Below are 115343 nucleotides of genomic sequence, written 5' to 3'. Positions count from 1 at the left end.
TTAATCGCGGGCAGCGCCTCTTCCAGTAACTGACGCGCAGCCTGGCACAACTTATGGTGCAGCGTTAACGCCACATCATCGGGCGAAATAGCAACCCGCTGCTGGGCAACAATGGCACCGGCATCCGCGCGTTTGACCATCCGGTGAAGCGTGACGCCGGTTTCGGTTTCACCATTGACCAGTACCCAGTTCAGCGGTGCGCGGCCACGGTATTTGGGCAGTAGCGAGCCGTGCAGATTAAATGCACCCTTAGGGGCAATGCTGAGGATCTCATCACTCAGTAAATGGCGATAGTAGAACGAGAAGATAACATCAGGTGCCAGTTGGCTAATGCGCTCAATCCACAGGGGATGATTAACCTCGTCAGGGGCGTAAACCGGAATACCGGCGCTGGCCGCGAGGCGGGAAACAGATCCAAAAAACGCTTTTTCACCCGGATTGTCGGTGTGCGTAAAAATGGCAGCGATTTCATAACCTGCATCCAACAAGGCCTGGACACCCTGACATCCCATATCGTGATAGGCAAATACGACGGCTTTCATGCGCGGTTTTCCTCGGTTGACTGCGTGGTTTGTGGGCGGATAACGTGTTGAACAAAATAGCGGGGGCGGGCGCGGACATCGTTATAGATGCGACCGATATATTCGCCGAGTAAACCCATGCCAATAAACTGTGCGCCGATAAAGGTAAACAGGACGGCAAACAGCATGAATACCCCTTCCGCGGCCCACTGTGGGCCGAGCGTCAGGCGCAGAACAACAAGCAAGACTGATAAGGTAAAGCCCGTGGCGGCGATCACGCTGCCCAACAGACTCAGCATGCGAAGCGGTGTTGTGGTAAGGCAAGTCACCAGGTCATACATCAGGTTGATCAGACGCATGAAGCTGTATTTGGAGTCACCAAATTCGCGCTCTGCATGATGTACCGGGATCTCCGTAGCGCGACGGGCAAAAATGTTGGCCAGAATAGGGATAAAGGTGCTGCGCTCCTGGCAATGCAGCATGGCATCGACGATGTGACGGCGATAGGCGCGTAGCATGCAGCCGTAGTCGCCCATTGCTTTACCGGTGGTTCGTTGGATCAGATGGTTGATCATTCGTGAGGCGGTCTTACGAAATACGCTGTCCTGCCGGTTCTGGCGCACCGTGCCCACCACATCAAACCCCTCATCTGCTGTGGCGACCAACCGAGGGATCTCCTCCGGCGGGTTCTGCAAATCGGCATCCAGTGTGATGATCAAGTCGCCAGTGACATGGCTGAAACCGGCCATAATCGCCGAGTGCTGTCCGTAATTGCGATTCAGCAAAATAGAAACAATATGGCTGTTTGGTGCCTGGGAGGCATTCATCATCAACTGAGCGGAATTGTCACTGCTACCGTCGTCGATTAGCAGAATTTCATAGTCTTTACCCAATTTCTCGCAGGCGGCGCTGGTGCGTCTGATTAACTCTGGCAGGCTTTCCTGTTCATTAAAAACGGGAATGACCACCGAGACTTTTTTGATTGGTGCTGCTTCAAACATGATTATTGTCCTGCAATCTCGCGAAGTGCCGTAATGACCCGCTGGGTATCCGCTTCGGTCATGTCTGGGAATAACGGCAGCGAGCAGATGCGCGCGCTGTTCCATTCAGTATTTGGGAGCGAAAGGGTAGTGAAGCGTTCGCGATAATATTTTTGCGTATGGGCTGCACGAAAATGCAGACCGGTGCCGATATCTTTAGTCTTCAGCGCTTCCATCAGGGCATCTCTGCTCAGCCCGCAGCGGGTTTCGTCAACACGAATGATGAATAAGTGCCAGGCATGAACGTGCGGCCACCGGGGCAGGTCCAGCGGTTGAAATGGCGTATCAGCCAGCGCCTGCTGATATTGCTGGGCAATTTGCGCCCGGCGTGAATTCAGTTGCTCCAGCTTATTCAGCTGTACCAACGCAATAGCGGCATTGATATCCGTCAGGTTGTATTTGTATCCTGGCGCAAGCACTTCGGCCTGCGGTGCCCGGCCATAGGTTTGTCGATCAAAAGCATCAACGCCCAGACCGTGAAACTTCAGGCTGCGAAGCCGCTGGGCAAGCTGGCTGTCGTCGGTAACAATCAGTCCACCTTCTGCGCAGGTGATATTTTTGATGGCGTGAAACGAGAAGATTGCCGTACCGCGCGCCCCGACATGACGGCCCTTATACAATGTCCCTACGGCATGGGCCGCATCTTCTATTACCGGGATGCCATAACGCTCGCCAATGGCATAAATTGCGTCAAGATCGGCGGGGGCGCCTGCGTAATGTACTGGAACAATGGCTTTGGTTCGTGGGGTAATGGCGGCTTCAATTTGCTCAGGTGTGACCATAAGTGTATCGCGGTCGACGTCGACCATGACTGGCGTCGCACCCAGCAAGACAATCATGTTGAGGGTGGAAACCCACGTCATCGACGGCGTAATGACCTCATCGCCTGCACCTATGCCCAACGCCATCAGTGTGATGTGCATACCTGCCGTGGCAGAGCAGACGGCGACAGCGTGTTGATTTCCTGTGAGCTGACAGAAGGCTTCTTCCAGCTGTTGGTTCTTCGGGCCAGTGGTTATCCATCCAGAGTCCAGCACCGCTTTTACAGCGGCAAGCTCTTCAGCACCCATTGCTGGGCGAGAGAAAGGCAAAAAGTCAGACATCATTATTCCTTCAAGCCATTTAACGCTACCGAAGTTTTATTTTTAGGACTAAACAGGGGCGTCGTTAATTATTTCATCAGGCTACAAAGGTTAATGGCCGAAGGTTAATTTATCCTTAAGGGTTTAAGGTTTGGGAGATAATAACAAAGACAGTGGGGAGTGGTTTATTTGTTTGAATATAAAGAGTTTTTAGTCATTATGGCGGTATTGTTCTCTGTTGCTGAATGCTGAGAGCAATACCGCTAATGTGATCATTGTTTATATTACGTTTAAACTCGGGGGACTTACAGTAACCCTTTCAAGGTTAACGTTTTACGTGTGGCGATATTTAAGTCGTAGGTGCCAAGATCTTCCGCTTTAACCCAGGCGAACGCCTGGAACTCTTCGTTAATGTTCACTTCACGATTAGCTGCCACACAATCGAAGATGAGATAAATCATATAAATCTCTTCCTGGCTGCCATCCGCGTACGTTTTAGTACGAATATCGTCACTGAAAGTCCATGGCGTAATTTCTGATAACACCAGCTGCTCGCCCAGCTCCTCTCTCACTTCCCGGCGCAAAGCTTCTTCGATGCGCTCACCCGGCTCAACGCCACCGCCAGAAAGCGCCCACTGACCGGGAAACACACCGCGGTCGTCAGCCATTTTGCAGAGTAAATAGCAGCCATCGTTTTGAATTAATGGGCAAACAATTGTTCTTTGGCGCATAGGTCAAGTCCTTGCAGGGGCGGGTATTAAGAATTCCATCATCCACCTATCTTACCTTTTGCTGGCTGGAGAAAAAACGCTTCATCGACGATTAAGTCCGTACGGGCGAGGAAAAATTGATTGTTGTTGAAAATGGCGTTCAGGGATGCAAACGATAGATTACATACAAAAATTTAACCTTATCTAATCTCATTAAGTAGTATTTAGTTACAATATGGTCTTGCATCGCTTTTTTAGCTCATTGATTCCTCGTCATCTGACAGTACAATTCACCGGTTTTGGGGCTATGTTTTGATTCTTGCAGGAAAGGATAGAAAATGAAAAAAAGTTTACTGTTGGGTTTTGCCGGAATGCTGTTTGTTTCCGCTTCGGCAAACGCGATTAGCATCAATGGTCAGGCTGGCGAAGACTACACCAACCTTGGATTCGGTATGGGTACTGAGACCACTGGTCTGGCCGTCAGCGGCAACTGGATGCATAATGATGACGACGGCGATGTTGCTGGGCTGGGCCTGGGTTTGAATATCCCGCTGGGTCCACTGTTGGCGACCGTTGGTGGTAAAGGTGTTTATACCAATCCAAACGATGGCGATGAAGGTTATGCTGCGGCTGTCGGTGGTGGTTTACAGTGGCCGATCGGCGACAGCATTCGTCTGTTTGGTGAGTACTATTACTCTCCTGATTCGCTTTCCAGCGGTATCGACAGCTATGAAGAAGCAAATGCCGGTGCGCGTTTGACTATTATGCGTCCGCTGAGCATCGAAGCCGGTTATCGTTACCTGAACCTGGCAGGTAAAGACGGTAACCGTGATAACGCAATTGCTGATGGCCCGTACGTTGGGGTTAACGCCAGCTTCTAACATTTCTGGCGCGGCGTTCAGTCGCGCCTTCCCCCCTCCATGCGTTATAGTGTTTTCATCATAAAAGCAGGAGAACACGATGTTAAACGTGGAGATGCTATCCACCGGGGATGAAGTGTTGCACGGACAAATCGTCGACACCAATGCCGCCTGGCTGGCCGATTTTTTCTTTAATCAGGGTTTACCGCTAACACGCCGCAACACGGTAGGTGACAATCTTAACGATTTAGTCTCTGTTTTGCGTGAGCGTAGCGAACACGCCGATGTACTGATCGTTAATGGCGGTTTGGGGCCAACCAGCGATGATTTGAGCGCGCTGGCAGCGGCAACGGCAAAAGGCGAAGGGCTGGTGCTGCATGAAGCATGGCTGACCGAGATGGAGCGATATTTCCGCGATCGTGGCCGCGTGATGGCGCCAAGTAACCGCAAACAGGCTGAACTTCCGGCCAGCGCTGAGTTTATCAATAATCCGGTGGGTACCGCGTGCGGGTTCGCCCTGAAGCTTAACCGCTGCCTGATGTTCTTTACACCGGGTGTACCGTCAGAATTCAAAGTCATGGTTGAGCATGAGATTCTGCCGCGTTTGCGTGAGCGTTTCTCATTGGCTCAGCCCCCGTTATGCCTGCGATTAACCACCTTTGGCCGTTCTGAAAGCGACCTGGCACAGAGCCTGGATCCGCTGACTTTGCCACCGGGCGTAACAATGGGATATCGCTCCTCAATGCCGATTATTGAGCTGAAGCTGACCGGGCCGGATTCCCAACGCGAAGCGATGCTGGCGCTGTGGCCTGAGGTGAAAAAGGTTGCCGGGCAAAACATGATTTTTGAAGGTACGGAAGGTTTGCCTGCACAAATTGCCCGCACGTTACAGGAACGACAATACAGTCTGACGCTGAGCGAACAATTTACCGGTGGTCTGGTCGCGTTGCAGCTTTCTCGCGCTAATGCTCCGTTGTTGGCGAGCGAAGTTGTTCCGCCCCAGGAAGAAACGCTGGCGCAAACGGCGCATTGGGTAACCGAGCGACGTAGCAAACATTATGCCGGGCTGGCTTTGGCGATATCAGCTTTCGAAAACGAACATATTAACTTTGCGCTGGCCGCCCCCAATGGGACATATGGTTTGCGCGTTCGGCTGAACGCTAATCGCTACAGCTTGTCGATTCGTCAGGAAGTGTGCGCAATGATGGCGCTAAATATGCTGCGCCGTTGGCTTAACGGACAGGATATTGCCAGTGAGCACGGCTGGATCGACGTAGTGGAATCTCTGATGCTACCTGCCTGATTTATTCTCTCTCTACTTCTCGTAATGGGAAGGCATGCTGGCCTTCCCATTTTCAGTCCAACCTATTGTACTCCCTGTAAAAAAATCTGTGCGTTAGTTCACAATTGCACTCGTTTTTTCTCCAGCCTACTGGAAGAGCGGGAGGATTTGATGCACTTCACAATTTTAACCACCTTAACTCACCACACTGATTCCAGTATCTCAGACTGGAGTCCAGTATGTTGGAATCAAGTAAAGTTCCCGCGCTCACCAGGGCGATTGAAATACTCAATCTCATTGCGCGTATCGGCCCATGCAGTGCCGCCATCATCATAGAAACGCTGGGTATTCCAAAAAGTACCGCGTATCTATTACTGAACGAACTGAAACGTCAACGCTTCATCAGCATTGATCATCAGGAGAATTACTGCCTGTGGACCAAGCTGGTTGAACTGTCGGGACATGCCCTGAGCAAGATGGATTTACGTGAACTGGCCCGTCCACGGTTGACACAACTGATGGATGAGACCGGACTGCTTTGCCATCTGGGGATCATCGACCACGAAAGCGCGTATTACATCCTGAAAGTAGAGTCGTCATCGACTATCAGCGTGCGCTCCCACGAAGGGAAAAGTCTTTCGCTCTATCGCTCGGGTATCGGCAAATGTCTGCTGGCCTGGCAACCTGCCGCCGTACGTAAAGCCATTATTGAACAACTGATATGGGAACAGGCAACGCCGACCACTATCACCAAACCACAGCAGTTGAAGGACGAGCTTGAGCGTATTCGTCAGCGTGGATGGAGCTTTGATAATGGCGAAGATTATCCCGATGTTCGCTGCGTCGCTGCGCCAGTTTTTAACGCTAGCAATGAGCTGACCGCCGCGATTTCAGTGGTTGGCACGCGTCTGCAAATTAACGAAGAGAACCGTGATTATCTGGCTGGTAAAGCGATTTCCTGCGCCAAAGATATTTCACGCCTGCTGGGATGGAAAAGTCCCTTCGACTCACTTGCTTCATAAAAAGGAGAACATCATGACCCTACCTAAAATTAAACACGTCCGCGCCTGGTTTACCGGTGGTGCCACGGCGGAAAAAGGCGCTGGCGGTGGTGACTATCACGATCAGGGCGCTAACCACTGGATTGACGATCATATCGCCACGCCAATGAGTAAATATCATGAATACGAACAATCGCGTCAGTCCTTTGGTATCAACGTGTTAGGAACGCTGATTGTTGAGGTAGAAGCTGAGAACGGGCAGACCGGTTTTGCCGTGTCGACGGCAGGGGAGATGGGTTGCTTTATTGTAGAAAAGCATCTCAATCGTTTTATCGAAGGGAAATGCGTTAGCGATATCAAACTCATTCATGACCAGATGCTCGGCGCAACAATGTATTACTCCGGATCTGGCGGTCTGGTGATGAACACCATCTCGTGCGTAGATCTGGCGCTGTGGGATCTGTTCGGCAAAGTGGTGGGGTTACCGGTCTACAAGTTGTTGGGTGGCGCGGTACGAGACGAAATTCAATTCTACGCGACGGGCGCGCGTCCGGATCTGGCAAAGGAGATGGGCTTTATTGGCGGCAAAATGCCAACTCACTGGGGACCGCACGATGGGGATGCCGGGATCCGCAAAGATGCAGCAATGGTCGCTGATATGCGCGAAAAATGTGGCCCTGATTTTTGGCTGATGCTCGACTGTTGGATGAGTCAGGATGTGAACTATGCCACCAAACTGGCTCATGCCTGCGCGCCGTATAATCTGAAGTGGATCGAAGAGTGTCTGCCACCGCAGCAGTATGAAGGCTATCGCGAACTGAAACGCAACGCTCCTGCAGGGATGATGGTCACCAGCGGTGAACACCATGGAACGCTACAATCTTTCCGCACCCTATCTGAAACCGGCATCGACATCATGCAGCCGGATGTAGGCTGGTGCGGTGGGTTAACCACGTTAGTAGAAATTGCCGCTATTGCAAAATCACGCGGACAGCTGGTGGTGCCGCATGGCTCATCGGTCTACTCGCATCATGCGGTGATTACGTTCACCAACACCCCATTCAGTGAGTTTTTGATGACCAGCCCGGATTGTTCAACGATGCGTCCACAGTTTGATCCGATCCTTCTGGACGAACCCGTACCCGTCAATGGCCGCATTCATAAGTCGGTGCTCGACAAACCGGGATTTGGCGTCGAACTTAACCGCGACTGCAATCTGAAGCGCCCTTATAGCCACTAATGACCTGTGCGTTGCCATTGCCACGGCAACGCCCTCATTTCTTTGAGGATCTTGCGATGAGTACCACGTTACTTGACGGTGTGGTGAAGAAAAACCGCGCCCGTTTGATTCCCTTTATGCTGGCGCTGTATGTGCTGGCGTTTCTTGACCGCTCGAACATCGGTTTTGCCAAAGAGACCTATCAGATTGATACCGGCCTGAGCAATGAGGCTTATGCGTTGGGGGCGGGGATTTTCTTTGTGGTTTACGCCTTTCTGGGCGTTCCTGCCAACCTGTTGATGCGTAAATTTGGCGCCAGAACCTGGATTGGCACCACCACGTTACTATGGGGATTTCTCTCCGCGGCGATGGCATGGGCGGACACAGAAGCAAAGTTTCTGGTCATCCGTACTCTGCTGGGTGCGGCAGAAGCAGGGTTCTTCCCCGGTATGATATACCTGACGTCGCAGTGGTTCCCCCAGCGTAATCGCGCCAGCATCATGGGGCTATTCTACATGGGTGCGCCGCTGGCATTAACCCTGGGATCGCCGCTTTCAGGTGCACTGTTGGAGATGCACGGTTTTATGGGACATCCGGGGTGGTTCTGGATGTTCGTTATCGAAGGTTTACTGGCTGTAGGTGCAGGCGTTTTTACCTTCTTCTGGCTTGACGACACGCCACAGCAAGCGCGTTTCCTTAGCGCCGAGGAAAAGGCTGCACTCATTAGCCAACTGGCGAGTGAAGAGGAGAAAAAGGTCACTTCGCGCCTGTCGGACGCGTTGCGTAATGGCCGCGTCTGGCAACTGGCGATCATCTATCTGACGATTCAGGTCGCGGTGTATGGTTTGATCTTCTTCCTGCCCACTCAGGTTGCCGCATTGTTGGGAACAAAGGTCGGCTTTACGGCTTCAGTCGTGACGGCGATACCGTGGGTAGCGGCGTTGTTTGGCACCTGGCTTATTCCGCGTTATTCCGATCGCACTGGCGATCGACGTAACGTTGCTGCGCTGACACTGCTGGCGGCCGGGATTGGCATTGGCTTGTCCGGGCTGGTTTCACCGGTACTGGCGATCGTGGCGCTTTGCGTCGCTGCGGTTGGTTTCATCGCCGTACAGCCGGTGTTCTGGACGATGCCAACGCAGCTTCTTTCCGGGACAGCTCTGGCGGCGGGGATCGGCTTCGTCAACCTGTTTGGTGCCGTAGGCGGCTTTATTGCCCCCATTCTGCGCGTCAAAGCTGAAACGTTGTTTGCCAGCGATGCGGCAGGTCTGCTGGTCCTGGCGGGCGTCGCGATGATTGGCTCGCTTATCATCTTTACGCTGAGTGTGAACCGTTCGGTTTCACAAGCAGGTACTGTGCATCATTAATTGTAAGGATCGTTATGAACGCATTGTTATCAAACCCCTTCAAAGAAGGATTGCGGAAAGGGGAAGTCCAGGTTGGCCTGTGGCTCAGTTCGACCACCTCCTACATGGCAGAGATTGCCGCGACGTCGGGCTACGACTGGCTGTTGATTGATGGTGAACATGCGCCGAATACGGTGCAGGATCTCTACCACCAGCTCCAGGCGATTGCGCCTTATGCCAGTCAGCCGGTAGTCCGTCCCGTTGAGGGCAGTAAAGCGTTGATCAAGCAAGTGTTGGATATTGGTGCGCAGACGTTGCTGATTCCTATGGTCGACAGTGCGGAGCAGGCGCGTCAGGTGGTTTCTGCGACTCGTTATCCACCACTCGGGGAGCGTGGCGTTGGTGCCAGCGTGGCGCGGGCGGCGCGCTGGGGACGTATCGACAATTATATGGAACGGGCCAATGAATCACTGTGCCTGCTTGTGCAGGTGGAGAGTAAAGCCGCACTGGATAATCTGGATGCGATTCTGGACGTTGAAGGTATTGACGGTGTCTTTATCGGCCCGGCGGATCTTTCTGCATCACTGGGCTATCCGGATAACACCGGACACCCGGAAGTACAAGAGATCATCGAGCAAAGCATTCGCCGTATCCGCGCAGCCGGAAAAGCCGCCGGTTTCCTCGCGGTCGATCCGGCAATGGCGCAAAAATGTTTGCAGTGGGGCGCGAATTTTGTCGCTGTAGGCGTCGATACCATGCTTTATACCGAAGCGCTGGATCGCCGGTTGGCAATGTTTAAGCCGGAGAAATCAGCACAAACGTTAAAAAGCAGTTACTAATATCAGGCCCGATGGTATAAGGCTATCGGGCCTGAGATCTGTGCTAATGGTTGCTAGCCGCCCCGTCGTCAGCAGAAAAACCGGTAATGCCCAGTACGATTTCACGATCAATACCATGTTCCAGCATCATGCGAGCAATCCGTGTTGCTTCTTCTTGCGTACCTTTTTGTACTCCTTGTTCTAATCCTTGTTCTAATCCTTGTTGTAACCCTTGTTGCAGCCCATCGTGGTGACCTTCTTGTCTGAGCCTATCTGCGATTGTCATCAGCCTCTCCTTGTTATGAGGGGAACGTTCGGCAACTTTATGGATAAATTCGTTGACGTGAGAAACGTCGCCGTACCGTAGCAGGTAATTTAATAGCGTTTGTAGCTGGCTGTCATTAGCGGTGCTTGTAACTAATAACGAGACCAGTCGGTCCACTAATCCCATCAAATCACGATCGCGGATATGTTTTTGCATCAACTCAAGCAGCGCAACACGCCGATGTTGCACGATTTCATCGTCAGGTATCACGGTAATATCGACCAGCGGAAAGGCTTCTGAATAAAGCTGTCGTGCCAGCTGTGGATTGTCAAATTCATCCAGCCAGTTGAGTGACCAGGGATAGGGGCTTTGTTGACCGTGATAAAACAACATTGGGATCACCAGCGGCAGCGTTTTATTCCCGGCATCAAGATGATGCTGCATCGCAGCGGTGGCATAGCGCATCAGGCGGAATGCCATGTGCTGCACGGCTGTACTCTGATGTTCGATGACACAATAGATATAGCCGTCACCTTCGTGGGTTTTTAGCGACCACAATACGTCGGAGTAGTAAGCGCGGAGATCCTGTTCGATAAAACTGGTGGACTCCAGCTTCAGCGTTTGCAAATTGCATATCTCACGTAATGTGGCGGGGAGGTGAATCTCCAGAAAATCCCGGGCCATCTCAGGATAAGAAATGATCTTTTTAAAAACCGCATCATGCGGTGTGGATGTAGTGGGTTTAGCCATGGTAGTCCGTCACCAGAAAGAGAATATGGCGTGACGGTATCTACTTTTAACAAGCGCTGCATATGAGAAATTGATTTTTTGCGTGGGTGAATCAGAGATAAATAAGCCCGACTGCAACGTATTCAAATAAGCGGAACTGGAAGCGCAAAAATGCCCGGTAGCAAACACCACCGGGCAACTGAGTTACCCCAACGCTTTGGCAAGCAGGGTGATAGGATGTTCGCAACGCTTACTGGTAGACATCTCAATCTGCCATTTACAGGTTTCGCAGTCGGTGACGACGATATCCGCGCCGCTTTCTTCAATCTGGCGGAATAACGGTGCGCCAATAGACTGTGAAGTCGGGTAGTTTTCCTTTTTAAAGCCGTAGGTTCCGGCAATGCCACAGCACTGCGAATCCAGCACCGTCAGCTCCAGCCCCGGAATTTGTCGCAGTAGCTCCAGCGTGTAGAGCGTCCAGCCCATTTTCTCCATGTGGCAGGGCGTGTGGTAGACCACTTTCAACGGCAACGTTTTCAGCGGTAGCGTTTTGCCTTCATCCAGTTTGCGCCACAGCCAACGGGTTGCCAGCTCAATGTGTTCGCGCAGGCCTGAGTTGTCGACATCCAGCACTTCCGGATATTCATCGCGTAGCGCAAAGGTGCAGGTTGATGAGGTGGCGATCACCGGAATGCCTTTGCCATCAATCGCTTCCCGAAGTGAGGCCACGTTGCTGACCGCCTGCTTACGCGCTTTATCTGTAAATCCGTTAGCAATCAGCGGCACGCCACAGCATTTCTCTTTACTCAGCAGTTGCACGCCGGTTCCCATCGCATTCAACACCTTGATCAGGTCTTTGCCAAGCTGGGGATGGTTGTAATTCACAAAACAGCCGTGGAAAAAGGCGACCTGATCCTGATACTGCGCCTGCTCGGCGGCAACGCTGCGATACCAGCGGCGGAAGGTACCAAAGGAGTACTTCGGCAGCGTACGGCGATGATCGATTTTTAGCGCGTAATCCAGCAACTGACGTACCGGTTTTAGTGAGGTGGCGGTATTCACTATTGGGGCGAAGGGGGTGGAAACGCTACCCATTAAATCGGTATGGCTTAAGACGAAGTTACGCAGCGATGGGCGCGTCGTGTCGTATTTGGCGCGCGCGCGCTGGATGATATCGCCGATTTTCACGTCTGACGGACAGGCCACTTCGCAGCGCTTACAGTTGATGCAGTATTTCAGCGCATCGTCATATAGTGCGCCATCTTTCAGGCGCAGACGTTCACCGTCCGGGCCGGCCTGCTTAGGGCCCGGGTAGCTCGGGTTGACGCGGCTTACCGGGCAGGCGGTGGTGCACACCGTACATTTGATACAACTTTCAAAACGTGTGTCGCTCATTGCTGTCCTCCTGCACGTTTCGCAATATGATGTGCGGCATGTAAGGCGCTGACTGCGCACACGCCGCCTCCGCAACCCTGGGCGATAGGGTCGAATCCGCCGAGGACGGAACCGATGGCGTACATGTTCTCTATCGTTTTTCCCGCCAGTGATGGGCGCAATGTGGCATCGGTTGTGACGCCAAACAGTTGCCACGGTTGTGGGTCGAAAACGTCACGCTGATACCACTCGGCGCGGGTAGCTGTTTGCTGTACATCCAGTCCCAGGATTGGTTCGTGGATTGCCTCACGCGTGGCGACCAGCCCGCTGCTGAAAAAACTGCCGCTGGCGAGCACGGCGAAACGTGGCCGCAAGGGGATATCGGCATGATTTCGGGTCCAGATTTCGCTGACCACGCCGTCCTGACAGGTGATTTTCTTCACTTCATCACCCGGCATCCACACACCGCCCTGGCGCACAAACTGGCGCTGCAATTTGTTGTGTAAACGCATGCCCAGTACCGAAGGTGGTAGGGTCGGTAACAGTGTCAGCGAGCAGGGGAGGCGCTCGTTAAGCCACTGCCAGAGCCGCTCATCTGCCAGACCAAAGCAGGCCGGCATGATTATCATGTCGCAGGTTTTTGCCATTGGCAGCAATGCGTCATAGAGCAGCGACCATTTATCTTCGTTATCCAGCAGGCGCGCAATATTAACGGCGCGAAACTCGGTTGGGTTATCACGCAGGACATCCAGTTCCGGCAGTTCGATTTCTGCCGTCTCGACGCTGAGATTACGTTGGCGTAATGACGCCGCGGCGAGATGCGCCTGAAAATCCAGTAACCCGCTAATCCCTACAACGCATATACGCTGCGCGGACAGCGGCCAGACCGGTACTTCCGGGGAACTTAACCAGGTTGAGCGCAGGGTGCCCAGCGGGGTAACACGTTGATGTGCCTGATGCACGTTGCCTTGCAAATGCGTTCCGCATTCTTCCAGTAAATTTTGCGCCTGCTGGGCCAGTTCCAGAACGTTCTGCGTTCCGATGGTGCTATACGGATGTGCGGGTGCCTGAGTGCGCAGCGCATTCAAACCCGCTTCTATATCCGTCACCGGTTGACCATCGGGTAAGCTGCTGAGCAAATCCAGTGAGCCGGAGGAAAAATGCAGGGCGCTTTGGCCGCGGGTAACAATCGTGCAGCGCAGTCCGCTTTTTTGCAGTTGCAGGCCGCATAGCAGTCCAGCGAGGCCGCCGCCGATAATGACGGTATCAAATTTCATCCTGGTGCTCCTTTTCCAGACCACACAACCCTTGATAAACCCAGCGAGTGAATTCGCTTTCGCGTAGTGCATCTCCCCAGGCGATAGGCTGCACACCTTTCCAGCGTTCGTTGAGGAAGTCGGAAAGCTGGGTAATGGATTGCGCTGCGGTAGTGACATTAAAACGTTGCAGCAAACCTGCGGCGCGACAGGCACACAATTCGCCCTGGCAGGTCCCCATTCCGACGCGGGTACGGCGACGCAAATCGAGCAGACTGTTGACGGTTAAATTCTCGACGGCGTATTGCACTTCGCCTGCGGTGACCGCTTCGCATTCACAGACCAGGCTGCGATGTTGACGGCCTTCGCTCAGCCACGCTGGGGTACGATCCCCATGGCGATAGACTGCCGAACCGCGTAGCGGCGCAGGTAACGAAATAACGCGTTTAAGCGTATGCTCGGTAGATTCCTGTGAGCCAGGCAACGCGGTGTCTGCGGTTGTGCAAGGCTGGGTATTGCCCAGCTTACGGCAAACGGCATCGGTAGCCCACTCCGCCATCAGGCGGTAGGTCATCAGTTTGCCGCCGGTAATGGTGATAAACCCTTCCAGTCCGTCACGCTCTGCGTGATCGAACAGCACAATCCCACGGCTGACGTTACGCCCGGTGGGATCGTCGTCGCTGGCTACCAGCGGACGCACGCCGGAGTAGGCGCGTAAAATGCGCGTTTTCGCCATAATAGGCGCCAGTTTCTCGCCTTCACGCAGCAGAATGTCGACTTCTTCTGCGGTGACGCGGTTGCTGTCGATATCATCGTAATCAATGTGCTGCGAGGTGGTACCGATCAATGAGATGGTATCGCCTGGCACCAGAATATCGGCGTCAGACGGTTTACGGCAGCGGTTGATGACATGCTGGTTAATGCGATGATCCATAATCAGCAACGAACCTTTGGCCGGGAACATACGGATGCTCAGATCGGCATATTCCGCAATGCGTTGACCCCAAATCCCGGCGGCGTTAACGACAACCGGTGCATGCAGGGACTGCATTTCGCCCGTCAGATGATTGCGCACGTTAACGCCGCAAACCGTCGCGCCTTCGCGAATCAGTCCTGTCACTTCATGCGCCGTTAAGATAACCGCGCCATGCTCACGCGCATCCAGCATGTTGGCGGCGGTTAAGCGGAAAGGATCAACCGTGCCGTCCGGCACTTTTACCGCACCAATCAGCTGTGGATTCACGGAAGGTTCGATAATACGTGCCTGCTGAGGGTCAATCGCTTCTGCGCGAATCCCTGCTTCTTCACAGGCGCGAATAAAGGTCGCCTGAAAGGAGAGCTCATCCTCCGGCAGGGTAATAAACAGACCGTCCGTTGGCTCAACGCAATGGCGGGCGATACGTTTCAGAATTTGGTTTTCGCTGATGCACTCACGGGCAGATTCAGCATCGGTGACGGCGTAGCGTGCACCGCTGTGCAGCAGGCCGTGGTTGCGCCCGGTCGCACCTGTGGCGATATCGTGGCGTTCCACTAAGATGACGCGCAACCCGCGCAGCGCACAATCGCGTGCGATCCCTGCACCTGTTGCTCCTCCACCAATGATAATCACGTCACTTGTTTGCGAGTCGCGAGTTTTCATTGTTTTTCCTCACAGTTCGTTTTTTATCATTTAGCCACATAAAAAACATGGATTGTTTGATTTCGCGCATAATCGCTCATTATTCGAAAATGAAACGTGATTTCGTGCGCCTTTATGAACATTTGTCATAAATCTGTAACAATATGTGCTGCGTTTCACATTTTTGTTATGTATCTTTCCTTAACATCGCGGCCACACTGGGAGCGGTAGGGTAGTAATGACGAACTGCAGTGTTTACTTCGAATGAAAGACGGCCACGGAGGCTACACTATGTTGAGCATTTTTAAACCAGCGTCACACACGGCGCGTTTGCCTGCAGCGGAGATCGACCCGACATATCGTCGATTACGTTGGCAGATTTTTCTGGGGATTTTCTTTGGTTATGCCGCGTACTATCTGGTACGTAAGAACTTTGCCCTTGCGATGCCGTATCTGGTTGAGCAGGGGTTCTCGCGTGGCGATCTGGGTTTTGCGTTGTCCGGTATCTCCATTGCTTACGGATTTTCGAAATTCATCATGGGGTCCGTTTCGGATCGCTCGAATCCGCGCGTTTTCCTGCCAGCGGGTCTGATACTGGCTGCGGCAGTGATGTTGTTTATGGGCTTTGTGCCGTGGGCGACATCGAGCATCGCGGTAATGTTTGTGCTGCTGTTCCTCTGCGGATGGTTCCAGGGGATGGGCTGGCCGCCGTGTGGTCGTACCATGGTGCACTGGTGGTCGCAGAAAGAGCGTGGCGGCATCGTTTCCGTTTGGAACTGTGCGCATAACGTGGGTGGCGGTCTGCCTCCTCTGTTGTTCCTGTTGGGTATGGCCTGGTTCAATGACTGGAAAGCGGCGCTGTACATGCCTGCTTTCGGTGCGATCGTTGTCGCGCTGTTTGCTTTTGCTTTGATGCGTGATACGCCGCAGTCCTGTGGTCTGCCGCCAATCGAAGAGTACAAGAACGATTATCCGGACGATTACAACGAGAAAGCGGAAGAAGAGCTGACTGCGAAGCAGATCTTCATGCAGTACGTACTGCCGAACAAACTGTTGTGGTACATCGCTATCGCTAACGTGTTTGTTTATCTGCTGCGCTACGGCATCCTGGACTGGTCGCCGACTTACCTGAAAGAAGTGAAGCATTTTGCACTGGATAAATCATCCTGGGCCTACTTCCTGTATGAATATGCGGGTATTCCGGGCACGCTGCTGTGTGGCTGGATGTCGGATAAAGTCTTCCGTGGAAACCGTGGCGCGACCGGCGTGTTCTTTATGACGCTGGTGACGATTGCGACCATCGTTTACTGGATGAACCCGGCAGGCAACCCGAACGTAGATATGGCTTGTATGATTATCATCGGCTTCCTGATCTACGGCCCGGTCATGTTGATTGGTCTGCATGCGCTGGAACTGGCACCGAAAAAAGCGGCAGGTACGGCGGCTGGCTTTACTGGTCTGTTCGGTTATCTCGGCGGTTCTGTGGCTGCGAGCGCCATTGTCGGCTACACCGTTGACTTCTTCGGTTGGGACGGCGGCTTTATGGTGATGATTGGCGGTAGTGTGCTGGCGGTTATTCTGCTGGTAGTCGTCATGATTGGCGAAAAACGCCATCACGAAGAGATCCAGCTCAAGCGTAACGGGGGCTAATAGATGAAAACCACATTGAAAAGTCTCAGCGTGGCGCTGATGCTGGCAGGTATGGTTGTGAGCAGCGCGGCGGTTGCCGCAGATAAAGTCGTGATTGCGCACCGTGGCGCCAGCGGTTATCTACCGGAGCATACGTTACCTGCGAAAGCGATGGCCTATGCTCAGGGAGCGGATTACCTGGAACAGGATTTGGTGATGACTAAGGACGACCATCTGGTCGTCCTGCATGACCACTATCTTGACCGCGTCACCGATGTTGCCGAACGTTTCCCGGATCGCGCGCGTAAAGATGGGCGTTACTACGCTATCGACTTTACGCTGGATGAGATCAAGTCGCTGAAGTTTACTGAAGGCTTTGATATCGAAAATGGCAAAAAGGTCCAGACCTACCCGGGGCGTTTCCCGATGGGTAAATCTGATTTCCGTGTGCACACTTTCGAAGAAGAAATTGAGTTCGTTCAGGGATTAAATCATTCAACCGGTAAAAACATCGGCATTTACCCGGAAATGAAAGCGCCGTGGTTCCATCATCAGGAAGGGAAGGACATTGCGGCTAAGACGCTGGAAGTACTGAAAAAGTACGGGTACACCGACAAGAACGACAAGGTCTATCTGCAGTGTTTTGATGTCGCAGAGTTAAAGCGCATTAAGAATGAACTGGAACCGAAGATGGGGATGGATCTCAATCTGGTACAGTTGATTGCGTACACTGACTGGAATGAAACTCAGGAGAAAAAGCCAGACGGCAGTTGGGTTAATTACAACTACGACTGGATGTTTAAACCGGGTGCCATGAAGCAGGTTGCGCAGTATGCGGACGGCATTGGGCCGGACTACCACATGCTGATTGATGAGAAGTCGAAGAAGGGCAATATCTCGTTAACTGGCATGGTGCAGGACGCACATCAGAATAAGATGGTGGTGCATCCGTATACCGTTCGCGCCGATCAACTGCCGGATTACACCACTGACGTAAACCAGCTGTATGACATTCTTTATAACAAAGCGGGTGTTGACGGGCTGTTCACCGATTTCCCCGACAAAGCAGTGAAATTCCTGAATAAAGAGTAATGGCATAAGGCCTGTGATGCACCTCCGGTCACAGGCCTTATTGGACGAAACGTGATTAACTGCTAGATAAGGCCGTCTGCTGTTAACGTTTTCCTACATGCCTGCAGGAGAAATAAAGGGCTGCCGTTCATCGGCGGCTCTTTTACCAGTAACAATTTTTATCCCGCCTTGCGTTACAGCTCTATTTCAATATCGCCTTTTGCCCGGCAACAGCAGGGCAATATTTCACCCGGTTGAATGAAGGCCAGAGGTTCTGCAATCCAGTCAACCTGTCCCGCCACCAGGCGGGTACGACAGGAGCCGCAGTAGCCTTCACGACACTGATATTCGACTTCAACATCGTGCGACTCGAGTGCGGCAAGTAGGGAAGGATGTTCATCCTGGCACAGCAGTTGTGTGCCAGAGATGCGCAAAGTCACGCGGCCCATCAGAGCTGGAAGTTACTCAGGTCGTCGGTATCAACTTCCGAATCGATCTGACCGACCAGATAAGAGCTGACTTCCACTTCCTGCGGTGCGACCTGGACGTTGTCAGACACCAGCCAGGTATTGATCCACGGGATCGGGTTAGAGCGGGTCTGGAAAGGCAGATCGAGTCCGACAGCCTGCATACGGATGTTGGTGATGTACTCAACGTACTGGCACAGAATGTCTTTGTTCAGGCCAATCATTGAGCCATCACGGAACAGATAGTCCGCCCACTCTTTTTCCTGCAGCGCGGCCTGTACGAACAGGTCGTAGCATTCTTGTTTGCACTCTTCGGCAATTTCCGCCATCTCCGGATCGTCTACACCGCTGCGCAGAAGGTTCAGCATATGCTGAGTACCGGTCAGATGCAGGGCTTCGTCGCGGGCGATCAGACGAATAATTTTCGCGTTGCCTTCCATCAGTTCACGTTCGGCGAATGCGAAGGAGCAGGCGAAGCTGACATAAAAGCGGATCGCTTCCAGCGCGTTGACGCTCATCAGGCACAGATACAGCTTCTTCTTCAGCTCACGCAGGTTTACGACAACCGTTTTGCCATTAACGGTATGCGTACCTTCACCGAGCAAATGCCAGTAGCTGGTCATCTCGATCAGTTCGTCGTAGTAGCTGGAAATACCTTCTGCGCGTTTCTGGATTTGCTCATTAGTGACGATATCGTCAAACACCACCGCCGGATCGTTAACGATATTGCGAATAATATGAGTGTAGGAGCGGGAATGGATAGTTTCAGAAAACGCCCACGTTTCCACCCAGGTTTCCAGTTCAGGGATCGAGATTAACGGCAGCAGCGCGACGTTTGGACTACGTCCCTGAATGGAGTCCAGCAGCGTCTGATACTTCAGGTTGCTGATGAAGATATGTTTTTCATGTTCCGGCAATGCCTGGAAATCGATACGATCGCGAGAAACATCGACCTCTTCTGGACGCCAGAAGAAAGAGAGCTGCTTTTCGATCAGTTTTTCAAAGATGTCATATTTTTGCTGATCGTAGCGGGCGACGTTCACCGGCTGGCCGAAGAACATCGGTTCCAGAAGCTGATCATTTTTCGTCTGTGAAAAAGTGGTGTATGCCATTGATGAGAATCCTGTCTGGAATGTACTGCCGGATGCGCTTTGCTTATCCGGCCTACAATACCGCGAATTAATTTGTAGGCCGGGTAAGCGCTACGCCACCCGGCAAAAGATTAAATCTTACATGCGCCGCTTTCGCAGCCATCGTCCTGAATGGACGGTACCAGATCGTCCTGAGAGTCTTCCGCACCGTCACGGGTGTTCTGATAATACAGCGTTTTGACGCCAAATTTGTAGGCGGTGAGCAGGTCTTTCAGCAACTGCTGCATCGGTACTTTTCCGGACGGGAAGCGCGACGGATCGTAGTTGGTGTTGGCAGAAATCGACTGATCGATAAATTTCTGCATGATACCTACCAGCTGCAAGTAGCCGTCGTTGTTCGGCATTTCCCACAGCAGTTCATATGCGTCGTGCAGGTGTTCGTAGTCCGGCACGACCTGACGCAGAATTCCATCTTTCGATGCTTTGATGCTCACGTAACCGCGTGGTGGTTCAATACCGTTGGTGGCGTTGGAGATCTGCGAAGAGGTCTCGGACGGCATCAGAGCGGAGAGCGTGGAGTTACGCAGACCGTGAGTTTTAATTGATTCGCGCAGGCTTTCCCAGTTGTAATGCAGGGATTCGCTGACGATAGCATCCAGGTCTTTTTTATAGGTATCGATCGGCAGAATGCCTTTCGCATAGGTGGTTTCGTTAAACCACGGGCATGCGCCTTGCTCTTTCGCCAGCTCGTTAGACGCTTTCAGCAGGTAATACTGAATCGCTTCAAAGGTTTTGTGAGTCAGGTTATTGGCGCTGCCGTCAGAGTAGCGTTTACCGTTTTTCGCCAGCCAGTAGGCATAGTTGATAACGCCAATACCCAACGTACGACGACCCATCGCACCACGTTTGGCGGCCGGAATCGGATAATCCTGGTAATCGAGCAGCGCATCCAACGCACGTACCGCCAGTACGGCCAGCTCTTCCAGTTCGTCCAGACTTTCGATAGCGCCCAGGTTAAATGCGGACAGCGTACACAGCGCAATTTCGCCGTTTTCATCGTTAACGTCGGTCAGCGGTTTGGTCGGCAGGGCGATTTCCAGGCACAGGTTGGACTGGCGTACCGGCGCGACAACCGGATCAAACGGGCTATGGGTGTTGCAGTGGTCCACGTTCTGAATGTAAATACGGCCGGTAGAGGCACGTTCCTGCATCATCAGTGAGAACAGCTCAACCGCTTTCACGCGCTGTTTGCGGATGCTGTCGTCATTTTCATATTGGGTATACAGACGTTCGAACTCATCCTGATCGGCGAAGAACGCGTCATACAGACCCGGGACGTCGGACGGGCTAAACAGGGTGATGTCGCCGCCTTTCAGCAAACGGGTGTACATCAGTTTGTTGATCTGTACGCCGTAGTCCATGTGACGAACGCGGTTGCCTTCGACGCCACGGTTGTTTTTCAGGACCAGCAGGCTTTCAACTTCCAGGTGCCACATTGGGTAGAACAGCGTGGCTGCACCGCCGCGTACGCCACCCTGAGAGCAGGATTTAACCGCAGTCTGGAAATGCTTGTAGAACGGAATACAACCGGTGTGGAACGCTTCACCGCCGCGAATCGGGCTACCCAGCGCACGGATGCGACCGGCGTTAATGCCGATACCGGCACGCTGAGAAACGTATTTCACAATCGCGCTGGAGGTTGCGTTGATGGAGTCAAGGCTGTCGCCGCACTCGATCAGAACGCAGGAACTGAACTGACGCGTTGGGGTACGCACGCCGGACATAATCGGCGTCGGCAGCGAGATTTTGAACGTAGAAACGGCGTCGTAGAAACGTTTTACATATTGCAGACGTGTTTCACGCGGATAGTTAGAAAACAGGCAGGCTGCTACCAGAATGTAGAGGAACTGTGCGCTTTCATAGATCTCACCGGTAACACGGTTTTGCACCAGATATTTGCCTTCTAACTGCTTCACCGCAGCGTAGGAGAAGGTCATATCACGATCGTGTACGATGAACGAGTCCATCTGCTTGAACTCTTCTTCCGTGTAGTCTTCCAGCAGATGATTGTCGTATTTGCCCATTTCAACCATTTTCACGACATGGTCAAACAGTTTTGGCGGTTCAAACTCGCCATAGGCTTTTTTGCGCAGATGGAAAATCGCCAGACGGGCGGCCAGATACTGATAATCCGGCGCTTCGCGGGAGATCAGGTCGGCGGCAGCTTTGATGATTGTTTCATGGATATCGGAGGTCTTGATACCGTCATAAAACTGAATGTGGGAGCGCAGCTCGACCTGAGAGATCGATACGTTATTCAGTCCTTCTGCCGCCCAATCCAGAACTCGGTGGATTTTGTCGAGATTGATGCGCTCTGTACTACCATCACGCTTTGTCACCAGCAGACTCTGATTCATGTGGTTTTTTACCTGTCCGTGAAAGAAAAAATATCCCCCATATTATCCACAGAGTCATGTTGTGACTAAGTCTGTGGATAAATACTATATGTAGGGGTTGTTTGATAAAATAGACGCTATATGGTGAGTATTCTAGTAGGGATTCTTTTCAGCACAAGAGTTGATTTTGAGGTTAAATTGAGGTTGCAAAAGGGTGAGAATCGCTAAGTGCGCGTCTTATAAGGCCTGGCGGGGATGTCAATAATTGAGAAAAAAAATAGAAATTTTGATCGAGTGCTGATTTCTTCATCTAAGGTAAGGAAAGTTCTTATGATCTGGCGCAAAAATTGCTGTACCGGTACTACTCAGGATTGGTAGGCGATGCGTAATAACGTAGGCCTGATAAGCGAAGCGCCATCAGGCGTTAAAGCCCGGAGTCGTGCCGGATGGCGGCGCTGGCGCGCTTTATCCGGCCTACAATCCAGCGTCATAAGGCCATGAGCGCTGGTTTATTCGCTTTTGGCGGTGGTATGCACCATATAGTTCACATCAACGCCCGGACCGAGTTTGAAGGTGTTGGTGATGGGGTTGTAGTGCAGGCCGGTCATATGACGCTCTTTCAGCACGGTCTGGTCAACCCACTCTAACAGTTCAGCGGGCTTAATGAATTTTTTCACATCATGCGTTCCTTTCGGCACCATCCGCAGAATATATTCCGCTCCGACCACCGCCATCAGCCAGGATTTGCCGTTGCGGTTAAGCGTGGAAAAAAAGACTTCGCCGCCCGGTTTAACCAGTCTGGCGCAGGCCCTGACCACCGACTGCGGATCTGGTACGTGCTCCAGCATTTCCATGCAGGTCACAACGTCATACTGATGCGCATGCTTATCCGCATGTTCTTCGACAGTTTCTTGTACGTACTCCACCTGGATGCCGCTCTCCAGCGCATGCAGTTTTGCGACCTGTAACGGTTCAAAGCCCATGTCCAGCCCGGTGACGGTTGCGCCTTCGCGCGCCATGCTTTCCGCCAGAATGCCGCCGCCGCAGCCGACGTCGAGAACCTTTTTACCAAACAGGCCGCCTGAGCGTTCAGTAATGTAGCCCAGACGCAGCGGGTTAATACGGTGCAGTGGCTTAAATTCACCCTCAAGATCCCACCAGCGTGACGCGACTGCTTCAAACTTGGCAATTTCTTCATGGTCAACGTTGTGAGTAACCGGGGGTTTTTCGGCATTCATTGGGGCTTCTACTCCTAAATTTGCGATGCAAATGAGTATATCAGCCTGACGGGATGAATAAAGCCTCTGTCAGGGGGAATCCATTTACCTGAATCTTCACGTATGTGTTATAATTTGCGACCTTTGAATCCGGGATACAGTAGAGGGATAGCGGTTAGATGAGCGACCTTGCGAGAGAAATTACACCGGTCAACATTGAGGAAGAGCTGAAGAGCTCCTATCTGGATTATGCGATGTCGGTCATTGTTGGCCGTGCGCTGCCAGACGTCCGAGATGGCCTGAAGCCGGTTCACCGTCGCGTACTTTACGCCATGAACGTATTGGGCAACGACTGGAATAAAGCCTATAAAAAATCTGCCCGTGTCGTTGGTGACGTAATCGGTAAATACCACCCTCATGGTGATACCGCCGTTTACGACACCATTGTTCGTATGGCGCAGCCATTCTCCTTGCGTTACATGCTGGTAGATGGTCAGGGTAACTTTGGTTCTGTCGATGGCGACTCCGCAGCGGCGATGCGTTATACGGAAATCCGTATGTCGAAAATCGCCCATGAGCTGATGGCTGACCTGGAAAAAGAAACGGTTGATTTCGTCGATAACTACGACGGCACCGAACAAATTCCTGACGTCATGCCGACCAAAATTCCTAACCTGCTGGTGAACGGTTCGTCCGGTATCGCGGTAGGTATGGCGACCAACATTCCGCCGCACAACCTGACTGAAGTGATCAACGGCTGTCTGGCATATATTGACGATGAAGACATCAGCATTGAAGGTCTGATGGAACATATTCCGGGTCCGGACTTCCCGACTGCAGCGATCATCAACGGTCGTCGTGGTATCGAAGAAGCCTACCGTACCGGCCGTGGCAAAGTGTACATTCGCGCACGCGCGGAAGTCGAAGCGGATGCCAAAACGGGTCGTGAAACCATCATCGTCCACGAAATTCCGTATCAGGTAAACAAAGCGCGCCTGATTGAGAAAATCGCCGAACTGGTAAAAGACAAACGCGTAGAAGGCATCAGCGCGCTGCGTGACGAGTCTGACAAAGACGGTATGCGCATCGTGATTGAAGTGAAACGCGATGCGGTCGGGGAAGTGGTTCTGAACAACCTTTACTCCCAGACCCAATTGCAGGTTTCCTTCGGTATCAACATGGTTGCATTGCACCATGGCCAGCCGAAGATCATGAACCTGAAAGATATTATTGCCGCGTTCGTACGTCACCGCCGTGAAGTCGTAACTCGTCGTACTATCTTTGAACTGCGTAAAGCCCGCGACCGTGCGCACATCCTTGAAGCGCTGGCGATTGCGCTGGCGAACATCGATCCGATCATTGAACTGATCCGTCGTGCGCCGACCCCGGCAGAAGCGAAAGCCGCGCTGGTTGCGCGTTCGTGGGAACTGGGCAATGTTTCCGCCATGCTGGAACGTGCTGGTGATGACGCCGCGCGCCCTGAGTGGCTGGAGCCGGAATTTGGCGTGCGTGACGGTCAGTACTACCTGACTGAACAGCAGGCTCAGGCTATTCTGGATCTGCGTTTGCAGAAACTGACCGGCCTTGAGCACGAAAAACTGCTCGACGAATACAAAGAGCTGCTGGAACAGATCGCTGAACTGCTGCACATTCTGGGCAGCGCAGATCGTCTGATGGAAGTTATCCGTGAAGAGATGGAGCTGATTCGTGAACAGTTCGGCGACGCGCGTCGGACCGAAATTACCGCGAACAGCGCTGACATCAACATCGAAGATCTGATTAACCAGGAAGATGTTGTTGTGACCTTGTCTCATCAGGGCTACGTGAAATATCAGCCGTTAACCGATTACGAAGCGCAGCGTCGTGGCGGTAAAGGCAAATCTGCAGCACGCATTAAAGAAGAAGACTTTATCGACCGCCTGCTGGTGGCCAACACCCATGACACGATCCTCTGCTTCTCCAGCCGTGGTCGTCTGTACTGGATGAAGGTTTATCAACTGCCGGAAGCGAGCCGTGGTGCGCGTGGACGTCCAATCGTTAACCTGCTGCCGCTGGAAGCGAACGAACGTATCACCGCAATTCTGCCGGTACGCGAGTACGAAGAGGGCGTCAACGTCTTCATGGCAACCGCCAGCGGTACCGTGAAGAAAACGGCATTGACCGAATTCAGCCGTCCGCGTTCTGCCGGTATTATCGCCGTCAACCTGAACGAAGGCGACGAACTGATTGGCGTTGATCTGACGTCCGGTAATGACGAAGTTATGCTGTTCTCTGCTGCCGGTAAAGTGGTGCGTTTTAAAGAGAACGCAGTTCGCGCGATGGGTCGTACGGCGACCGGTGTTCGCGGGATCAAACTGGCAGGTGAAGACTCCGTTGTTTCCCTGATCGTTCCACGCGGTGAAGGGGCAATCCTGACCGTCACGCAGAACGGTTACGGTAAGCGTACAGCGGAAAGCGAATACCCAACCAAGTCTCGTGGCACGCAGGGTGTTATCTCCATCAAAGTCACCGAGCGTAATGGCTCCGTTGTTGGCGCAGTACAGGTTGAAGATACCGACCAGATTATGATGATCACCGATGCAGGTACGCTGGTACGTACTCGCGTGTCGGAAATCAGCGTGGTAGGGCGTAATACCCAGGGTGTTATCCTTATCCGTACTGCGGAAGACGAAAACGTTGTGGGTCTGCAACGCGTTGCTGAACCGGTTGATGATGAAGAGCTCGACTCCATCGACGGAAGTGCAGCTGAAGGTGACGAGGATATCGCGCCTGAAGCGGAAAGCGATGATGATGCAGCGGATGACGCTGAAGAGTAATTAAAACGTAATAAGAAGGGCCGGAGAACTCCGGCCCTTTTTTTAGTTCATGCGCTCCACGATCATCGCGATTCCTTGACCGCCGCCAATGCACAGCGTGGCAAGTCCAAGCGTTTGATCCCGTGTCTGTAGCGCATGTAGCAGCGTAACCAGAATTCGCGCACCGCTGGCACCAATAGGGTGTCCCAGCGCAATTGCCCCGCCGTTGACGTTAACCTTTTGCGGATCGAACCCCAGCGTTTTGCCGACGGCAAGGAACTGCGCGGCAAAGGCCTCGTTGGCTTCAATAAGATCGATGTCGGACAGCTGCAGTCCACTCAGCTGTAGCGCTTTTTGCGTGGCTGGAACTGGCCCCATCCCCATCATTGCCGGTGCCACGCCGCCGCTGGCACAGGCTTTGATCCGCGCCAGCGGTTTTAGCCCAGCCGCCAGTGCCGCAGACTCTTCCATTACCACTAATGCCGCCGCGCCGTCGTTGATCCCCGAGGCGTTACCTGCGGTGACGGTTCCTGTTTTATCGAAGGCTGGCCGCAACGCGGCGAGACCTTCTGCCGTCGAGTCAGCTTTGGGGAATTCATCACGATCAAAAATGATGGTTTTCTTCCGTGACGATACGCTCACGGGCACGATTTCAGCCTGAAATGCGCCAGATTCGATTGCGGCAACGGCTTTACGCTGTGACTGCAGAGCCAGTTCATCCTGCATTTCGCGGCTAATGCCATACTCTTTGGCGACATTTTCTGCAGTGATCCCCATATGGTAACCATGCTCGGCGCAGATCAGTCCATCGCGCAGAATGACGTCAGACAATTGCCCGTCACCAAGGCGATACCCCCAACGGGCTTTCGCGTCTAACAGGTAGGGGGCCAGGCTCATGTTTTCCATCCCCCCCGAGACGATCGTCTGGGCTTGTCCCGCTTTGATTGCCAGGGCGGCAAGCGCCACGCTTTTCAGGCCGGAGCCGCACACTTTGTTGACGGTAAAGCCGCAAACGGTGTCTGATAAGCCGCTTTTTAATAATGCCTGGCGCGCCGGGTTTTGGCCGAGCCCTGACTGCAACACGTTGCCCATAATCACCTCGTCCACGCGCTGTGGGTCAAGGTGAGCGCGTTCAAGAGCGGCTCTAATGACGGTTGCTCCAAGCTCGACGGCCCCCGTAGTTGCCAGTGCGCCGTTAAAACTACCGATTGCGGTACGAGCCGCGCTGACGATGACACAGTTTTTCATTTTTCAGTTCCTTTAAATAAGAGGTTGCCGTCAGAACAAGGTCAATCCAATAACAAAAATGATGCCGGAGAAGAGCAGGGCGGTGATGCAGTACCCCATGATGTCGCGTACCCCCAATCCGGCGATGGCCAGAGCAGGGAGTGCCCAGAACGGCTGTGCCATATTCATCCATTGCTCTCCGTAGGCGATGGCCATGACAGATTTGCCAAGATCGGCACCCAGAGCTTGAGCGGCAGGCATGACGAACGGTCCCTGAATAACCCAATGGCCACCGCCGGATGGCACGGCAAAGTTAATCAGTGCTGAACTGAAGAAGGTCATCAGCGGGAAGGTATCTTTGTTAGCAACGTTGATGAAAAACTCAGTAATGAGCCCACCGAGACCGGAGTGCTCCATCATCAACTGAATGCCCGCGTAGAAGGGGAATTGCACCAGAATTCCGGCGGTGCTACGTGCGGCGGCGCTGACCGCACGCATATAGGCCATCGGCGTTTTGTGCAGCAGCAGACCGGCAATCATAAACATCAGGTTGACGGTATTGATGGTGATGTTGAAACCTTTCTCGGCAAAGTAGATGCCCAGATAGGCAATCCCTAAGGCACCGATGATCAGCGCCAGAATGCGGCTCTCTTCCAGTTTTTCCGATGGTGGCGCATCTGGCGGCAGTTTCTTCTGAAAATCTGCTTCTTCCAGTAACAGTTTCGGATCGATGCTCACCACATCCGAAGGTTTTGGCGTCATCATGCGTGTAATGAACGGCATCACAACAATCAGCGCCACGGTGATGAAGATATTGAAGCCGGTGAAGAGAGTATCCGCGACAGGAATCAGGCCCGCTATGTGCTCGACCGGGTTACCAGGCGTTGCCGCCAGCAAAGGCATTGAGCCAGAGAAACCGCCACCCCAGGTCAAAAACCCGATATAAGCGCAGGCAATCAATAACGGATAATCGGAACCCGGTACCCGACGGGCGACTTCGCGGGCGAACATCGCCCCGACCACCAGACCAAATCCCCAGTTAATAACGCAGGCCACCGAACCAAAAAAAGTGACCAACATTACCCCCTGAGCGGGGGTTTTGGCGGCGGATGCCGCCGTACGCAGCAGGCTTTTCACCGGCCCGGAACTGGCTAACGCATGGCCGGTTACGATGATCAGCGCCATCTGCATACCAAACGCCAGCAGGTTCCAGAAACCGTCACCCCAGAATTTCACCATGCTAATAGGCGTCTGTGGTGTTAACCACAGTGCGATGCCAAAAGTCAGCAACGTTAATAACATGGCGAAAATGAGCGGATCGGGCAGCCAGCGGCTGACCACCCGCGTCATAAAGCGAGCGATGCGGCCAATCATGCGTCACCTCGCTGGATGCGAAGATCGTCGGCAATATCAAAATGGGCGTCGGTTTTTTCACGCAGCGTGGCGATGTCGCAACCTTCGACGATTTCAGTCAGCCACATTTTGCCGTCAATAAAGCGAAATACGGCGAGCTCAGTGACCAGCATGTGCACAGCATGTTGTGCAGTAAGCGGCATGGTGCATTGACGCAGGATTTTCGCAGAGCCGTCTTTCGCGCAATGTTCCATGGCGATAATGACTTTACGTGCACCGGTCACCAGATCCATTGCGCCACCCATGCCGGGCACCATTTTTCCGGGAACAACCCAGTTGGCTAGGTTGGCCTGCTCATCGACCTGCAACCCGCCAAGCACACAGGCATCAACGTGACCGCCGCGAATCAACGCGAACGACATGGCGCTATCAAACATCGCCGCGCCCGGCAAAATACCGCACGGTTGGCCGCCCGCGTTCACCAGGTCAGGATGCGCGGTGGTGACAGGGCCCAGTCCCAGAAAACCGTTCTCAGATTGCAGCGTAATGTGAATATCCGCGGGCAAATAGTTGGCTACCATCGTCGGCAGGCCGATACCTAAGTTAACGATATCGCCATCGCGAAGCTCTTGCGCCACACGGCGCGCAATACGTTGTTTAGCATCCATGATTAGCTCTCCTGTGGAATGACGATATGGTCGATAACGGCGCCGGGGGTAACAATCTGGTCAGGCTGCAGCTCACCTGTTTCCACCATTTCATCCGGTTCAACCAGCGTGATGTCAGCGGCGAGAGCAATTAGAGGATTAAAGTTCCGGGCGCTGAGCTGATAAGTGAGGTTGCCAAGCATGTCAGCGCGATGGGCGCGAATTAGCGCTAAATCGGCGCGCAATGGGCGTTCAAGCAGCCAGGTTTTACCCTCGAGCGTCATGGTCTGTTTTCCATCTTCCACGATGGTGCCGACGCCGGTGGGCGTCAGAAAGCCGCCAAGACCCGCGCCGCCGCAGCGGATTTGCTCGATCAGGGTACCTTGCGGAACCAGTTGAACGTCCATTTCACCGGCGATCATGCGGCGACCCGTTTCCGGGTTGGTGCCAATGTGTGAGGCAATCACTTTGCTGACCCGCCCATTGACGATCAGGGGGCCGATACCGGTATCGACAAAGGCGGTATCGTTAGCAATTAGCGTCAGATCCCGGACGCCGGATTCCAGCAGGGCTTCAACCAGACGAGGTGGTGTGCCAACCCCCATAAAACCACCGACCATGATGGTCATGCCGTCACGAAAGAAGCCCGCAGCGTCTTGTAAGGTAATCAGTTTTGTTTTCATTATGTTTCCCTTTTTGCATACTCCATTTTGGGTACGTTCAGGGAATTGCAAGCAGGGTGCCAGAATGATAAAGGTGAAATGAGATTATTTAATGCATTGAAATTAAATGATAATTTTTCTTCTTTTGCTGATGGGAAGATGAGGGGACTATGCAGAGTTTTGCGCAGTGTGCAAAATTCTGCATAGCAAATTAGCGTATCAGGAACCCGATGGGTCGATGCCGTACTCTTGTAATTTATACATCAGAGCGCGACGGCTAATCCCCAGCATCAACGCCGTGCGGGTACGATTGCCGTCCTGATTATCGAGGACTTCGAGGATAATGCGTTTTTCCTCACGCTTAATCTCTTCTTTCAGATTGCGTTCCCCGGAGTAAGTTGGTTTTGTCTCTGTCATTGCGTTAACCGGGTTGCGGAACGGGTCGGGGAGATCGTCGGCAAAGATCACCGCGCCGGTATTCATCACGACTGCACGTTCGATGACGTTTGACAGTTCGCGAATATTACCCGGCCAGGGCCAGGCGGTGAGAATCGACATCGCCGTCGGGTCGATCTCGATAATATCTCGCTGATTTTCAGAGCTGAATTTTTGTAAAAAATGGTTCGCTAATAAAGCAATGTCTTCCCGACGCTCGCGTAAGGGAGGCAAAGTCAGATGGATAACGTTGAGCCGGTAAAACAGATCTTCGCGAAACGTTCCTTCCTTCACCATCGTTTGCAGGCAGCGGTTAGTGGCGGCGACGATGCGAATATCAACGCGAATGGTCTGGTGCCCGCCGATGCGTTCAAACTCTCTCTCCTGCAAAATACGCAGCAGTTTGGCCTGCAGCACCAGCGGCATCTCACCAATTTCATCAAGCAATAATGTTCCCTGATGAGCGCGTTCGAACAACCCCTGGCGCAACGTCTGTGCCCCGGTAAACGCACCTTTTTCGTGACCAAATAGCTCGCTTTCCAGTAGCGACTCCGGCAGAGCCGCGCAGTTAACTTTTATAAACGGGCCATTGGCACGTTTGCTGTTGTAATGAATGGCGCGGGCGATCAGCTCTTTTCCTGTGCCACTTTCACCGCTGATCAGGACATTTGCCTGTGAGAGGGCAATTTTCGCCGTGTCTTTACAGATATCCATCATTCGTGGGCTGTTGGTCAGAATATGTCCCCATTGCCAGCTGGTGCTCAACGCTTTATGCAGATTGCGGATTTCCTGTTTCATCTCCTGCAATTGCAACGCGCGTTGAATCACCATACTTAGCTCGTCGAGATCAAAGGGCTTAATCACGTAGTCGAATGCGCCGCTACGCAGAGCTTCTACTGCGGTTTCTACTTCGGCATAGGCGGTCATCAAAATGACGGGGATGCGTGGTTGCTGTGTACGCATGACTTTCAGCGCGTCGATGCCATCCATCTCCGGCATGCGAATGTCCATCAGCACCACGTCGGGCTGCATTTCGCTAAACAGGCTCAGCGCGGCTTTCCCGTCGCTGGCGCAATGCGTTTCATGTCCCTGCAGGGAAAATGCAGTGGCAAGCATACGGCGAACATTGTCTTCATCATCCACGATGAGAATACGGTAGGTCGTTTTCATTCTGACGGATTTCCCTGCGGGTTAAGAGGTAAAATGAGGGTGAATATCGCCCCGCAGCCTGGCTGGCTGGTGACGTGAATATCCCCCTGATGCGCGTTAATGATGCGCTGGCTCAGCGCCAGTCCAAGACCGGTGCCGGATGCTTTTGTCGTAAAAAAGGGATCGAATATTTTCTTCCGGATGGTGAGTTCGATACCGTTGCCATTATCTTCAATCATCACGGCCTGTTGCGAGGCAGAGTATTGCCAGGTGCGAATGCGAATTTCTCCTCGTGCAGCGATCGCCTGTACCGCATTGATTAAAATATTGAGGACTACCTGTTTGAGAAGCTCGCGATCGGCGACGATCGGCGGCAGGCTGGGATCTAATTCCGTTATAAAGGCGATCCGTGCCTGAAGGCCAGCGGTTTGCACCAGGATTAGCGTTTCTTCAATTAGCGCATTGAGCTGGATCTGTTGCCACTGGCTTTGTCGCGGTCGCGAGAAATCTAACAGTTGTTGAATAACTTTATTGATGGAATCAATTTCATTAAGCACAACAGATAAATATTCCTGATGCTCCGGCAGAGAGGTTTGCTGGCGGATGATCTGGACGTAGCCACGGATTGCGGTCAGCGGGTTTCTCACTTCATGTGCGACGCCGGCCATCAGCTCACCTAAGGTGGCAAGCCTTTCAGTTTGCGCCAGGCGACGCTGGGCCTCTTTACGAGCGGTTAAATCCGAGAAAATAACCAATGCGCCAATCAACTCGCCGTGGGCGTTATGGATCCTGCTCGTGGTGACGCTGATTTCAATGGTGCGTTCACGTCCTGGAAAGCTAATCTCCTAGGCCACATGTTCAGTACCGTGCTCAAGGGTGTCCAATACCGGGCTATAAAACTGCGTGTTGGCAAAGAGCGTCGCGTAAGACTGTCCAACCAGCTCATGCAGCGTGTAGCCTGTTATCTGCTCTGCCGCCGGGTTCATGGTGGTGACGTCACCCTGTCTGTCGATGGCGATCACGCCATCGGCAGCATTTTCAATAATCAGATCGTTAAGGGTTTTGGTTTCTCGTAGCGTTTGCGCCAACGCATTGACGCTACGGCTGATTTGTCCCAACTCGCCGGGGAGTTCAGGCAATCGGGCAGGCGTTTTTTGTGCCAGCGTTGAGAGTCCATCGGTGATAATGTCGATATTCGCACTGAGACGGCGTGAAAAATGCACGATGAGCAGCAGGCTACAGATGAGCCCGGCAACCAGGACAGCAATAATCCTGACGTCCATTTTCCAGGCCTGCTGGCGGATATCTTCCGTTAACTCATTGGCCCAGATATAGCCAATAACTTCACCCTGGCGCTCTATTGGGATCATGGAGTTGAGTATATCGCCGCGTACTTGTCGCCCTGAATAGACCACTGGCGAGTTGCTACTCATCACTTCACGTCCGGGGTGATCCTCGGTGATGGTAATACCTACGTTGCTTTGGTAGAGCGCAAAGGGGGCATAGGTGATAATGGCATCCAGCGCTTTGTGGTAATACCCTGCGCCAATGCCGGGAAACGCCTGCGTAATCCGTTCGGTGACGGGGCCCAACTCATGATTAAGCGCGCGAATACGCGCTTCACGCGGCAGGTCTGGGTAGTGACTAAAGCGGTCGCCCAGCGCATCGTTTAGCAGGGTTATCACCGATGAAAGTTTTTTCTCTTTTTCAGATAAGACTGCTGAACGGCCTTCAGTTTCTACGATATAGCCTATAGATATCGTCGGAATGATGACCATCAGAATGGCCATCATGATCATTTGGTTGCGTAATCGTCGTGGGTATAACCGACGAGCCAGCCATCTCAGGTCGCGCATTCTGACATCCGTGCAGTGTTTTTCAGGCAAACGATGATTATCACGGGTTAAGACAATGGTTTCAGAGCGGTGTATCATATTCCCGTAAAGAGAGGGCATTGCGACGCCGGACATTTACCGCTACCTTAACCACACTCTATTAATGCCCTGAGGCGGAGCTTCGCCCCTTTGAAATACCTTGCTTCCGTTCATTCAACCCTAAAAGTCTCACGCTACCTGTTCAGAGCGCTGGCGCTCGTTATCTGGTGTCTGATTGCGTTTGCCTCCGTGTTCTACATTGTGAATGCGCTGCACCAGCGAGAGTCTGAAATCCATCAGGAGCTTAATCTCAGCTCCGATCAGGCCCAACGTTACATTCAGCGCACCTCTGATGTGATTAAAGAGCTGAAATATATTGCCGAAAATCGCTTAACGGCGGAAAACGGCGTGATGTCGCTGCGGGCGCGAGATGATAAAACCGTCGTGCCTAATTTTGAGCCGCTGTTTGCCGACTCCGACTGTTCCGTAATGGGCAACGCCTGGCGAGGTTCTCTGGAATCACTGGCATGGTTTATGCGCTACTGGCGCGACAACTTTTCCGCCGCTTATGATTTAAATCGAGTGTTCCTGATCGGCAGCGACAACCTCTGTATGGCCAATTTCGGTTTGCGTGATATGCCCGTCGAACGAGACGAGGCCCTGAAGGCTCTGCATGAGCGCATTATTAAGTATCGCAATGCTACGCAAGAAGAAAACGGCAACAACTTGTTCTGGATTAGCCAGGGGCCGCGTCCGGGGGTAGGGTATTTCTATGCACTGACGCCGGTTTACCTCGCCAATCGTCTCCAGGCGCTGTTGGGCGTAGAGCAACCTATTCGCATGGAGAATTTCTTCACGCCGGGTAGTTTACCGATGGGCGTGACCATCCTCGACGAAAATGGCCATGCGCTAATTTCTCTCACCGGCCCTGAAGGGAATATTAAGGCTGAGCCCCACTGGATGCAGGAGCGCTCCTGGTTTGGTTACACGCCAGGTTTCCGCGAGCTGGTACTGAAGAAAAATCTGCCTCCGTCCTCCCTGAGCATCGTGTACTCCGTTCCTGTCGACCTGGTGCTGGAGCGGATCCGCATGATGATCCTGAACGCTATATTGCTGAACGTGCTGGTCGGGGCGGCATTGTTTATGCTCACGCGCATGTATGAACGGCGCATTTTTATTCCAGCGGAAAGTGATGCTCAGCGGCTGGAAGAACATGAGCAGTTTAACCGTAAAATCGTGGCTTCTGCGCCGGTGGGTATTTGTATTCTGCGCACGATGGATGGCATTAATATCCTGAGTAACGAACTGGCGCACACCTATCTGAACATGCTGACGCATGAAGACCGTCAGCGGTTAACGCAAATTATTTGCGGCCAACAGGTCAATTTTGTTGATGTGCTGACCAGCAACAATACCAATCTGCAAATCAGCTTTGTACACTCGCGCTATCGTAATGAAAACGTGGCAATTTGTGTCCTTGTTGATGTCAGTGCGCGCGTTAAAATGGAAGAGTCGTTGCAGGAGATGGCACAGGCGGCGGAACAGGCTAGCCAGTCAAAATCGATGTTCCTTGCGACGGTGAGCCATGAGCTACGTACACCGCTGTATGGCATTATCGGTAACCTTGATTTGTTGCAAACCAAAGAGTTACCGAGTGGGGTGGATCGTCTGGTAACGGCGATGAATAACTCTTCCAGCCTGCTGTTGAAAATTATCAGCGATATTCTCGACTTCTCAAAGATTGAATCTGAACAGCTGAAGATTGAACCGCGAGAGTTTTCACCGCGTGAAGTCATGAACCATATTACGGCTAACTATTTGCCGCTGGTGGTCCGCAAGCAGTTGGGGTTGTACTGCTTTATCGATCCGGATGTGCCTGTGGCGCTGAATGGCGATCCGATGCGTTTACAACAGGTGATTTCTAATCTACTGAGTAACGCAATCAAGTTTACCGATACCGGTTGTATTGTGTTGCACGTGCAGTGCAGCGGCGACTACCTGAGCATTCGAGTGCGTGATACTGGTGTAGGGATCCCTGCCAAAGAGGTGGTTCGGTTGTTCGATCCTTTCTTCCAAGTGGGGACTGGCGTACAGCGTAATTTCCAGGGAACGGGACTTGGTTTGGCTATCTGTGAAAAACTGATCAGCATGATGGATGGGGATATTTCCGTCGATTCCGAGCCGGGAATGGGGAGCCAGTTTACGCTGCGTATTCCGCTTTATGGCGCACAGTATCCGCTGAAAAAGGGTGTTGAAGGATTGGCTGGTACACGTTGCTGGCTGGCAGTACGTAATGCGTCACTGTACCACTTTCTCGAATCCAGCCTGACGCGTAATGGGATGATGGTGTTGCGATATGAGGGACAACAGCCCGATGCGGATGACCTGTTGGTGGCCGACGATGTGCTGGAACAGGCCTGGCAGGGGCGAGCAGCGGTGATTTTCTGCCGCCGACATATTGGCATTCCGCTGGAAAGAGAGCCTGGAGAATGGGTACACAGCGTGGCGTCACCGCACGAACTGCCTGCGCTGTTGGCACATATCTACAGTGTAGAGTTGGGGAGTGAAGATCTCTCCACGGCGCTGCCAACCCCGGATAAAGCCGGTGCGACGAACGATGACATGATGATCCTGGTTGTTGACGATCATCCTATAAACCGGCGCTTACTGGCCGATCAATTGGGATCGTTGGGATATCAGTGTAAAACCGCGAATGACGGTGTGGATGCGCTCAATGTGCTCAGCAAAAATCATATCGACATTGTGCTGAGTGACGTCAACATGCCAAACATGGATGGTTATCGCCTGACCCAGCGTATCCGCCAGTTAGGGTTAACGCTGCCGGTTGTCGGCGTGACGGCCAACGCGCTGGCCGAAGAGAAGCAGCGTTGCCTGGAATCGGGTATGGATAGCTGTCTGTCTAAGCCAGTGACGTTGGATGTATTGAAGCAAACGCTGACGGTCTATGCGGAAAGGGTGAGGAAGGCGCGGGAATAACAGATGCCGGATGGCGGCGCTTGCCTTATCCGGCCTACGGAACACGCACCAAGCAGTGTCATTCGTAGGCCTGATAAACGGCGTGCCATCAGGCACTTTGGTGTTAAAAGAATTACTCTTTGTCTGAGGGACTCAGCGTTACGGAAGAGAGGTAATTCAACAGGGCGATATCGTTTTCCACACCGAGTTTCATCATTGCCGACTTTTTCTGGCTACTGATGGTTTTAATACTGCGGTTGAGTTTTTTCGCAATTTCAGTAACCAGGAAACCTTCGGCAAACAGACGCAGAACTTCACTCTCTTTCGGTGACAGACGTTTGTCGCCATAGCCGCTGGCGCTGATTTTTTCCAGCAGACGAGACACGCTTTCCGGGGTGAATTTCTTACCTTTCTGTAGTGCGGCAAGCGCTTTCGGCAGATCGGTTGGCGCACCTTGCTTCAGTACAATCCCTTCAATATCGAGATCCAGTACCGCGCTCAGAATAGCCGGATTGTTGTTCATGGTCAGGACGATAATCGACAGGCTCGGGAAATGACGCTTGATATATTTAATTAACGTGATCCCATCACCGTATTTATCTCCCGGCATAGAGAGGTCGGTAATCAACACATGCGCATCCAACTTAGGCAAATTGTTGATCAGTGCAGTGGAGTCTTCAAATTCGCCGACAACATTTACCCACTCGATTTGCTCAAGTGATTTACGAATACCGAACAGTACAATCGGGTGGTCATCGGCAATAATTACGTTCATAGTGTTCATGTATTGGGCTACCTTGCTACAGCAAGCTCTTGACGTAAACGTCAATGTCGCTGATGTATTTTTCTATACCTGGAGCATCTTTCTCTTGAATAAGATGTTCCAGCGCTTCACATAACTGCTTGCCGGGTACCAGATTAAGCATGGCAAACACGCCTTTCAGGCGATGGGCCGTTTGGGCTAACGCAGCGAAATCGCTGATAGCCGCCTCAGTATACAACCTCTTAACATCATCCGGTACTGTGTCTACAAAGAGAGCGTAGTAACCACTGGCATGAAGTTCGGCGTTTTCATCTCCGCCGAGGGGGAGTTCCTGGAACCCTTCTTGCGCCAGTTGCTCTTCAATCAGCTCAAGGACAGCTTCCTGCATAGCATTGCTCATATTAAAGTTAACGCGCAGTTGGCCAGGGCCAATTTTCCGCACGCCAGACTCATCATCGCTTAAAAGTAGGCCTGAAGCAGTAAGATTAGACGGATTATCCGTTAAAAAGAGATCATATTCTTGACTATTCAACCGTTCATCGGGCGTGATGCAGGTTGCCCCCCAGTTTTCCAGCTGACGTAATACAATGCTACGTACGTCATTTGAGGTGACATCAACCATTACGCAGACGTCATCCAACAGGCGCTCTTCACTATCAGCATGTTGATCGTGCAGCGGCATTTTAACATGGACGATATAACGTGTTCCAAGTTCTTCCCGCGCTTTGATATTCAGATGTCCGCCAAGCTTACGGGCTAACTGATCGCACAACCAGAACGTCAGAGGGTTGGCTTTGCCATACCGATCGCCCTGCGTGTCATTGATGAACGGGAAATGGAGATTATCAACTTCATTCAATGTGACGCCTTGCCCGGTATCCAGAATGCGGAAGGTCAGGCGTTCAGCCTCTGACTCATCCTGGTCTACTTCCAGCGTTATTTTACCAATCTGCGTGGTGGTTACCGCATATTGGATCAACAGCAGCAAAATACGGCGCAAGGCATCGCGATCGCCACGGCGTTCATCATGGGCGCTAAGGTGATTTTTAATCAGTAGCTGCAGCCCCTTACGCTTAATGGCTGGCAGAACCTCCGGAACTACGTCGTCAATTAATGCCTGCACGGAAAACAGTGTGGATTCACCTTTCCAGGCATCGTTCTCCAGCAGGTTGGCTAGCTGGATTTCGTCCACCATTCGCACCAGAACGTCGGCCTGATTTGCCAGTTTCTGGCTGTCCGGTGTATTGAGCGCGGCGGCATTGGCAGCCAACGTTTTCGCGGGGTCTTTCAGCGCGCTGCCAATATTCTGCATAAAGGCCGCGCGGGCCTGCTGATTTTTCTCATACAGCCGCTGCGCTTGTTTCAGCTTCTTATTGACCAGCACTTCGCGGTCCTGGTCACGAATGATAAAGATCTGCGTTCTCGGGGAGATCTGGCTGCGAAACAGTCTGATTTCATACAGTTCATTATTGATGGTGGCTTGAATGATTCCCTGATGCTGCTCTGCCATGTTGGTAATGTTTTGCAGATTTAAATGCGGCAGCAGGTGATCGGCAATTTTGTTGCTGATAACCGTACGATTTGCTTCCTGATCGTGCACCAGTAATCCCAGTGGCAGAAGGGAAACAATCTCTTCATTGATTGCGCGAAGAACGCGCAGTTCATTATTTGCCGCAAGGTTTGGCGCCACTTGGGTGGAACGGACTGGGAGGTGGCGAAAAGTGGTATAGCCAAACAGCGCCAGGGCCAGCAACGCAATGTTCAGCAAAAGCGGTAGCAGAATGCTTTGCAATGTATCGAGCAGCAATGAGCCAAACGGAACCTGCCATACCAGCCGCATATCCGTTGAGTTTAGCGCCGAAGAGATCTCAATTTTACTGTTGTTGAAATTAATGCTGACGCTGTCAGGCGACTCTTTTTCATTCAGGTGCTCGGTCGTTGAGGTGGCATCTGGTTCCAGATAGAAACTGTCCAGCGGCATACCGGGCGGGATCAAGTCATTAATCGGCAGGTCAAAGGCGACAACCGTTGCCAGATGTCCTGGCTGATTAAAGGTCGTGCGTAGCGTGAAGTAATGCCCGTTCTGCCAGGCCAGACGGCGCAGTGAAGAGAAGCTTTCACGTTCATCTAGCGCATTAGCCTGTTGCAGCATCTCAGCGCGCCGGGAATCGACAATATTCCCAATCGTCGATTCTTTAAAACCGGAGGTAAGATCTTTCAGCGGTAACGTCGAGATTAGGATCAGACTGTTGTCCTGACCATTCAGGTAATACATTGACCATGGGACATTCTCTGCGCCCCACAACGTATCCAGATATGTTGAAATGCGCTGGGTCATTTCCAATGTAGAACTGTCATGCGAGCCGAAAATCAGTGCCTCGGTCTTTCTGCGCGGCTTCTCAAGATAATAGACGTCTTGTTTCAGACGCGTTTCCTGCAGCCCTTCTGCACCCGGCGAACTGGTTGAGGCGGCAATGTTGTCATAGATTTGCCAGGTCACGTATCGCCAGGTATCGACCCTTTTATGAATGGCATGGGTAATATCGACGATCTGATAGCTCTTATCTTTTAACCAGGTGTTGACGGCGCTCTGGACCATAACACCCATCATCACCAACAGCACAACGATCAGTAATAAGAAGAAACGGGTAATACTTCCTGGCAACAGGGAGAATCGGGTGGAAACCGTTGTGTCAGACTGACTCATTCGTGTTTATGACCTGTTAAACGACGCGAAAGATGAAGGGGCAGTATAAAGGGTAATGTATGAATTACCACACTTACACCGCGCGGCAGAGGTTGCATTTTTTACGCCTCATTTGGTTGCGCCCGTGACGGTGCAAAGGTGTACAGTGGATAACGGCGGGTACAAATATTCGTACGGAAAGTATACATTTAGCATTAAATAACAATCAATTATTTGTCAGGCTTATATCTGAGCGCAGTGCTATGAGATAGTTAATAGTCGTTATAGTTTTGCATCGGTAGCACAGAAAGGTAAGTTTTGTGTAAAGAAGGGTAAAAAAAAACCGAACGCTGAGCATTCGGCTGAAATAGGGGTAAACAGACATTCATAAATGAATGACGGTAATAAATAAAGTTAATGATGATAGCGGGTCTATTTTAGTTGCGAGTGAAGATTTTTTTTTGTCATTCAGTGCTATAAGATTTTTTCGTGTAATTAATTGATTTTAAAGATTATTGATATGATTCTTGATTATTTGTGCTTATTTTGCCTATTTTTTGATTTTAAAAAAGTTCCCTTGTATTAATATTTTGAAACATCTATGCGGATAAATGAAACACCTTAAAAGTTTTAGTATCATATTCGTGTTGGATTATTCTGTGTTTTTGCGGAGAATGAAGTTGCCGACTGGTTAATGACCTTAATCAGTATGCAGTGGCATAAAAAAGCAATAAAGGCATATAACAGAGGGTTAATAACATGAAAGTTAAAGTACTGTCCCTCCTGGTACCAGCACTGCTGGTAGCAGGCGCAGCGAATGCGGCTGAAATTTATAACAAAGACGGCAACAAATTAGACCTGTACGGCAAAGTCGACGGTCTGCACTATTTCTCCGATGACAAAAGCGCTGATGGTGACCAAACCTATATGCGTATCGGCTTCAAAGGCGAAACTCAGGTTAATGACCAACTGACCGGTTACGGCCAGTGGGAATACCAGATTCAGGGTAACGCGCCTGAATCTCAGAACAACTCCTGGACGCGTGTGGCGTTTGCGGGTCTGAAATTCGCTGATGTTGGTTCTTTCGACTACGGTCGTAACTACGGCGTAGTTTACGATGTAACGTCCTGGACCGACGTTCTGCCGGAATTCGGCGGCGACACCTACGGTTCTGACAACTTCATGCAGCAGCGTGGTAACGGTTTCGCGACCTACCGTAACACCGACTTCTTCGGCCTGGTTGATGGCCTGAACTTTGCCCTGCAGTATCAGGGTAAAAACGGTAGCCCGGAAGGCGAAGGCATGACCGGCGTGACCAACAACGGTCGTGAAGCACTGCGTCAGAATGGTGACGGCGTTGGCGGATCTATCACTTATGATATCGGCGAAGGCTTCTCTCTGGGTACTGCAGTCACCAGTTCAAAACGTACCGACGAACAGAACCGTTTGAACTTCGGTACCGGCGACCGTGCTGAAACCTATACCGGTGGTATTAAATACGACGCGAACAACTTCTACTTTGCAACTCAATACACTCAGACCTACAACGCAACGCGTGCAGGCTCCCTGGGTTGGGCTAACAAAGCACAGAACTTCGAAGCGGTTGCTCAGTACCAGTTCGACTTCGGTCTGCGTCCGTCCGTGGCTTACCTGCAGTCTAAAGGTAAAGACCTGGGCCGTGGCTATGGCGACGAAGACATCGTGAAATATGTTGATGTTGGTGCGACTTACTACTTCAACAAAAACATGTCCACCTATGTTGATTACAAAATCAACCTGCTGGATGACAATCAGTTCACCCGTGACGCAGGTATCGGTACCGATGATATCGTAGCGCTGGGTCTGGTTTACCAGTTCTAATCTACATTTATTGTTATCAAAGGCCCTGCGGGGCCTTTTTTAATGCTGTTTTTCCGCCGTACAAACAACGATTTTTGGTGTACTCTTGCGCGCGTTCGCATGAGGATAATTACGTATGGAAATGAAATTTTATCGCGCAGCGCTGCTGGCGGTGACGATTTTTTTTGTCGGGTGCGATGAAGCCCCGAAACCTGCTCAGACCACAACGGCAGCCACCGTTCTGGAAGGTAAAACCATGGGCACTTTCTGGCGGGTCAGTGTCGTGGGCGTCGATGCAAAACGCGCCGCAGAACTACAGGTGAAGATCCAGACTCAGCTTGATGCCGATGATCAACTGCTCTCCACCTATAAAAATGACTCTGCATTGATGCGCTTTAACTTATCGAATAGTTTGTCACCATGGCCGGTTAGCGACGCCATGGCGGATATCGTGACCTCGGCGCTACGCATTGGCGCAAAAACCGATGGGGCTATGGATATCACCGTGGGGCCGTTAGTCAATCTGTGGGGCTTTGGCCCGGATCAGCAACCGTTGCATATTCCCACCCAAGAGCAAATTGACGCTGCAAAAGCGAAAACCGGACTTTCACATCTAAAGGTCGTGAATGAAGCGCATCAGAATTACCTGCAAAAAGACTTGCCGGATCTGTATGTGGATCTCTCTACCGTTGGCGAAGGGTACGCCGCCGATCATCTGGCACGATTAATGGAGCAGGAAGGGATCGCCCGTTATCTGGTTTCCGTTGGTGGTGCGCTAAACAGCCGCGGTATGAATGCTGAAGGGCATCCGTGGCGTGTCGCAATTCAGAAACCGACCGATCGTGAAAACGCGGTGCAGGCGATTGTAGACATTAACGGGCATGGCATTAGCACCTCCGGCAGCTACCGTAACTATTATGAGCTGGATGGCAAGCGTCTTTCCCATGTTATCGATCCGCAAACCGGTCGTCCGATTGAACACAACCTGGTGTCCGTAACGGTCATTGCACCAACGGCGCTGGAAGCTGACGGCTGGGATACTGGATTGATGGTGCTCGGCCCGGAAAAGGCCAAAGAAGTTGTGCGTCGTGAAGGGCTGGCGGTCTATATGATTATGAAAGAGGGCGAGGGGTTTAACACCTGGATGTCGCCGCAGTTCAAAAGCTTTCTGGTCAGCGAAAAAAATTAAAAAGCAAGATTGCGGGTTTTTGTATCCGGCTATGGGGACACACTGAGGCTAAGCGCTATGCTTAACAAAGGAGTCCGAAATGAAAAATCGTTTACGCATCACTGACGATGACCGTTGGCAGTCCGTTTTGGCTCGTGACGCCGACGCCGACGGTCATTTTGTTTTTGCCGTCCAGACCACCGGTATTTTCTGCCGTCCGTCCTGTCGGGCAAAACATGCGCTGCGCAAAAATGTCTGCTTTTTCTCTGATGCTCAGCAGGCGCAGGCTGCCGGGTTTCGCCCCTGTAAGCGCTGCCAGCCGGATAAAGACAGCGCGCAACAGCATCGACTGGACAAAATTGCCCGCGCCTGCCAGTTGTTGGAGCAAGAGTCACCTCTTACGTTGGACGAGTTGGCACAACAGGTGGCAATGAGCCCGTATCACTTACATCGCTTGTTCAAAGCTACGACAGGCATGACCCCGAAAGCGTGGCAGCAGTCCTGGCGTGCCCGCCGTCTGCGCGATGCTCTGGCGAAAGGTGTTCCGGTTACGCAGGCGATTCTCAACGCCGGATTCCCCGACAGCAGCAGCTATTACCGCAAAGCGGATCAGACATTAGGCATGACCGCAAAGCAATTTCGTAAAGGTGGCGACAACGTTTCTGTACGCTATACCCTCGCAGATTGCGCTCTGGGTCGTTGTCTGGTGGCAGAAAGCGAGCGGGGTATCTGTGCGATCTTACTTGGTGATGATGACGCCACGTTAGTTGCGGATCTGCATGAGCTGTTTCCCGCCGCGCAGGATGTTCCTGCAGATGCCGATTTTCAGCAGCGCGTGCGCGAAGTGATCGCCGCGATCAACTCGCGTGACGCGTCGCTATCGCTACCCCTGGATATCCGGGGCACCGCATTTCAGCAGCAGGTGTGGCAGGCGCTGCGCGCAATTCCGTGCGGCGAAACAATGAGCTACCAACAGCTGGCCAGCGCCATCGGCAAACCGAAGGCGGTACGCGCGGTGGCCAGTGCCTGTGGGGCCAACAAACTGGCGATTGTTATTCCGTGTCACCGGGTGATCCGTGGTGATGGCGCACTTTCGGGCTACCGATGGGGTATTGCGCGCAAGGCGCAGTTACTGCAACGGGAAACTACTGGCGAGGAAACATAATGCTCGATCTTTTTGCGGATGCTAAACCCTGGCAGGAGCCGCTGGCTTCAGGTGCGGTTATTCTGCGACGTTTCGCTTTTGACTCTGCACCTACTTTACTGCAGGCGATAGCGGCTGTCGCCAGACAGTCGCCATTTCGTCAGATGGTAACGCCCGGCGGCTATACGATGTCGGTGGCAATGACCAACTGCGGCCATCTGGGCTGGACGACGGATCAGCATGGCTATCTTTATTCTCCGTTTGATCCACTCACCGGCGTGCACTGGCCGCCGCTGCCGGATGCATTTGCTGACCTGTGTCAACAGGCGGCGACGGCGGCGGGCTATCCTGATTTTCAACCCGATGCCTGCCTGATTAACCGCTACACGCCAGGGGCAAAACTGTCCTTACATCAGGATAAAGACGAGCCCGACCTGCGGGCGCCGATTGTCTCTGTATCGCTGGGGCTACCGGCCATTTTTCAATTTGGCGGATTGCGCCGTAATGACCCTTTAAAGCGTTTGCTGCTGGAACATGGCGATGTCGTGGTGTGGGGCGGTAATTCGCGGCTGTTTTATCATGGGATCCAGCCGCTTAAAACGGGGTATCATCCGTTGACCGGAGACTGTCGTTACAATCTGACGTTTCGTCAGGCAGGTAAAAAAGAATAAAAATAAGAATTATTATTGCTGTCAGCGAAGAGATGTTTAAACTGCGGGCTGTTATTACTTGTCCGGGTTGTGTGCATGGAACTTTTACTTCTTGTCTGGCGGCAGTATCGCTGGCCATTTATCAGCGTGATGGCGCTCAGCCTCGCCAGCGCCGCGTTGGGGATTGGGCTGATTGCGTTTATCAACCAGCATCTGATTGAAACGGTCGACACCACGCTGATGGTGCTACCGGAGTTTCTTGGCCTGCTGCTGTTATTGATGGCCGTCACCCTCGGTTCACAACTGGCGCTCACCACGCTGGGACACCACTTTGTCTACCGACTGCGTAGCGAATTTATCAAACGGATTCTGGACACCCACGTCGAGCGCATCGAACAGCTTGGCAGCGCCTCGTTGCTGGCGGGTTTAACCAGTGATATCCGCAACATCACCATCGCCTTTGTTCGTCTGCCTGAGCTGGTACAGGGGATTATCCTGACAGTCGGATCGGCGGCGTATCTGGCGATGCTGTCGACTAAAATGCTGCTGGTGACAGCAATCTGGATGGCAATCACCATCTGGGGCGGATTTGTGCTGGTGGCGCGGGTGTATAAACACATGGCCACCTTGCGCGAAACTGAAGATAAGTTGTACAACGATTATCAAACGGTGCTGGAAGGGCGCAAAGAGCTGACGCTCAACCGTGAGCGTGCCGAGCATATCTTTAATCAGATGTACGTCCCGGATGCCAAAGAGTACCGTCACCATATTATTCGCGCCGATACTTTCCACCTGAGCGCAGTCAACTGGTCGAACATTATGATGCTGGGCGCCATTGGTTTGGTGTTCTGGATGGCCAACAGCCTGGGCTGGGCGGATACCGCCGTGGCGGCGACCTATTCGCTGACGCTGCTATTTCTGCGCACGCCGCTGCTCTCTGCCGTTGGCGCGCTACCGACGCTGCTCACCGCGCAGGTAGCGTTCAACAAGCTGAACAGGTTTGCCCTTGCGCCCTTTAAGGCCGAATTCCCACGTCCAAATGCGTTTCCGAACTGGCAGACGTTGGAGTTACGTAACGTGGTTTTCCACTATCAGGATAACGCCTTCTCCGTTGGACCCGTGAATCTGACGATTCATCGCGGTGAACTGATCTTTCTGATTGGCGGTAACGGTAGCGGGAAATCTACGCTGGCGATGTTACTGACTGGTCTATACCAGCCGCAGTCAGGCGAAATATTGCTTGATGGTAAGGCCGTTGCCGTTGAAAAACCGGAAGACTACCGCAAGCTATTCTCCGCCGTGTTTACCGACGTCTGGCTGTTCGACAAACTGCTGGGGCCGGAAGGTAAAGAGGCTAATCCGCAGCTGGTCGCGAAGTGGCTGGAACATCTGAAGATGGGGCACAAGCTGGAGCTGAGCGATGGCCGTATCCTCAATCTGAAACTGTCGAAAGGGCAGAAGAAACGCGTGGCGCTGCTGCTGGCTCTGGCGGAGGAGCGCGACATCATTCTGTTGGACGAATGGGCTGCCGATCAGGATCCCCATTTCCGCCGGGAGTTCTATCAGGTGCTATTGCCTTTGATGCAGGAAATGGGCAAAACCATTTTCGCCATTAGCCACGACGATCACTATTTTATTCACGCCGATCGTCTGCTGGAAATGCGTAACGGACAGTTGAGTGAACTGCTGGGCGATGAACGTGAAGCCGCCTCGCGTGACGCGGTGGCTCGCACAGCCTGATCCCACGTGCCGCCGGTTTTTTAGCCACCCGGCGGCACTGTTTATTGTTATTTACATAAATCAGCATCATGATTAATGATATTTCATATCATGGATTTATGATTAATGTCCGTAATAAACAAAAACAGCGCCAGGCTGCGTGATGAAGAGCGTGCGCGCCTTATCTGGCTGCTGACCACTGATAAAGCCATTATTTCAACACTGTTGGGCAAGCTTACCCTGGCTGAGCAATATGACGTCGGTACGTTAGCCGACGATATTGCTGAGGTAGGGGCGCTGGTCGCCCACCTGCCGCCTCCCGATTTAGCCGATACCCTCGAAGCATTACCTTCAGAAGAGCGTCACGCCCTGTGGCGACTGGTCGAAAGTGAAAAGCGTGGTAACGTCCTGCTTGAGGCGTCTGAAAACGTCTGGGACGACCTGATCGATGAGATGAGTGACCGCGAAATACTGGATGCGCTGCAATATCTCGATATCGATGAACAGATTTATCTGGTGCAGCATCTCCCGCGTAACCTCACTGGACGGTTGCTGGCGACGTTACCAGCCGAAGAGCGGGCGCGTGTCCGCCAGGTAATGCATTACGAGAAGAATCGCGTCGGCGCGATTATGGAGTTCGAAGTCATCACCGTGCGTCCGGACGTGACGCTGGAAGTGGTGCAACGCTACCTGCGACGGTTGGGCAAAATGCCGGAGAACACCGATAAACTCTTCGTGACCGATCGCAATAAAGTGCTGGTTGGCGAACTGACGCTAACCTGCATTCTGCTCAATGATGTGCAACGCAAAGTCAGCGAGGTGATGGAAGATGACCCGCTCACCTTTTCTCCGGACGATATCGCTGAAAACGCTGCACGTACCTTCGAACGTGACGACCTGGTCAGTGCTGCAGTCGTTGACCCTTCAGGCAAGCTGATGGGCCGCTTAACTATCGATGAGATCGTCGATGTGGTCTATGAAGAAACTGATACCGATTTGCGTCGAATGGGGGGCTTAAGCGCCGGAGAGGATGTGTTTGCGCCCGTTACCAAAGCGGTAAAAACCCGTTGGGCGTGGCTGGCCGTTAACCTCTGTACCGCCTTTATCGCCTCGCGGGTGATCGACGGTTTTGAACATACGATTTCGCAACTGGTGGCGCTGGCCTCGCTGATGCCAATTGTGGCGGGAATTGGCGGCAATACCGGGAATCAAACCATCACCATGATCGTCCGCGCGCTGGCGCTACAAAATATTCAGCCGGGGAACCTGACGTTTTTGATCCTGCGCGAAATGGGCGTTGCAGTGATTAATGGCCTCGTATGGGGCGGAATTATGGGCGGTATTACCTGGTGGCTGTACGATGACATGGCGCTCGGCGGAGTAATGACCCTGGCGATGATGCTTAATTTGTTGATGGCAGCATTAATGGGGGTCATCATTCCGATGACGATGGTGAAGCTCGGGCGCGACCCGGCGGTTGGCTCGAGCGTCATGATTACGGCTATTACCGATACCGGCGGTTTCTTTATTTTTCTCGGTCTGGCAACGCTGTTTCTGATGTAGCCGCGCGTTTGCTTCTGACGATACGTGGCAGAATGAGCATTGCCATCACCCCGGTAACCACGCCAATCGCCAGGTTGCCGGTGGATACCGTGGCAGCGACGGTCACCAGCATCACCAGCGTTTCAGTGACGGGGAGTTTCCTCAGCGTGGCGGGCTGGATGCTGTGCCAACTGAAGGTTTTTACCGCCACAATCACCATAATTCCCGCCAGCACCGACATGGGTATTTCTGCCATCACTTCGCTTAACCCAGTGACTAACAGTAGTAATACCAGTCCGGCGGCAACCGTCGAGACGCGGCTGCGTCCTTTGCCCATCTCGACGTTAACGATGGTTTGACCAATCATCGCGCACCCGGCGATGCCGCCATAAAATCCGGCCAGAATATTGGCTATCCCCAGCCCGGCACTCTCGCGATTCTTATTCGACGGCGTCACCGTCAGGTCATCCACCAGACGGGCGGTCAACAGCGACTCCATCAAACCGACAAAAGCGATACTCAGCGCGCAGGGCCAGATAATCGCCAGCGTTTGCAGGTTGAGCGGAACCAACAACTGGGTGAAACCCGGCAGGCCGCCGCTCATCGAACCTTCGTCACCGACGGTCGGTAACAGTTGCCCGCTGGTGACAGTGAACACGGTCAGCAGCACGATGGCGATAAGCGGTGCGGGGATAGCTTTAATAAACCGCGGAACCCACAGCACAATCAGCAGCGTCAGGACAAACAGCCCCCAGATGAGCGGGCTTTTCCCCCAGAAATGAGGGACCTGGGCAAAGAAAATCAAAATACCTAGTGCGTTGACAAATCCGGTCATCACGGCCGTAGGGATGAATCGCATCAGACGTGCCATTCCCAATACACCAAACAGGATCTGAATCATCCCGGCCAGTACCACTGCAGGCAGGATGTATTGCACGCCGTGTTGTTGCACCATTGGACCAATCACCAGCGCAACCGATCCTGCAGCGGCGGTAACCATTGCGGGACGACCACCTAAAAAGGACATCGCCAGGCACAGTACGACGGAGGCGATCAGACTGACTTTAGGATCAACGCCTGCGATAACGGAAAATGAGATCACTTCCGGGATCAGCGCCAGGGCGGTTACCACACCGGCCAGTGTTTCGCGAACCAGCAGACGGGGTTGGCGCAGCACGGCTCGGGCCGCGTTTTCCGCGACTGCGACAGCGGAATGTTGAGTTGCAGACATAGTTACACTCAGGTCAAAAATGGCCTGATACAGCAGACCGACAGGCATCCGTGCGGTGAATAGCAAAGCGCAGCATAGTACCCGTCTGCCGGGCCGGTTTCCAGAAATGATTGCCAATAACCCTATAAAATATCAACGTATTAATAACATTTTTAAAAATTAAATATAATTTATAAACAATATTTAATTATTTTTACTTAAGTGTTACCGTTGATACCGCTCGATTTTCACCTGCATTAAAAGCAAAAAAGCGATACTAAAAGTAAGGCATTAACATTATGAAAAAAGTGACTGCCATGCTCTTCACCATGGCTGTAGGGCTGAATGTTGTCTCGATGGCGGCAAAAGCGAAAGCGGCGGAAGAGCAGGAAACGGATGTACTGTTGATTGGCGGCGGCATCATGAGCGCCACGCTGGGAACCTATTTACAGGAGCTGGAGCCGCAATGGTCAATGACCATGGTTGAGCGACTGGATGGTGTAGCGCAGGAAAGCTCAAATGGCTGGAATAACGCCGGAACGGGACACTCCGCACTGATGGAGCTGAACTACACGCCTAAAAAGGCCGACGGTAGCATCAGCATTGAAAAGGCAGTCGAAATTAACGAAGCCTTCCAGATTTCCCGCCAGTTTTGGGCATATCAGGTTAATAATGGCGTGATGCATGAACCACGCTCGTTTATCACTACCGTTCCGCACATGAGTTTTGTCTGGGGTGACGAGAACGTCAACTTCCTGCGTGCCCGTTACGCCGCATTGCAACAGAGCACGTTATTCCGCGGTATGCGTTATTCTGAAGATCACGCGCAGATTAAAGAGTGGGCGCCGCTGGTCATGGAAGGTCGTGATCCAAAACAGAAAGTCGCAGCAACGCGTACCGAGATTGGTACTGACGTGAACTACGGCGAAATCACGCGCCAGTTGATTACTTCATTGCAGAAAAAGCCGAACTTTGCGCTGCAGTTGAGCACCGAAGTGCGTGGTTTTAAGCGTAATGCCGACAATAGCTGGACGGTCACGGTCGCCGATCTGAAAAATAACGAAGCGGAACATGATATCAAGGCGAAGTTTGTCTTTATCGGTGCCGGTGGCGCTGCGCTGAAGCTGTTGCAGGAAACCGACATTCCGGAAGCGAAAGGCTATGCCGGATTCCCGGTGGGCGGGCAGTTCCTGGTTGCGGACAATCCGGACGTAGTCAACCGCCACCTGGCGAAAGTGTACGGTCAGGCCTCCGTTGGTGCGCCGCCGATGTCCGTACCGCACATCGACACGCGTATCCTTGATGGCAAGCGCGTTGTGCTGTTTGGGCCATTCGCGACATTCTCCACCAAGTTCCTGAAAAACGGTTCATTGTGGGATCTGCTGAGCTCGACCACCACGTCGAACTTTATGCCGATGGTCAACGTGGGTCTGGATAACTTCGATCTGGTTAAATATCTGGTGAGCCAGGTGATGCTCAGCGACGACGACCGTTTTGCTGCGCTGCAAGAGTACTATCCGCAGGCGAAAAAAGAAGACTGGCGTTTATGGCAGGCGGGCCAGCGTGTGCAGATCATCAAAAGCGATGCGGAGAAGGGCGGCGTGTTGCGCCTGGGGACTGAAGTCGTCAGCGATAAAGAAGGCACGATTGCTGCGCTGCTGGGAGCTTCTCCGGGCGCATCAACCGCGGCACCGATCATGCTGCATCTGATGGAAAAAGTGTTTAAAGATAAAGTGGCCAGCCCCGAGTGGCAGGCGAAGCTGAAAACCATCATTCCGTCTTATGGTACTAAGCTGAACGGTAACGTTGAGGCTACGGAACAAGAGTTGCAGTACACCAGTGAGGTTCTGGGTCTGAAATATGACAAGCCGCAGGTTGCTGATGAAGCACCGAAACCACAGCTGAAACCTCAGGCACAACCGCAGCCTGAACAGAAAGCCGTCGCGGATATCGCACTGTAAATACAATGCCGGATGGCGCTGCGCTTATCCGGCCTGTTTTATGCGTCTGTAGGCCGGATAAGGCGGTACGCCGCCATCCGGCACATCCTGACTTAGCGCGCGACTGCGTCCTGAATTTTATCTTCTGCTTTCCAGATACGGTATTTAACGTCCACGTTTTCCGGGGTGTAGACCACAATCGGCAGCTTGCTGTTGTAACGGAGCATGCCGTCATCACCCAGATACGCAGTAATGAATTTCTTCTCTTTCTTACCGTCCGGGCAGGCCATCATGGTTGAAACCGGAGATGTGACTTTGTCGAAGACGTAGTAGTCATATCCCCAACCTTCCAGCGTTTTGCTGTCCAGTTCGCCACCCAGGCGGTGTTGGTTGCAGTCAACTTCCAGCGTTTGTCCGATCAGCAGTTCTACTTTCAGAGTAGATTCATCTTTCTCAGGGGTAAGCTGGATAACCTGGCGCTTCATACCCTTTTCCGCCTTAGGATAAGGGGCGACTTTTTCCAGCGGTTGAGCGCCGGCTTCGTTACTGGCAGCCCATGCAGAGGTGCTGGCAAAGGCGGCGAAAAGTACGGCAGGGACAATTGTCTTCATCTTATTGTTCACAGTGTTTCCTTTCTTCTGTCTTTTGAACGAGTCTGGGGCAGGTTAACATATTCGCATCATCAATTAATCTGTATTTACTTATATTTTAAGTGTATCCAGCAATGGTTTACGTTCAATGTAGCGATATATTCTAAGAATTATCTTAAACATGAGATTATTATCTTAATATTGAATCGCTATATACGTGGCTATATAACTCATTGAAATGTGAGCAAAAGCGCATTTTTTCCCGCCAACTCAACACTCCTTTGATCCGGCAACAGCATTTACCCCAATTGGGGTATGCACCTCTAACACATCCTGAAATATCTTACGGCTAAAAATAACTACTCATAAATAGTGCAGTTTTTTATGTCGTTCAACCCGCCGAGGGAGGGCGTCATTATGGAAGGACAATGTCATGGTTGATTTATCCCGTCGAGGCATGTTGACAGGCAGTTGGCGAAACGCCAGCTCAGGGATCCGTCCGCCGTGGAGCAAGGAAGACTCTCACTTTCTGGCCCTTTGCCTCCGTTGTGACGCCTGCATCCAGGCGTGCGAAACCGACATCCTGCAGCGAGGCCAGGGTGGTTACCCGAGCGTAAATTTCAAACACGGCGAGTGCAGCTTTTGCTATGCCTGCGCAGAAGCCTGTCCCGAATCACTTTTTCTTCCGCGCCACACCAGGGCATGGGATCTGAACTTTACGATTGGGGAAAACTGTCTCGCACATCAGTCCGTTGAATGTCACCGCTGTCAGGATAGCTGTGAGCCCATGGCAATAACCTTTCGCCCCACGCTGTCCGGTATTTATCAGCCGCAGCTCGACAATCAGGACTGTAACGGATGTGGCGCCTGTGTCGCTATCTGCCCGGTATCAGCCATTAACGCGGAGTACAACCATGGACAATAACTGGCAGGTCTGCAGCCTGGTCGTTCAGGCCAAAAGCCAGCATATCAACGATATCGCCACGCAGTTGCGTTCCTTTCCCGGTTGCGAAGTTGCACTCAGCGATGTGGAAAGTGGTCAGTTGATTGTGGTGGTGGAAGCTGATCAAAGTGAAACGCTAATGAAAACAATTGAGTCAGTGCGCAACGTTGCGGGCGTGCTGGCGGTGTCGCTGGTTTATCACCAGCAGGATGAGCAAGGTGAGGAAACACCATGAAACTCAGTCGTCGTAGCTTTATGAAAGCTAACGCCGTTGCGGCCGCTGCGGCGGCTGCCGGGTTAAGCGTGCCGGGCGTTGCCCGCGCGGTAGTCGGTCAGCAAGAAGCCATCAAATGGGACAAAGCCCCGTGCCGTTTTTGCGGGACGGGCTGCGGCGTATTGGTCGGAACGCAGCAAGGGCGTGTTGTTGCATGCCAGGGCGATCCGGATGCGCCGGTTAACCGTGGGCTTAACTGCATCAAAGGTTACTTCCTGCCGAAAATCATGTACGGAAAAGACCGTTTAACGCAGCCGATGCTGCGCATGAAAGACGGTAAATATCACAAAGAAGGCGAGTTCACCCCGATTAGCTGGGACCAGGCTTTTGACGTGATGGAAGAGAAATTCAAAACGTCGATGAAAGAGAAAGGCCCGGAATCTATCGGCATGTTCGGCTCTGGCCAGTGGACGATTTGGGAAGGTTATGCTGCTGCCAAATTGTTTAAAGCGGGTTTCCGTTCCAATAACATCGACCCGAACGCACGTCACTGCATGGCCTCAGCGGTAGTCGGCTTCATGCGTACCTTCGGTATGGATGAACCGATGGGCTGCTATGACGATATCGAACATGCAGACGCCTTCGTCCTGTGGGGCGCGAATATGGCAGAGATGCACCCGATCCTGTGGTCGCGCATCACCAACCGTCGTCTGTCCGATCCTAACGTCAACGTCGCGGTTCTCTCCACTTTCCAGCACCGCAGCTTTGAGCTGGCGGATAACGGTATGGTCTTCACGCCGCAAACCGATCTGGTGATCCTCAACTACATCGCGAACTACATCATTCAAAACAATGCGATTAACCAGGATTTCTTTAGCAAGCACGTCAACCTGCGTAAAGGCGTGACGGACATCGGCTACGGTCTGCGTCCGACCCATCCGCTGGAAAAAGCGGCGAAAAACCCGGGATCCGATGCCTCTGAACCGATGAGCTTTGAGGATTACAAAGCCTTCGTTGCTGAGTACACGCTGGATAAAACCGCCGAAATGACCGGCGTACCAAAAGATCAGTTGGAACAGCTGGCACAGCTGTATGCCGATCCGAAGAAAAAAGTCATCTCCTACTGGACGATGGGCTTTAACCAGCACACCCGCGGCGTATGGGCTAACAACCTGGTCTATAACCTGCACTTGCTGACTGGCAAAATCTCCCAGCCAGGCTGCGGCCCGTTCTCTCTGACCGGCCAGCCTTCCGCATGCGGCACCGCGCGTGAAGTCGGTACATTCTCCCATCGTCTGCCTGCGGACATGGTGGTGACAAACGAAAAACACCGCGATATCTGCGAGAAGCACTGGAATATTCCGTCAGGGACCATTCCGGCAAAAATCGGTCTGCACGCCGTGGCACAAGACCGCGCGCTGAAAGATGGCAAGCTCAATGTCTACTGGGCGATGTGTACAAACAACATGCAGGCTGGTCCGAACATCAATGAGGAGCGTATGCCGGGCTGGCGCGATCCGCGCAACTTCATCATCGTCTCCGATCCGTACCCGACGGTCAGCGCCTTGTCTGCTGACCTGATCCTGCCGACTGCGATGTGGGTAGAGAAAGAAGGTGCCTACGGTAACGCTGAACGCCGTACACAGTTCTGGCGTCAGCAGATTAAAGCACCGGGCGAATCGAAGTCGGATCTGTGGCAACTGGTGCAGTTCTCTCGTCGCTTCAAAACAGAAGAAGTGTGGCCCGAAGAGCTGTTGGCACAAAAACCGGAGCTGCGTGGCAAAACGCTGTATGACGTGCTGTTTGCCACGCCAGCAGTGACAAAATTCCCGGTGACTGAACTGGCTGAAGATCAACTGAATGATGAATCCCGCGAGCTGGGCTTCTATCTGCAAAAAGGGTTGTTCGAAGAGTACGCCTGGTTTGGTCGCGGCCACGGGCATGACCTTGCGCCATTTGACGATTACCACAAAGCCCGCGGTTTACGCTGGCCGGTCGTTGAAGGCAAAGAGACCCAGTGGCGCTACAGCGAAGGCAACGACCCTTACGTGAAAGCAGGTGAAAGCTACAAGTTCTACGGTAAACCGGACGGTAAAGCGGTTATCTTCGCGCTGCCGTTTGAGCCTGCTGCTGAAGCGCCGGATAAAGAATATGACCTGTGGCTATCCACCGGACGTGTTCTGGAACACTGGCATACCGGCAGTATGACGCGTCGTGTGCCTGAACTGCACCGCGCTTTCCCGGAAGCCGTGCTGTTTATCCACCCGCTGGATGCAAAAGCACGCGATCTGCGTCGTGGCGATAAGGTCAAAGTGATTTCCCGTCGTGGCGAAGTGATTTCGATTGTTGAAACACGCGGTCGTAACCGTCCGCCGCAGGGGTTGGTGTACATGCCGTTCTTCGACGCCGCACAGCTGGTGAACAACCTGACGCTGGATGCGACGGATCCGCTCTCCAAAGAGACGGATTTCAAGAAGTGCGCCGTGAAACTGGCGAAGGTGTAACGCGTTATGTCCCGGTCAGCAAAACCCCAAAATGGCCGCCGCCGCTTTCTGCGCGATATGGTTCGCGCAGCGGGCGGGCTGGCCGTCGTTGGCGTGGCGCTGGGGTTGCAACAACAAACCGCACGCGCAACCGGCGTGCGGTTGCGCCCGCCAGGTGCTCTGAGCGAGGAGGCATTTGCCAGCGCTTGCGTACGTTGCGGTCAGTGCGTTCAGGCATGTCCGTATGACACGCTGAAGCTGGCCACGCTGGCCTCCGGGCTGGCGGCTGGTACGCCATATTTCATCGCCCGTGATATTCCCTGCGAAATGTGTGAGGAGATTCCGTGCGCCAAAGTCTGCCCCAGCGGCGCGTTGGACAGAGAAATTGAATCCATTGACGATTCGCGTATGGGGCTGGCGGTACTGCTGGATCACGAAAACTGCCTCAACTATCAGGGATTACGCTGTGACGTTTGCTATCGCGAGTGCCCGAAAATCGATGAGGCGATCACCCTGGAGCTGGACCGTAACATGCGTACCGGCAAGCATGCGCGGTTTATTCCTACCGTGCACAGCGATGCCTGTACCGGCTGTGGGAAATGCGAAAAAGTCTGCGTACTGGAGCAGCCAGCAATAAAAGTGCTGCCGTTGTCGCTGGCGAAAGGGGAGTTAGGACACCATTACCGCTTCGGTTGGCTGGAGGGGAACAATGGCAAATCGTAAACGTGATGCCGGGCGTGAAGCGCAGGCAAAAAAAGGATGGTGGAAGAGTCATCGTTGGCTGCTGCTGCGTCGTCTGAGTCAGTTTCTGATACTGGCGATGTTCCTTAGCGGCCCGTGGCTTGGTGTTTGGATTCTGCATGGCAACTACAGTAGCAGCCTGTTGCTGGACGCTATCCCGTTCACCGATCCGCTGATTACTCTGCAAAGCCTGGCCAGCGGGCATCTGCCAGCGACGGTGGCGTTAACGGGGGCAGCCATCATTACGGTGCTGTATGCGCTGGCCGGTAAGCGACTGTTTTGCAGTTGGGTTTGTCCTATGAACCCGGTCACTGATTTAGCCAGCTGGTTGCGCAGAAGGTTTGACCTGAATCAGTCTGCGACCCTGCCGCGCCATATACGGTACGTCCTGCTGGTGGTCATTCTGGTCGGTTCAGCGCTGACTGGTACGCTGCTGTGGGAGTGGATAAACCCGGTTTCTTTGCTGGGACGTAGCTTGGTAATGGGATTCGGTAGCGGAGCGTTGCTGATCCTCGCGCTGTTTTTATTTGATTTACTGGTCGTTGAGCATGGCTGGTGCGGGCATCTCTGCCCACTGGGTGCGCTGTATAGCGTGGTGGGAAGTAAAGGTGCATTAACCGTTTCGGCAAAAGAACGTAACAGATGTAACCGCTGTATGGATTGTTTTCATGTTTGCCCGGAACCGCATGTGCTACGTGCGCCGGTGCTGGATGAGCAAAGTCCGGTGCAGGTAACCAGTCGCGATTGCATGGCCTGCGGTCGCTGTGTGGATGTCTGTTCTGAGGATGTTTTTACAATAACAACACGATGGAGTTCGGGAGCGAAATCATGAAAAGCCATGACCTGATTAAAGCGCTGAGTCAATGGATGGCCGCGCTGGCCTTGCTAGTCAGTGGGGCAGTTTGGGCTGCAAACGGAGTGGATCTGAGCCAGTCACCTGAAGTCTCAGGAACACAGGAAGGGGCGATTCGCATGCCGAAAGAGCAAGTGCGTATGCCGCTGAACTATGTGAATCAGCCGCCGATGGTTCCGCACAGCGTTGAAGGATATCAGGTGACGACTAACACCAACCGCTGCCTGCAATGCCACGGTGTGGAAAGCTATCGTACCACCGGTGCGCCGCGCATCAGTCCGACGCACTTTATGGATAGCGACGGCAAGGTATTGGCTGAAGTCGCGCCGCGTCGTTATTTCTGTCTGCAATGTCACGTTCCGCAGGCTGACGCCGCGCCGATTGTTGAAAATACCTTCACCCCCTCGAAAGGTTACGGGAAATAAGAGGTCATTATGGAAAATTCTAACCGTAAACCAGGCTGGATTAAGCGCGTCTGGCAATGGTGGCGTCGCCCCAGCCGTCTGGCGCTCGGCACGCTGTTGTTAATCGGCTTTGTGGGCGGCATTATTTTCTGGGGCGGCTTTAATACCGGTATGGAAAAGGCCAATACAGAAGAGTTCTGCATTAGCTGTCACGAAATGCGCAATACGGTGTACCAGGAATACATGGAAACCGTACACTACAACAACCGCAGTGGTGTGCGAGCGACTTGCCCTGATTGCCACGTCCCACACGAGTGGGGCCCGAAAATGATCCGTAAGATCAAGGCCAGTAAAGAGCTGTACGCGAAAGCACTGGGGTTAATAGATACACCGCAGAAATTTGAAGATCATCGTTTAACGATGGCGCAAAATGAGTGGCGGCGTATGAAAGATAACAATTCGCAAGAGTGTCGAAACTGTCACAACTTCGAGTTTATGGATTTAACCGCCCAGAAAGGCGTCGCGGCCAAAATGCACGACCAGGCCGTGAAAGACGGGCAAACCTGTATTGACTGCCATAAAGGGATAGCGCACAAACTGCCTGATATGCGCGAAGTCAAACCGGGCTTTTAACAGGATGTAGATAACCAGGTATGCTTGAAGCCAGAGAATTACTTTGCGAGCGGGATGACAGAATACTGTTCAGCGAGTTGTCATTTCGCGTCAACGCAGGGGAATGGGTACAAATTACCGGCAGCAACGGCGCAGGGAAAACCACTCTGCTGCGGTTGCTTACCGGGCTGGCGCGTCCCGACGCAGGGGAGGTTTGCTGGCAAGAGCAACCGCTGCATCACGTGCGGGACAGCTACCATCAGCAACTACTGTGGATTGGACATCAGCCGGGGATAAAAACCCGGCTTTCGGCGTTGGAGAACCTGCGTTTCTTCCATCATGACGGCGACATCGCGCAGTGTCTGGCTGCGCTGGCGCAGGCGGGACTTGCCGGATATGAAGATATCCCAGTGAACCAACTTTCCGCCGGACAACAGCGGCGCGTGGCGCTGGCCCGTTTGTGGTTGACCCGCGCCCGACTGTGGATCCTCGATGAACCCTTTACCGCCATTGATGTGAACGGCGTTGAGCGACTGACTCAGCGTATGGCGCAGCATACGGAGCAGGGCGGTATTGTTATTCTCACCACCCACCAACCGCTCAATGTTGAAACCGATAAAGTGCGACGTATTGCGCTGACCAGTGAGAGGGCAACGCAATGATGTGGCGAATCTTTCGTTTAGAACTGCGAGTTGCGTTTCGTCATAGTGCGGAAATTGCTAATCCTTTATGGTTCTTCCTGATTGTTATTACGCTGTTCCCCCTGAGTATTGGGCCGGAGCCACAGCTGCTGGCGCGCATAGCGCCGGGCATCATCTGGGTTGCGGCGCTACTGGCGTCATTGCTGGCGCTGGAACGGCTATTTCGTGATGACTTACAGGATGGCAGCCTTGAGCAACTGATGCTGCTGCCGTTACCGCTACCGGCCGTGGTGCTGGCGAAAGTGATGGCGCACTGGGTCGTGACAGGTCTGCCGCTGCTGATCCTCTCGCCGCTGGTGGCGCTGTTGCTGGGCATGGATATGTACGGCTGGAAAATTATGGCGCTGACCTTGTTACTCGGAACGCCGACGCTGGGTTTTCTCGGCGCGCCGGGCGTGGGGTTGACGGTGGGCTTAAAGCGCGGCGGCGTGCTGTTAAGCGTGCTGGTACTCCCGCTCACCATACCCTTACTGATTTTTGCGACCGCAGCGATGGATGCGGCTTCTATGCACTTACCGGTTGAAGGGTACATGGCGATTCTGGGTGCGTTGCTGGTCGGCAGCGCCACGTTAAGCCCGTTTGCCACAGCCGCGGCGTTACGGATAAGCGTGCAGTAACGAGAATTAGATGTGCAGGCCGGGCAAGGCGCTCCGGCACAACGGATTTTAATTTATGGAGTCTGGTGACTGAACTATGTGGAAAACACTTCATCAATTGGCGATGCCCCCTCGGCTCTATCAGATCTGTGGCTGGTTTATCCCGTGGCTGGCGATTGCCAGCGCGGTGGTACTGATAACGGGATGGGTCTGGGGCTTTGGTTTTGCGCCTGCAGACTATCAGCAGGGGCAGAGCTATCGCATTATTTATCTGCACGTTCCGGCGGCAATCTGGTCGATGGGCATTTACGCCTCGATGGCCGTTGCCGCGTTTATCGGCCTGGTCTGGCAGATGAAAATGGCCAATCTGGCGCTGGCTGCGATGGCGCCGATTGGTGCAGTGTTTACCTTTATTGCGCTGGTGACAGGTTCCGCATGGGGCAAACCGATGTGGGGAACCTGGTGGGTCTGGGATGCCCGACTCACCTCTGAACTGGTGCTGCTGTTTCTCTACGTTGGCGCCATTGCGCTATGGCATGCCTTTGACGACCGCCGTCTGGCAGGTCGTGCCGCCGGTATTCTGGTGCTGATTGGCGTGGTCAACTTACCGATTATCCACTACTCGGTTGAGTGGTGGAATACGCTGCATCAGGGTTCTACCCGCATGCAGCAAAGCATCGATCCGGCAATGCGTACGCCGCTGCGTCTGGCGATCGTCGGCTACCTGTTACTGTTTGTCACGCTGGCGCTGATGCGCATGCGTAACCTGATTTTGATGATGGAAAAACGCCGCCCGTGGGTGAGCGAACTGATCTTAAAAAGAGGCCGCCAATGACCCCTGCATTTGCATCATGGAGTGATTTTTTCGCGATGGGCGGCTACGCCTTGTATGTCTGGCTTGCCGTAGCGATGAGTGTTATCCCGCTGGTGGTGCTGGTAGTGCATTCCACGTTACAGCATCGCGCAATTTTACGCGGTGTAGCGCAGCAGCGGGCGAGAGAAGCACGTATGCGTGCGGCGCAAGTGCAACGGGAGGCGGCGTGAATATTCGACGTAAAAATCGGTTATGGATAGCCTGTGCGGTACTGGCGGGTCTGGCTTTGACCATTACGCTGGTGCTTTATGCGCTGCGTTCCAATATTGACCTGTTCTATACGCCGGGAGAGATACTCTACGGTAAGCGCGAAACGCAGCAGATGCCTGAAGTCGGTCAGCGCCTGCGCGTGGGCGGTATGGTGATGCCCGGTAGCGTAAAGCGCGATCCGCAGTCATTGAAAGTGAATTTCAGCATCTATGACGCCGAAGGTGTGGTGGATGTAACCTATGAAGGTATTCTGCCGGATCTGTTCCGCGAAGGGCAGGGTGTTGTTGTTCAGGGCGAACTGGACGGGGGAAATCATGTACAGGCCAAAGAGGTTCTGGCCAAACATGATGAAAATTACACCCCGCCGGAAGTTGAAAAAGCGATGCAGGAAAACCATCGTCGTCCGGAAAGCGTGTATAAGGATAAAACGTCATGATGCCTGAAATTGGCAATGCGCTGTTGTGCCTTGCGCTTGGCGTGGCGTTACTGCTGTCGGTCTATCCGCTGTGGGGCGTAGCGCGCGGCGATGTGCGGATGATGGCTTCCGCGCGGCCCTTTGCCTGGGTGTTATTTATCTGTGTGATGGGCGCGTTCCTGATTCTGGTCAACGCCTTCGTGGTTAATGACTTTACCGTCACCTACGTCGCCAGCAATTCCAATACCCAGCTTCCGGTCTGGTATCGGGTGGCAGCAACCTGGGGCGCGCATGAAGGCTCTCTTCTGCTGTGGGTGCTGCTGATGAGCGGCTGGACGTTCGCCGTTGCGGCATTCAGCCAGCGTATGCCGCTGGACATCGTCGCCCGCGTGTTGGCGGTGATGGGGATGGTCAGCGTTGGCTTTCTGCTGTTTATTCTGTTTACCTCCAATCCATTTGCCCGTACGTTGCCCAACTTCCCTATTGAAGGGCGCGACCTGAACCCGCTGTTGCAGGATCCGGGGCTGATTTTCCATCCGCCGTTGCTGTACATGGGGTATGTCGGTTTCTCCGTGGCCTTTGCGTTTGCGATTGCCGCGTTGATGAGTGGCCGACTGGACAGTACCTTCGCCCGTTTTTCGCGTCCGTGGACGCTGGCGGCGTGGGTGTTCCTGACGCTGGGTATTGTGCTCGGTTCCGCCTGGGCCTATTACGAGCTGGGCTGGGGCGGCTGGTGGTTCTGGGATCCAGTTGAAAATGCCTCGTTTATGCCATGGCTGGTGGGAACGGCGCTGATGCACTCGTTGTCGGTCACCGAACAGCGTGCCAGCTTTAAAGCCTGGACGCTGCTGCTGTCAATCTGCGCATTCTCGCTTTGCCTGTTGGGGACTTTCCTGGTGCGCTCCGGCGTGCTGGTGTCGGTGCATGCTTTTGCCTCCGATCCGTCGCGCGGGATGTTTATTCTGGCCTTTATGGTATTAGTGATTGGCGGCTCCCTGCTGCTGTTTGCGGTTCGCGGTCACAAGGTCCGCTCACGGGTAAATAACGCGCTGTGGTCGCGTGAATCTCTGCTGTTGGGCAACAACGTTCTGCTGATTGCCGCCATGCTGGTGGTGCTACTGGGCACGTTGCTGCCGCTGGTGCACAAACAGCTCGGGTTGGGCAGTATTTCGATTGGCGAGCCGTTCTTCAACACGATGTTCACCTGGCTGATGGCACCGTTCGCGCTGTTGCTGGGAATAGGGCCATTAGTGCGCTGGGGCCGTGACCGACCGCGTAAACTGAAAACGTTACTGATTATCGCGTTTGTCACCACGCTTGTTATGTCGCTGCTGCTGCCGTGGCTGTTTGAGGATCGCATTGCCGCTATGACGGTGGTGGGTCTGGCGATGGCATGCTGGATATTCGTGCTGGCGGTGTCCGAAGCGTTCCTGCGTATTTCTCGTGGGACGAAGCTGACGCCAAGTTACTGGGGCATGGTGTTGGGTCACGTAGGGTTGGCGATCACCATTGTCGGTATTGCCTTTAGCCAGAATTACAGCGTTGAACGTGATGTGCGTATGAAGGCGGGCGATAGCGTCAGTATCCATAACTATCAGTTCACTTTCCGCGAAGTGAGAGATATTACCGGGCCAAACTACCGGGGGGGCGTTGCCATTATTGGCGTCACTCGTGATGGTAAACCGGAAGCCACGCTGCATGCGGAAAAACGTTTCTATAACAGCACCAGTTCGATGATGACTGAAGCGGCAATTGACGGCGGATTCACGCGTGACCTGTACGCTGCGCTGGGTGAAGAACTGGATAACGGCGCATGGGCTGTGCGTCTGTACTACAAACCGTTTATTCGCTGGATTTGGGCCGGAGGATTGCTGATGGCGCTGGGCGGATTGTTCTGCCTGTTTGATCCACGCTATCGTCAGCGCACGCGTCCTCGTGCCACGGTGCAAAAAAATGCGTCGGAGGCTGTATGAAGCGCAACGCACTGTTAATTCCGTTTATTATTTTTCTGATCATTGCGGCGGCGCTGCTGTGGCAGTTGGCGCGTAACGCTCAGGGGGACGATCCCACTAATCTGGAGTCGGCGCTGATCGGCAAACCCGTTCCGACATTCCGCCTCGAATCGCTGGAAAATCCGGGTCAACATTATCAGGCCGATGTGCTGACCCAGGGCAAACCGGTACTGCTTAACGTCTGGGCGACCTGGTGTCCGACCTGTCGCGCCGAGCATCAGTACTTGAATCAACTGTCTGCGCAGGGCGTGCGGGTGGTGGGTCTGAACTATAAAGACGATCGTCAGAAAGCCATTGTCTGGCTGAAAGAGCTGGGCAATCCTTACTCATTAAGCCTGTTTGACGGCGACGGTATGCTTGGTCTGGATCTTGGTGTGTACGGCGCGCCGGAGACGTTCCTGATCGACGGGAAAGGTATTATTCGCTATCGCCATGCCGGCGATTTGAATGCCAGGGTGTGGGAGAGCGAGATCAAACCGTTGTGGGATAAGTACAGTAAGGAGGCTGCGCAATGAGATTTTTACTGGGCTTGCTGATGCTGGTTATCTCGGGATCCGCCCTTGCGACCATCGATGTGATGCAGTTTAAGGATGAAGCGCAGGAGCAGCAGTTCCGTCAGCTTACCGAACAGTTGCGCTGTCCTAAATGTCAGAACAACAGTATTGCCGATTCTAACTCGATGATTGCCACCGACCTGCGTCAGAAAGTGTACGAACTGATGCAGGAAGGAAAAAGTCAGAAAGAGATTGTCGACTACATGGTGGCCCGCTACGGCAACTTCGTCACTTACGATCCGCCGTTGACGCCGCTTACTGTACTTTTGTGGGTGATGCCGGTGGTTGCGATTGGTCTGGGTGGCTGGATTATTTTCGCCCGTACTCGCCGACGTGTCCGGGTAAAACAGGAAGAGTTTCCTGATGACGTTATCCCGGATGGCAAACGCGGTGGGTTCGGGTTGTTTGTGCCCGGCATCGTGGTGGCGCTGGGGGTTGGCGCAGTGAGCTATTATGAAACCGGCAACTATAAGCAGGTTCAGGTCTGGCAACAGGCCACCGCTCAGGCACCTATGCTGCTGGAGCGGGCGTTGGATCCAAAAGCTGATCCGCTCAATGAAGAAGATATGACGCGTCTGGCGTTGGGTCTGCGCACTCGCTTACAAGCCGATCCTACCAACGTTGAAGGTTGGATCATGCTTGGGCGCATTGGCATGGTACTTGGTAACGCCAGTACGGCCACTGAAGCCTATGCCAATGCTTATCGACTGGATCCGAAAAACAGTGATGCTGCGCTGGGCTATGCGGAAGCGCTGACCCGTTCTTCCGATCCTGATGATAACCGTCGGGGAGGGGAGCTGCTACGCCAGTTGGTACGCGGCGAACATGCCAACGTGCGGGTTCTCAGCATGTATGCGTTTAACGCTTTTGAACAGCAGCGCTTTGGCGAGGCGGTTGCGGCGTGGGAGATGATGCTGAAATTATTACCGGCCAATGATACCCGTCGGGCGGTGATAGAACGCAGCATTAAGCAGGCGATGGAGCAGCTAACGCCGCAGGAGAAGTAAGAGTGGAAGATGCCGGATGGCGACGCAAAGCGTCTTATCCGGCCTACTGATGCACGTGGCTTGTAGGCCCGATAAGCGTAGCGCCATCGGGCAATATCTGATTACTGCATGCCGCGTGTTTGTAAAAATAGAATGGTGGCAGCTACACGAGAACGCACGTTGAGTTTGCGCAGCAGATTGCGAATATGCACCTTCACCGTCTGTTCAGAAATATTCAGCACTGATGCAATCTGTTTGTTCGATAGCCCCTGAGCAAGTTCATGTAACACATCCAGTTCGCGTTCGGTGAGAACGCTGAATGGGTCTTCCTGGGCGCCAAACAGGTCGCGCTCGCGCAAATATTCGCTGACGCGGGTACTAAAGGCTTTACCACCTTTGGCACCACTGCGAATAGCCTCCAGCAGGACTTCAGGATCGCTGTCTTTAAGCAAATAACCATCCGCGCCGGCATCAATTAGAGCGTACACATCGTTGGCGGCATCCGATACGGTAAGAATAATAATTTGCGCGGTGACGCCATCCCGACGCAGCGCATTCAGGGTATCCAGTCCGCTCATCCCTTTCATATTGAGATCCAGTAGGATCACATCAAGGTCCAGGCGGTTTGCCAGGTCGATAGCGCTGGCACCATCACCCGCTTCCGCGACTACGTTAAAGGCGGGATCAAGTTGCAATAATTGACTAATTCCTCGCCGCATCAGTGGGTGGTCGTCAACAATCAGCACCCGAAAAGGCGTTGCTTCAGGCATACTATTCTCCTGAGTTTTTATTAGTATCATTATTGTTTTCAGCGCATCAATCGTCCAGATTCATCACGCTGATGAGAGGATAAATTTTACCCCAATTTGTGCATGGGTAAGTAGTAAAACCTGTACTGAAAGCCGTAGTAATACTCAGGAATGATGAATCTCAGACATAAAAAAACCAACCCTAAGGTTGGTTTTTTTTGGGATTTTTGGTCGGCACGAGAGGATTTGAACCTCCGACCCCCGACACCCCATGACGGTGCGCTACCAGGCTGCGCTACGTGCCGACGCTATGGCTGCTAATACTACTGCTTTCCGCTACGAATGCAAGAGCATGTCTTGCTAACTGATTTATAATTAATCAGTTAGCAATAAATCGCTTCTCATCCGTCAGAACCTGTAACAGCAGACTTAGCTGCGGTTTCTGATCTTTTATTTTCTCGCCGCGCAAATTATAGGTCTGATAATTACCGTTGTTGTTCAGCACCAGCGTCATCTCGGGTGTGGTAACGGCCATCGTGCTGCCGTCAGCGGCAGTAACCCAGTAATGGCGGCGGGTTGCATTGAACAGATCCTGCCCCTGCGAGTATTCGTTAGCAGGTGTACTGACGTGCAGCAGGCGCTGCATCAGCGTTGTCATCAGGTCCGTATGATCGGTCAGGCTATTGATGCGCTGAGCAGGCGTTCCCGGCCAGTGAATAACCAGAGGAACCTGCAGATGGCCTCGCGACCAGGCAAAGCTGTTCTCTTCCTGCGTCAGCGGCACGCCCCGACCAGCGGTAATAATCACCACCGTATTGTTCAGTTTGCCGGAGTCGCGCAGGGCGCTCAGAATGCGGTTAATGTTGGCATCCACATCCTGAGCGGCGCTGGCATAGCGTTTGGCAAAATTCTTCTGGTTACTCTCATCAAGGTTGGTCCCGTTAAAGGAGACCCACGAGAACCAGCGGTTATCTTCCTGCGCGTAGCGTCCCAGCCAGTTAATCCACTGGCTTGCGGTTTGGTCGTCAGATTGCGTCTGCACGCTTGGCATGGAGAAATCTGACAGCAGCGCCTGGCGATAAAGCGGGCTGGTAAAGCCATCCGAGGAGAATAGCCCTAACTGATAGCCCTGCTGGTTCAGCGCGGAAATCAACGCCGCAGGCGTTCGGGTCGATAAAATCCCATCCATGTAGCTTGGTGAGACGCCGTAAAACAGGCCAAAAATCCCGTTATCCGTGGTGTTGCCAGTGCTCATGTGACGCGTAAAGGAGATATTCTGCCCGGCGAATTCAGCCAGCGCAGGCATCTGCTTTTCAAAGCGTGAATAGTTCAGGCCGTCGACGGTGATCAGCAGGACGTTCTGGCCGGTGCCCATATCGCGATAGCGCAGTTCGCTCAGCGGGTACTGCACGGAAACTGCTTCCGGATTCCCCTGCTCGATCAGGCGACGCTGATACTCTTGCGCATCCAGCAGACCATGTTTTTCCAGGAACTTACGCGCCGTCATCGGGTAGGAGAGCGGCAGATTCGCGCGCTGCATGGTAATCGGGCGATAGAAATTGGCATCCGCCCAGATATACACCACGTGCGAGGCGATAAAGCAAATGAAGAAGAATGCGGCTAACGGTTTGGCGAAGTGGCGACGACGCGTCAGGCTACGCAGCTTTTGCCAGCTCCAGGTCGCAAACAGCATTTCAATTAACAGAATCACTGGCACGCTGATAAACATCAGTTGCCAGTCACGCGCCGCTTCATTCTGGTCAGGATTGATGACCAGTTCCCAGACGATCGGGTTGAGGTGCAAATGAAAGCGGGTGAAAACTTCGCTGTCGATTAGCAACAGCGTCATGCCCACCGTCGCCAGAATAGCTGATAAGAATCGCATCAGCCTCTGGGACATGACGATAAACGTCAGGGGAAACAGGATTAGTAGATAGGTGGCAAACACCAGAAAACTAAAATGTCCGACCAGGCTTACATAGGAATAAATACGACCTGCAAGCGTTGTCGGCCAGTCGGCGACAAACAGGTAACGGCTACCGAGTACCACGGCCAACAGAATGTTGAACAAGGCAAACCAGTGCCCCCAGCTAACCATCTGGGAGACTTTCTCACGGTAGCGCTGACGATGAGTTACCATAAACTGTTGTTCGTTTCCCCGGAGCAGGCTCTTAATGCGCTTGGTCGTCGTTTACCGAAGACTGTAATGCGCGGGCAAAAGAGTTGGCAATCGCCTGGCGCTGGGCCGGTGCGATGCTTGTATTGATAAGGTTAGTCACCATATTTCCCAGTACCATCAGGGAAAGGTCGGTCGGCGCCTTATGTTTTTCCAGTACGTTGAGCATCTCATTCAGCAGTTGTTCAACGTGTTCGTCACTATAGCGGGAAATTTGTGGCATAAATCGAAATCAGTCTGTTCATGAAAGGGCAACATATTACCGTACAGACAGTTTTTTTTCTGCTTTTTTATCTTCTATTGCGTCACTGCCCGGCAGGTGGTTGAATACCGCCCGGTCTAAAAGGAGAGTTTATCATGAGTCTGGATATCAACCAGATTGCCCTGCACCAGCTTATCAAACGTGACGAGCAGAACCTTGAGCTGGTCTTGCGCGATTCATTACTGGAACCGACAGCGACGGTTGTCGATATGATGGCTGAGCTGCATCGGGTATATAGCGCCAAGAATAAAGCTTATGGCCTGTTTAGCGAAGAGAGTGAACTGGCACAAACGCTGCGTTTACAGCGTCAGGGCGAAGAGGATTTTCTGGCATTTAGTCGTGCCGCGACCGGACGCTTGCGGGACGAGCTGGCGAAATATCCTTTTGCCGACGGCGGCATTGTCCTGTTCTGCCATTACCGCTATCTGGCGGTAGAGTATCTGTTGGTCGCCGTGCTGAACAATTTAAGCAGCATGCGCGTCAATGAAAATCTGGATATCAATCCGACGCACTATCTGGACATTAATCATGCGGATATCGTGGCGCGTATTGATTTAACCGAGTGGGAAACCAATCCGGAGTCCACGCGCTATCTGACGTTCCTGAAAGGGCGGGTAGGGCGCAAAGTCGCCGATTTCTTTATGGATTTCCTCGGTGCCAGCGAAGGTCTGAACGCCAAAGCGCAAAACCGTGGCCTGCTGCAGGCGGTCGATGACTTTACTGCCGAGGCGCAGCTCGATAAAGCTGAACGCCAGAACGTGCGTCAGCAGGTGTACAGCTACTGCAACGAACAGCTACAAGCCGGTGAAGAGATCGAGCTGGAGTCGCTGTCCAAAGAGCTTTCCGGCGTCAGTGAAGTTAGCTTCAGCGAATTTACCGCTGATAAAGGCTACGAGCTGGAAGAGAGCTTCCCGGCAGATCGCAGTACGCTGCGTCAGTTAACCAAATTTGCCGGAAGCGGCGGTGGGTTAACCATCAACTTCGACGCCATGCTACTGGGTGAACGTATTTTCTGGGATCCGGCTACAGATACTTTGACCATCAAAGGTACGCCGCCGAACCTGCGCGACCAGCTGCAGCGTCGCACGTCGGGCGGGAAATAAAACCGTTTGCCGGGTGAGAGCGTAAACGCCTTATCCGGTCGACGAGAACCATCAGTATCGATTACAAAATCCCATAAAAAAACCCCGCCTTGGCGGGGTTTTTCTTCAACTTGTTTGCGATTACGCGCGAACGAAGTCGATGTGAGACAGCTTCGGCTTGAACGGGTGACGCTGTACAGCCTGAGCTTTAACTTTAACTTCTTTACCGTCAACAACGATGGTCAGAACTTCGCTGTAGAATTCAGCTTTAGCTTGCATGTTCATAACTGCATCGTGATCCAGTTCGATAGCAATCGGGGCTTCTGCGCCACCGTAGATGATTGCCGGGAACTTGTTAGCGGCACGCAGGCGGCGGCTCGCACCCTTACCCTGCTCTTTACGTACTTCAGCGTTGATAGTAAACATTTAAATCTCTCTTTAATAATTCCTGCTACAGGCGACCCAGCAACAGGTAAGTGATCTGCTTTGCGTATGCAAAAGCGGGCGAGATTCTATACTCAAACAGCTGGTACATCAATCAAAAGTACGATTAACCGCGTAATTCATGTGCCCGACGAAAGCGTCCTTCATAATCGAAGACCTTTTCACGGACCTGCCAGTACTGACCTTTCATGCGCGCGACCACGAAATCAGGATGACGTAACAGCGCCTGCTGGGCGAGGATATCGGCGGCGGTTATCCAGCGTAAGGGAATGCCAGGCGTTCGGGTATGCGGGCGAATAAACAGTTGCTCGAAGGCTGTACGCTGCGCGGGAGTATGCAGGCGAAAGCGTTCGCTGACGTCAGCGCCATCTTCATCGTAATAGGTAATTTTCAGCCATTCGCCTTTTTCATCCTGCCCATTTTGTAGCGCCATCCCGCTGCAGCGCAGAACCAGCGCATCTTTAAGCCTGAGCGCGGCTTTCAGCATGTCATCCGGGTCAACCAGTACCGCGTCGCACTCCCTACAACGGCGGGCGGCGATGTCATTTTCCGCGTTGCACTGCGGGCAGTTTTTAAAACGGAAACGAAAATCGCACTGTTCGCGATGGCCGTCATCATCTTCAAACCATCCCTGACAGCGGCGGCCAAAGTGCTCAATCAGCGTGCCGTCGGCCGTTGTTTTGCCCCAGAAGGTGTTGGCAAAGCCGCAGGCAGGACAGAACACCTGTACCGGAACGTTGTCGCTTTTCCCTTTCGGCGCACCAACTTCCGGCGCGTACAGGTCGTGCGGGTTACCAGCGTAATCGAGGATCAGACAGTCGGTTTTATCCGGCGCCAGGCGCAGCCCACGACCGACAATTTGTTGGTAAAGGCTAACTGACTCGGTCGGGCGAAGAATGGCGATAAGGTCGACGTGCGGGGCATCGAAGCCAGTGGTCAGGACCGACACATTCACCAGATAGCGAAAACGTTGGGCTTTGAACTCTTCAATCAGCACGTCGCGTTCGGCGCCAGGCGTGTCTCCGGTGATAAGTGCGGCGTCGTCAGCAGGTAGCAGACCCAGAATTTCTTTGGCGTGTTCAACTGTGGCGGCGAAAATCATCACCCCTTTACGCGTCTGGGCAAACTCGACAATCTGGCTGATGATATGCGGCGTTATTCGCTGCTGCTTTTTCAGTTCCTGATTCAGGTCCGCTTCGCTAAACAGGCCGTTACTTTGCGCCTGCAGGCGGCTGAAGTCATATTGCACTACCGGCATGTCGAGGCGTTCTGGCGGTGTCAGGTAGCCGTGTTTAATCATGTAGCGCAGCGGTAATTCATAAATGCAGTCGCGAAACAGTGCTTTTTCATCGCCGCGCACCATTCCGTGATAATGAAAATGATAAATCCAGCCTTTGCCCAAACGAAAAGGTGTGGCGGTAAGTCCGAGCAGGCGTAAGTGAGGATTTACTTTGGTCAGGTGAGTGAGGATTTGCTGATACTGACTCTCTTCATCATCGCCAATGCGATGGCATTCATCGACGATAAGCAGGGAGAATTCTCCCTGAAAGGCGTCCAGATTACGCGCTACCGACTGTACGCTGCCAAATACCACTTTCCCGTGGCTCTCTTTACGCTTCAGGCCTGCGGCAAAAATATCGGCTTCCAGCCCCAGCGCACAATATTTCGCATGGTTTTGTGCGACCAGTTCTTTGACGTGCGCCAGTACCAGTACGCGACCACGCGCCACGCGGGCCAGCTCGGCAATCACCAGACTTTTGCCCGCGCCGGTTGGCAGGACGATAACCGCCGGGGTGCGGTGGTGGCGAAAATGGTTGAGCGTGGCGTCCACGGCTTCTTTTTGGTACGGGCGAAGAGTAAAAATCATGGGCTCACTATAATAAACAATAACAAGGAGTAGTATGCCATGAATCATTTCTCTTGAGGGATGGTGTAACGCCGCTATACTGGGCGGATAACGGTCCCACTTTTCGGGCGTAAACCCGATTCTCGTATTTTTACAGGCAAAATCACACACATGCGACTTGATAAATTTATCGCTCAGCAACTCGGCGTCAGCCGCGCTATTGCCGGGCGTGAGATCCGTGCTAACCGCGTTACCGTCGACGGTGAAATCGTCAGAAATAGCGCTTTTAAGCTGCTGCCAGAACACGACGTAGAATATGACGGTAATTCCCTGGTTCAACAAAATGGCCCGCGCTATTTTATGCTGAATAAGCCTCAGGGTTATGTTTGCTCAACGGATGATCCCGATCACCCGACGGTGCTCTATTTCCTTGATGAACCGGTTGCCTACAAACTGCATGCGGCAGGGCGTCTGGATATCGACACCACTGGACTGGTGATGATGACCGATGACGGACAGTGGTCGCATCGCATCACCTCTCCTCGTCACCATTGTGAGAAAACCTATCTGGTGACGCTGGAGTCGCCAGTGGCAGATGATACCGCCGAACAGTTTGCCCATGGCGTACAGTTGCACAATGAGAAAGACCTGACCAAACCGGCCGTGCTGGAAGTGATTACGCCAACTCAGGTGCGCTTGACCATCAGCGAAGGGCGCTATCATCAGGTTAAACGTATGTTTGCCGCGGTGGGTAACCACGTTGTGGAACTGCACCGTGAACGGATTGGTGACATCTGGCTTGATGAGGATCTGGCGCCAGGTGAATACCGTCCTTTGACTGAAGAAGAAATCGCCAGCGTTAACTTAACCCCGCGTTAATTTCAGGAGCTAAATGTGACCACCCGGCAGAACTCGTCAATTGCCATTGTCTTTATCCTTGGCTTGTTAGCCATGTTGATGCCGTTGTCGATTGATATGTATCTTCCGGCGCTGCCTGTTATCTCTGAACAGTTTGGTGTGCCAGCAGGTAGCGCGCAGATGACCCTCAGTACCTATATTCTGGGGTTCGCAGTGGGGCAACTGTTCTATGGGCCAATGGCAGACAGCCTTGGACGCAAGCCAGTGATCCTGGGCGGGACGCTGGTGTTTGCGGCGGCGGCTGTGGCCTGCGCACTGGCGCAAACCATCGATCAACTGATTGTGATGCGTTTCTTCCACGGCCTGGCTGCTGCTGCAGCGAGCGTGGTTATCAACGCCCTGATGCGTGATATCTATCCGAAAGAAGAGTTTTCGCGCATGATGTCATTCGTCATGCTGGTCACGACAATTGCGCCATTAATGGCACCGATTATCGGTGGCTGGGTGCTGGTATGGCTGAGCTGGCACTATATCTTTTGGATCCTCGCCATGGCGGCTATTCTGGCGTCGGTGATGATCCTTACACTGATCAAAGAGACTCTGCCGGTAGAGCGTCGCCAGCCATTTCGCCTGCGTACTACTATTGGCAACTTTGCCTCGCTGTTTCGTCATAAACGTGTGCTGAGCTATATGCTGGCCAGCGGATTCAGTTTTGCCGGGATGTTCTCGTTTTTGAGCGCCGGCCCCTTTGTCTACATTGAGATCAACCACGTTTCACCGCAACATTTCGGTTATTACTTCGCACTGAACATCGTATTCCTGTTCGTGATGACTATCATCAACAGCCGCTTTGTGCGTCGGGTTGGGGCATTGAATATGTTCCGTACTGGTCTGTGGATCCAGTTCGTGATGGCAGGCTGGATGGTCTTTAGCACACTGTTTGGGTTGGGGTTCTGGGCCCTGGTCGTGGGCGTTGCGGCATTTGTTGGCTGTGTGTCGATGGTGTCATCTAACGCTATGGCGGTTATTCTGGATGAATTTCCACATATGGCGGGAACGGCGTCATCGCTGGCAGGGACATTCCGCTTCGGCATTGGTGCCATCGTTGGGGCGCTGTTGTCTCTGGCGACCTTTAACTCGGCCTGGCCAATGATATGGTCGATCGCATTTTGCGCTACCTGTTCAATTCTCTTCTGTCTTTACGCCAGTCGCGCCCAAAAACGGTGATCTATTACACATCCTGGGGGCCATAAGGCCTCCAGAGTTGATATACATCAACCGCAAATCTATCAGTTCCCCTGGTTATGTTTATTTTATGTAAAATCAATTTATGTAAAAAGTCACATCATTGTAGTTAAAAAGGTTGAGTTAGATCGCAGAAACGAGTACATATAGCCCGGAAATATGCCGGAACTATTGAATAATTTTAATTACCTGGTTCGGAAAGCGGCATAAAGACAGGGTGTAAACGTTTACCAACTGTCTGAAGACGTATTGTCAATGATGTGTTAATATTGATGTAAAATAATTGTGAAGTGATTGTGCTTCCAGGGAAAGAAAGTGATGACATTACAACTCTCAATCGTTCATCGTCTGCCGCAGAGCTATCGTTGGTCGGTGGGTTTCGCAGGTTCAAAGGTTGAACCGATTCCGCAAAACGGTCAGAGCAATGAGAACAGCCTGGTGGCGCTCAAATTGCTCAGCCCTGATGGTGACAGCGCATGGTCAGTCATGCATAAGCTCAGCCAGGCCCTCAGCGACATTGAGGTTCCTTGTTCTGTACTGGAATGCGAAGGGGAGCCGTGCCTGTTTGTGAATCGCCAGGATGAATTTGCCGCGACCTGCAGACTGAAAAACTTCGGCGTGGCCATCGCAGAGCCGTTTTCAAATAACAATCCGTTTTGAGCGTCAGCTTAGCGCAAGCAGCTGACGCGTATAGGCTTGCTGTGGCGCGTTAAATACGTGCTCGCATTGCCCTTGCTCCACAACCTCTCCCTGACGTAGCACAATAACCTGATGGCATAACGCGCGTACTACGTGCAAATCATGGCTGATAAAAATATAAGCCAGCCGATGCTTTTCCTGTAAGGACTTTAACAACGTCAGGATTTGCGCCTGTACGGTTCTGTCTAGCGATGATGTTGGCTCATCCAGGATAATCAAGGAAGGTTTGAGAATCAATGCTCTGGCGATGGCAATACGTTGACGCTGACCGCCGGAAAACTCAGCCGGATAACGATGCCGCGTTTCGCTATCCAGTCCCACTTCCGTCATCACCGCTTTCACCTGCGCCTCGCGTTGTTCGGCTGACAGGGTTGGCTGATGAACGCGTAACCCCTCCTCGATAATCTGTAGCACGCTCAGGCGTGGGTTAAGCGAGGAGTTGGGATCCTGAAATACCACCTGAATACGGTGACGGACCGGCAACAGCTGGCGACGATTTAAGGTATGCAGCGCCTGACCATCGAACACAATACTTCCCTGTGAGGAGATTAACCTCAGGAGCGCCAGTCCGGTAGTGCTTTTCCCCGACCCAGACTCACCTACCAACCCCAGCGTTTCACCGGGCCGCAGAGAGAAACTGATATTGTTAACCACGACGTTGTGGTCCACCACACGCTTCAGGATACCTTTGCGGATGGGGAAGGCGACGTGCAGTTTTTCCACTTCCAGCAGCGGGGCTTGTCCGGCCGGTAAAGGTACCGGGTCGCCGGAAGGTTCACTGTTTAGCAACTTCTGTGTGTAGGGATGCGTGGGCGCAGTGAGCAACTGTGCTGCTTTATTTTGCTCAACGCACTGACCGTTTTGCATGACCGCCACGGTATCGGCCAGCTTTTTCACAATACTGAGGTTGTGGGTGATGAACAGTAATCCCATGTTCAGCTCGCGCTGTAGTTCCCTCAGCAGTTGCAGGATCTGTGCCTGAACGGAAACGTCCAGCGCGGTAGTCGGTTCATCGGCAATCAGCAGCTCCGGTCGTGTTAGCAATGCCATGGCGATCATCACGCGCTGGCGTTCCCCGCCGGACAGTTGGTGCGGGTAGTCTGCGAGACGTTTGGCCGCCTGACGGATGCCAACGCGATCCAGACAGGTCAGGATTTCTGCTCGCGCGGCCTCCCGACGCATTCCCCTATGCAGCGACAGCACTTCATAAAGCTGTTTTTCCAGATTGTGAAGCGGGTTCAGTGACACCATTGGTTCCTGGAAAATCATGGCGATTTTATTCCCCCGCACGCCGCGAAGCGTTTGCTCATCGGCGTGAAGTAATGATTCACCATGAAAACGGATGTCGCCGGAAAGGTAGACGACCGGAGGGGAGGGCAATAACCGTAAAATAGATAGCGCGGTCACGCTTTTACCTGAGCCGGACTCACCCACCAGCGCCAGCGTTTGTCCGGCATCAACGCGCAGTGACAGACTGTTGACCACGGTGCGCACGGTCTCTTGTTGACGAAAACCTACCGATAAATTGTCAATAGCTAACAGAGGTTGTGTCATCTTAAATCGCCTTGTTGGGATCGAACGCGTCGCGTACCGCTTCACCAATAAAGATCAGAAGCGATAAGAGCAGGGCAACGGAGATGAACGCGGTGATGCCAAGCCACGGCGCCTGCAGGTTGTTTTTACCCTGTAACAGAAGTTCTCCGAGCGATGGCGAGCCAAGCGGTAAGCCAAACCCAAGAAAATCCAGCGAGGTTAGAGTGGTTATCGAGGCGCACAAAATAAACGGTAAAAAGGTCAGAGCGGCAACCATCGCATTGGGTAGCATATGGCGCAGAATAATACTGCTATCGCCCACGCCGAGCGCCTGAGCGGCACGAATATAATCAAAGTTTCGGGTACGTAAAAACTCCGCGCGCACCACGCCAACCAGGCTCATCCAGCCAAACAGCACGGTAATACCCAGCAGCCACCAGAAGTTAGGCTGGACAACGCTCGACAGTAGAATGATGAGAAACAGCGTTGGCATACCGGACCAAACTTCAATGAATCGTTGCCCCCACAGGTCCACCTTGCCGCCATAATAGCCCTGTATTGCGCCAGCCATAATGCCCATCACGCTCGAACACAGGGTGAGCATTAAGCCAAATAAGACAGAAATACGTGTGCCGTAGAGGATCCGTGCCAGTACATCACCGCCGTTGGCGTCTGTTCCCAGCCAGTTTTGTGCAGAAGGCGGGGAAGGGAAGGGCTTATCGGTGGCAAAGTTAATGCTGGTCGCCCCGAAGCGTATTGGTGCCCACAGGATCCAGCCCTGGTTTTCTAGGCGCTGCTGTAGCCACGGATCCTGATAATCAGCCCGGGTCGCCAGCGGTCCGCCGAAGTCGCTTTCACTGTAGTTTTTGAACAGGGGGAAATACCAGCTATTGTCGTAGCGCACCAGTAACGGCTTATCATTGGCAATCAGTTCTGAACACAGACTAAGACCGAACAGCACCAGAAAAATCCACAGCGACCAGTAGCCGCGACGGTTGTGGCGAAAGCGCGCCCAGCGGGCCTGATTGACGGGGCTTAATCGCGACATTAGCGTCCCTCAAAATCAATACGGGGATCGACCAGCGTATAGCTGATGTCGCTGAGGATATTCAGCAGCAGACCGATCAGGGTGAAGATATAGAGTGTGCCAAACATTACCGGATAGTCGCGCGATACGGTGGATTCATACCCCAGTAGTCCCAGACCGTTAAGCGAGAACATCACCTCAATCAGCAGCGAACCGGTAAAAAACATGCTGATAAACGTCGCCGGGAAGCCGGCGATCACCAGCAACATGGCATTGCGAAACACATGTTTCCACAGAATATTTTTCTCGCTGACCCCTTTAGCGCGTGCGGTGACGACATACTGTTTGCGCACCTCATCCAGAAATGAGTTCTTGGTCAGCATAGTCAGCGCGGCAAACCCACCAACTACCGTCGCCAGCACCGGCAGGGTAATATGCCAAAGGTAGTCGGTCACTTTCTGATACCAGGGCAGGGAGTCAAAATTGGCGGAAACTAGCCCGCGCAGCGGGAACAGGTCGTAGTAGCTGCCCCCGGCAAAAAAGACGATCAGCAAAATGGCAAACAGAAAGGCCGGAATGGCATAGCCAATAATAATAAATGCGCTACTCCAGACATCAAACCGGCTGCCGTTGTGAACCGCTTTGCGGATCCCAAGCGGTATCGACACCAGATAGATGATGAGCGTACTCCATAGGCCCAGCGTAACGGAAACCGGCAGGCTGTCTTTGATAAGCGTCAGCACAGAGGCGCTACGAAACAGGCTGTCGCCGAAATCGAAACGAATATAGTCCCAAAGCATTTTGAAATAACGCTCATGAATGGGCTTATCGAACCCGTAGCGCCGAGTGATTTCCGCGATGACTTCCGGGTCCAGACCCCGGCCGCCGCGATAATTACTGTCGCTGATGTTACCAACGCCGGTTTGCGCATGGCTGGCGCGAACGCCTTCGCTACCCGCGCCAGGTAATGCCCCGCTTTGCCCGAACTCAATGGCGGCGACGGCCTGTTCAACCGGACCGCCGGGGGCAATTTGCACGATAAAAAAGTTGATGGTGATGATGGCCCAAAGCGTTGGGATCACCAGCAGCAGACGTCGAATCAGATAAGCGCCCATCTATTCTCCCTGCCGTCTGGCTGCGGGCAGTTTCGCCGCTTTGTTGACGTCATACCACCAGTTGTCGAGGCCAATGGTATAAATTGGGCGAATAGCCGGATGCGAAAATTTGTCCCACCAGGCGATACGATCCTCGGCCATAAACCACATCGGCAACATGTAGTAATTCCAGGTTAAAACTCTGTCCAGTGCCCGGCCGAGTGGGATCAGTTTGGCTTTATCACCTTGCGCGGCAATGATTTGACCGATCAGCTTATCGATAACCGGGCTTTGCACACCGGGGGCGTTATAGCTGGAGTCAATATATTGAGAAGCCCACAGAATTTGCAGGTCTGAACTCGGCCACGGCATTGCGCGATACAACCTTGGCATCATGTCATAGTCGCGACTGCGTAAGCGGTTGGTGATTTGTGAGTTATCAACCTGGCGAATGTTCATGGTAATGCCTAAGCGTTGCAGGTTGTGCTGGAACGGCAACACCCACTGACTGTTGCTGCCCGCCGGGAGCAATAGTTCAAAGCTCAGAGGTTTACCGCTGACGCTGTTTACGCGCTGCTGCCCCTTGAGTACCCATCCGGCTTGTTCCAGTAAGGTATCGGCTTTCAGCAAGTTCTCACGATCGTAGCCATCGCCTTTTGATTTTGGCGGCTGATAGATTTGGCTGAAGACCTCAGGAGGGAGATCTTTTTTCAAGGGCGCGAGTATCACCAGCTCATCTGCATCGGGGTAATTTGTCGCAGCATATTCGGTATTCTGAAAATAGCTGTTGGTCCGGCTCCAGGCGTTATAGAACAGGGCTTTATTCATCCATTCAAAATCAAAGGCCAGCGTGATGGCTTCCCGCACCCGTCGGTCACTGAACACCGGACGCTGAATATTAAAAGCCAGCCAGCGCGTATCCTGGGCGGATTCATTTTTTTGTTCATCTTTGATGATGTAATGATTCGCAAAATTTTTCCCGGTATAACGCGTCGCCCAGTTTTTGGCATCATTTTCAAGACGCAGATCAAACGCACCGGCCTTAAACGCTTCAAAGGCGACGTTATCATCCAGATAATAGTCGTAGCGGATGGTATCGAAGTTCCAGCGTCCACGATTGACGGGTAGATTAGCGGCCCAATAATCTTTGACGCGCGAATAGACAATATACTGGCCCATCTTCCATTTGGTAATGCGATAAGGGCCGCTGGCGAGCGGTGGCGATGATAAGGGATCGCTGAGCTTATGGTCTTTCCAGTACTTCTCTGGCATCACGGGTAATGAAAACAGGCTGAGCATGTCCTCTTTACTCGGTTTGGCTAATTCAATGCGTACGGTTAATGGCGCGATGGCTTTTACCGTTGTTCCCTTGTAGACCAGACGAAACTGTGGCACGCCTTCAGTCATAAATTTGTGGAAGGTGAATGCGACGTCGCGGGCGGTAATGGGTGATCCATCGTGAAAACGCGCTCGTGGATTAATGGCAATTTCTACCCAGGAATAGTCGTCAGCATAGCGTGCGCTGTCGGCAATGAGCGGGTAATAGCTACCAGGCTCATCGTCAGAGGTTGTAAACAGCGTATCGTAAAGCGTTTCGGTACGTGCGCCGGGATTACCGCGCATTGCATAGCGGTTAAAGTTGTCAAATGTGCCAATGGCGGAGAGGGTGATTTGACCACCTTTAGGGGCTGCGGGATTAACATAATCGAAGTGATTAAAGTTAAACGCGTACTTCGGTTCACCCAGCACGGCAAAAGCATAGCTTTCTTTGATGGATTGCGCCTGGGCGCTAAACCCGATGAGGGTGATAAACAGAAGCAATACGCGAGGGATCATTAAAAGCGATTTCCTTTTCCTGCCACAACCCGACGGGCATCATGCCTGAAAGATAAGAGATGTAGCGGCGAGTGAGAATATATGAATCGCATACTGCGATCACCACGTCGGCTTATTGGGCTGCGCCATCCAACGCACGAAATCAGCAAGCTTTAATGGGCGGCTAATCCAGTATCCCTGGAAAAAATGTACTCCACGTTCGCGCAGCCAACGGGCTTGCTCAGGTGTTTCTACCCCTTCAGCAACCGTCAGCATATTAAGACGTTTAGAGAGTGTCAACACAGCGTCCAGAACCGGAGAGGTCAGGGTTTCCGTCCCAATGGCGTTAATAAAGCCGCGATCGATTTTCAGGTAGTCAACGGTAAAGCGTTCCAGATAAATAAGTGCGCTATGACCGGTGCCAAAATCATCAATGGCAATCTCAAAACCTGCTGAATGCAGCCATTCAAATAGCTCGATTGCCTTGTTTTGATGCAGCATATCCCGCTCGGTGATTTCCAGCACCAGTTGAAAATAGTTCGCGGGAAGGCAGGCGTACAGGCGTTGAATATCATCTTTAAACGTCTCGCCGTGTAAGTGCGTTGGCGCGATATTGATCCCCAATTTTGCGCCAGCGGGTAACACTTTTTGCAGCATCGGCGCGTCCTGGGCTATCAGCTTAAAGAGGTGCTGGGTTAGCGGCACAATCATTTTCTGTGATTCTGCGTAATGAATAAAGGCATCCGGGGGGATCTCACCGGTGGTCGGGTGATGCCAGCGTAATAGTACCTCAACACCTTTCACCTCCAGCGTTTGCACCTCTACCACGGGCTGGTACACCACATAAAACTGATTGTGTTTGATGGCGTTAAGGATATCTTTCCCCGGGCGTAAACGGACGGCATAGATGTAGTACCAGAGAAGGAGAGCGGTCATGATCCCGGCCATGCATCCGAGCATGATGGCGTATCCAACATCTTTATACGTCCACCGATCCGCGTAAAAACGCACCTCCAACGGGAATGTAGACAAGGCTGCATTATATGATGGGAGAGCAGGGAGTTCAGACACGGGGATTAATTGTTTGGAAAACGTGGTGATAGCCGTCTTCCCGACGATGAGTGCCACACCGTTGAAATCATCTTGCCGGGCGTTATAGAGAAGATAGGGTGCCAGGTTAACATTCAGGGTGGCAAAAACGCCGCTGTTCTGTAATGAATGATTGCGATACCAAATGAGTATTGCCGGTTTATTCGGCATCATTGGCGTACCGGGCTGGAGATCCATATCGATATCTTTCGTCATGTCCAGCACGGGAACCAATTGCTGAAGAGGCGTATTCATTGAACCGGTTGCTGAAGAGCAGAAAGCGATACCGTCTTTTACCAGCAAAAAGGCCCGCACATTCAGGCTAAACGCGGCGCTGGAAGTGAGTTGAGCTGAAGCTTGCGAGCAGGTGTCTTTTACCAGAGGTTGCAGTGTGTTGGTGGTGGTTTCAAGGTCAGCGAAGAAACTTTCAATATAGTTTTGTATGTTAGACGTTAGCGTGTCGTACTTTGCGTTTCGTTGATGCCATGACATAAAAAACTGCAGTGAGCTGACGAGTAACGCGACGACTATCCCCGTTATAACGCAGGTGAGCAGGAGTTTCCGATCGGAAGAAGAGGAGCGCCTTAACATAGTTCCTTATGTTTACCTGAAGTAACCACTTATCCTGTATGAATATAACCTGAAATGACTCATGTTGTGAGATTTTTCTTAGTTACAAGGGCAAAGCAAAAAAAAGCACCGCCGTAGCAGTGCTTTTTTATATGTCTCATCAGGATAGCCAAGGGATAGCTGCCAAACGAAATTAACTGCGGCTCAGAACCCGGCGAGCTTCGTTGTAACGTTTTTTCCAGTAAGGCTCGTTCATGCTGGAAATGATAACGCCACTGCTGGTCGAGGCATGTACGAACTGGTTGTTGCCGATATAAATACCGACGTGTCGGCCAGTAGAGCCAGCACGGAACAGAACCAGATCGCCTGTACGCAGATTAGTGCGCGAAACGGATTTACCCGTTTCCTGTTGTTCATAGGTTGAGCGAGGAAGCTCTAAACCAAATTGCTCACGAAACGTACGCTGTACGAAGCTTGAACAATCAATACCTTTTTTGGTGCTGCCGCCAAGGCGGTAACGCACGCCTTTCCAGTCAGCATATTGGTCCATAATACGTGATTTAACATCGATATTACGTACCATATTTTCAAATTCATCCTGAGAGGCTTGCAGTGAAGAGTTATCTCCATTGCCCACAGCATGCGTCTCAGAATGCATATTCCTGGCGGTGTTCGTTGTGCTACATGCAGAAAGCAGAACCGCAACTGCTATCGCGGGTATGCCCCGCAAGATATATCTCAAAATCGGTTGAGATTTGACCATTTTGTTTGTTTTCCCTTGAAGTCCTTAACGATAAATATCGTTATAAAAAATGCCAAACGTGACGAGACTAATTACCATCGCACGATGAGACAATTCCTTAAGGTCAAATCTGTGGCAGAACGCACAAATTTATTCTGAAAGGGAATAATTATCCCGCGAGGCAAAACGTGTTCGAGATTACCCGATCGTTCCGGTCAATGCGAGTGATTTTACGTGATTTCTTATAAGAAAAATTGATACAGAAAGTGAATAAACGGCATTGTCTAAATTAAGAACAATCAGGGTAAAAAATACGCAACTTACTCATTTTAAACATGAATAAGATGACAGGAGAATGACAATCAGAATGATGAAATATTGCCAGGCATCATCAGGGAATCAGAAGTATCCCTGATGATGTTAATTACTCTGCGTTATTTGTTTAAAAATTGTTTGTTTTTGCCGGGTAGATAATTCACGAACAGAGTGACTAATCGGTCGCTTAATGGCGTCATTAGCCACCAGGGAAGGCCAATCAAGACCACCGTCATGGAACCAACCACGATATCGGTGAGCCAGTGGGCGCCAATCATTACGCGTGGGAAGGCAAAAACCACAGCGATAATAAGGCCGATTATTCCTGCGACTTTTCCGAAATAACGCAGCATGAATGCGGAAAAAATAAGCAACATCATGCCGTGATCGCCAGGAAAACTGTCTTTCGACGCATCTTTGGTCGGAATATGCAGCAGTTCACTGACGCGATAAATATTATCCAGCATCAGAGTTGGGCTGGCACGTTTAACGGGAATAAGCGCCTGGCCCAGCTGATTTAATATCACTGCGGTAAGCAGCATAACCAAACCGATAGCCACAATGCGTCGGCGACCTTCCGATGTCTCTTTGAGCCAAAAGTGCAGCATCAATGCGCCCATTGCCAGCAATGAGCAGCCATCAAATGCCCGGTTATTGGTTATAGCAACAACCCATAAGAACAGCGGGCTTTCCACCAGTTTATGGTTAAAGAAGCGGAAAACGCCCGTATCCAGTGAAGACCAGAACCCATGCCCGGCTGGAATATACCAGGACAGAAACAGTGCCAGGCCCACAATATTAAGCAGGAGGATTAGAGGGTATCGGGTTTTCATCGTCGTTTACCATTGCTAAAAAACGAAGGCAACCTTACGCGCTAGCGCCTAAACGAAGTCTCAACAATGCGCTCTGCAGCGCATTCCAGTCGGTCTCGGTATCGGCGATGAGTTCAATACGACTATCTGGTGGCGCGACGTTTTGCGTCTCTATATGCCAGTCGTCTCCCTGGCGGTTAATGCGTACCAGTCCTTCTTTAATACGCATTACCCCCTTCACACGTCCAACAGGAGCAAGACGAGACCATTCCAGCAGACCGATAGTATCGAACACCGTATCGGCGTCAAAAATCCAACCGCAGGCCTGATGGCCCTGTCCGCTGTTCAGGCTACGACGCCAGCGCTGCTGTGCGGGTAGGCTCAACGCTGCCAGCCCCTTTTTGTCGGCATGACTATGGGTGTGCTCCGCGCTTACAGGAAGCTCTGCCAGGTTTAGCCGGGGCAAATCCAGTAGCTGTCCGTCAATTTGTCCATGGTCGGCATGAACTAACTGGCGATTACCTCCATAGTGTTGCCACCAGCTTTGCAGGGCGTTTTCGCTTTCCGTCGTGGCACGGTCGGTTTTGTTGGCAACAATGATATCTGCGGCGGCCAGCTGGTCGCGGAAATTGTCATTGGCGACGCTTTTTTCATCCAGTAACAGCCGCGGGTCAAGAATACAGAGGGTCGCACGCAGATCGATCCACGGTTCGTAAACCGGTGCGGTGAGTAAATCCAGAATCTGTTTAGGGTGGCCGAGGCCGGTGGGTTCAATGAGCAGACGGTCAGGTTTTCCCTGACGTAGCAGCGTATTGAGACCAACCTGCATCGGCAGACCGTTAACGCAGCACATACAGCCGCCGGGGATCTCTTTTAACAGCGCACCGCTGTTAGCCAGTAGCGCGCCATCAATGCCAACTTCGCCAAACTCATTAACCAGCACGGCCCACTTCTCAGCAGGATCTTTGTTTGCCAATAAATGAAGAATAGAGGTGGTTTTGCCACTGCCGAGAAAACCGGTGATGAGATTGGTTTTAGTCACATTTACTCCAGATTCATAAATTACCGTAATGGCATTTAACAATCCTGGCGAAAAACGGTGAAAAAGAGAAGGGGTGAGAGGACGAAGACGCGCTTCGTCCTGTTTAATGGCAGAAATCGTTAACTTTTTAACGTATCAATGACAGCCTGATGCGCACCGTATTGGGCAATGCGTTGCCAGGCCTGCTGAATGGCCGCGACAAACTGCGGATTCTGGACGAGATCGGTAGCGAAAATTTCGCGCAGCGAAAGCAGGGCGCTGACACGTTCTGATTCAGTACTCTGTTTAACCAGAGCGGCAATTTTCTCACTTAGTGGGTCACGAATATCAATTGCTGCGCCTGAGTCATCCACGCCGCTCACATAACGCATCCAGCCTGCGACACCGAGCGCCAGCAGCGGCCATTCGCTTTGGCGGGCTAAATGTACGCGGATCCCTTCCAACATGCGCTGGGGTAATTTCTGGCTACCGTCCATCGCAATTTGCCAGGTTTTATGTTTCAACGCTGGGTTGGCAAAACGCTCCAACAGGCTAAGGGCATACTGGTCTAAATCAACGTCGATAATTTGCAGCGTAGGCGCCTGTTCGTTGAGCATCAGACGGTAGGCGGCTTCACGAAATGCGCTGTCCTGCATGCAGTCGCTGATGTGCTGGAACCCGGCCAGATAACCGAGATAAGCCAGAAACGAATGACTGCCGTTCAGCATCCGCAGTTTCATTTGTTCCCACGGCAAGACGTTTTCGACCATCTGGACGCCCGCCGTTTCCCATTCTGGGCGGCCACACACAAAATTATCTTCAATCACCCACTGGATAAACGGTTCGCAGCTGATTGCGCAAGGATCGGCAACGCCCAGCTCGCGTGCGATTTCAGCCAGTGACTCTTCGGTAGCGGCAGGAACAATGCGATCCACCATGGTACCCGGAAAGCTGACATGCTCCTGAATCCAGGTTGCCAGTTCTGGTGAACGTTTTTCCGCCATTCCCAGTACGGCGTTTTTTACCACATGACCATTGTCCGGGATATTATCGCAAGAGAGGACGGTAAACGGCTGTAGCCCGCGTTCACGTCGGCGGTGTAGCGCTTCAACAATAATTCCTGGGACAGAGTGCGGTTCAGTCGGTGTTTGCAGATCGTGAGCAATACGTGGATTACTGAGGTCTAACGAGCCTGTAGCCGGATCGATGCAGTAGCCTTTTTCCGTAATGGTTAACGAGACAATAGCCACCTGAGGCTCGCAGAATTTTTCAATAATAGCCGCCAGTGAATCCAGCCTGGCGTTGAGACATTCGTTGACGGAGCCGATAACAATCGGTTGGTTGCCGTTGGCCCCTTTCTCCAGCACGGTAAATAAATGATCCTGTTCGCGCAGTTGGCTCATCAGTCGATCGCCGCTGAACAGACTGATCTCACAAATACCCCAGTCTCCACCCTGCGCATTCAGCACCCTGTCGGTGAGTAACGCCTGATGGGCGCGGTGAAAAGCACCGAAACCAAAATGTACAATCCGCGTTTTTAATTGCTGGCGGTCGTACTGCGGCATCATGACATTTTCCGCCAGTGGCGCTGAGGCAATAGTTTTCATTAAATACACCTGATTAACCATTAATTAACAATGGCAGTATAAAGTTATATGATAGCAAATTGAATTGGTGTGCCTCATTTATCCGGGGAATGTGAGCTTGATCAACCAATCACCGGCAATGTGTTGATCATCTAACGGATGCCTGTATGGTAGTCGTCATTAAGGTGATTTAATTTGGTATAACAACTTGTGGGGTAAAACAATGGAACAAACCTGGCGTTGGTACGGACCTAACGATCCGGTATCGCTTGATGATGTGCGTCAGGCTGGCGCAACGGGTGTTGTAACCGCCTTGCACCATATTCCTAACGGTGAAGTGTGGCCGGTAGAAGAAATTCAACAGCGTCAGGCCATTCTGGCTGAAAAAGGGCTGACCTGGTCGGTGGTGGAAAGTATCCCTGTCCACGAAGATATCAAAACGCGTTCAGGTCAATATCAAACGTGGATTGCCAACTATCAGCAGAGTATCCGTAATCTTGCGACCTGCGGCATCGATACCGTGTGCTATAACTTCATGCCGATCCTCGACTGGACGCGTACCGACCTCGAATATCAGCTGCCGGATGGTTCCAAAGCGCTGCGTTTTGACCAGATTGCCTTTGCAGCTTTCGAGCTGCACATTCTGCAACGCCCGGGAGCTGAAGCGGATTATACCGACGAAGAACAACGCCAGGCGCTGGGCTACTTCAATGCTATGAGCGATGCAGAAATTGAAAAGCTGACACGCAATATCATTGCTGGCCTGCCTGGTGCAGAAGAGGGCTATACGCTGGATCAGTTTCGTGCGCGCCTTGCTGAATATGACGGCATCAGTAAAGACGATCTGCGCGAAAATATGGCGGTATTCCTGCGGGCGATTGTGCCAGTGGCAGAAGAAGTCGGCGTGCGTCTGGCCGTGCATCCTGACGATCCGCCGCGCCCGATCCTCGGTCTGCCGCGTATCGTTTCGACTATCGAAGATATGCAGTGGCTGAAAGAAACCGTCGACAGTATTAATAATGGTTTCACCATGTGTACCGGTTCTTACGGCGTGCGCGCTGATAACGATCTGGTGAAAATGATCGAAACCTTTGGCGATCGTATCCACTTCACGCACCTGCGCTCGACCTGTCGTGAAGATAACCCGAAAACGTTCCATGAAGGTGCGCACCTGCAGGGTGATGTGGATATGGTATCGGTGGTGGCTGCCATTTTGAGCGAAGAGCAGCGGCGTAAAAAGGCGGGCGATCTGCGTCCTATCCCGATGCGTCCGGATCATGGACACCAGATGCTTGACGATCTACACAAGAAAACCAATCCGGGCTACTCGGCGATTGGTCGCCTGAAAGGACTGGCAGAAGTCCGCGGCGTTGAGCTGGCGCTGAAACAAACGCAGTTCCGCGACCTGCTGTAAGTCTAACAACAGGGATTGCGCTACAGGTGCAATCCCTGTTGTTCATCAAGGCTGCGCGAGCGCCTGCTCCAGCACTGTCAGCACTTTATTGATCTGCTGTATCTGCAATCCACCAAATCCAAAAAACATAACAGCATCGCTGTTTTCTTTGCGCCATGCTGCTTCTGATCCATTTTCTATATCCGGCAGAGTGTCGAAACGGATCCCAGCCAACATACAACTTTGTTGCAACCTGACGATGAATTCGGTATGTCTGGCAATGCGTAACGAGAGGTGCAGACCTGCCGTTGCACCAGCGATTTTCCCTTCGGGAAACAGAGTGGACAGGCCATCGCGTAACAGAGTGAGGCGCGTCGCATAGCTGCAGGCCAGCTTGCTGATATGCGTATAAAAAACCTGATTTTGCATCAGTTCGGCTAAAAATTGCTGCAACAACCACTGACTGCCGTTGTTATTGAGCGCTTTCATATTCTGTACCGCCGGAAGCAGTTCATCAGGGCAAATAAGATAGCCAAGCCGTGCGCCTGGCCCCAGCGTTTTAGAAAATGTCCCCATATAGATAACCCGGTTGTGATAATCCATGGCTTTCAGCGCGGGAAGGGGATTGTCCCCATAGGTAAAAACGGCATCGTAATCGTCTTCAATGATGTAAGCGCCGACGCGTTGCGCCCACGTTAATAATGACTGACGGCGCTCCAGCGAAAGCACACTTCCCATCGGATACTGATGCGCTGGAGTAACATAACAAAGCTGGGTTTCATACTCGGGTAAATTATCTGTTTGCAGCCCGTGGTTATCTACGGCAATTGACGTAATGTCTGCACCGTAATAATTAAAAAGATGCCATGCGCCAGAATAACAAGGGGATTCGGTCACAATATGGCACTTTTTTTGCTGACTGACAGCATGATGAATAATAAATATTTGGCTGAGCAGTGATAATCCTTCCTGAATCCCGTTGGTAATGATGATGTTCTCTGCTCGGGTATTAATTCCGCGGGATAAATTAAGGTATCTGACCAGTTGCTCACGTAGTGAAAATAATCCATTTGGTGAATGGTACCGGGTAAATAATTGTTCTTTAAGTATGCTTGGAGCATTATTCCATTTCCGCCAGCTTGACCAGGGAAAAGCGTTGGGGTCGGGGACGCCCATCCGGCAGTAGCACTCTCGTCCAGGCTCGGCGTAAACATCGGTAGAGACCCCGGCAGCTTTAGGTTTTACCGGTGGGGAGCCTTGGGTTACGGGCACATGAGTTGGGGTTATACGTACAGGCGTGGTGAATATCACTTCATAGCCAATGCCGTGTCGGCTCTTGATTAACCCAGCCGCCATCAGCTTATCATAGGCCATCACTACCGTTATTTTAGCAACGTGCAATACCTGAGCCTGCTCACGAATAGAGGGGAGTTTGTCTCCACAAAGCAAATCACCCTGCTGAATTGCCTGGAAATAAAATTGAAATATCTGCAGTTGCAGCGGAGTACGGCTTTCTCTATTGAGCGTCAGTGTTAGCATAAGAAATTCCTTATTTACAGATGGTCACTATATTACGAATTTCTGATCTTTGCTATTTGACTCACCTCATAGAGTGGATGCTGTTCCTATAATCTGCGTTCGCTGTCTCTATTTTTGATTTTTATTATCCCTTAGCGTGTCGCTATTAAAAAATGGAGGTAAGCATGTCGTGGATAAGAAAGAGCGCATTGTGGTGCGCATTCGTCGGGGCGTTAGTAATGGCCTTGGCTATTTGGGGAACGTGGCAAGGCGTTCATTACACCAGTACCACCGAATTTTGTTTATCGTGTCACTCGATGCGCACGGCTGGAGAGGAATATAAAACCAGCGTGCATTTTCGCAACGCGTCTGGCGTGCGGGCTGAGTGTAAGGATTGTCATATTCCACCGGGCGTTGTTCCAACGCTTATTCGTAAAACTGAAGCCTTAAACGATCTCTATCACACCTTTATTTCTCCTTCTATCGACACTCCGGAAAAGTTTGCTGCCAAACGCTCGGAGCTGGCCCAACGGGAGTGGGCGCGCATGAGCGCGAATAATTCAGCGGCGTGTAAATCCTGCCATAGCTATGAGGCAATGGATCATGGCAAGCAATCGGCAAATGCGGCGGCGCAAATGAGCGCGGCGGCAGCAAAAGACAGTAACTGTATCGATTGCCACAAAGGAATAGCCCATCACAAACCCGATATGAGCAGCGGTTTTCGCGATCGCTTTAAGCAGCTACAGCGTCAGGGAGATACGCCAACGGATGCGTCCACACTGTTCTCATTAAGCGAAAAATCATTGGCGGCAACGGCAGAAAGTCCGGCAGGGAAGGCGCTGTTATTTCCCGCCACCGAGGCCAAGGTGCTGAAAAAAGAAGGCAGTAACGTCCAGCTCGAAATTACGGGCTGGCGTGAAAGCAAAGGGCGTGGACGGGTGATCACCCAGTATATGGGGAAACGCGTTTTCTCCGCCGTGCTCGATGAGCCCCTGATGGCGAACGTAAAAGTGCTACAAACCCAGGTCGATCCTGATTCACATCAGGAATGGCAGCAGGTGAGCGTCACCGCCTGGACCACCGATCAGGACTTTATCAGCACACTTGCGCCAATCTGGGAGTACTCAGATCAAATGCTGCAATCCACCTGTAGCGCCTGTCATAGCACTCCTCCTACGACCCGATATACCGCTAATGGCTGGATCGCTGGATTGAAAGCCATGTCGACCTATTACCGACTTAATCCGGTGGAGGAACGTACGTTGTTGAAATACCTCCAGACCCACGCCAGCGATGTGTCTGACACCAACAAAAAGTAAGGATAATGTATGGATATTCATGACTTTAATCCGTCCCGCCGCCGTTTTCTCAGCGGTATGTTGGCGGTGGGTGCTGCCAGCGCACTGGCGCCTAATCCGCTGATATCAAAAGTGTGGGCAGCGGGGGAAAATCCCGAACAGTGGATTCAATCAGGTTCGCACTATGGCGCTTTTGAAGCCAAAGTGGTCAACGGTGAGTGGACCGAAACCCGTCCGTTCAAACATGACAAATATCCCTGCGATATGCTGAACGCGGTGCGTGAAGTGGTCTACAACCCGTCGCGGGTGCGCTACCCGATGGTGCGTCTGGACTGGCTGCTTAAACGTGAGAAGTCGGATCACAGCCAGCGCGGAGATAACCGTTTTGTACGGGTCAGTTGGGATCAGGCGCTGGATTTGTTTTACGAAGAGCTGGAGCGGGTGCAAAAAACCTATGGTTCATCAGGCGTATTTACCGGGCTTGCTGACTGGCAAATGGTAGGCAAATACCATAAAGCGGGCGGGGCGATGGACCGGGGACTTGGCCTGCATGGTACCTATGTGACAACTGTCGGCGACTATTCTGCGGCAGCGGCCCAGGTCATTTTACCGCATGTGATTGGTTCACTGGAAGTTTATGAGCAGCAGACGTCACTCCCACTGGTGATTCAAAACAGCAATACCATCGTGTTGTGGGGTTGCGATCCGATCAAGAACTTGCAGATCGAGTTTTTGGTTCCCGATCACGATGCATTTGGCTACTGGCAGCAGATTAAAGAGGCGGTAGCGCAGAATAAGATGCGCGTTATCAGCGTTGATCCAGTGCGTAGCAAATCTCAAAACTATCTTGGCTGCGAGCAATTGGCATTGCGGCCACAAACCGATGTCGCGTTAATGCTGGCACTGGCGCATACCCTGTACGAAGAAAAACTGTACGACACGGCGTTTATTACCGATTACACCGTCGGCTTTGAACAGTTTTTACCGTACCTGCTGGGCGAGAGTGATAAGCAGCCGAAAAATGCCGAATGGGCGGCTGAAATCTGCGGGCTGACAGCAGAGCAGATCCGAGACTTCGCCCGCCTGTTGGTGAAAGGCAGGACACAGTTTATGGGCGGTTGGTGCGTACAACGCATGCACCACGGTGAGCAGTATCCGTGGATGCTGGTGGTACTGGCCAGTATGGTCGGTCAAATTGGTTTGCCCGGCGGCGGGGTCGGATTTGGCTGGCACTATAACGGGGGTGGGACGGTAACATCGACCGGGCCAGTGCTCTCCGGGCTGGGGAGTATTACTAATCCCCCGCAGGCGAAGTACAAAGCGGATTTTCGTGGCGCATCGGAGCATATCCCCACTTCGCGTATCGTTGACTGCCTGCTTGCGCCAGGCAACAAGATTGCCTTCAACGGTGAGACGTTAACGTATCCTGACATCAAAGTGGCGATCTACAGTGCGGCCAATCCATTCCACGCCCAGCAGGACAGGAACCGCATGATCGACGCGTGGAAAAAGCTGGAAACCGTGGTGGTGTTAGATCACCAATGGACCGCGTCGTGCCGTTTTGCCGATATCGTTCTGCCTGTGACCACCCGTTTTGAACGTAACGATATTGAGCAGTTCGGCACGCATTCGAATAAAGGGCTGATGGCGCTGCATCAGATTGTTAAACCGCAATACGAAGCGCGGCATGATTTTGACATCTTTGCCGGGCTGTGTAAGCGATTTGATAAGGAAGCGGTGTACCGTGAAAACCGGAATGAAATGCAGTGGATACAGGCGCTTTATGACGAAGGTGTGAAGATGGGGGCGTCGCTCGGTGTTACCTTACCGGACTTCACAACGTTCTGGCAGGGTGACGGATATATTGAATATCCGCCGGGTCAGCCGTGGGTACGTCACGGCGAGTTTCGTGAGCAGCCAGACCTGAATCCGCTGGGTACGCCGTCAGGTCTTATTGAAATCTACAGCAAAACCATCGCGGGTTTTGCCTATGAGGATTGTCCGGGGCATCCGGTGTGGATGGAACCCTTTGAGCGTACCCATAGCGGCAAAAAAGATAAATACCCGCTGCATTTGCAATCCTGCCATCCGGATAAACGTCTACATTCCCAGTTGTGCTCAAGCGAGGCGTTTCGCAACACCTATGCAGTTGCCGGAAGAGAGCCGCTTTATATCAGCGAACAGGATGCCACCACTCGTGGCTTAAAAGCCGGTGATATCGCCCGCGTTTTTAACGCTCGTGGTCAGGTACTGGCTGGCGTGGTAATCAGTCCGGATTTTACCCCTGGCGTGGTCCGTATTCATGAAGGCGCGTGGTACTCCCCGCAGGAAGGGGGGAAAGCCGGGACATTATGCACCTATGGCGACCCGAACGTGCTGAGTGCGGATATCGGTACTTCACAGCTGGCCCAGGGGCCTTCAGCACATACCGTGCTGGTGGAGGTCGAGCGTTATCAGCAGAAAGCCCCGCAGGTGACGGCTTTCGGTGGTCCGCAGATTGTGAAAGAGGAGGGGACCAGTGCAGCATAATCAAATTCATCAGCAGCGGGCGGCTGTGTACCAGTGGTTTTCGCAACTGTTATTTCGTGAGCTGGATGAAAAACAGCTCGCCAGTCTGGAAAATGGCAATAGCCAGGCATGGATTGCCTCACTCGAGGCGATCCCCGGATTATCTGCCAATGTTAAACGTTTTGAGCGTAGCCTGGGCCGGGTTCTGCGGCGCGACTCCCGACAGCTTGAGTTGGCCGCAGATTTTGCCTCGTTGTTTCTGCTGGCCCCGCCGGCTAGTGTTTCTCCCTATGCGGGGCACTATCCACACACGACGGCGGCAGAAGAACGTCTGCAAATGAATGTGCTGCTGGTTGAGCAAGGGCTGGCGGCTCGGGAGAATGAACCCTCCGATCATATTGCCGTACAGTTGGCATTAATGGCGAGGATGGTTGCTAAAGAGGAGAAATTCTCCGCGCAGTATTACTTTTTGCATCATCATATTCTGTGCTGGGCACCGTTATTTCGCGACGCTTGTCTGGTGCGGGATAACGAGGGGTTTTATCCTCAGGCGGTTAATCTGATAGTGCGTTTTATGCAAGAGGATGAACAGTATCTGGAGTCGCTGCTGATGGATGATTTTTATTTCAGCAGTCAGCGCTGAAAATGACAAAGGGACAGCCTGCGCTGTCCCTTGTCGTCAGCGAGCGGTAGAAAATTAATCTGCGCGGCCCATATAGCGACGTTCTTCGATATGAATACGGATTTTTTCACCCGCACTAAGATACTCAGGAACCTGGATCACCAGACCGGTGCTCAGGGTTGCTGGCTTGTTGCGCGCACTCGCTGAAGCACCTTTAATACCCGGTGAGGTTTCAACGATTTCCAGGTCTACGGTCTGCGGCAGTTCAAGCGCCAGCAGTTGGCCGTCCCAGGTCAGTACCTGCATATCCGGCATACCGCCTTCCGGCATGAACAGCAGCTCTTCTTCAATCTGGTCTTTGGTGAAGGTATACGGGGTATAGTCTTCTTTATCCATAAAGATGTATTCGTTGCCATCGACGTAGGAGAAATCAACCCCGCGGCGGCTCAGGGTGACGGTATCCACGATATCGTCGCCTTTGAAGCGTTCTTCAACTTTCAGACCGGTACGCACATCAGAAAAACGCATTTTGTACAGAGTAGCTGCACCACGTGCGGATGGTGATTGAATATCGATATCTTTTACAATCAGCAGCTTGCCGTTGTAGTTTAGTACCATACCTTTTTTAATTTCGTTCGCTCTTGGCATCGAAAAAATCCTGTAGTGAGGAGTGTCTAAAATATCGCGTAAAACTACTCGCGCCGGGGCATTCAGGCAAGCGGAATTCATGCTTTTGCTGGTGCCAAAAAGGTGGTACTGTGCGCTTCCCGCACAATCCGATGGTTTACGCTAAAGAGAGTACTGTATGGAATGCCGTCCGGATTGTGGTGCATGCTGCACCGCGCCTTCAATCTCCAGTCCCATCCCTGGCATGCCTGATGGCAAACCTGCTAATACGCCATGCGTTCAGCTGGATGAATCCCTGCGTTGCAAAATTTTTGCTTCGCCGCTACGACCAAAAGTGTGTGGCGGTTTACAGCCCAGTGCGGAAATGTGCGGACAGACGACGCACCATGCCATGGTTTATCTCATCGAGCTTGAAGCGCTGACCGCGCCTTAAACGTCCTTGATGCGCGCAAGGCACACGACGGTGGCGACGATCATCACCAGCGCAAACCAGAACACCGCGTGATAGTTCCAGATTTCAGCGGCAATCCCCGCCAGCGATCCGGCAATAATCCAGCCCACGCGAATGGTATTCGTATACAGGGTCGTTGCTGAGCCTGCCTGTCCTGGCATCAGATCCTGGAAATAGAGCATGCCAATTCCGCCGAGGATGCCGATGTAAATCGCGTTCAGCAGCTGTAAGCCAAGTAATATCGCCGGAGAGTGAGCCAGCAGCATACCGGCATAAAAGAAGAACCCGGCGACGACAGCAATTCTCATCAACAGACGTTTGCCCAGACGCTTTGCAAAATAGCCAGCAATCAACATGGTCGGGATTTCCAGTCCGGCTGCGGTACCCATCATGATGCCAGCCAGTTTTTCCGGCAGATGCAGTTCGTTGATGATAAACAGCGGCATATTAATGATATAGAGACTATTAGTGCCCCACATTAATGTGCAGATAACAAACAGCAGCAGCGTGTCGCGTCGATTGCGGCGTGGGGCCTCAACTGCGCCTGTTGCGAGCGGCACGTTTTTACTCATCGAAGGTAAAAATAACCAGACCATTACGCCGCAGACAACAAACGCCACCGCTGCGCTGAGATACATCACCGTAAAGCTGAACCCCATGGCCAGCGCGTAGGCCAGCGGTGGGCCAATTACCCAGGCCAGCGAAACCTGCGCACGTAATATTGAGCTGAACATGACGGCTTCCCGACCTGTGCGGTCGGCGTGTTCACGGGCGAGAGCGAACATTTGCGGGTTGGCAGTCGATCCAAAGCTGCTGAGGAATACCCCGATAAACAGCAGAATAAAATAGTTACGGTTCCAGGCGAACAGCACGCAGGCCAGCATCCCCAGCACGCAGCAAAACACAATCAGGTTTTTGCGATCGCCTTTTTTATCCGAGCGCCCGGCCAGAAACTGACTCACCAAAATGCCGATCACGGCGCTGCCGGTAAAAAAGAACCCGACCATGCCGGGACGGGCATGGACTTCATCCGTCAGAAATAGGCTAAGCGTTGGCGTCTGCAACGCACCGGCGATACCCGTCAGAAATGCGACAAGCAGGAACGCCGAAGACGTTAAATCAAACGCCTTGGGTGTGGCGGCTACGGGGGTGTTATGCATGTTTTGATATCAATGATGTGAAGAGACGCGGAGTTTACGCCGCTTGTCAGAAAATAAACAGGGAGCCAAATCAAAATCGGCATCAAAAATCAAAATAGCATTTCAGTCAAAGAATGCTGTTTGCTGACGTTGCTGAATCTGACAAGCTGACGCCGTTTTTCCGTCAGCAGTTTTTTCTCCTTCGCAGAGAAAATGTGCGTTATCTCTAAATTCAGCAAGTAATTTGTCAACTTTACTTGTGTGCTGAAGAAAAAAGAGCAAGACTTCTTGAAACGTTTCAGCGTCATCTCGCCATAACTGATGGAGTCAGGTGACGCCTTTTTTCTCATGTTAGCTGAATCGTTTCAAATCAGCGGGAGAGGAGAACCATGTTCCAGTTATCTGTTCAGGATATTCACCCGGGCGAACAGGCCGGGAATAAAGAAGAGGCTATTCGCCAGGTTGCCGCTGCCTTAGTGCAGGCGGGTAACGTCGCGGAAGGCTACGTCGATGGCATGCTGGCGCGCGAACAACAGACGTCCACGTTCCTCGGCAACGGTATTGCGATTCCGCACGGTACGACGGACACGCGCGATCAGGTGCTGAAAACCGGTGTGCAGGTTTTTCAGTTTCCGCAGGGCGTGACCTGGGGCGAAGGGCAGGTTGCTTATGTGGCAATCGGCATAGCCGCAAGCTCTGATGAACATCTCGGTTTACTGCGTCAGCTGACACACGTGCTGAGCGATGACTCCGTCGCTGAACAGCTGAAATCTGCGACCACGGCGGAAGAACTGCGTGCGCTGCTGATGGGCGAAAAGCAAAGCGAACAGCTGAAGCTTGATAACGAAACGCTGTCGCTGGATGTCGTGGCCAACTCGCTGGTGACGCTGCAGGCACTCAACGCGGCACGACTGAAAGAAGTCGGTGCGGTTGACGCCACCTTTGTGGCCAGAGCAATCAATGAGCAGCCGATGAATCTCGGTCAGGGGATCTGGCTGAATGATTGTGCTGAAGGCAACGTGCGTAGCGCTGTTGCGGTCAGCCGTGCAGCAACAACGTTCGATGTAGAAGGTGAAGCGGGAGCCCTGCTGGTGACCGTCGCCATGAATGACGATCAACCGGTTGCCGTGCTGAAGCGCCTTGGCGATCTGCTGCTGGATAATAAAGCTGACCGTTTGTTGAAAGCCGATGCGGCAACGGTGCTGGCGCTGCTGACCAGCGATGACGCCTTAACTGATGATGTACTGAGCGCCGAATTTATTGTGCGCAATGAGCATGGTTTACATGCCCGCCCGGGCACCATGCTGGTGAATACGATTAAACAATTTAACAGTGAAATTACCGTGACAAATCTTGATGGAACCGGCAAACCGGCGAATGGACGCAGTCTGATGAAAGTTGTGGCATTAGGTGTGAAAAAAGGACATCACCTGCGCTTTACCGCACAGGGCGAAGATGCTGAACAGGCGCTGAAGGCGATTGGAGAAGCCATCGCGGCAGGTCTGGGGGAGGGCGCGTAATGAGCAGACGTGTTGCGACTATCACCCTTAACCCGGCTTACGACCTGGTGGGTTTTTGCCCGGAAATTGAACGTGGTGAAGTGAACCTGGTTAAAACCACCGGTCTGCACGCGGCAGGGAAAGGAATTAACGTCGCTAAGGTTTTGAAGGACTTAGGTATCGATGTCACTGTGGGCGGCTTCCTGGGTAAAGACAACCAGGATGGTTTTCAGCAGTTGTTCAGCGAACTGGGTATTGCCAACCGTTTTCAGGTTGTACAAGGGCGTACCCGTATCAACGTCAAACTGACCGAAAAAGACGGTGAAGTATCTGACTTTAATTTCTCCGGCTTTGAAGTCACCCCGGCTGACTGGGAACGCTTTGTGAATGACTCGCTGAGCTGGCTGGGCCAGTTCGACATGGTGTGCGTCAGCGGCAGTTTGCCGACCGGCGTGAGCCCGGAAGCCTTCACCGACTGGATGACGCGCCTGCGCAGTCAGTGTCCTTGCATTATCTTTGATAGTAGTCGTGAAGCGTTGGTGGCGGGTCTGAAAGCGGCACCGTGGCTGGTGAAACCAAACCGTCGTGAGCTGGAAATCTGGGCAGGCCGCAAACTGCCGGAAATGAAAGATGTGATTGATGCGGCGCATGCGCTGCGCGAGCAGGGTATTGCTCATGTGGTGATTTCACTAGGCGCGGAAGGTGCGCTGTGGGTTAACGCTTCAGGTGAATGGATTGCTAAACCGCCGTCAGTTGAGGTGGTCAGCACCGTCGGCGCGGGTGATTCAATGGTTGGCGGTCTGATTTACGGCCTGCTGATGCGTGAGTCCAGTGAACATACCCTGCGTCTGGCGACGGCTGTTGCCGCCCTGGCAGTAAGCCAAAGTAATGTAGGCATTACCGATCGTCCTCAGTTGGCCGCAATGATGGCGCGTGTCGACTTAAAACCGTTTAACTGACAGCAGGAGAGGCATAATGAAAACGCTGCTGATTATTGACGCTAATCTCGGCCAGGCTCGCGCTTACATGGCGAAAACCCTGCTTGGAGCGGCGGCACAGAAAGCACATCTGGAAATTATTGATAATCCGAATGATGCCGAACTGGCAATTGTTCTGGGCGATACGCTTCCTGCCGACAGTTCGCTGAACGGCAAAAAAGTCTGGCTGGGTGACATTGGTCGTGCGGTTGCGCACCCTGAACTGTTCCTCAGCGAAGCGAAGGGCCATGCAAAACCTTACAGTGCCCCGGTTGCAACAGCACCTGTGGCCAGCAGTGGTCCAAAACGCGTGGTGGCAGTGACGGCGTGTCCGACCGGCGTTGCTCATACGTTTATGGCTGCTGAAGCGATTGAAACAGAAGCGAAAAAACGTGGCTGGTGGGTGAAGGTCGAAACTCGAGGTTCTGTTGGCGCAGGCAATGCCATTACGCCGGAAGAAGTGGCTCAGGCTGATCTGGTGATTGTGGCAGCTGACATTGAAGTTGATCTGGCGAAGTTTGCCGGCAAACCGATGTACCGCACCTCTACGGGTCTTGCGTTGAAGAAAACCAAGCAGGAGCTGGACAAAGCGCTGGAAGAAGCAACCCCGTACCAGCCAACCGGTAAAGCGCAGACTTCAGCAACCGAAAGTAAGAAAGAGAGCGCGGGGGCATATCGTCACCTGCTGACGGGCGTCTCTTACATGCTGCCGATGGTGGTTGCTGGCGGTCTGTGTATTGCACTCTCGTTCGCTTTTGGTATCGAAGCGTTTAAAGAGCAGGGTACGCTGGCGGCGGCGCTGATGCAGATTGGCGGTGGTTCAGCTTTTGCGCTGATGGTGCCGGTTTTGGCAGGTTATATCGCGTTTTCCATCGCTGACCGTCCTGGTCTGACGCCGGGTCTTATCGGCGGTATGCTGGCGGTGAGCACCGGTTCCGGCTTTATTGGCGGGATTATTGCTGGTTTCCTTGCCGGTTATGTGGCGAAGCTTATCAGCACGAAGTTGAAACTCCCGCAGAGTATGGAAGCGCTGAAACCGATCCTGATCATTCCGCTGTTCTCAAGCCTGGTGGTTGGTCTGGCCATGATTTACCTGATCGGCAAACCGGTGGCTGGCATTCTGGAAGGTCTGACCCACTGGCTGCAAACCATGGGTACGGCGAATGCGGTGCTGCTTGGAGCGATTCTTGGCGGCATGATGTGTACCGATATGGGTGGTCCGGTTAACAAGGCGGCGTATGCTTTCGGTGTGGGTCTGCTGAGTACGCAAACTTATGCGCCGATGGCGGCCATCATGGCGGCAGGTATGGTTCCCCCGCTGGCTCTGGGTTTGGCAACGCTGGTTGCGCGCCGTAAGTTCGACAAAGCGCAGCAGGAAGGCGGCAAAGCAGCGCTGGTACTGGGCCTGTGTTTTATCACCGAAGGGGCTATTCCATTCGCTGCACGTGACCCGATGCGCGTTCTGCCTTGCTGTATCGTTGGTGGTGCGATTACCGGTGCTATCTCGATGGCAGTGGGTGCGAAACTGATGGCGCCACACGGCGGGCTTTTCGTCCTGTTAATTCCAGGCGCAATTACGCCGGTACTGGGCTACCTGCTGGCCATTATTGCCGGTACGCTGGTAGCCAGTCTCTCCTACGCGGTGCTGAAGCGCCCGGAAGATGAGGTTGTGGCAAAAGCGGCATGATTTAATGCTGACATCAGGGGCAGAGATTTCTCTGCCCCTTTTTTTATCGATTAACTGCTGCCTGAAGATAGATATGTAAAACGGTTCAGGCAATCATTGGCGCGATGATAAAACCAAAGGCCACGCCAGCAATGATCCCACCCAGTCCTGGCAGCATAAACGGATGGTTTAAGACATACTTGCCCACGCGTGTTGTCCCTGTGGTGTCGAACTCCATTGCTGCCAGCGAAGTCGGGTATGTTGGTAGAACAAACACCCCGGTTACCGCCACATAGGAGGCCAGAATCGCCCATGTAGGTACGCCAAGTGCAACGGCCAGAGGGATAATCAGCGGCGTTGTGGCGCCTTGCGAGTAGAGAAGTGCGCAGGTACCAAACAGCACCAGCGCCAACAGCATCGGATAAGCCCTTAGAATATCGCCTGCGATATCCTTAATCTCCGCTAAGTGGGCATCAATGAAGGTCGTTCCCAATGTAACAATCCCGAGAATGACGGCCAGTGAACTCATCCCTGCTCGAAATGTGGAGGTCAGGACAATAGCATCGGTTGATGTTTTGCATAACACCACCATCAGGCAAGCGGCAGATAACATACAAATAATGATGATATCCCGGGTATTCATTGGGTTGCCGGCATCAAATCCGGGGCGTAGCTGCGGGCAGGCGGCAAGAATAACGATGACGACCGTTGCCAACATGAACAGGGCGACTGAGAGTTTGGCACCCGGTACAGTGCTGTTTTGCCCTTCATATTTACGCACCAACCCTTTTTGCAGGCGTTCAAGATAGACTTCATCATCTTGTAGCTCGCATCCCTGACGTGAGGCGATAAAAGCGGCGGCCATCGCAGCAACAAACGAAGCTGGCAGACATACCGCCATAACCTGGATAAAGGTAACTCCGTTGCCTTCCATAATGGTCAGCATCGCCGCCATTGCGGCACTGATCGGTGAACCGGATATCGCCACCTGAGAGGCGACCACGGAGCCGGCGAGCGTACGAGAAGGGCGGATACCGGACTCTTTGGCGACTTCGGCAATCACCGGTAGGGTAGAAAATACAATGAACCCTGTTCCGGCCATAATGGTCATCGACCAGGTGATAATCGGTGCAATAATATTGATATATTTAGGATTACGCCGCATGAAATTACCGGCTACGCGAACCAGATAATCCATACCTCCGGCGGCCTGTAGCGCCGATGCTGCCACGACAACTGTCATAATAATGAGAATAACGTCAACGGGGGGCGAACCAATTTGTAGATCAAATCCCAACGTTAAAATAGCCAGCCCCAGCCCGCCGCATAAACCGATACCTATTCCGCCGAGGCGGATACCAAAAAATATTGCACCCAACACGACGATAATTTCTAACCAAACCATAATGGCCTCCGCCAGAGAATAATTTGTTATTAAAATAAGTGTTTGTTTAATGCTTTATTAAACTGGTGACGGCTGTTATTGCGCCAGAAGATGATGTTTGCCAACCCGCTTTTCGTACCATTTAATACCGGCGCGTACTAATGAACCGGTTGAGTCAATATATTTATCTGGTGAGTTTTTGACTGCGTTGGCAAGAATGACGGGGACTTCAGTACATCCCAGTACAATGACTTCTGCACCGCGTGAAAAGAGCATTTCAGCCTGTTCATTCATCAGCGTTTGTGCCCGCTTAAGATCGCCGGCTTTTAAGCAATAAATACTATCCATGACTTTTTCCTGACCGGATGAATCAGGGCTGACACAGGTTAAGCCAAGAGATTCTATGCCTTTTTGGTAGAGTCCCATGTAAAGGGTGGCGTTGGTAGCAAGTAAACCGATACGTGATTTTCCGCAGTTTTTGACTTCATCCATGGTGGTTTCAACGATACTGAGTAACTCTGTATGACAGCACTCTTTTAATTCATTAAACCAAAAGTGGGCAGTATTACAGGGGATCACAATACACTCCGCACCAGCATCTTCCAGTTTATGCATATAATCACGCATTGCCGGAAGTGGGGAATGACCATGATGCATTAACGCATCAGTTCGATCTGGAATATCAGGGATGGATGAAATAATTAATGGGATATGTTCCTGATCGCGTTGCGCTGCGGTAAAGGTGACGAATTTATTAAAAAGATCGACGGTTGCAGCAGGTCCCATACCACCAAGTACGCCAATTAAACCTTTCACGATATATACCTCTATTACCGATATTTAATATCAGGGCTGGTGTGTGTCTGGTGTCTATGTTTAACAGCAGTGTGTCGTGAGGAGAAATGCAATAATGTATGGTTCAATGCAAAAACTGCATGGGTGCAGTTTCTTTTGCCACCTCAGCAGGCCAGTAATCAGGCAGGTGTCTGAAATTCCGCGGCGATAAGCGGTCGTGGTCGATGGGTAAAGAAACAGGTTAATGTCAAAAACGAAGGTGTTATGCAAAAAACGAATCACCAGATGCTGATGTTGAATATCATCTCCGGGCATATTCAGGCATGATGCTGAAGACTAATTGACATATTTAAACATCCGCGTGACAGGCATGAAAAATATCGAGACAAAATGGTTATATGACTTTTTGACGCTGGAAGCGTGTCGTCATTTTTCCCAGGCCGCGGAGGAGCGCAACCTATCCCAACCGGCATTTAGCCGGCGGATCAAGGCGCTCGAATCCGCCGTTGGGGTGTTGCTGTTTGACCGTACGACGAGTCCACTGCAGTTGACGGAGGAGGGTAAGTTATTCCATTCGCAGACCCGTAGCCTGCTGCAACAGCTGGAATGTAACTTAGATGAGCTTAGTGGTCACAACCTGCTTGGCGTTCCCAATATCAAAATAGCGGCAGCGCATTCTCTGTCGCTGACGATGTTGCCCAGATTAGTACATTCAATGTCAGCATGGGGCGAGGAGTTTGTATACCACGTCGAAGCGATTGACGTAGTCCAGGCAGTGAATACGCTGCGCGAGGGGAAAAGTGATTTCATTATCTCCTTTCGCGATGAAGACTTAATGCAGTCACCTTTCTGCGGCTTGAAGGTGTTTGAGTCTGAGCTGTATCCCGTCTGTGCTGCGGATTCACAGGGTAAGGCGTTGTTTGATATCTATCAGCCGCAGGTGCCGATACTGAACTATACCAGCACATCCTACATGGGAAGATTGGTTAACCGTCACCTGGCGGAGGTGGGTAGTATTTCGGCGCGTACGCTGTTTATGTCTTCGATGAGTGAGCTATTGAAGAATATGGCATTGGATGGGCATGGTATTGCCTGGCTGCCAGCGTGGACGATCGTGAGCGAACTACGGGATAAACGCCTGGTTTGTCTGGACACGCCGGAGTTGATGGTGCCTATTCAGGCCTATATTTATAGAATGGATACCCGCCTGAATAAAACGGCTGAGCACTTCTGGCGGATTTTGTACAACCATATGCCAGAGGATCTGGTTTCGCTTAGTTGATACGCGCCAGTTCGCCTGGCGCGTCTGAAAAACCTTCGGTTATGACCAAAGATGCTTTTTAACCTGATCAATTTGTGTACTACCTCTCATTTTCTCTCTCCCTGACAAACTGTATCTATAAAAAATTGTGATTCTGTTCATATCTATCGACTTTATAGCTTGTGGATGGATTTACTTTGTCAAAAACACGCCTACTATGAACACGTGTTTGATAGTGAACATGTGCTCTAATAACCTGATGTGTGGCGTTGGTTATTTTTAACGAACTCATTTGTGGCAAATTAATTGCCAGGGGACGTGCTATGCGTGAAAAGGAATACATCGTAACGATTGGCTCGGCCAATATGGATGTTGCTGGGTATTCGCATGCTTCTCTAAATTATGCGGATTCGAATCCAGGTAAGATAAAATTCACTCCCGGTGGCGTTGGACGCAATATCGCACATAATCTCGCGCTGCTGGGTAAAAATTCTTGGTTGCTAACAGCGGTTGGTGACGATTTTTATGGTCAATCATTATTGGCACAAACCAATCAATCAGGAGTACATGTCGACAAGTGTCTTATCGTTTCCGGGGAGAATACATCCAGTTATTTATCGCTGCTTGATAATACCGGTGAAATGCTGGTGGCTATTAATGATATGAGTATCACCGAGCATATTTCAGCAGAATTTTTATCACAGCATTTTGATTTTATTAGGCAGGCAAAAGTCATTATCGCCGATTGCAATATCAGCGAAGACGCTCTGGCATGGGTACTGGAAAACGCCGGAGATGTTCCGGTGTTTGTTGACCCGGTGTCGGCCTGGAAGTGCGTAAAAATTCGCGGCCGCCTTGCAAAAATTCACACCCTCAAACCAAACCGCCTTGAAGCCGAAACGCTCAGCGGTATTGCGCTTTCTGGGCGTGATGACGTTAGCAAAGTCGCCGCGTGGTTTCATGATCGCGGCTTAAACCGGCTGGTGCTCAGCATGGGCGGCGACGGCGTTTATTACAGTGATATTGCGGGGAGTTGTGGTTGGTCGCCCCCCATTAAAACTCGCGTCATTAATGTCACAGGGGCTGGTGATGCGATGATGGCTGGACTGGCCGCCTGCTGGGTAGACGGCATGCCCTTTATTGATTCGGTTCGATTTGCGCAGGGGTGTTCATCAATGGCATTAGCCTGTGAATATACCAATAACCCTGATTTGTCTGTTGCGAATGTTAGCTCAATAGTGGAGAACACAGAATGTCTGAATTAACTCTTTCCTCTGAATTATTACAAATATCACCAGAAGTCCAGGAAGCATTAAACAGTAAAAAACCGATTGTTGCGCTTGAGTCAACCATTATTTCTCATGGAATGCCATTTCCGCAGAATGCTCAGACAGCGATTGAAGTAGAAGAAACTATTCGTAAGCACGGCGCTGTTCCTGCGACCATTGCCATTATCGGCGGAATAATGAAAGTAGGTTTAAGTAAAGATGAAATTGAATTGCTTGGACGAGAAGGACATAGCGTTACGAAAGTAAGTCGTCGTGATTTGCCATTTGTGGTCGCGGCAGGGAAAAATGGTGCCACCACCGTTGCCTCTACGATGATTATTGCCGCGCTGGCTGGAATTAAAGTATTTGCGACCGGGGGAATTGGTGGCGTTCATCGTGGTGCTGAACATACGTTTGATATTTCCGCGGATCTGCAGGAACTGGCACATACCAATGTCACGGTAATTTGTGCTGGTGCTAAATCTATTCTGGATCTTGGCTTAACGACTGAATATTTAGAAACCTTTGGCGTGCCGTTAATTGGATATCGAACCCAAGCGTTACCGGCATTTTTCTGTCGTACCAGTCCGTTTGAAGTCAGTATCCGTCTGGACAGCGCTAAAGAGATTGCCCGCGCGATGGCGGTGAAATGGCAAACGGGTCTTAATGGAGGCCTGGTTGTCGCTAATCCAATCCCGGAGCAGTTTGCCATGGCAGAAGAGAAAATTAATGCGGCAATAGATCGGGCGGTAAAAGAAGCGGAAGAGCAGGGCGTCGTGGGTAAAGAAAGTACGCCGTTCCTGCTGGCGCGAGTTGCGGAGCTGACCGGTGGCGACAGCCTGAAATCAAATATTCAACTGGTGTTCAACAACGCAGTGCTGGCCTGTGAAATTGCGAAGGAGTATCAACGCCTCGCCTGACAGAATTTCCCGGGCAGAATGCGGTCGCCCGCGAATATCAAACCTACCAAAACCTGGCGATAACGCCGGGTTTCCTGGCATGAAGGGAATTTCATTATGGATATAATGAGAAGTGTTGTGGGTATGGTGGTATTACTGGCCATCGCGTTTCTGCTGTCAGTAAATAAAAAATGTATTAGTCTGCGCACCGTTGGGGCTGCGCTGGTACTGCAAATTGCCATCGGCGGTATTATGCTCTATTTCCCGCCGGGAAAATGGCTGGTTGAACAGGCCGCGCTCGGCGTCCACAAGGTGATGTCATATAGTGACGCGGGTAGCGCATTTATCTTCGGCTCCCTGGTTGGGCCAAAAATGGATGTGCTGTTTGACGGGGCAGGGTTTATCTTCGCCTTCCGGGTGCTCCCGGCCATCATTTTTGTGACCGCACTCATCAGTCTGCTCTATTACATTGGCGTGATGGGGCTATTGATCCGCATCCTCGGCGGTATTTTCCAGAAGGCGTTGAACATCAGTAAGATCGAGTCATTTGTCGCAGTAACCACGATTTTCCTCGGGCAAAACGAGATCCCGGCAATCGTGAAACCGTTTATTGACCGCCTTAATCGTAATGAACTGTTTACCGCTATTTGTAGCGGGATGGCCTCGATTGCTGGCTCAATGATGATTGGTTACGCCGGAATGGGCGTCCCGATTGACTATTTGCTGGCGGCATCATTGATGGCAATCCCTGGCGGCATTTTGTTCGCCCGTATGCTGAGTCCGGCAACGGAAGAATCTCGCGTCACCTTTGAAAACCTGTCATTTACTGAAACACCACCGAAAAGCATCATCGAAGCGGCGGCCAGTGGGGCTATGACCGGGCTGAAGATTGCCGCAGGCGTTGCGACGGTGGTAATGGCATTTGTCGCCATTATCGCGCTGATTAACGGCATTATCGGCGGAATTGGCGGTTGGTTTGGTTTTGGACACGCCACTCTGGAAGGGATCTTTGGCTATGTGTTAGCCCCGCTGGCGTGGATTATGGGCGTGGACTGGAGCGATGCGACGCTGGCAGGTAGTCTGATTGGACAGAAGCTGGCGATCAACGAATTTGTCGCTTATCTCAACTTCTCGCCGTATCTGCAAACGGGCGGAACGCTGGACGTGAAGACCATCGCGATTATCTCGTTTGCGTTGTGTGGTTTCGCGAACTTCGGTTCGATTGGCGTCGTGGTCGGGGCATTTTCGGCGATTGCGCCACAGCGTGCGCCGGAAATCGCGCAACTTGGAATGCGTGCGCTGGCAGCAGCAACGCTGTCAAACCTGATGAGCGCCACAATAGCCGGTTTCTTTATCGGACTGGCATAAAATAAAGTTTGTAGGCCGGATAAGCGGCGCGCTATCCGGCAGACATTCAAGCTGTTTGCAGCAAATACAGAGCGTTATCCGCAGAGAGCGTTGGGTTGTTGATACTGACGCTGGCCCGCGATAATGCTGCGCAGGCCATGGCAAAGCGCGCGCTTTCACGAAACTCACTGCCTTCCAGAAAGCTGTACAGTAATCCCGCCATAAAAGCGTCATCGGCACCAAAACTGTCTACCACCGTATGCTCAGGCGGCGTCAATAAAAACTGTTCGCCGTCCTTTTCGCTGCAAAAAACGGATTCATCTTCCAGGCAGACAAAAATGCGTTTTACCCCTTGCTGATGCAGGCTATTGACGGCCAGTACGCGATCCGCATCAGTATGAATAGGTTGGCCCCATAAAATCGCAAGCTCTTTCTGCGTGGGTTTTAGCGTATGAATACGTGTAAACCAGGTTTTCATTTTTTCCGCTTTGAACTCTGAAACGGTGTCAATGAATACCGGAATATCATCGGCAATAGTAAAGACCCACTCAATGGCTTCGGCGGTCAGATTGCAATCGGCCAGTACGACACCGGAATGGCGAATCAAATCTCGCGAACCGTTAAGCAACTGCGGTGTCAATTGTTGCAGGATATGGGTATCGTTAATGGCCAGTACGGTCTCTTCCTGTTGATTAGCGATCGACAGGTAGGTTGAGGTGTTGTGTCCATGCAGACGAATGCAGCTGGAAACGTTAACCCCAGCCTGACGCGTTTGTTCCAGCAATGTTTCGCCATAGAAGTCACTGCCAACAGCGGAAATTAAATGTACGTCGCGGCCCAACAGCGCCAGGTTGTGGGCGATGTTACGTCCTACACCGCCTGCTGAGCAATGAATGCTGCCAGGGTTAGAGGCTGCCTGCGGATAATGGATGTCTGCAACACCCCGGATATCCATGTTGATAGCACCGACAACCACGCAATAATCCTGTTCGGTAAGGATATAACCTTTACCTTTGATCATGCCTTTACGCATTAAATCCATAATATGCGCAGCGACGCGTGAACGGCTGATCTGCAAAATATCGGCGATTTCATTCTGCTGAATCAACGGATTGCGGCGCAGGATCTTAAGGATCTGCTTTTCCCTGTCGTTCATGATTAGGCCACCGCTTTTTCAGTTTGCTGGGCTTTCAGCCAGGCAATCTCTTCTGCCCAAATGTCCGGATTAATGGTTTCCAACACCAGCGGAATGCCGTCAAAACGATTGTCCTGCATGATCCAACGGAAGGCATCGTGGCCAATATTGCCTTCACCTAAGCTGTGGTGACGGTCAACGCGGCTGCCAAACGTGCTCTTGGCGTCGTTCAGGTGCATACCGCGCAGATACTTGAAGCCGACAATTCGTTCAAATTCCGCAAACGTCTTTTCACATTCCTCAACGGAACGCAAATCGTAACCGGCCGCGAAGGCGTGGCAGGTATCAATACAGACGCCGACACGGGATTTATCTTCTACGCCGTCGATAATGGCGGCCAGGTGCTCAAACTTAAAGCCAAGGTTACTGCCCTGTCCGGCGGTATTTTCAATGACCGCCGTAACGCCCTGGGTCTGGGCGAGGGCAATGTTGATCGATTCCGCAATGCGCGCCAGACATTCATCTTCCGGAATCTGCATCAAATGGCTGCCCGGGTGAAAGTTAAGCAGGGATAAGCCAAGCTGTTCGCAGCGTTGCATTTCATCAAGAAACGCATCACGCGATTTTTCCAGCGCATCGCTGACCGGGTGACCGAGGTTAATCAGGTAGCTGTCGTGAGGCAGGATTTGCGCGGAAGTATAGTGATACTTCTCGCAGGCAGATTTGAAATCATCAATGATTTCGGAGGTCAGCGGCGCAGCACGCCACTGACGCTGATTCTTGGTGAACAGGGCGAATGCGGTCGCTTCGATTTCTGCGGCTCGAATAGCGGCGTTAGCCAGACCGCCAGCGGCGCTTACGTGCGCTCCGATGTATTTCATAAATTAAACCCGCCATACTCAAATGCAAAAGGAGGAAGTATAGCGGGTTAATGGAGGTGAGTCGTGCTCGTTTATGCCATCAGCGCATGGATAGCGAGGTTAATCGCGCCACCGCCTACAATCAGCCAGACAAACAGCAGCAGGGCCATCAGTAACGGTTTAGCACCGGCTTTTTTCAGGGCGCTAACGTGAGTGGTCAGCCCCAGTGCGGCCATCGCCATTGCCAGCAAAATGGTATCCAGTGTTACCAGCATGTTCACTACCGACTGCGGCAGAAAGTGGAACGAGTTAAAAATCGCGACCACAATGAACAGGATGGCAAACCACGGAATGGTGATTTTGCTCTTCTCACCACCGGAGGCCGGAGACAGCTGTTTAACGCGGGCGGCCAACAGGATAAGAAACGGTGCCAGCATCATGACGCGCAGCATTTTGGCAATAACTGCGGCATTTTCCGCATCCGGGTTAATGGCGTGCCCGGCAGCCACTACCTGTGCCACTTCATGCATGGTGGAACCAATGTAAATGCCGTAGGTTTCCGGGCTAAACCAGTGTGCCAGCAGCGGATACATTGCCGGATACAGGAAGATAGCGATGGTACCGAAGATCACTACGGTGGCGACAGCGACGGTTACCTTACTGGCTTCCGCTTTCACTACCGGCTCGGTTGCCAACACGGCGGCGGCACCACAAATGCTGCTCCCCGCGCCAATCAGCCAACTGGTGTGGCGGTCCAGACCAAACACTTTTTGCCCCAGGAAACAGGCAATCATAAAGGTACTGCTTAGCGTTAACACATCAATCACGATACCGCTGACGCCGACGTCAGCAATTTGCGCGAAGGTGAGGCGGAAGCCGTAGAGGATGATCCCCAGACGTAATAAATGTTGTTTAGCAAACAGCACACCGCCGTCACAGCTTTTCCAGATGTGCGGATAGACGGTGTTGCCGAGAACCATCCCCAGTAAGATTGCTAAGGTGAGGGCGCTGAACCCGGCACCTGCAACGGCGGGAATGGATCCACCCCATAAGGCGACCCCAGTGATAACTGCACTCAGGGCGAGCCCCGGAATAAAATGCCACGCTGTACGACGATGAGTCTGCAAGGTGAGTTCTGTCATATCCTTCTCCTTTATCTGGGTAAAAGAGTACGGCGAAGTGGTTTAAAAATAAAATTGATTATATATTTATAATTAATCTATATAAGTGGTATACCCGTCATACTTCAGGTTGCATGTGCGCTGGCTGCAACTCGAATTATTTAGGGTATAAGTAACGGTTATCCGGTGGAAAACGACTATGCATATCACCCTGCGACAACTTGAAGTGTTTGCTGAGGTATTAAAAAGCGGCTCAACGACCCAGGCGTCTGTCATGCTGGCATTGTCGCAGTCGGCGGTGAGTGCGGCACTTACCGATCTGGAAGGGCAACTCGGCGTGCAACTGTTTGACCGTGTTGGTAAACGACTGGTGGTCAACGAACACGGGCGCTTGCTCTACCCACGGGCGCTGGCGCTACTTGAGCAAACGACCGAAATCGAACAGCTTTTCCGCGAAGATAATGGCGCTATCCGGGTTTATGCCAGTAGCACCATTGGCAACTATATTCTCCCTGCCATGATCGCCCGCTATCGGCATGATTTCCCCGATTTGCCGCTGGAGCTTAGCGTGGGCAACAGCCAGGACGTGATCAATGCGGTGCTGGATTTCCGGGTAGACATCGGGCTGATTGAAGGGCCGTGTCACAGTACGGAAATTATCTCTGAACCGTGGCTGGAAGACGAGCTGGTGGTGTTCGCCGCACCGTCGTCACCGCTTACAAAGGGACCCGTTACGCTGGAACAACTGGCTGCTTCGCCGTGGATCCTGCGTGAACGAGGATCGGGTACGCGTGAACTGGTGGATTACCTGCTGTTGTCTCATTTGCCGAGATTTCAGATGGCAATGGAGTTGGGTAACTCCGAGGCCATTAAGCATGCAGTGCGCCATGGCCTTGGGATCAGCTGTTTGTCACGGCGGGTCATTGCCGAGCAGTTACAGGCGGGAACGCTGAGCGAAGTTCCTGTGCCGCTTCCACGTTTGGTCCGCACGCTGTGGCGTGTTCATCATCGACAAAAACATATCTCCAATGCCATTACGCGCTTTTTGCACTACAGCGACCAGGTAGAGCAGGGGGAATAGGACGTTCACTGTCGTAGCGACTCCTTTTTGCATAATGGCGGTTACGTTTTAACCGCCTTGCACCCTCTATTTTCTGCTTTACTTATAATCCGCGGCCAGTCATGAAGGTCTCTTATAACAGCGCATTTGTGCCGGAAGAATGCCGTTTCGTCTGCTACAATCGCGCCTCATTTTTTGGATGGATAGCATTTTCACATGGTTTCCGAAACTAAAACCACAGAAGCGCCCACGCTACGTCGTGAACTGAAGGCGCGTCACCTGACGATGATTGCCATTGGAGGCTCCATCGGTACAGGTCTTTTCGTTGCATCTGGTGCAACTATTTCTGCAGCGGGTCCTGGCGGCGCGTTGTTCTCTTATATTCTGATCGGTCTGATGGTGTATTTCCTGATGACCAGCCTCGGTGAACTGGCGGCCTATATGCCGGTTTCTGGCTCGTTTTCCACCTACGGTCAGAACTACGTAGAAGAAGGCTTTGGCTTCGCGCTGGGCTGGAACTACTGGTACAACTGGGCAGTAACGATTGCCGTTGACCTGGTGGCCGCACAGCTGGTGATGAGCTGGTGGTTCCCGGACACGCCGGGTTGGATCTGGAGTGCGTTGTTCCTCGGCGTGATCTTCCTGCTGAACTACATTTCCGTTCGCGGATTTGGTGAAGCGGAATATTGGTTCTCACTGATCAAAGTTACCACCGTCATTATCTTCATCGTAGTTGGCGTAATGATGATTTTCGGTATCTTCAAAGGCGCTCAGCCGGTGGGCTGGAGCAACTGGACGACCGGTGATGCACCGTTTGCCGGTGGTTTTGCTGCGATGATTGGCGTGGCGATGATCGTCGGCTTCTCCTTCCAGGGGACGGAACTGATCGGTATCGCGGCAGGTGAATCTGAAGATCCTGAAAAGAACATTCCACGTGCGGTACGTCAGGTATTCTGGCGAATCCTGCTGTTCTATGTGTTCGCGATTTTGATTATCAGCCTGATAATTCCGTACACCGATCCAAGCCTGCTGCGCAACGATGTGAAAGACATCAGTGTTAGCCCGTTCACGCTGGTATTCCAGCATGCGGGTCTGCTGTCCGCGGCAGCGGTAATGAACGCAGTTATCCTGACGGCGGTGCTGTCTGCAGGTAACTCCGGGATGTACGCTTCCACGCGTATGCTTTACACCCTGGCATGTGACGGTAAAGCGCCACGTATTTTCGGTAAACTGTCTCGTGGCGGCGTACCGCGTAACGCGCTGTATGCGACCACCGTGGTGGCGGGGCTGTGCTTCCTGACCTCGATGTTTGGCAATCAGACCGTATACCTGTGGCTGCTGAATACTTCCGGGATGACGGGCTTTATCGCCTGGCTGGGGATCGCCATTAGCCACTATCGCTTCCGTCGCGGTTATGTGCTGCAGGGCCACGATGTGAAGGATCTGCCGTACCGTTCTGGCTTCTTCCCGCTGGGTCCGATCTTCGCCTTTGTGCTGTGCCTGATTATCACTCTCGGCCAGAACTACGAAGCGTTCCTGAAAGACAGCATTGACTGGGGCGGCGTGATGGCTACCTATATTGGTATCCCGCTGTTCCTGATTATCTGGTTTGGCTATAAGCTGACCAAAGGAACCCATTTTGTTCGCTACAGCGAAATGAAATTCCCGGGTCGCGTGAAGAAATAACAGTATAAAAAGCATAACAAAAACCCCGGCATGATGAGTGCCGGGGTTTTTTATTGTGTCAGACTTAGAAGCTGTAAGTCATGCCAACCGTGTAACGACGACCATCGAGAACGGTGTCGTAGGTATCGTAATCGATTTGCTTATCCAGCACGTTATACACGCCAGCGGTCATCAACAGATCCTTGGTGGCATAGTAACGTAAACCCACATCGACCTGCGTATAGGACGGCGTACCCTGCGCCATGGAAGTACGGCTCAGGTATTCAGACGTTTTTCCACGCAGATTCAGGCGGCTCCAGAAACCGAGATCCTGCGTGGCCTGCCAGTCCAGCGTCGTGTTAAACATATGCTTCGGCATTTTGTTCAACGGCTGGCCGGAGAACTGACCGCTTTTCTGCTCAGATTCCGTGTAGGTGTAGTTCGCAGTCCAGTTGACGTCAGAGGTTATTTTCCAGCCGAAGGTGGGTTCTACGCCACGCATATTGGCTTTATCGACGTTAACGCGATCGCTGACGAAGTCATAATGGGTATTGCCGATGGTGCAGGCCGGATCGGAACTGCTGTTACAACGGCGCACTTCAGTGATTTTGTTCTTGAAGTCGGTATTGAACAGGGTGACGCCTGCGTTGAGGTTATCGCCGTTATCCCACAGTAAGCCGATTTCTTCGCTGAGGCTTTTCTCCGGCTTCAGGTCCGGGTTGCCGACAATGATTCCGTTCAGACGACCGCCGCCGGTGACCTGTCCCCAGTTTGCTGATGACTGGCGCAGGTCTGGCGCACGGTAGCCCGCCGAAACGCCGCCTTTTAAGGTCCATTGATCGCTCAGATGCCATACGCCATAGCCGCGTGGCGTCCAGTTGTCACCGTAGTTCTCATCTTTATCCATACGCAGACCGCCGGTCAGCGAGAAGGTATCGGTAACGGCCCATTCATCTTCAGCAAACAACGCCCAGCTCCAGCGGGTCAATTTGTTCAGCCCATCAGCCGCTTGCAGCTGGTTGCCGTTATCACGCAGTTTCTCATAACGGTATTGCCCGCCTAGCGTCAGGGTATGCGCTCCAAGGAATACCTGGTTCTGGTTATTGAAAATCGTGTTGTAGGACTTCATCTGGCGACCCGGGTTTTCGCTCTCTTCCTGCTGGACATAGCTGGTGGAGTTGAAGTCATCGTAATAACCGCTATGGGTTAAAGAATACGTCGTGTGCACATACTTGCTTTCGCTTTTGCTGTTCGGCTTACAGCTTCCGTTACGACAGTTTTCCTCAGCCATAGATTTGCCTGGGGTACTGTCGCGATCCTGCAATTCACGTGCGTAATCGAAATCGATATCGTTTTTATCGTCTGGCGTAAAGTTCAGGGTTAAGCCCCCGTTACGCATACGCTGTTCATTGTAGCCATTGAGGATTTTATCTTCCGCCCGATGGGAGAATAACCCGGTCACCTTCGCGCCAAGTAATCCGTCAATCAGTGGCCCAGACGCATAGGCGTTGGTCTGGTAAATATCGCCGGAGTCTCTGTCTTCCTGGAAAGTGGCATCGCCGTGCAGAGAACCGGTCCAGGCTTTGGTATTCGACACTTTCTTGGTGATGACGTTAATGACACCGCCCATCGCGTCGGAGCCGTACAGGGATGACATCGGGCCACGGATGACTTCGATACGCTCGATGGATTCAAGCGGCGGCAGCCAACCTTGTTCAATACCTGAGTTGTCGCTATTAGGACGTGTGCCGCGGGTGCTGATGCGTTTACCGTTGACCAGGAAGAGCGTGTATTGCGAAGCCATACCGCGAATACTGATATCGCTGCTGCTCCCCCCGCCGGTGACGACGACGCCAGGGACATCTTTTAGCGCATCGGTGACATCGCGATAGGCTTTGTCCTCAATCTGCTGCTTGGTAATAACAGATATCGAAGCCGGGGCATCCTGAATTTTCTGCTCAAAGCCGGTAGCGGTAACTACCACGGTATCTTGTTCAGCGGCATAGCCGAGTGATGGGAGACTGGCGACGCATACTGCGGCAGCTACAGCCTTAACGTGAGGTATAGTCATTTGTATCATTCCATTTAAATGAATCAAACTGCGCGTCATGTGAAAGGCCATGACAATTGTATGTATTTGTCTTTTAAGGACTCTTTTCAGTAAAGAAGCGGGAGGATTGTACAAAAGTATGAATATTTGTAAACACAAATGATAATAGAAATCATTTGTGTTTGATTTAATTTGGGGTGAAATACTTTTTTAATCAATAAGATAGTGAAGGAAGAAAAAAGGAGAAAAAGTGAAGGAATGATGGAGGGATGAAGAAGATGGACACCTTTTTGACGCTGAAAGAACCCAACCGAAAGACAGCGGCGATGGCGCCACTGTCCTGTTATGGCTGGCTTATAGTCGATGGAATTTGGCGAGTAAGGCCAGTGACAAGGTGGTTAACAGGATTGCGATCACGGCATAGAGATAGACTCCAGACCACTCCCAGTTGTTCTTCACTAATATCACCGGTACGCCCGCTAACGCCGCGCCGACATAGCTAAACAATCCGCGGAAGCCAGTTATCGATCCCGCCGCATCTTTGTGAGTGACGTCCAGACAACCTACGGCAAAAAGCATATGCGGCCCGTACAGGGCGAAACCCATAATGGTGAAGAGAATGGCCGTAATGGTATATGAGGTATCCTGAACCAGTGGGATTAAGGTAATACATACGCACAGCATTAATGCGAATATTAAGCCTGTCATCCAGCGGTTACTTTTAAACATAAAGTCAGATAAGTAACCCGCCAGTAACCCTCCGGCAAGTCCACCGGCTTCAAACCACGAGATAATGGAGTTGGCTTTAATCAGGCTCCAGCCATGTATCTGAGAATAGTAAATTTGCGGCCAGTCATTGAGGATGGTGCGGGCAATATAAACGGACATATCGCCAATGATAATAATCCACACTAATGGGTTAATCAGGATATATTTGACGAAAATCTGCCAAAAGGAGAGATTTACCGGACTGGCTTTCACTTGGGCAAGCTCTGTTGGATCCTTACGCCATTCGCCAACGTTAGGCAAACCTAAGGTCCCGGGACGGTCTTTAATCGTAAAGAGCGCTACGATCCCCATCAGCAAGGAGATTGCGCCCGGTACATAAAAACCCATTTTCCAGCTACCGCTCCAGACAATCGCGAAACTTGTCAGCAGTGGGGCGAGACTCCCGCCAATATTATGCGCCGCTTCAACGACCGCCCACCAACGTCCGCGTTCATTCTTGGAAAACCAGGATGCCATGATCTTTGCCATTGGTGGAAAACTGGTGCCCTGGAGGATAGCATTGAGGCTGTACAACACATAAAACGCGGCAACGCTGTCGGAAAAACCAAACAGAATATTAACGATCCCCACGCCAATGAGCACCGGGCCGGTCATGGCTTTCGGATTGATTTTATCAACCAGCATGCCGCCAACAAACTTCATTGAGCCATACAGGATGTAAAACAGTGAAGACATGATGGCAAAATCTTCTGCGGTCAGAGTGGTATCTGACAGCATGGCCGGCATGGCGGCTGAGAAGTTTTTACGTGTTAAATAAAAGACCGCGTAAGAGATAAAAACCGAGGTAATAATCTCTATCCTGAATTTTTTGTAAGTATGGTCAATCTCTTTTTTTTCTTTTACAACCGGCTTATCAGCCTGGCTGAATATAAATGATTTCAAGCTCATATGATCTTCCCTTCAGACAGTGCTTGTGGGGTTATAATCCATTTTCGATAAAGAACAAAAGCGACTCGAATCCGTGAAAATTAATCTGATTGTTAATTAAATTTCTGACCGCGGGTTTTGCTCGCCAGGCAATACCAGTGCCAGCATACGTGAGCATGGGAATATCGTTGGCGCCATCACCGCAGGCGATAATATTATG

Annotated in this window: 96 protein-coding genes, 1 tRNA gene and 3 pseudogenes (2 of these 100 cut by a window edge); 51 read left to right on the top strand and 49 right to left on the bottom strand. The window is 52.2% G+C overall.

Going from position 1 to position 115343, the window contains the following annotated elements:
- The 4 genes from arnA to nudI form a co-directional block, all read right to left on the bottom strand.
- Positions 1-542 carry the 5' portion of a bifunctional UDP-4-amino-4-deoxy-L-arabinose formyltransferase/UDP-glucuronic acid oxidase ArnA gene (gene arnA, locus SK34_RS04055; protein ID WP_044714032.1) on the bottom strand. Its footprint begins 1441 nt before the window's first position, so 542 of the gene's 1983 nt are visible here — the first part of the coding sequence; the start codon lies at positions 540-542; the stop codon falls past the left edge of the window.
- Positions 539-1522, bottom strand: a complete 984-nt coding sequence (arnC, locus tag SK34_RS04050; RefSeq protein WP_003027648.1) for an undecaprenyl-phosphate 4-deoxy-4-formamido-L-arabinose transferase — start codon at positions 1520-1522, stop codon at positions 539-541. The genes arnA and arnC overlap by 4 nt, the downstream gene beginning before the upstream one ends.
- Positions 1523-1524: 2 nt before the next feature.
- A complete protein-coding gene (gene arnB, locus SK34_RS04045; protein WP_003027645.1) occupies positions 1525-2664 on the bottom strand; it encodes a UDP-4-amino-4-deoxy-L-arabinose aminotransferase in 1140 nt (379 codons plus the stop codon).
- Between the two features lie 284 nt (positions 2665-2948).
- Positions 2949-3374: a nucleoside triphosphatase NudI gene (nudI, locus tag SK34_RS04040; RefSeq protein WP_003027643.1), complete on the bottom strand. Its 426-nt coding sequence runs from the start codon at positions 3372-3374 to the stop codon at positions 2949-2951.
- 317 nt (positions 3375-3691) lie between these two features.
- On the opposite strand from nudI, the gene SK34_RS04035 reads away from it, so the two are divergent.
- From SK34_RS04035 to yfaU, 6 genes are all read left to right on the top strand, one after another.
- Positions 3692-4234, top strand: coding sequence for a YfaZ family protein (locus SK34_RS04035; protein ID WP_003027640.1), 543 nt, complete (start codon positions 3692-3694; stop codon positions 4232-4234).
- Positions 4235-4313: 79 nt separating this feature from the next.
- A complete protein-coding gene (locus SK34_RS04030; protein ID WP_048232429.1) occupies positions 4314-5516 on the top strand; it encodes a nicotinamide mononucleotide deamidase-related protein YfaY in 1203 nt (400 codons plus the stop codon).
- Between the two features lie 218 nt (positions 5517-5734).
- Positions 5735-6517 (top strand): IclR family transcriptional regulator, encoded by a 783-nt coding sequence (locus SK34_RS04025; RefSeq protein ID WP_003027633.1) that lies wholly within the window; start codon positions 5735-5737, stop codon positions 6515-6517.
- A gap of 13 nt (positions 6518-6530) precedes the next feature.
- Positions 6531-7736, top strand: coding sequence for an L-rhamnonate dehydratase (rhmD, locus tag SK34_RS04020; RefSeq protein WP_003027631.1), 1206 nt, complete (start codon positions 6531-6533; stop codon positions 7734-7736).
- Between the two features lie 56 nt (positions 7737-7792).
- A complete protein-coding gene (locus SK34_RS04015) occupies positions 7793-9082 on the top strand; it encodes an MFS transporter (RefSeq protein ID WP_003839398.1) in 1290 nt (429 codons plus the stop codon).
- A gap of 14 nt (positions 9083-9096) precedes the next feature.
- The gene (gene yfaU / locus SK34_RS04010) at positions 9097-9900 is read left to right on the top strand and encodes a 2-keto-3-deoxy-L-rhamnonate aldolase (RefSeq protein WP_003027625.1); all 804 of its coding nucleotides are present in this window, start codon (positions 9097-9099) and stop codon (positions 9898-9900) included.
- A gap of 43 nt (positions 9901-9943) precedes the next feature.
- On the opposite strand, the gene SK34_RS04005 is transcribed toward yfaU, so the two are convergent.
- From SK34_RS04005 to glpA, 4 genes are all read right to left on the bottom strand, one after another.
- Positions 9944-10894 carry an Rpn family recombination-promoting nuclease/putative transposase gene (locus SK34_RS04005; RefSeq protein ID WP_048232427.1) on the bottom strand — a complete coding sequence of 317 codons (951 nt, stop codon included), beginning with the start codon at positions 10892-10894 and terminating at the stop codon, positions 9944-9946.
- Positions 10895-11077: 183 nt separating this feature from the next.
- On the bottom strand, positions 11078-12268 hold the full coding sequence (gene glpC / locus SK34_RS04000; RefSeq protein ID WP_048232425.1) for an anaerobic glycerol-3-phosphate dehydrogenase subunit GlpC: 1191 nt from the start codon (positions 12266-12268) through the stop codon (positions 11078-11080).
- The gene (gene glpB / locus SK34_RS03995; RefSeq protein WP_016150686.1) at positions 12265-13524 is read right to left on the bottom strand and encodes a glycerol-3-phosphate dehydrogenase subunit GlpB; all 1260 of its coding nucleotides are present in this window, start codon (positions 13522-13524) and stop codon (positions 12265-12267) included. The genes glpC and glpB overlap by 4 nt, the downstream gene beginning before the upstream one ends.
- Entirely contained in the window at positions 13514-15142 is a 1629-nt protein-coding gene (gene glpA / locus SK34_RS03990; protein WP_003845117.1) for an anaerobic glycerol-3-phosphate dehydrogenase subunit A, read from the bottom strand. The genes glpB and glpA overlap by 11 nt, the downstream gene beginning before the upstream one ends.
- A gap of 270 nt (positions 15143-15412) precedes the next feature.
- Here glpA and glpT point away from each other — a divergent pair, with 270 nt between their 5' ends.
- Positions 15413-16771 carry a glycerol-3-phosphate transporter gene (gene glpT, locus SK34_RS03985; protein ID WP_044701171.1) on the top strand — a complete coding sequence of 453 codons (1359 nt, stop codon included), beginning with the start codon at positions 15413-15415 and terminating at the stop codon, positions 16769-16771.
- A gap of 3 nt (positions 16772-16774) precedes the next feature.
- Positions 16775-17842, top strand: coding sequence for a glycerophosphodiester phosphodiesterase (gene glpQ / locus SK34_RS03980; protein ID WP_003839410.1), 1068 nt, complete (start codon positions 16775-16777; stop codon positions 17840-17842).
- 62 nt (positions 17843-17904) lie between these two features.
- On the opposite strand, the pseudogene SK34_RS25120 reads toward glpQ, so the two are convergent.
- The 5 genes and pseudogenes from SK34_RS25120 to ubiG form a co-directional block, all read right to left on the bottom strand.
- Positions 17905-17994: pseudogene (locus SK34_RS25120) on the bottom strand (hypothetical protein); the annotation flags it as partial.
- 21 nt (positions 17995-18015) lie between these two features.
- Positions 18016-18270 carry a ferredoxin-like diferric-tyrosyl radical cofactor maintenance protein YfaE gene (gene yfaE, locus SK34_RS03975; RefSeq protein WP_003027609.1) on the bottom strand — a complete coding sequence of 85 codons (255 nt, stop codon included), beginning with the start codon at positions 18268-18270 and terminating at the stop codon, positions 18016-18018.
- Positions 18270-19400, bottom strand: a complete 1131-nt coding sequence (nrdB, locus tag SK34_RS03970) for a class Ia ribonucleoside-diphosphate reductase subunit beta (protein WP_003027605.1) — start codon at positions 19398-19400, stop codon at positions 18270-18272. The genes yfaE and nrdB overlap by 1 nt, the downstream gene beginning before the upstream one ends.
- Positions 19401-19510: 110 nt before the next feature.
- Positions 19511-21796, bottom strand: a complete 2286-nt coding sequence (gene nrdA, locus SK34_RS03965) for a class 1a ribonucleoside-diphosphate reductase subunit alpha (protein WP_003027604.1) — start codon at positions 21794-21796, stop codon at positions 19511-19513.
- A gap of 488 nt (positions 21797-22284) precedes the next feature.
- On the bottom strand, positions 22285-23013 hold the full coding sequence (gene ubiG, locus SK34_RS03960; RefSeq protein ID WP_003027601.1) for a bifunctional 2-polyprenyl-6-hydroxyphenol methylase/3-demethylubiquinol 3-O-methyltransferase UbiG: 729 nt from the start codon (positions 23011-23013) through the stop codon (positions 22285-22287).
- Positions 23014-23171: 158 nt separating this feature from the next.
- Here ubiG and gyrA point away from each other — a divergent pair, with 158 nt between their 5' ends.
- Positions 23172-25808: a DNA topoisomerase (ATP-hydrolyzing) subunit A gene (gyrA, locus tag SK34_RS03955; RefSeq protein WP_003027598.1), complete on the top strand. Its 2637-nt coding sequence runs from the start codon at positions 23172-23174 to the stop codon at positions 25806-25808.
- Between the two features lie 42 nt (positions 25809-25850).
- Here gyrA and SK34_RS03950 read toward each other — a convergent pair whose 3' ends face one another.
- The 6 genes and pseudogenes from SK34_RS03950 to atoS all read right to left on the bottom strand — a co-directional run bounded on the left by SK34_RS03950 (position 25851) and on the right by atoS (position 33116).
- On the bottom strand, positions 25851-27035 hold the full coding sequence (locus SK34_RS03950; protein WP_048232424.1) for an acetyl-CoA C-acetyltransferase: 1185 nt from the start codon (positions 27033-27035) through the stop codon (positions 25851-25853).
- A 30-nt stretch (positions 27036-27065) separates the two neighbouring features.
- Positions 27066-28388: a TIGR00366 family protein gene (locus SK34_RS03945; RefSeq protein ID WP_003845126.1), complete on the bottom strand. Its 1323-nt coding sequence runs from the start codon at positions 28386-28388 to the stop codon at positions 27066-27068.
- Positions 28385-29035 carry a 3-oxoacid CoA-transferase subunit B gene (locus SK34_RS03940; RefSeq protein ID WP_003845127.1) on the bottom strand — a complete coding sequence of 217 codons (651 nt, stop codon included), beginning with the start codon at positions 29033-29035 and terminating at the stop codon, positions 28385-28387. Before SK34_RS03940 ends, SK34_RS03945 begins: the two co-directional genes overlap by 4 nt.
- Before the next feature lie 2 nt (positions 29036-29037).
- Positions 29038-29697 (bottom strand): acetate CoA-transferase subunit alpha, encoded by a 660-nt coding sequence (gene atoD, locus SK34_RS03935; RefSeq protein ID WP_003845129.1) that lies wholly within the window; start codon positions 29695-29697, stop codon positions 29038-29040.
- 198 nt (positions 29698-29895) lie between these two features.
- A complete protein-coding gene (gene atoC / locus SK34_RS03930; protein ID WP_003845131.1) occupies positions 29896-31281 on the bottom strand; it encodes an acetoacetate metabolism transcriptional regulator AtoC in 1386 nt (461 codons plus the stop codon).
- Positions 31278-33116, bottom strand: a pseudogene (gene atoS, locus SK34_RS03925) (two-component system sensor histidine kinase AtoS). The gene atoC and the pseudogene atoS overlap by 4 nt, the downstream one beginning before the upstream one ends.
- A gap of 168 nt (positions 33117-33284) precedes the next feature.
- Between atoS and rcsC the strand changes: the two are divergent.
- Positions 33285-36131 carry a two-component system sensor histidine kinase RcsC gene (rcsC, locus tag SK34_RS03920; RefSeq protein ID WP_048232422.1) on the top strand — a complete coding sequence of 949 codons (2847 nt, stop codon included), beginning with the start codon at positions 33285-33287 and terminating at the stop codon, positions 36129-36131.
- Between the two features lie 112 nt (positions 36132-36243).
- On the opposite strand, the gene rcsB is transcribed toward rcsC, so the two are convergent.
- Together rcsB and rcsD are read right to left on the bottom strand one after the other, a co-directional pair.
- Positions 36244-36894: a response regulator transcription factor RcsB gene (gene rcsB / locus SK34_RS03915; protein ID WP_003027592.1), complete on the bottom strand. Its 651-nt coding sequence runs from the start codon at positions 36892-36894 to the stop codon at positions 36244-36246.
- Between the two features lie 16 nt (positions 36895-36910).
- Positions 36911-39580, bottom strand: coding sequence for a phosphotransferase RcsD (rcsD, locus tag SK34_RS03910; RefSeq protein ID WP_003845134.1), 2670 nt, complete (start codon positions 39578-39580; stop codon positions 36911-36913).
- A 738-nt stretch (positions 39581-40318) separates the two neighbouring features.
- Between rcsD and SK34_RS03905 the strand changes: the two genes are divergently transcribed.
- From SK34_RS03905 to mgtE, 6 genes are all read left to right on the top strand, one after another.
- Positions 40319-41419: a porin OmpC gene (locus SK34_RS03905; protein WP_003839420.1), complete on the top strand. Its 1101-nt coding sequence runs from the start codon at positions 40319-40321 to the stop codon at positions 41417-41419.
- Between the two features lie 115 nt (positions 41420-41534).
- Entirely contained in the window at positions 41535-42587 is a 1053-nt protein-coding gene (gene apbE, locus SK34_RS03900; protein ID WP_048232421.1) for an FAD:protein FMN transferase ApbE, read from the top strand.
- Between the two features lie 79 nt (positions 42588-42666).
- Positions 42667-43731 carry a bifunctional DNA-binding transcriptional regulator/O6-methylguanine-DNA methyltransferase Ada gene (gene ada / locus SK34_RS03895; RefSeq protein WP_048232419.1) on the top strand — a complete coding sequence of 355 codons (1065 nt, stop codon included), beginning with the start codon at positions 42667-42669 and terminating at the stop codon, positions 43729-43731.
- Positions 43731-44381, top strand: a complete 651-nt coding sequence (alkB, locus tag SK34_RS03890) for a DNA oxidative demethylase AlkB (RefSeq protein ID WP_048232417.1) — start codon at positions 43731-43733, stop codon at positions 44379-44381. The genes ada and alkB overlap by 1 nt, the downstream gene beginning before the upstream one ends.
- A gap of 75 nt (positions 44382-44456) precedes the next feature.
- A complete protein-coding gene (locus SK34_RS03885; RefSeq protein ID WP_048232415.1) occupies positions 44457-46100 on the top strand; it encodes a multidrug ABC transporter permease/ATP-binding protein in 1644 nt (547 codons plus the stop codon).
- A gap of 105 nt (positions 46101-46205) precedes the next feature.
- Positions 46206-47642 (top strand): magnesium transporter, encoded by a 1437-nt coding sequence (mgtE, locus tag SK34_RS03880; RefSeq protein WP_003027576.1) that lies wholly within the window; start codon positions 46206-46208, stop codon positions 47640-47642.
- Here the strand turns inward: mgtE and SK34_RS03875 are convergent.
- A complete protein-coding gene (locus SK34_RS03875; protein ID WP_048233762.1) occupies positions 47605-48852 on the bottom strand; it encodes a SulP family inorganic anion transporter in 1248 nt (415 codons plus the stop codon). The genes mgtE and SK34_RS03875 overlap by 38 nt on opposite strands.
- Positions 48853-49130: 278 nt before the next feature.
- Between SK34_RS03875 and mqo the strand changes: the two genes are divergently transcribed.
- Complete coding sequence (gene mqo / locus SK34_RS03870; protein ID WP_003027571.1) at positions 49131-50792, top strand: malate dehydrogenase (quinone); 1662 nt, start codon at positions 49131-49133, stop codon at positions 50790-50792.
- A 92-nt stretch (positions 50793-50884) separates the two neighbouring features.
- On the opposite strand, the gene eco is transcribed toward mqo, so the two are convergent.
- A complete protein-coding gene (gene eco, locus SK34_RS03865; protein ID WP_003027568.1) occupies positions 50885-51382 on the bottom strand; it encodes a serine protease inhibitor ecotin in 498 nt (165 codons plus the stop codon).
- On the opposite strand from eco, the pseudogene SK34_RS25165 reads away from it, so the two are divergent.
- The 16 genes and pseudogenes from SK34_RS25165 to SK34_RS03790 all read left to right on the top strand — a co-directional run.
- Positions 51361-51420, top strand: a pseudogene (locus SK34_RS25165) (hypothetical protein); the annotation flags it as partial. The gene eco and the pseudogene SK34_RS25165 overlap by 22 nt on opposite strands.
- Positions 51421-51794: 374 nt before the next feature.
- Positions 51795-52286, top strand: a complete 492-nt coding sequence (gene napF / locus SK34_RS03860) for a ferredoxin-type protein NapF (protein WP_048232413.1) — start codon at positions 51795-51797, stop codon at positions 52284-52286.
- Entirely contained in the window at positions 52276-52539 is a 264-nt protein-coding gene (gene napD, locus SK34_RS03855) for a chaperone NapD (protein ID WP_032936605.1), read from the top strand. The genes napF and napD overlap by 11 nt, the downstream gene beginning before the upstream one ends.
- Positions 52536-55022, top strand: a complete 2487-nt coding sequence (gene napA / locus SK34_RS03850) for a nitrate reductase catalytic subunit NapA (protein ID WP_003027558.1) — start codon at positions 52536-52538, stop codon at positions 55020-55022. The genes napD and napA overlap by 4 nt, the downstream gene beginning before the upstream one ends.
- Before the next feature lie 6 nt (positions 55023-55028).
- Positions 55029-55724, top strand: coding sequence for a ferredoxin-type protein NapG (napG, locus tag SK34_RS03845; RefSeq protein WP_048232412.1), 696 nt, complete (start codon positions 55029-55031; stop codon positions 55722-55724).
- Positions 55711-56574 carry a quinol dehydrogenase ferredoxin subunit NapH gene (napH, locus tag SK34_RS03840; RefSeq protein WP_003027552.1) on the top strand — a complete coding sequence of 288 codons (864 nt, stop codon included), beginning with the start codon at positions 55711-55713 and terminating at the stop codon, positions 56572-56574. The genes napG and napH overlap by 14 nt, the downstream gene beginning before the upstream one ends.
- Positions 56571-57020 (top strand): nitrate reductase cytochrome c-type subunit, encoded by a 450-nt coding sequence (gene napB, locus SK34_RS03835; protein ID WP_003839442.1) that lies wholly within the window; start codon positions 56571-56573, stop codon positions 57018-57020. Before napH ends, napB begins: the two co-directional genes overlap by 4 nt.
- 9 nt (positions 57021-57029) lie before the next feature.
- A complete protein-coding gene (gene napC, locus SK34_RS03830; RefSeq protein WP_003027548.1) occupies positions 57030-57632 on the top strand; it encodes a cytochrome c-type protein NapC in 603 nt (200 codons plus the stop codon).
- Between the two features lie 20 nt (positions 57633-57652).
- A complete protein-coding gene (gene ccmA / locus SK34_RS03825) occupies positions 57653-58273 on the top strand; it encodes a cytochrome c biogenesis heme-transporting ATPase CcmA (RefSeq protein ID WP_003027545.1) in 621 nt (206 codons plus the stop codon).
- Positions 58270-58929 (top strand): heme exporter protein CcmB, encoded by a 660-nt coding sequence (ccmB, locus tag SK34_RS03820; RefSeq protein WP_003027542.1) that lies wholly within the window; start codon positions 58270-58272, stop codon positions 58927-58929. The genes ccmA and ccmB overlap by 4 nt, the downstream gene beginning before the upstream one ends.
- Before the next feature lie 76 nt (positions 58930-59005).
- Positions 59006-59743 (top strand): heme ABC transporter permease, encoded by a 738-nt coding sequence (locus SK34_RS03815; RefSeq protein ID WP_003027538.1) that lies wholly within the window; start codon positions 59006-59008, stop codon positions 59741-59743.
- Positions 59740-59952, top strand: coding sequence for a heme exporter protein CcmD (gene ccmD / locus SK34_RS03810; RefSeq protein ID WP_003027536.1), 213 nt, complete (start codon positions 59740-59742; stop codon positions 59950-59952). Before SK34_RS03815 ends, ccmD begins: the two co-directional genes overlap by 4 nt.
- On the top strand, positions 59949-60428 hold the full coding sequence (ccmE, locus tag SK34_RS03805; protein ID WP_032949674.1) for a cytochrome c maturation protein CcmE: 480 nt from the start codon (positions 59949-59951) through the stop codon (positions 60426-60428). Before ccmD ends, ccmE begins: the two co-directional genes overlap by 4 nt.
- The gene (locus SK34_RS03800; RefSeq protein ID WP_048232410.1) at positions 60425-62380 is read left to right on the top strand and encodes a heme lyase CcmF/NrfE family subunit; all 1956 of its coding nucleotides are present in this window, start codon (positions 60425-60427) and stop codon (positions 62378-62380) included. Before ccmE ends, SK34_RS03800 begins: the two co-directional genes overlap by 4 nt.
- Positions 62377-62934, top strand: coding sequence for a thiol:disulfide interchange protein DsbE (gene dsbE / locus SK34_RS03795; protein ID WP_003834613.1), 558 nt, complete (start codon positions 62377-62379; stop codon positions 62932-62934). The genes SK34_RS03800 and dsbE overlap by 4 nt, the downstream gene beginning before the upstream one ends.
- The gene (locus SK34_RS03790; protein ID WP_048232409.1) at positions 62931-63980 is read left to right on the top strand and encodes a cytochrome c-type biogenesis protein CcmH; all 1050 of its coding nucleotides are present in this window, start codon (positions 62931-62933) and stop codon (positions 63978-63980) included. Before dsbE ends, SK34_RS03790 begins: the two co-directional genes overlap by 4 nt.
- 101 nt (positions 63981-64081) lie before the next feature.
- On the opposite strand, the gene narP is transcribed toward SK34_RS03790, so the two are convergent.
- The 4 genes from narP to SK34_RS03770 all read right to left on the bottom strand — a co-directional run bounded on the left by narP (position 64082) and on the right by SK34_RS03770 (position 67107).
- Positions 64082-64729, bottom strand: coding sequence for a nitrate/nitrite response regulator protein NarP (narP, locus tag SK34_RS03785; RefSeq protein WP_003027518.1), 648 nt, complete (start codon positions 64727-64729; stop codon positions 64082-64084).
- Between the two features lie 207 nt (positions 64730-64936).
- Positions 64937-65013: transfer RNA gene (locus tag SK34_RS03780), tRNA-Pro, on the bottom strand.
- Between the two features lie 74 nt (positions 65014-65087).
- Positions 65088-66848 carry an LPS biosynthesis-modulating metalloenzyme YejM gene (gene yejM / locus SK34_RS03775; RefSeq protein WP_016150675.1) on the bottom strand — a complete coding sequence of 587 codons (1761 nt, stop codon included), beginning with the start codon at positions 66846-66848 and terminating at the stop codon, positions 65088-65090.
- A 31-nt stretch (positions 66849-66879) separates the two neighbouring features.
- Positions 66880-67107, bottom strand: coding sequence for a YejL family protein (locus SK34_RS03770; protein ID WP_003027506.1), 228 nt, complete (start codon positions 67105-67107; stop codon positions 66880-66882).
- Between the two features lie 134 nt (positions 67108-67241).
- Between SK34_RS03770 and yejK the strand changes: the two genes are divergently transcribed.
- Entirely contained in the window at positions 67242-68249 is a 1008-nt protein-coding gene (yejK, locus tag SK34_RS03765; RefSeq protein WP_003027504.1) for a nucleoid-associated protein YejK, read from the top strand.
- 120 nt (positions 68250-68369) lie between these two features.
- On the opposite strand, the gene rplY is transcribed toward yejK, so the two are convergent.
- Positions 68370-68654 (bottom strand): 50S ribosomal protein L25, encoded by a 285-nt coding sequence (gene rplY, locus SK34_RS03760; RefSeq protein ID WP_003027502.1) that lies wholly within the window; start codon positions 68652-68654, stop codon positions 68370-68372.
- Positions 68655-68778: 124 nt separating this feature from the next.
- Positions 68779-70539 carry a DNA repair helicase RadD gene (locus SK34_RS03755; RefSeq protein ID WP_003840048.1) on the bottom strand — a complete coding sequence of 587 codons (1761 nt, stop codon included), beginning with the start codon at positions 70537-70539 and terminating at the stop codon, positions 68779-68781.
- A gap of 150 nt (positions 70540-70689) precedes the next feature.
- Between SK34_RS03755 and rsuA the strand changes: the two genes are divergently transcribed.
- From rsuA to SK34_RS03740, 3 genes are all read left to right on the top strand, one after another.
- Positions 70690-71397 (top strand): 16S rRNA pseudouridine(516) synthase RsuA, encoded by a 708-nt coding sequence (gene rsuA, locus SK34_RS03750; protein WP_048232406.1) that lies wholly within the window; start codon positions 70690-70692, stop codon positions 71395-71397.
- 15 nt (positions 71398-71412) lie between these two features.
- Positions 71413-72603 (top strand): Bcr/CflA family multidrug efflux MFS transporter, encoded by a 1191-nt coding sequence (locus tag SK34_RS03745; protein ID WP_003027494.1) that lies wholly within the window; start codon positions 71413-71415, stop codon positions 72601-72603.
- A gap of 333 nt (positions 72604-72936) precedes the next feature.
- Complete coding sequence (locus SK34_RS03740; RefSeq protein WP_085951589.1) at positions 72937-73281, top strand: YejG family protein; 345 nt, start codon at positions 72937-72939, stop codon at positions 73279-73281.
- A gap of 3 nt (positions 73282-73284) precedes the next feature.
- Here the strand turns inward: SK34_RS03740 and yejF are convergent, their stop codons facing one another.
- The 9 genes from yejF to SK34_RS03695 form a co-directional block, all read right to left on the bottom strand.
- Positions 73285-74874, bottom strand: coding sequence for a microcin C ABC transporter ATP-binding protein YejF (gene yejF / locus SK34_RS03735; RefSeq protein ID WP_044701144.1), 1590 nt, complete (start codon positions 74872-74874; stop codon positions 73285-73287).
- A 1-nt stretch (position 74875) separates the two neighbouring features.
- Entirely contained in the window at positions 74876-75901 is a 1026-nt protein-coding gene (locus SK34_RS03730) for an ABC transporter permease (protein WP_032936628.1), read from the bottom strand.
- Entirely contained in the window at positions 75901-76995 is a 1095-nt protein-coding gene (locus tag SK34_RS03725) for a microcin C ABC transporter permease YejB (protein WP_003834575.1), read from the bottom strand. The genes SK34_RS03730 and SK34_RS03725 overlap by 1 nt, the downstream gene beginning before the upstream one ends.
- Positions 76996-78810: an extracellular solute-binding protein gene (locus SK34_RS03720; RefSeq protein ID WP_048232405.1), complete on the bottom strand. Its 1815-nt coding sequence runs from the start codon at positions 78808-78810 to the stop codon at positions 76996-76998. It abuts the gene before it with no gap.
- Between the two features lie 99 nt (positions 78811-78909).
- On the bottom strand, positions 78910-80469 hold the full coding sequence (locus tag SK34_RS03715; RefSeq protein ID WP_003840059.1) for a cyclic di-GMP phosphodiesterase: 1560 nt from the start codon (positions 80467-80469) through the stop codon (positions 78910-78912).
- Between the two features lie 172 nt (positions 80470-80641).
- Positions 80642-81211, bottom strand: a complete 570-nt coding sequence (gene mepS, locus SK34_RS03710; RefSeq protein ID WP_003027474.1) for a bifunctional murein DD-endopeptidase/murein LD-carboxypeptidase — start codon at positions 81209-81211, stop codon at positions 80642-80644.
- A 413-nt stretch (positions 81212-81624) separates the two neighbouring features.
- Positions 81625-82338: a phosphatase PAP2 family protein gene (locus tag SK34_RS03705; RefSeq protein WP_003840063.1), complete on the bottom strand. Its 714-nt coding sequence runs from the start codon at positions 82336-82338 to the stop codon at positions 81625-81627.
- A gap of 34 nt (positions 82339-82372) precedes the next feature.
- Complete coding sequence (locus SK34_RS03700) at positions 82373-83359, bottom strand: CobW family GTP-binding protein (protein ID WP_044701137.1); 987 nt, start codon at positions 83357-83359, stop codon at positions 82373-82375.
- A gap of 119 nt (positions 83360-83478) precedes the next feature.
- Positions 83479-84945: a mannitol dehydrogenase family protein gene (locus SK34_RS03695; RefSeq protein ID WP_044701134.1), complete on the bottom strand. Its 1467-nt coding sequence runs from the start codon at positions 84943-84945 to the stop codon at positions 83479-83481.
- 202 nt (positions 84946-85147) lie between these two features.
- On the opposite strand from SK34_RS03695, the gene uxuA reads away from it, so the two are divergent.
- On the top strand, positions 85148-86338 hold the full coding sequence (gene uxuA, locus SK34_RS03690; RefSeq protein ID WP_048232404.1) for a mannonate dehydratase: 1191 nt from the start codon (positions 85148-85150) through the stop codon (positions 86336-86338).
- 45 nt (positions 86339-86383) lie between these two features.
- On the opposite strand, the gene pdxR is transcribed toward uxuA, so the two are convergent.
- Entirely contained in the window at positions 86384-87856 is a 1473-nt protein-coding gene (gene pdxR, locus SK34_RS03685) for a MocR-like pyridoxine biosynthesis transcription factor PdxR (protein ID WP_048232402.1), read from the bottom strand.
- A 164-nt stretch (positions 87857-88020) separates the two neighbouring features.
- On the opposite strand from pdxR, the gene torC reads away from it, so the two are divergent.
- The 3 genes from torC to torD are packed head-to-tail and all read left to right on the top strand — an operon-like array spanning position 88021 to position 92284.
- On the top strand, positions 88021-89154 hold the full coding sequence (gene torC, locus SK34_RS03680) for a pentaheme c-type cytochrome TorC (RefSeq protein ID WP_048232400.1): 1134 nt from the start codon (positions 88021-88023) through the stop codon (positions 89152-89154).
- A gap of 9 nt (positions 89155-89163) precedes the next feature.
- Complete coding sequence (gene torA / locus SK34_RS03675) at positions 89164-91662, top strand: trimethylamine-N-oxide reductase TorA (protein ID WP_048232399.1); 2499 nt, start codon at positions 89164-89166, stop codon at positions 91660-91662.
- Positions 91652-92284: a molecular chaperone TorD gene (torD, locus tag SK34_RS03670; RefSeq protein WP_003840076.1), complete on the top strand. Its 633-nt coding sequence runs from the start codon at positions 91652-91654 to the stop codon at positions 92282-92284. The genes torA and torD overlap by 11 nt, the downstream gene beginning before the upstream one ends.
- 54 nt (positions 92285-92338) lie before the next feature.
- Here the strand turns inward: torD and yeiP are convergent, their stop codons facing one another.
- Positions 92339-92911 carry an elongation factor P-like protein YeiP gene (yeiP, locus tag SK34_RS03665; RefSeq protein ID WP_003027452.1) on the bottom strand — a complete coding sequence of 191 codons (573 nt, stop codon included), beginning with the start codon at positions 92909-92911 and terminating at the stop codon, positions 92339-92341.
- Positions 92912-93068: 157 nt separating this feature from the next.
- Between yeiP and SK34_RS03660 the strand changes: the two genes are divergently transcribed.
- On the top strand, positions 93069-93323 hold the full coding sequence (locus SK34_RS03660; protein WP_003840078.1) for a YkgJ family cysteine cluster protein: 255 nt from the start codon (positions 93069-93071) through the stop codon (positions 93321-93323).
- On the opposite strand, the gene setB is transcribed toward SK34_RS03660, so the two are convergent.
- Positions 93320-94501, bottom strand: a complete 1182-nt coding sequence (setB, locus tag SK34_RS03655; RefSeq protein WP_016150664.1) for a sugar efflux transporter SetB — start codon at positions 94499-94501, stop codon at positions 93320-93322. The genes SK34_RS03660 and setB overlap by 4 nt on opposite strands.
- 368 nt (positions 94502-94869) lie before the next feature.
- Between setB and fruB the strand changes: the two genes are divergently transcribed.
- Genes fruB through fruA form a run of 3 tightly spaced genes read left to right on the top strand, consistent with a single transcriptional unit; the run spans position 94870 to position 98643 of the window.
- Complete coding sequence (fruB, locus tag SK34_RS03645; protein WP_048232397.1) at positions 94870-96000, top strand: fused PTS fructose transporter subunit IIA/HPr protein; 1131 nt, start codon at positions 94870-94872, stop codon at positions 95998-96000.
- Entirely contained in the window at positions 96000-96938 is a 939-nt protein-coding gene (gene fruK / locus SK34_RS03640; protein WP_003027446.1) for a 1-phosphofructokinase, read from the top strand. Before fruB ends, fruK begins: the two co-directional genes overlap by 1 nt.
- Positions 96939-96954: 16 nt before the next feature.
- Positions 96955-98643, top strand: a complete 1689-nt coding sequence (gene fruA / locus SK34_RS03635) for a PTS fructose transporter subunit IIBC (protein WP_048232395.1) — start codon at positions 96955-96957, stop codon at positions 98641-98643.
- An 85-nt stretch (positions 98644-98728) separates the two neighbouring features.
- On the opposite strand, the gene SK34_RS03630 is transcribed toward fruA, so the two are convergent.
- Positions 98729-100027 (bottom strand): anaerobic C4-dicarboxylate transporter, encoded by a 1299-nt coding sequence (locus tag SK34_RS03630; RefSeq protein ID WP_003845167.1) that lies wholly within the window; start codon positions 100025-100027, stop codon positions 98729-98731.
- Between the two features lie 75 nt (positions 100028-100102).
- Entirely contained in the window at positions 100103-100822 is a 720-nt protein-coding gene (locus SK34_RS03625; RefSeq protein ID WP_003840089.1) for a cysteate racemase, read from the bottom strand.
- Positions 100823-101171: 349 nt separating this feature from the next.
- Here SK34_RS03625 and hypT point away from each other — a divergent pair, with 349 nt between their 5' ends.
- From hypT to SK34_RS03600, 4 genes are all read left to right on the top strand, one after another.
- Positions 101172-102083 carry a hypochlorite stress DNA-binding transcriptional regulator HypT gene (hypT, locus tag SK34_RS03615; RefSeq protein ID WP_016150662.1) on the top strand — a complete coding sequence of 304 codons (912 nt, stop codon included), beginning with the start codon at positions 101172-101174 and terminating at the stop codon, positions 102081-102083.
- A gap of 302 nt (positions 102084-102385) precedes the next feature.
- Entirely contained in the window at positions 102386-103327 is a 942-nt protein-coding gene (locus SK34_RS03610) for a pseudouridine kinase (protein WP_048232392.1), read from the top strand.
- On the top strand, positions 103315-104250 hold the full coding sequence (locus SK34_RS03605; protein WP_003027432.1) for a pseudouridine-5'-phosphate glycosidase: 936 nt from the start codon (positions 103315-103317) through the stop codon (positions 104248-104250). Before SK34_RS03610 ends, SK34_RS03605 begins: the two co-directional genes overlap by 13 nt.
- A gap of 96 nt (positions 104251-104346) precedes the next feature.
- Positions 104347-105597, top strand: coding sequence for a NupC/NupG family nucleoside CNT transporter (locus tag SK34_RS03600; protein WP_048232390.1), 1251 nt, complete (start codon positions 104347-104349; stop codon positions 105595-105597).
- A 46-nt stretch (positions 105598-105643) separates the two neighbouring features.
- On the opposite strand, the gene SK34_RS03595 is transcribed toward SK34_RS03600, so the two are convergent.
- From SK34_RS03595 to SK34_RS03585, 3 genes are all read right to left on the bottom strand, one after another.
- The gene (locus tag SK34_RS03595) at positions 105644-106732 is read right to left on the bottom strand and encodes a sugar kinase (RefSeq protein ID WP_003027430.1); all 1089 of its coding nucleotides are present in this window, start codon (positions 106730-106732) and stop codon (positions 105644-105646) included.
- A gap of 2 nt (positions 106733-106734) precedes the next feature.
- The gene (nfo, locus tag SK34_RS03590) at positions 106735-107592 is read right to left on the bottom strand and encodes a deoxyribonuclease IV (protein WP_016150659.1); all 858 of its coding nucleotides are present in this window, start codon (positions 107590-107592) and stop codon (positions 106735-106737) included.
- Between the two features lie 71 nt (positions 107593-107663).
- Positions 107664-108713 carry a YeiH family protein gene (locus tag SK34_RS03585; protein WP_003027424.1) on the bottom strand — a complete coding sequence of 350 codons (1050 nt, stop codon included), beginning with the start codon at positions 108711-108713 and terminating at the stop codon, positions 107664-107666.
- A 178-nt stretch (positions 108714-108891) separates the two neighbouring features.
- On the opposite strand from SK34_RS03585, the gene yieE reads away from it, so the two are divergent.
- Positions 108892-109773: a DNA-binding transcriptional regulator YeiE gene (yieE, locus tag SK34_RS03580; protein ID WP_003840099.1), complete on the top strand. Its 882-nt coding sequence runs from the start codon at positions 108892-108894 to the stop codon at positions 109771-109773.
- Positions 109774-109968: 195 nt separating this feature from the next.
- Positions 109969-111438 (top strand): lysine-specific permease, encoded by a 1470-nt coding sequence (gene lysP, locus SK34_RS03575; protein ID WP_003027419.1) that lies wholly within the window; start codon positions 109969-109971, stop codon positions 111436-111438.
- 64 nt (positions 111439-111502) lie between these two features.
- Here lysP and SK34_RS03570 read toward each other — a convergent pair whose 3' ends face one another.
- The 3 genes from SK34_RS03570 to serB form a co-directional block, all read right to left on the bottom strand.
- On the bottom strand, positions 111503-113488 hold the full coding sequence (locus SK34_RS03570) for a ligand-gated channel protein (RefSeq protein ID WP_048232388.1): 1986 nt from the start codon (positions 113486-113488) through the stop codon (positions 111503-111505).
- Positions 113489-113821: 333 nt separating this feature from the next.
- The gene (locus SK34_RS03565) at positions 113822-115144 is read right to left on the bottom strand and encodes an MFS transporter (RefSeq protein ID WP_048232386.1); all 1323 of its coding nucleotides are present in this window, start codon (positions 115142-115144) and stop codon (positions 113822-113824) included.
- Between the two features lie 31 nt (positions 115145-115175).
- On the bottom strand, positions 115176-115343 hold the 3' end of the coding sequence (serB, locus tag SK34_RS03560; RefSeq protein WP_003840106.1) for a phosphoserine phosphatase SerB. 720 nt of this gene lie beyond the right edge of the window; only the last 168 of its 888 coding nucleotides appear in the window; its start codon lies beyond the right edge, outside the window; it ends in the stop codon at positions 115176-115178.

Source organism: Citrobacter sp. MGH104, from assembly GCF_001034485.1.
Classification (GTDB): Bacteria; Pseudomonadota; Gammaproteobacteria; order Enterobacterales; family Enterobacteriaceae; genus Citrobacter; species Citrobacter freundii.
This window is presented reverse-complemented; position numbering and strand designations above follow the sequence as displayed.

Excerpts from the sequence above, each read along its gene's own strand:
- uxuA (WP_048232404.1), top strand. The coding sequence starts at position 85,148 with ATGGAACAAACCTGGCGTTGGTACGGACCTAACGATCCGGTATCGCTT.
- SK34_RS03720 (WP_048232405.1), bottom strand. The coding sequence starts at position 78,810 with ATGATCCCTCGCGTATTGCTTCTGTTTATCACCCTCATCGGGTTTAGC.
- SK34_RS04005 (WP_048232427.1), bottom strand. The coding sequence starts at position 10,894 with ATGGCTAAACCCACTACATCCACACCGCATGATGCGGTTTTTAAAAAG.
- fruB (WP_048232397.1), top strand. The coding sequence starts at position 94,870 with ATGTTCCAGTTATCTGTTCAGGATATTCACCCGGGCGAACAGGCCGGG.
- SK34_RS03950 (WP_048232424.1), bottom strand. The coding sequence starts at position 27,035 with ATGAAAAACTGTGTCATCGTCAGCGCGGCTCGTACCGCAATCGGTAGT.
- napD (WP_032936605.1), top strand. The coding sequence starts at position 52,276 with ATGGACAATAACTGGCAGGTCTGCAGCCTGGTCGTTCAGGCCAAAAGC.
- napH (WP_003027552.1), top strand. The coding sequence starts at position 55,711 with ATGGCAAATCGTAAACGTGATGCCGGGCGTGAAGCGCAGGCAAAAAAA.
- glpA (WP_003845117.1), bottom strand. The coding sequence starts at position 15,142 with ATGAAAACTCGCGACTCGCAAACAAGTGACGTGATTATCATTGGTGGA.
- glpB (WP_016150686.1), bottom strand. The coding sequence starts at position 13,524 with ATGAAATTTGATACCGTCATTATCGGCGGCGGCCTCGCTGGACTGCTA.
- lysP (WP_003027419.1), top strand. The coding sequence starts at position 109,969 with ATGGTTTCCGAAACTAAAACCACAGAAGCGCCCACGCTACGTCGTGAA.
- torC (WP_048232400.1), top strand. The coding sequence starts at position 88,021 with ATGTCGTGGATAAGAAAGAGCGCATTGTGGTGCGCATTCGTCGGGGCG.
- rhmD (WP_003027631.1), top strand. The coding sequence starts at position 6,531 with ATGACCCTACCTAAAATTAAACACGTCCGCGCCTGGTTTACCGGTGGT.
- mqo (WP_003027571.1), top strand. The coding sequence starts at position 49,131 with ATGAAAAAAGTGACTGCCATGCTCTTCACCATGGCTGTAGGGCTGAAT.
- SK34_RS03885 (WP_048232415.1), top strand. The coding sequence starts at position 44,457 with ATGGAACTTTTACTTCTTGTCTGGCGGCAGTATCGCTGGCCATTTATC.
- apbE (WP_048232421.1), top strand. The coding sequence starts at position 41,535 with ATGGAAATGAAATTTTATCGCGCAGCGCTGCTGGCGGTGACGATTTTT.
- SK34_RS03565 (WP_048232386.1), bottom strand. The coding sequence starts at position 115,144 with ATGAGCTTGAAATCATTTATATTCAGCCAGGCTGATAAGCCGGTTGTA.
- alkB (WP_048232417.1), top strand. The coding sequence starts at position 43,731 with ATGCTCGATCTTTTTGCGGATGCTAAACCCTGGCAGGAGCCGCTGGCT.
- eco (WP_003027568.1), bottom strand. The coding sequence starts at position 51,382 with ATGAAGACAATTGTCCCTGCCGTACTTTTCGCCGCCTTTGCCAGCACC.
- SK34_RS03595 (WP_003027430.1), bottom strand. The coding sequence starts at position 106,732 with ATGAACGACAGGGAAAAGCAGATCCTTAAGATCCTGCGCCGCAATCCG.
- torA (WP_048232399.1), top strand. The coding sequence starts at position 89,164 with ATGGATATTCATGACTTTAATCCGTCCCGCCGCCGTTTTCTCAGCGGT.
- SK34_RS03755 (WP_003840048.1), bottom strand. The coding sequence starts at position 70,539 with ATGATTTTTACTCTTCGCCCGTACCAAAAAGAAGCCGTGGACGCCACG.
- rcsB (WP_003027592.1), bottom strand. The coding sequence starts at position 36,894 with ATGAACACTATGAACGTAATTATTGCCGATGACCACCCGATTGTACTG.
- SK34_RS03610 (WP_048232392.1), top strand. The coding sequence starts at position 102,386 with ATGCGTGAAAAGGAATACATCGTAACGATTGGCTCGGCCAATATGGAT.
- narP (WP_003027518.1), bottom strand. The coding sequence starts at position 64,729 with ATGCCTGAAGCAACGCCTTTTCGGGTGCTGATTGTTGACGACCACCCA.
- rsuA (WP_048232406.1), top strand. The coding sequence starts at position 70,690 with ATGCGACTTGATAAATTTATCGCTCAGCAACTCGGCGTCAGCCGCGCT.
- hypT (WP_016150662.1), top strand. The coding sequence starts at position 101,172 with ATGAAAAATATCGAGACAAAATGGTTATATGACTTTTTGACGCTGGAA.
- atoC (WP_003845131.1), bottom strand. The coding sequence starts at position 31,281 with ATGAAAACGACCTACCGTATTCTCATCGTGGATGATGAAGACAATGTT.
- SK34_RS03945 (WP_003845126.1), bottom strand. The coding sequence starts at position 28,388 with ATGATTGGCCGCATCGCTCGCTTTATGACGCGGGTGGTCAGCCGCTGG.
- SK34_RS03630 (WP_003845167.1), bottom strand. The coding sequence starts at position 100,027 with ATGGTTTGGTTAGAAATTATCGTCGTGTTGGGTGCAATATTTTTTGGT.
- ubiG (WP_003027601.1), bottom strand. The coding sequence starts at position 23,013 with ATGAATGCCGAAAAACCCCCGGTTACTCACAACGTTGACCATGAAGAA.
- nrdB (WP_003027605.1), bottom strand. The coding sequence starts at position 19,400 with ATGGCATACACCACTTTTTCACAGACGAAAAATGATCAGCTTCTGGAA.
- atoD (WP_003845129.1), bottom strand. The coding sequence starts at position 29,697 with ATGAAAACAAAACTGATTACCTTACAAGACGCTGCGGGCTTCTTTCGT.
- rcsD (WP_003845134.1), bottom strand. The coding sequence starts at position 39,580 with ATGAGTCAGTCTGACACAACGGTTTCCACCCGATTCTCCCTGTTGCCA.
- arnB (WP_003027645.1), bottom strand. The coding sequence starts at position 2,664 with ATGTCTGACTTTTTGCCTTTCTCTCGCCCAGCAATGGGTGCTGAAGAG.
- yejM (WP_016150675.1), bottom strand. The coding sequence starts at position 66,848 with ATGGTAACTCATCGTCAGCGCTACCGTGAGAAAGTCTCCCAGATGGTT.
- SK34_RS03695 (WP_044701134.1), bottom strand. The coding sequence starts at position 84,945 with ATGAAAACTATTGCCTCAGCGCCACTGGCGGAAAATGTCATGATGCCG.
- SK34_RS03715 (WP_003840059.1), bottom strand. The coding sequence starts at position 80,469 with ATGTTAAGGCGCTCCTCTTCTTCCGATCGGAAACTCCTGCTCACCTGC.
- SK34_RS03875 (WP_048233762.1), bottom strand. The coding sequence starts at position 48,852 with ATGTCTGCAACTCAACATTCCGCTGTCGCAGTCGCGGAAAACGCGGCC.
- ada (WP_048232419.1), top strand. The coding sequence starts at position 42,667 with ATGAAAAATCGTTTACGCATCACTGACGATGACCGTTGGCAGTCCGTT.
- glpC (WP_048232425.1), bottom strand. The coding sequence starts at position 12,268 with ATGAGCGACACACGTTTTGAAAGTTGTATCAAATGTACGGTGTGCACC.
- SK34_RS03770 (WP_003027506.1), bottom strand. The coding sequence starts at position 67,107 with ATGCCACAAATTTCCCGCTATAGTGACGAACACGTTGAACAACTGCTG.
- SK34_RS04030 (WP_048232429.1), top strand. The coding sequence starts at position 4,314 with ATGTTAAACGTGGAGATGCTATCCACCGGGGATGAAGTGTTGCACGGA.
- mgtE (WP_003027576.1), top strand. The coding sequence starts at position 46,206 with ATGTCCGTAATAAACAAAAACAGCGCCAGGCTGCGTGATGAAGAGCGT.
- rplY (WP_003027502.1), bottom strand. The coding sequence starts at position 68,654 with ATGTTTACTATCAACGCTGAAGTACGTAAAGAGCAGGGTAAGGGTGCG.
- ccmB (WP_003027542.1), top strand. The coding sequence starts at position 58,270 with ATGATGTGGCGAATCTTTCGTTTAGAACTGCGAGTTGCGTTTCGTCAT.
- ccmA (WP_003027545.1), top strand. The coding sequence starts at position 57,653 with ATGCTTGAAGCCAGAGAATTACTTTGCGAGCGGGATGACAGAATACTG.
- SK34_RS03730 (WP_032936628.1), bottom strand. The coding sequence starts at position 75,901 with ATGTCGCGATTAAGCCCCGTCAATCAGGCCCGCTGGGCGCGCTTTCGC.
- napC (WP_003027548.1), top strand. The coding sequence starts at position 57,030 with ATGGAAAATTCTAACCGTAAACCAGGCTGGATTAAGCGCGTCTGGCAA.
- SK34_RS03905 (WP_003839420.1), top strand. The coding sequence starts at position 40,319 with ATGAAAGTTAAAGTACTGTCCCTCCTGGTACCAGCACTGCTGGTAGCA.
- yfaE (WP_003027609.1), bottom strand. The coding sequence starts at position 18,270 with ATGGGCCGCGTGACTTTGCGCATCTCTGGCACACAACTGCTGTGCCAG.
- yejF (WP_044701144.1), bottom strand. The coding sequence starts at position 74,874 with ATGACACAACCTCTGTTAGCTATTGACAATTTATCGGTAGGTTTTCGT.
- SK34_RS04035 (WP_003027640.1), top strand. The coding sequence starts at position 3,692 with ATGAAAAAAAGTTTACTGTTGGGTTTTGCCGGAATGCTGTTTGTTTCC.
- SK34_RS03800 (WP_048232410.1), top strand. The coding sequence starts at position 60,425 with ATGATGCCTGAAATTGGCAATGCGCTGTTGTGCCTTGCGCTTGGCGTG.
- SK34_RS03660 (WP_003840078.1), top strand. The coding sequence starts at position 93,069 with ATGGAATGCCGTCCGGATTGTGGTGCATGCTGCACCGCGCCTTCAATC.
- glpQ (WP_003839410.1), top strand. The coding sequence starts at position 16,775 with ATGAAAACCACATTGAAAAGTCTCAGCGTGGCGCTGATGCTGGCAGGT.
- glpT (WP_044701171.1), top strand. The coding sequence starts at position 15,413 with ATGTTGAGCATTTTTAAACCAGCGTCACACACGGCGCGTTTGCCTGCA.
- napB (WP_003839442.1), top strand. The coding sequence starts at position 56,571 with ATGAAAAGCCATGACCTGATTAAAGCGCTGAGTCAATGGATGGCCGCG.
- pdxR (WP_048232402.1), bottom strand. The coding sequence starts at position 87,856 with ATGCTAACACTGACGCTCAATAGAGAAAGCCGTACTCCGCTGCAACTG.
- nfo (WP_016150659.1), bottom strand. The coding sequence starts at position 107,592 with ATGAAATACATCGGAGCGCACGTAAGCGCCGCTGGCGGTCTGGCTAAC.
- SK34_RS03605 (WP_003027432.1), top strand. The coding sequence starts at position 103,315 with ATGTCTGAATTAACTCTTTCCTCTGAATTATTACAAATATCACCAGAA.
- yejK (WP_003027504.1), top strand. The coding sequence starts at position 67,242 with ATGAGTCTGGATATCAACCAGATTGCCCTGCACCAGCTTATCAAACGT.
- napA (WP_003027558.1), top strand. The coding sequence starts at position 52,536 with ATGAAACTCAGTCGTCGTAGCTTTATGAAAGCTAACGCCGTTGCGGCC.
- mepS (WP_003027474.1), bottom strand. The coding sequence starts at position 81,211 with ATGGTCAAATCTCAACCGATTTTGAGATATATCTTGCGGGGCATACCC.
- SK34_RS04025 (WP_003027633.1), top strand. The coding sequence starts at position 5,735 with ATGTTGGAATCAAGTAAAGTTCCCGCGCTCACCAGGGCGATTGAAATA.
- gyrA (WP_003027598.1), top strand. The coding sequence starts at position 23,172 with ATGAGCGACCTTGCGAGAGAAATTACACCGGTCAACATTGAGGAAGAG.
- SK34_RS04015 (WP_003839398.1), top strand. The coding sequence starts at position 7,793 with ATGAGTACCACGTTACTTGACGGTGTGGTGAAGAAAAACCGCGCCCGT.
- napF (WP_048232413.1), top strand. The coding sequence starts at position 51,795 with ATGGTTGATTTATCCCGTCGAGGCATGTTGACAGGCAGTTGGCGAAAC.
- ccmD (WP_003027536.1), top strand. The coding sequence starts at position 59,740 with ATGACCCCTGCATTTGCATCATGGAGTGATTTTTTCGCGATGGGCGGC.
- SK34_RS03790 (WP_048232409.1), top strand. The coding sequence starts at position 62,931 with ATGAGATTTTTACTGGGCTTGCTGATGCTGGTTATCTCGGGATCCGCC.
- SK34_RS03815 (WP_003027538.1), top strand. The coding sequence starts at position 59,006 with ATGTGGAAAACACTTCATCAATTGGCGATGCCCCCTCGGCTCTATCAG.
- yfaU (WP_003027625.1), top strand. The coding sequence starts at position 9,097 with ATGAACGCATTGTTATCAAACCCCTTCAAAGAAGGATTGCGGAAAGGG.
- nrdA (WP_003027604.1), bottom strand. The coding sequence starts at position 21,796 with ATGAATCAGAGTCTGCTGGTGACAAAGCGTGATGGTAGTACAGAGCGC.
- SK34_RS03570 (WP_048232388.1), bottom strand. The coding sequence starts at position 113,488 with ATGACTATACCTCACGTTAAGGCTGTAGCTGCCGCAGTATGCGTCGCC.
- napG (WP_048232412.1), top strand. The coding sequence starts at position 55,029 with ATGTCCCGGTCAGCAAAACCCCAAAATGGCCGCCGCCGCTTTCTGCGC.
- arnC (WP_003027648.1), bottom strand. The coding sequence starts at position 1,522 with ATGTTTGAAGCAGCACCAATCAAAAAAGTCTCGGTGGTCATTCCCGTT.
- yeiP (WP_003027452.1), bottom strand. The coding sequence starts at position 92,911 with ATGCCAAGAGCGAACGAAATTAAAAAAGGTATGGTACTAAACTACAAC.
- SK34_RS03940 (WP_003845127.1), bottom strand. The coding sequence starts at position 29,035 with ATGGATGCTAAACAACGTATTGCGCGCCGTGTGGCGCAAGAGCTTCGC.
- SK34_RS03725 (WP_003834575.1), bottom strand. The coding sequence starts at position 76,995 with ATGGGCGCTTATCTGATTCGACGTCTGCTGCTGGTGATCCCAACGCTT.
- fruA (WP_048232395.1), top strand. The coding sequence starts at position 96,955 with ATGAAAACGCTGCTGATTATTGACGCTAATCTCGGCCAGGCTCGCGCT.
- fruK (WP_003027446.1), top strand. The coding sequence starts at position 96,000 with ATGAGCAGACGTGTTGCGACTATCACCCTTAACCCGGCTTACGACCTG.
- nudI (WP_003027643.1), bottom strand. The coding sequence starts at position 3,374 with ATGCGCCAAAGAACAATTGTTTGCCCATTAATTCAAAACGATGGCTGC.
- SK34_RS03705 (WP_003840063.1), bottom strand. The coding sequence starts at position 82,338 with ATGAAAACCCGATACCCTCTAATCCTCCTGCTTAATATTGTGGGCCTG.
- yieE (WP_003840099.1), top strand. The coding sequence starts at position 108,892 with ATGCATATCACCCTGCGACAACTTGAAGTGTTTGCTGAGGTATTAAAA.
- setB (WP_016150664.1), bottom strand. The coding sequence starts at position 94,501 with ATGCATAACACCCCCGTAGCCGCCACACCCAAGGCGTTTGATTTAACG.
- dsbE (WP_003834613.1), top strand. The coding sequence starts at position 62,377 with ATGAAGCGCAACGCACTGTTAATTCCGTTTATTATTTTTCTGATCATT.
- SK34_RS03585 (WP_003027424.1), bottom strand. The coding sequence starts at position 108,713 with ATGACAGAACTCACCTTGCAGACTCATCGTCGTACAGCGTGGCATTTT.
- SK34_RS03600 (WP_048232390.1), top strand. The coding sequence starts at position 104,347 with ATGGATATAATGAGAAGTGTTGTGGGTATGGTGGTATTACTGGCCATC.